This window comes from Mucilaginibacter sp. KACC 22773, from assembly GCF_028736215.1.
GTDB lineage: Bacteria > Bacteroidota > Bacteroidia > Sphingobacteriales > Sphingobacteriaceae > Mucilaginibacter.
Genome location: NZ_CP117883.1, coordinates 3,171,935 through 3,287,277, shown reverse-complemented (window position 1 = coordinate 3,287,277; position 115,343 = coordinate 3,171,935). Strand labels below are relative to the sequence as shown.

Genomic DNA, 115,343 nt, shown 5'->3' with positions numbered 1-115,343 from the left:
CTGGCCTGGGCTGTTAAAGGCGGAAAAGACCCGGTTGAAATGTTTAAACAACATCCCGGCCGTTTCCCGCTTTGGCACGTAAAAGATCTGGATACCGAGCGTAAAACCATATTACCCGTAGGCAGCGGCACAATCGACTTTAAACCAATCTTCGCAGCCGCAAAATCAGCCGGCATGAAACATTTCTTCGTTGAACACGATGGCCCGAAAGATCCGCTGGCAAGCATTACCAGCAGTATAGGGTATTTGAAAAATACGCTGAAGGTTTAATTGGTTCATTGGTTCATTGGTTCATTAGTTCATTGGTCTGGTCTGAAGGTTAGTCATCAGTCCGGTTGCCGAAAGACTTCCGAAGTTTCTAAAACTTCGGAAGTCTGATGCCGTCGACAACTTTTGCCCGCTATGCCCGCGTTCCAATGAACCAATGAACCAATGAACCAATGAACCAATGAACCAATGAACCAATGAACCAATGAACCAATGAACCAATGAACTAACGGGTTAACAATTCTATAACATACGTCAATTTTGATATTCGCCCCGCAATAAGTATCTTATGGCGGCAAATCAAAACGTATGGCAACCCCCCCGGCAGAGCAATTAAAGAGAGTTTTAAAACCAGTCCATTTATGGGCGATAGCTGTAGGGCTTGTCATCTCTGGTGAATACTTCGGCTGGAATTTTGGGTGGGATGTTGCCGGTACAATCGGGATGCTTATAGCCACTGTGGTTATAACGGTGATGTATATCACGTTCATTTTCAGTTACACAGAACTTACCACGGCAATTCCGCATGCAGGCGGGGCCTTTGCTTATGGCTACAGGGCCATGGGCCCATTTGGTGGCTTAATAGCTGGTTATGCCACGCTTATCGATTTTCTTTTTGCATCGCCGGCAATAGCAATTTCGTTAGGGAGTTACCTCCATTTTTTATACCCGGAAATCCCGGTTATGCACTCGGCCCTGGTATTTAATGCCGCATTTTTGTTGCTTAATGGTTTGGGGGTAAAAGAATCTGCCGCATTTTCGGTATTCATTACCATTTTGGCGGTTGCCGAATTGGTTTTGTATTTAGGTATAGTTTCGCCTCATTTTAAAATGAGTAACTACATGAGTAACCCAATGCCCTTTGGCTGGGGAGGTGTGTTTGCCGCTCTTCCGTTCGCCATATGGTTTTACCTTGCCATAGAAGGCGTGGCCATGGTTGCCGAAGAAGTTAAAGACCCACGAAAAGATATCCCCAAAGGTTACATTAGCGCTCTGGCAACATTGGTAGCATTGGCATTAGGCGTAATGGTTGTTACTGGCGGGATAACCGATTGGCGTAAACTAAGTACCTTAGATTACCCCTTGCCCGAAGCAATAGGTATAGTGCTGGGCAAGGCAAGCGGCTTAACCAAAATATTTGCCAGCATCGGCTTATTTGGGCTGATAGCTTCGCTTCATGGCACTATTCTGGCATCGTCAAGGCAGGTATTTGCAATGGCCAGGAGCGGTTATCTGCCAAAAGGATTAGATAACCTAAACCACCGCTTTAAAACCCCGCATTGGGCGTTGGTGGTGGCCGGGGCTGTTAGTTTTATAGCCATTTATATTGGTACCCATACAAAAAATGGCACCTCACAAATTTTGGTTCTGTCGGTTTTAGGGGCCGTTGTTATGTACATTATGTGCATGGTGAGCTTGTTCATCCTGCGGAAAAAGGAGCCAAAGCTTCCACGACCATTTAAAGCACCTGTGTATCCGTGGTTTCCGGGTATAGCGCTGCTTATAACAATAATAAGTTTATTTGCCATTATGTGGTTTAACTTTACCGTGAGCATTATATTTTTTGCAGGCCTGCTTCTGATCAGTATTATATTTATCCTTATGGGTAAACACAAAGTAGCCCTTACAGATGAAATGATGGCAACGCCTGATCTGTAAATAAAAGACTGTACTCCGCAAGGCACCAATTAACTAATGAACCAGTGAACTAATGAACAAAAATGCCATACCGCCACACCATTCGACATAAGGTTTACAAGTTTCAGGATTTGAAAACTTTGCTGGGCAAGGCATCGCCCTACCGGTCGGGCGATGAGCTGGCCGGCGTATGCGCCGGTAGTTATGAAGAACGGGTTGCTGCGCAAATAACCCTGGCCGATGTGCCACTCAAAACATTTTTAAATGAGGTTGTTGTCCCTTACGAAGATGATGAAGTAACCCGTTTAATTGTTGATAGTCAGGATGTTAAATCATTTAGTCAAATAAGCCATTTAACTGTTGGCGAATTACGCGATTGGTTGTTAAGTGATGAAACAGATACCCAAACCCTAACTGATATTGCCGATGGGCTGACGCCCGAAATGGTTGCAGCGGTATCTAAACTAATGCGTAATCAGGATTTGATCGCGGTAGCAAAAAAATGTAGGGTAGTCACCCGGTTTCGTAATACTATTGGGTTAAGCGGACATTTTAGTACCCGTTTACAGCCAAATCATCCAACCGACGATCCCAGAGGGGTAGCTGCCAGTATTATCGATGGCCTGCTGCACGGCAGTGGCGATGCCACCATCGGGATAAATCCTGCTACTGATAGCCCCGCTGCGGTAAGTAGTTTACTAAGGCTTATGGACAATGTTAGGCAACAGTTTAATATCCCCACGCAAACCTGTGTATTAAGCCATATTACTACCACTTTACAACTGATTAATGAAGGCGCACCAGTCGATCTTTGCTTTCAATCAATAGCCGGTACCGAAAAAGCGAATACAAGTTTTGGTATCAGCCTTAACTTAATTGAAGAAGCTTACCAGGCAACGTTATCTCTTAACCGTGGCACGGTGGGCAATAATGTCATGTATTTTGAAACAGGACAGGGGAGCGCCCTATCTGCCAATTCCAATTTTGGCGTCGACCAGCAAACCTGCGAGGTAAGGGCATATGCTGTGGCACGAAAGTTTAAACCCCTGTTGGTGAATACCGTTGTTGGCTTTATCGGGCCTGAATATTTATATGATGGCAAGCAGATCATCCGGGCTGCATTGGAAGACCATTTTTGTGGTAAGCTGCTCGGTTTGCCCATGGGTTGCGATGTTTGCTATACCAACCATGCCGAAGCCGACCAGGATGATATGGATAACCTGCTAACCCTGTTGGGCGTGGCGGGTTGTAACTTTGTTATGGGCATACCGGGTGCCGATGATATTATGCTTAATTACCAATCTACATCATTTCATGACGCCCTATATTTGCGCAAAGTACTTAATTTAAAACCATCACCTGAATTTGAACAATGGTTAATAAGGCAAGGAATTACCGATAGTAAAGGTAATATGATACCTATCGATCCGACGCACGGGTTGTTAGGAGCTATGGTTTAATATAAGGTGAAAGGATAAAGCTGAAAGGTAAAAGGGCAGGGTCAAGGATAATCCAAAAACCTGCCGTTTTCTTTGATATAAAAACATGAAAAGAAACATCCCCCACGAGATAGAACCCTTAAAGGCCTTGCAGGAGTTTACTACTGCCCGCATAGCTATTGGGCGTGTGGGTACAAGTATCCCGCTGAAACAATCTCTTGATTTTAAACTGGCACATGCCCACGCCCGCGATGCGGTTTATTCGGAGTTGGATATCAATCACTTAACAGATGTATTTAAACGGTTTGATTTACCCATTCTGCAGCTGCACAGCCGGGTAACCCACCGCCGCCAATACCTGCAGCGCCCGGATTTTGGCCGTAAACTTAATGAAGCGTCATTAAGCCTGTTAGAAGATTATTTTATCCAAACCGATATCGCCATCATTGTAGCCGACGGACTTTCGGCAACAGCCGTAAATGAAAATACATTTGGACTGCTAAAAGAACTTATTCCGTTATTATTGGCGGCGGGTTTTAAGTTTGCGCCAATAAGCCTGGTTGAGCAGGGCAGGGTAGCCATCGGCGATGATATTGGCTATAATCTTAAAGCGCAACTATCTCTTGTACTTATTGGCGAACGGCCTGGATTAAGCTCGGCAGATAGCGTAGGAGCGTATCTCACTTACGCCCCTAAACCAGGGCTAACAGACGAATCCCGAAATTGCGTTTCAAACATCCGCCCCAAGGGACTTACCTATAAAAAAGCGGCCAAAAAGATCTTATACCTGATCAGCGAGGCCTTTAAACGGAAACTATCCGGTGTAGAACTGAAGGACAACGCAGGATTATTAGATAGTCATTAGGTTATCAGGAAAATTTCTACCTTTCGCATTACCCTTTCATCTTTTACCTCATTTCTTAGCTGGTCTTTTCTGAATCATTCCGTTAAATGATATGGCATCGCGGTTGGTGCTGATTACCTGGAGTGACGCATAACCATCCGAACTAACAGTTAGATACATAGATTGCACATCGCGGGAATCACTTATGTTTTTGTTGGTGGGCTTGATGGTGATGTTCCAGCCATCTTTTTTGCGGGCCTTTAATGCATAAGTGAAGTGAGTATTTGTAAATTTGATACCGCCCTCGGTTGAGCCATAGGGAGGTGCTACATAAGCACGGCCAAAATAGGGAAGGTAGGCAATAATCGTATCTTTAGTGATTGTTAAATCGTAATCAGATGACGTTAGTGCCCTGCCGGCACCCCTCGCGGGATTTACGTAATTGGCCTCAAAAACAAAGTTTTGACTTTCGATAAGTTGTTTTATTTCAGCAACATGGGCTGCTTTTTTCTCCTGGCGGGTTTGCGCATCTGCCATGTTTATGCCGATAAAAATAAAGGCAGCAACTACAGATATTCTATTCAATAATTTCATAATAAATGATTTAAAGTTTAGACAAGGATGCGGGGTAAGGGTTTATTCCATAACAAATTTAACATATATTTAAATAAAAAAGCCACCCGTTTTTGCAGGTGGCTTTTATTATATAAGCAAATAATTGTTAAATCAAATTAACGCTGCGGTTTACAAACTCGGTAAGTTCGGCGCCGGTTAATAATCCTTGCGAAAGCAGGGCCAGGTCAAATGCCTGTTTTGATAACTGGGCTTGTACGTCTTCATTTTCTTCCTGTAAAATGCGGGTTATCAACTTGTGGTTTCCGTTAACAATTACTTTGTAATTATCCGGCATATTACCATAAAAACCCATGCCGCCACCCATAGCTGCCATATCTTTCATACGGCGCATAAACTCATCCATGGTTACAGTTACTGGCAATTCATCCGGGTTAAGGCTCTCTAATTGAACGCTATACGCCGGTTTGCTAATGGCTTTGTTGAAGATGTCTTTAACCTTTGTTGATTGCTCGTCGGTTAAAACTGATTCAGGCGCTTCGTCTTTTTTAATCAGCTTATCAGCTACATCAGCATCAACGCGTTTCAACGAAGTCTTTTCCAGTTTTTGCTCCAGCTGGCTAATGAAGTGATTATCAATAGGCGAGTTCATCACCAATACATCATAACCTTTTTTGTTGGCCGATTGGATAAATGAATCCTGTTTAGCCGGATCGTTGGTATAAATATAAACCAGCTGTCCGTCTTTATCGGTTTGGATGGCTTCAACTTTTTCTTTGTATTCCGATAAAGTAAAGTTTTCTTTTTTGGTGTTGCTTACCAAAACAAAGTCTTTGGCTTTATCATAAAACTTATCTTCGCTCACCATGCCGTATTTTACAAACAGGCCAATGTCTGTCCATTTTTCTTCGTAAGCTTTACGGTCGGTTTTAAACAATTCTGACAATTTATCAGCTACTTTTTTGGTGATATAGCTGTTTATCTTTTTAACGTTACTATCGGCCTGTAAAAAGCTGCGCGAAACGTTCAAAGGAATATCCGGCGAGTCAATTACACCATGTAACAACATCAAAAACTCAGGCACTATATCCTTCACTTCATCGGTAATAAATACCTGGCGGCTAAATAACTTGATCTTATTTTTCGAGATCTCAAAATCGTTTTTCAGCTTAGGGAAGTACAATACACCGGTAAGGTTGAACGGATAATCAACATTCAGGTGGATCCAGAATAATGGGTCTTCGCTGAAAGGGTAAAGTTGTTTGTAAAAGTCAAGATAATCCTGGTCTTTTAATTCAGATGGTGCTTTTGTCCAGATAGGGTTGGTATCATTAATGATATTATCTTCCTGAACATCAATATATTTAGGTTTGCCTTCTTCGTCAACACCATCCTCAACAGATTCGGTTTTGGTGCCAAATTTAATAGGCACAGGTAAAAATTTACAGTATTTGTCAAGGATTTCCTGCAATTTGTATTTGCTCAGGAATTCTTCCGATTCGCTATTGATGTATAAGGTAATCTCGGTACCGCGCTCGGCTAAAATGCCTTCGCCAATTTCAAATTCGGTGCTGCCATCGCAAACCCAATACGCTGGTTCGGCGCCTTCCTGGTAGCTAAGTGTTTGTATTTCAACCTTGTCAGCAACCATAAAGGCCGAGTAAAAGCCTAAACCAAAGCGACCGATGATTTCGTTGGCATCCTTAGCTTCCTTGAACTTTTCCATAAACTCAGTAGCGCCCGAAAATGCTATCTGGTTGATGTATTTTTTTATTTCTTCGGCGGTCATACCCAAGCCATTATCACTAATGGTGATGGTTTTCTTAACCTCGTCAAATGCAACTTCAACGCGCAGATCGCCAAGTTCGCCGCTATATTGGCCTAAAGAAGCCAGGCGTTTTATTTTTTGGGTAGCATCTACAGCGTTAGATACCAGCTCGCGCAAAAATATCTCATTATCAGAATAAAGAAATTTCTTAATTATCGGAAAAATGTTTTCGGTGTGGATTGAAATGCTGCCTTTTTCTTGCATAATATTGATATATAAATGGATTAATATTAATTTCTACCTGCAACCATCAATGCATGTTCCAAAGAGGGCGAAGTTGTCAAATTGGCAGACTAATAATTTTGACCTGGCTTTTCAAATGGTATATTTACGATACTTTTCAAGTGTTTTTTGACATTTTTCAGCTACTTTTTTAAACTTTTCTGCAATTTTTTATCAATTTTTGGAAACATGGTTTTTGCAGGCTAAAAATAGGTGGACAAATTAATATTTTATTATTTTTACCGCACCTAAGGTAGCCTTAACATGAACAAAATATTTTCGGCAAGTCTCGTTTTATCCTTTTTTGTATTGTCGATAATTGGTTGCAAAAATAAAGTGAAGGACAATACTAATTTTACCAAAAGGGTTAAGGACACCACGCTTGCCATTGACACCGCATTTCTGGACGATAAAAATTATGCTTATCAAAATATAGCCGACACCAGGCATGTTAAGATGATTAACCGGAGAACTAAAGATACCAGTGTAGATAATGACATCTATACTGATTCATCTTACTCCCGCAAATACGTAGAACTTACGGCTGCTCAAAAGTTTCGGCTGATAGGTCTGTTCATCGGCAAAACGCTTGATGTTAAACCGAAGTTTGCGAGGGATCTCATGTCGGCTTACTTTGTATCGAAGCAAAAGAAGATAGGGGACTTACAGCCTATCATTGTTTGGATAACGGGCGATGACTATGGCTCATTAACCATGATCATTTTAAATAAACAGAATCAGCCCATAGATGGTTATAATTTGGATGGAGGCATGCAGCCGGGTCCTGAAGAAATTGGCGACTCTTTAATTAAATTTGATCTTAAAAGCTACTCGAAGTTAAAAAATAGGGAAATAACTACTGTAAGAATGGAGGAAACCAAGCACCTGGATTCTACCAGAACAAATGTAGCGATAGACTCAAATGTATTTAAAACAGTGATTCAAACTGATGGTAGCCTTAATACCAAACAAACGGTTAAACAGCACTTTGTTACTCAAGGAAAAAATATCACTGTTGAATAACGGATAAGAAAGCGTCCAAAACATTTTTTAATAATCCTATAGTTGCGGCGTCTGTAACATTTCCCTCGGTATCCATTTTTGACCTGATAAATGATATATTCAGCTTTGCCCCATCGGCAACCTGCGCGTTTAGTGCGCCCAGGATCAATAGCATGGCGGCGTGGGCTGCTTCGCCACCTAAAGATGCGGTGATGAGGGCGACCGGCTTTTCGGAGAATGAACCGCTGGAAACCGTCCAGTCCAGCATGTTTTTTAGTTGGCCGGGTACGCCAAAGGCATATTCGGGTGTGCAAATGATTACGCCATCGGCCTGCTTTAATAACTCCCTTAATTCAAAAAGCGGTTCCGGTGGGTAATCATCGTCATTGCCAGGGTCAAAAGGAGGGATGAGGGCCAAATCGTTGTAGATGCTGTAATCAACATCCGCAGGTACAAGGGGACCTAAGTGTTTCAGGATATTATGATTTGTTGAACCGGCCCTTAGGCTGCCGGGAATGGCTAAAATGCGTTTCATGGTAAATTATTTAGTAGCGCGATCAAACTTACAAAGTTTTAAAACTTTGTAGGTTTCGATTGTGATGCAACGCGTAAAGTTTTCAAGGCCGGTAATAAAGTAAAACATCAGGTTAAACGTTTTAGCAAGATAGCTTCCGCGTTCTAATGTCAATAAATCCTTATATTCGTTAACAATCCCTAACTGCTAAACCGATAACCGGCGACACGTCGGGAAGATGCCTGTGAGGACACAGGCATCGGGAAAAGGCGTTTTTTTCTGTCATGCTGAGGTACGAAGGATGACAGTCTTTTATTTTTGAATGTCATTCTCCCTTCAGAATTTCGCGAAATTTTAACACTCAGAATGACTGCTCTTTTGTTTTTTGATAATCAATCCTGCCAATCAAAAAGTTCCCCCTTCAGGGGGCGGAGGGGGCTCGCCTTACGGCACAAACTGCAATATAAACGATGATCCCTTGCCCTCGGTAGATAATACCTGGATATTGCCTTTGTGCAGCAGCATGATCTGTTTACACAAACTCAGCCCGATACCGCTGCCGGTTTTTTTGGTGCTGAAGAAGGGGATAAAAATTTTATCCAGCAACTCGTGCGGCATACCCATACCGTTATCAGTTATTTTAACCAGGGTTTTGCTGTTGTTTTGCGCCTCGGCAGATAGTGTAATGCGGGGCTCATCGCGGTCTTTAACGGCTTCAATGGCATTCACCAGCAGGTTAATCATTACCTGCTCTATCAGGTTTATATCAGCCTCAATGGCCAGGGCAGGGTCGCGCAGTATAATTTCCAACTCGATATTCTTTTTAGATAGCGTTGGCTTCATCAGGCTGTTCAGGTTCTCGAACAGGTTGCGTACCAGTATCCTGTCACGCTCCAGCTTGGTTATCTTGTTCAGGCTGCGGTAGCTTTCGGTAAACTTCAGCAAGCCGTCGCTGCGGCGTTTAATGGTATCTATACCCAGCTCCAAGTCCTCCAGTTCGGTAGCCTCCATCGTTTCAGTAATTTCGGGGCTTTGCAGCCGGTTTTTCAAGGTATCTGCCAATGACGAAATTGGGGCAACCGAGTTCATAATCTCATGCGTCATCACGTTCAGTAATTTCGACCATGCTTTTGATTCCGTTTCGTCCAGCGCTTCGCTCACGTTTTGAAAAGCCAGTAGTTTATACAACTTATCGTCGCTGCGCATCATGCTGGATGTTATTAAAATTTTTACCATCTGCTGGTTACGGATAATGCTGATGATATTGCTTTCCCCGGGTTTTAGCTTAAGTAACTCATGGTAAAGCGCCGGCTCCCGTTTTTCGAGCGATTGGATAGTTTTAAGGTAGGGAATGCTGAGTAGTTTTTTAAAAGCCTCATTTATCCAGCTGATGGTGCCGGTATCTTCCTCATACGATAGGATGCCCGTATCTACCAGCTCCAGTATCTTTTGCAGGTAATGGTATTGTGTTTCGCGTTCGCGGCTTATTAATTTAAAGGTGGTATTGATATCGTTAAAGCCCTTGCGTAACGGCTTTAATTCGTTTGGGGCCTTGCGCACATCAAAATGGCGCGAGAAATCGCGGTAGTGTATAGATTCGACAAACTGGTTTACCTCGTCCTGCGCCTTTTTCTGAAAGCGTATCATCTCTATCACAGCGTAAATTACCAGGGGGACGAATATCACCAGGTATAGCGGCTGGCCTTTAACCGTTACATAAGCGGCGGCAGTAAGTGCCAGGAATAACAAAAACACACGCAGCAATAGCCGCCATTCGTAACGGTTAAATATCATATTTGCTTAATCTGCGGTACAGGGCAGTACGGGTTAATCCCAATTCTTTGGCGGCACGGGTAATGTTGCCATTATGCTTTTCAATAACTTTTAAAATAGCATTCTTCTCCAGTGTGCTCAACTGAATGTTATCATCATTGATGTTGTTATCCGTTTGCGTTTCCAGTATTGAAAAGATAAGGTCATCGGGCCTCAGCGTACTGTCGTCGGCCATAATAACTGCGCGTTCAATAGTATATTGCAGCTCGCGTACATTACCGGGGTAATTGTATGATTTTAATTTTGTTAAAGCCGGGCCATCAAAATCAACGGCAGCCTTAAGGTACTTGCCGGCATACAATTTGGCAAAATGCCTGGCCAAAATCACAATATCTTCGCTGCGGCGGCGTAAGGGTGGCATATTAATTTCTACGGTGTTTATCCGGTAAATTAAATCCTTCCTGAAACGGTTTTCATTCGCCAGTTCGCTCATCGGTACATTGGTGGCACATATCAGCCTGATATCTACATCAACCGCCTTATTGGTCCCTAACCGGGTTACTTGCCGGTTTTGCAGTATGGTTAGTAATTTAGCCTGTTGCTGTAAGCTAATGTTGCCAATCTCGTCTAAAAACAGTGTACCGCCATCGGCATCTTCAAAACGACCGGCGCGGTCTTCCCGCGCGTCGGTAAAAGCGCCTTTTTTGTGGCCAAATAATTCGCTTTCAAACAAGGTATCGGTAAGGGCGCCTACATCAACTTTAATAAAAGGCTTATCGGCGCGTAATGAGCGCTCGTGAATGGCTTTGGCCATCAAATCTTTACCTGTGCCGTTTTCGCCCAACAGCAAAATATTGGCGTCGGTAGGGGCTATTTTATTTACTTTATGGAAAATATCCTGCATCACTTCCGATTCGCCCAATATCGATGTATCCCCGGCCGTATTTTTCGCAGGTGCTTTGGTGGCTTTGGCGCCACCTTCTTTTTTATCCAATAGCTCTTTTATAGTGCCTATCAGCTTTTCGTTATGCCATGGTTTTACCACAAAGTCGTCGGCGCCTTCTTTTAATGAGCGTACGGCCAGGTCGATATCGCCATAGGCGGTTATCATAATTACGCAAACGTTGGGCTTCCAGTCTTTAACTTTGCGCAGCCAGTACAAACCTTCGTTGCCGGTGTTAATGGCACTGTTAAAGTTCATATCAAGCAAAACCAGGTCAACCTCGTTGCGTTGCAGCAGCCAGTTCAGGTTTTCGGGGTTTTTCTCGGTTATTACCTCGCCGGCCTGGGTTTTTAACAGCAGCTTTACGGCAGTTAGTACATCCGGGTCGTCATCAACAATAAGAATAGTAGCTTTTTTTAGTATCATGTTTTTAGGTTCATAGTTGATAGTTCATGGTTCATGGCCCTATTTTGTTGATTGTTATATGACAGACGCCTGTTAAACAGTAAATGTTACAGTACCGGCAGTTGCTAATCTTAGCCATGAACCATTAACTATGATCCATGAACCAGCTGCAACAAACCTCCTGCCATTAACCATCAATAATGAACCATGAAGCAAACAAAACTTTCTGCAAATTAATAATTGCATACTTAAGTTTTATACGGCCGGCAAAAAATGATGAGCGGTAAGTTGTGAATGGTGAGTTGTGAGGTATATTTGTTATGATTGACAATGGCTTGTAGTGTTGAGATTTGTTCTGTCGGGAAGGTAAGGTATAACGGAGAATGGGCGAAAAACAATGCATTTGCAGCTGGCTTGAAGAAATACCTACTGGTTTTGTGCTCATTTCGGCGGGTACCTCCAGGGAAAGGCAATTTAAAATAAACAGAAACGGCGCATTGAAAGAATGTATAAATTCTATTTAATTGAAAATTAACCAACCACTCACCACTCACAATTCGCTACTCGCGCACACTGTATCATTACCGTACACTTGATGTAACAGAAGCGTACGCCCTAAATACGTAATATGTATTTAATGTATTGAAAAACAGTGTTTTAATTTGTGGCATGTGTTTTTGTAACCATTATTCAAAATATCATAAACTACAGTGGACAGAAAAATTGAGAAAAAGACCTGGAACAGCAAACGAATATTAACTATTGCTGGTATTGCAGGCATAATTTTATTAATAGGGGGCAGTATTTATTTTACATCGGGCAAAAGCAAATTGGATGTTGATACAGAGCGCATAACTATCAGTACTATAACAAAAGGCCCGTTCCAGGAGTTTATACCTGTTAACGGTACCGTGATGCCATTGACCACCATTTTTCTTGACGCAACAGAAGGCGGCGAGGTTGAAGAGCGTTATGTTGAAGATGGTGACATGCTTAAAAAAGGCGATCCGATATTGAAACTAAGTAACGTTGATGAAGAGCTAAGTCTGGCTGCTCAGGAATCGCAGGTATTTGCAGAGCAGACCCAAATGCAAATTTCACATAACAACGCCAACCAGGCCACCATTAACAAATTAAACACAATGGCCGATGTAGATAATGCTTATAAAGAAGCTAAAAGGATATACGATTTAGATAAAAGGCTTTATGATCAAAAAGCGTTGGGTTTGCAGGAATACCAATCGGCAAAAAACAATTATGAATACCAGGTAAACCGCAGGAAACTTGCCATCCAGATATTAAAACAGGATACCACATTGGTTAAACAGCAGGAGGTGCAATCGCAGGAACATTATGCCCAGATGAAGACAGCATTGGCCCTAATGCGTAAAAAGGTCGCAAGCCTTACACTAAGGGCACCTATAGATGGTCAGTTGACAAGTCTTGATGCTGAAGTAGGCCAAAGCAAAGCCAAAGGCGTACGTTTAGGCCAGATTGACGTACAATCGGGTTATAAAGTTAGGGTTGATATAGATGAACATTATTTATCCCGGGTGTTTGTTGGCCTGAAAGGTGACTTCCAGTTTGCTGAAAAAAACTACAATCTGGTAATTAAAAAAGTGTTTACAACTGTAATTGCGGGCACAGGTAGGTTTCAGGTTGATATGCAATTTGTAGGCGAAGTACCCAAGGGAATCCGCAAAAATCAGACTTTACAAGTAAGACTTGCATTAAGCGATGAAACCACAGCTGTACTTGTGCCTAAAGGTGGCTTTTTCCAGCAAACCGGTGGCAATTGGATATTTAAAGTAGCAGAAGACGGTAAGCGAGCTTATAAAGTAAACATTCAGCTTGGCCGCCAAAGCCCTGACTATTTTGTGGTAACCGATGGTTTAAACCCTGGCGATAAGGTAATTACATCGAGCTATGAAACTTATGGCGACATACAGGAACTTGTGCTCAAAAAATAGATATTTTGCTCGTGCTATTGCAACGAAATGCTGATGCTAAACGTCATATAAACAGATAATTAATTTAATAAATAATAATATAAACCAAATCAAACAAACATCGTCTGCCGAAAGGCAGATGATTCAGGAGGGGCAAATGATAAAAATTACTAATCTCGAAAAATTTTACCGCACAGAAGAGGTAGAGACTATAGCCTTAAACAAGCTATCAATTGAAATTGCAACGGGCGAGTTTGTGGCCATAATGGGCCCGTCTGGTTGTGGTAAATCAACATTGTTAAATATCCTGGGAATGTTGGACGACCCGGATGAAGGCAGCTACGTTTTTAACGATATTGAAGTAGCCCATTTTACCGAGCGTAAACGCGCCGACCTGCGCAAGCACAACATCGGCTTTGTTTTCCAGAGTTTTAATCTTATTGACGAGTTAACCGTGTTTGAAAACGTTGAATTACCGTTGATTTACACCGGCGTACCATCGGCCGAGCGTGTAAAAAGAGTAGAAGAGGTGCTGGATAAAATGCAGATTATGCACCGCCGTAACCACTATCCGCAACAGTTATCAGGCGGTCAACAACAACGTGTGGCCATTGCCCGCGCGGTTGTAAACAAACCAAAACTGATCCTTGCGGATGAGCCTACCGGTAACCTGGATAGTACCAATGGTAATGATGTAATGGAACTGTTAACCGACCTGAACGAGCAGGGTACAACCATCATCATGGTTACACACTCTGAGCATGATGCCCGTTACAGCCACCGGATTATAAGGTTACTTGACGGCCAGGCCGTTGTAGAAAACATTATGGTATAAAACCAAAGTGTCGTCTGCCCCAATAAAAAGATAGTTTATATAAGTTAATGTTGTTAAAAGCTAACCTCTCCGCGATGGAGGGGTAAGCTTGTTTTGCCCCTAATCGTTCACTGGTTCATTAGTTCATTCGTGGGATAATTTTAGATTTTGTAGCTATGACTTAACGCCAGCTATGGCGGCTACTCATGAGCCCATAAGTAAACCACCCAATCAAAACTAATGAACAAGCGAACCCATAAACCACCAGATACTACCAATGAATTAATGAACCAAAAGTGAACCTATTAATATGATCAGGAACTACATTAAAATTGCATGCAGAAGCCTTTGGAGACACAAAGGCTTCTCGATAATAAATGTTCTGGGGCTGGCAATAGGTATGACAGCCTGTTTCCTGATTTACATAAATGTAAAATTTGAGCTAAGTTATGATAGCTTTAATGAAAAATTTGACCAGATTTATCGTGTCTCAACAGATATAACACATCCCGATTTAACAATTAAAACCTCATCTTCATTTTTACAAATGGGGCCCTCACTTCAGCAAGATTACCCGGAAGTAAAATCAATTGCCCGGGTTGGCGGCGGAAAATTTTTGGTGCAGTATGGCGAATTGAAATTCCAGGAAGACGAAGCCATTTTCGCTGATCCGTCACTTTTTACAATATTCACCTTGCCCGTTGTAAAGGGAGAGGTAAAAGAAAGTTTCAAGGCACCCTTTACTTTAGTGATGACAGAAACTACAGCCAAAAGATATTTTGGCAACACCAATCCAATTGGTAAATCGTTGCTGCTTAATGATAAGTACCCGGCGTCTGTTATCGCAGTGGTAAAAGATGTACCCCAAAACTCACATTTTAGTTTTGATATGGCATTTTCATTTGCCACACGCCAAAAATTATATCCCGGCAGCGCAGCCGTTTGGGCGGATATGGGTTGCACTACTTATATCGAACTGCCAAAAGGATACGACTATATCAAATTGCAAAGCCAGTTATCTGCGTTTGCCAACAAACACTATACCCCGGCTGATAAAAAAGAAGGTGCGGACTATCGTTTTGTGCTGCAGCCTTTGAAGGAAGTTTATATGGATGCAGACAGAGGAGGCGCTGGTGATTTACATAATGTTCGTATCTTTTCACTTATCGCCTTATTTATCTTGCTTATTGCATGTATCAACTTTATCAATTTAACCACGGCGAGGGCCACTGAAAGGGCTAAAGAGGTAGGCATCCGCAAAGTAGTTGGAGCCGCAAGGACGCAATTGATTATTCAGTTTTTATTTGAGTCGGTTATTATTTGTTTGATCGCCTTTTTACTGTCGATTTTGTTCAGCCAGTCGTTGTTACCCATATACAACCAATTATCGGGCAAAGTGATCAGTCCCGGTATCTTTTCGCATGGCTACGTATTCCGGCTTTTTATGGTAGCGTTTGGAATAGGCATTACAGCAGGTTTATACCCTGCATTGATACTTTCGGGTTTTAAGCCAATAGCTACCCTAAACGGGAGGTTCAGCAAATCAAAACGGGGTATTTTACTGCGTAAGGGATTGGTTATAACACAATTTACCATATCTATAGTGCTTATTATAGGTACTGTTATAGTTTATAATCAACTAAGCTATATGCGCAGCCAAAAACTTGGTTTTCAAAAAAAACAGATGCTTGTTGTTAATTTTCATAACGATAATGAGGTAAGACACCGCGCGGAATTAATTAAGAACGAGTTAAAAAAAATTCCAAATGTAGTATCAGCCACTGCTTCCAGAGGCATTCCGGGTTTTGGCAATGGTAATCGCGATTGCAAGTTAGAGAATAAGGCCGGCACTATGCAGCAAATGCTTATTAATTTATATGAGGTGGATTATGATTTCATTCCGCAATTTGAAATTAAACTGGCCGCCGGGCGAACATTTTCAAAATCGTTTGGTACCGATACCGCGCAAGCCATAGTGATAAATGAAGCTGCTGCAAAAATTCTTGGCTACCGAACTCCGGCCGAAGCTATTGGCCGAAATTTTTCGCAGGATGAACGAACAGGTAAAATAATCGGGGTGCTAAAAAACTTCCATTTTCAATCGCTACAGGAAACTATACAACCTTTATGCATGCGTATTAACCCGAAGCTCACCAGCATGTTTACCCTTAAAATCCAACCAAGTAATATTTCTGCAACTATAGCTGCAATTGAAAGTAAATGGAAAACGTTGGTGCCCGAACGGCCTTTTAATTATGCTTTTGTCGACGAAACATTTAATGAACAGTATACAGCACAGGTTAATTTCGGCAACCTGTTTATGTATTTTGCTGTGCTGGCCATATGTATTTCATGCATGGGCTTATTTGGTTTGGCATCATACAGCACCATACAGCGTACCCGCGAAATTGGTATTCGCAAAGTATTTGGTGCTTCTGTAACCGGCATAGTAAATATGTTGTCTATTGAGTTTTTACAGCTGGTAATCATCTCATCGCTAATAGCATTTCCGCTGGCATGGTTTGCAATGAACAAATGGTTGCAAGACTTTGCATACCGCATAGCTATAGGTTGGTGGTTTTTTGCATTGGCAGGAGTAATAGCGCTTGTAATTGCGTTTGCTACGGTTAGCTTTCAGGCGGTTAAAGCCGCGATTGCCAACCCGGTAGATAGTTTGAGAAGTGAATGATCTTGGTTCATTGATGGGGGGGAGTAAAATTGCACCACCTTGGGCCATTATTTCACATAACCAACCCAATGAACCGCCATACAAAACCAATGAATTAATGAAAAAGTGAACTAACACGGTGTACTCAAGAATTAATTATGATAAGAAACTACATAAAAACCGCCATTCGTGGCCTGCGTAAGAACAAGGGTTTCACGGCTATAAATATATTGGGCCTGGCTTTGGGTTTGGCCACTTGCTTACTTATTGTGTTGTACGTAGCCGACGAGCTGAGTTACGACAGGTACAACGAAAAAGCCGGCCGTATTTACCGGGTTAATGAGGACCTAAAACTGGGCGATAACAGCGTAAAGTATGCGGTTTGCATGGCGCCGCTGGCTAAAACCTTGATTGCCGAATATCCTTATGTTGAGAATGCCACGCGCATAAAAAACGCCGGCTCCTCGCATGTTAAAAAAGGCACGCTGAACATGGTTGAAAACAGGGTGGCATTTGCTGATCCTTCTTTGTTTAGCGTGTTTACACTGCCTATGATCAATGGCAACGCGGCTTCGGCACTTGTTGAGCCTAACAGCGTGGTAATTACCGAAACCACCGCCCAAAAATATTTTAACAGCAGCAATGTAGTTGGTAAAACACTGCTGTTTAATGATAATACCCTTTGTAAAGTAACCGGGGTAATTAAAGATGTACCCCAACAGTCGCATTTCAATTTCGACTTTTTTATCTCGATGTCGTCCTTCCTCGACAGTAAATCGACAGAGTGGCTGCGCAGCGATTATAATACCTATGTATTATTAAAAGACAAATCATACGCCAAACAATTAGAGGCCGCTTTCCCGGCGTTATTAGAGAAATTCAGCGGTGCGCAAATGAAATCTGAGTTAAACATGTCTTATGCCGAGTTTGAAAAACGGGGCAGCTTTTTCAGGTTGAATTTAATTCCACTCACAGATATTCACCTCAAATCAAATATCTCCGGCGAATTAGGTTCAAACGGTACTACGCAGTATGTTTATATATTTTTGCTGATAGCGGTATTTATACTGCTGATAGCTTGTGTAAACTTCATGAACCTGTCAACAGCCCGTTCATCAAACCGCGCCCGCGAGGTAGGGGTACGCAAGGTTTTAGGATCGGCGCGTAAGCACTTGATAGCTCAGTTTTTAACCGAGTCGGTGTTGGTAACTGTAATAGCTACTGTGCTTGCTTTTATTATTGCGTTGTTTTTATTGCCGGTGTTTAATCAATTATCGGGTAAAGCCCTTGCCATCAATGCGGCTTCATTAAACTGGATACTACCACTGCTGCTATTGGTTGCGTTGGTTGTAGGTATACTTTCCGGCTCGTATCCGGCGTTTTATCTGTCGGCATTTCAGCCTGTTGATGTGTTGATGGGCAAGCTGGCAACCGGCTTTAAGGGAGGCAGGCTTCGCAGTTTTTTTGTTGTATTCCAGTTTTCCATATCCATATTTTTAATTATCGGTACGCTGGTTATTTATAATCAGCTTAATTATATTCAAACCAAAAACCTGGGCTATAACCGTAACCAGGTACTTATCATAAAAAATGTTTACGAACTTAATAACCAGGCTAAAATATTTAAGCAAAAGGTTAAGGAACTACCCGGTGTTATTAATGCTACCATGACCGGCTTTATACCAACATCGGGTTGGAAAAGTACTGCCATTTATTACAGAGACGCCAGCTTAAACGAAAAAACCTCCATGTTTCCGCAAAACTGGCAGGTTGATGAAGATTATTTGCCTACCCTGGATATGAAAATAGCTGCCGGGCGTAATTTTTCAAGGAATATGCCTACAGATTCGGACGGGGTTGTTATCAATGAGGCTGCGGCTAAGTTCCTGGGTTTTAAAGAGCCGGTAAATAGTGTTATCTACAGGTCGATGGCCAGCCAGCACGACCTGGAACACATGAAGCAATACCGTATTTTAGGCGTAGTAAAAGACTTTAATTTCAATTCCCTGCACGAGAATGTAAGCCCTGTGATATTGACCCTTGCCGATAATAACGGAGGCCTTAGCGTACGAGTTCAAACTAATAACTTGCCAACGCTGATGGCGCAAATCAATGCCGCCTGGAAAGAGCTGAACCCCAATATCCAGATCAACTACTCTTTTATGGATCAGGATTTTGATGCCTCGTACCGTACGGAGCAGCGCACCGGGCAAATCTTTATGGTATTTACCACCCTGGCCATCGCGATAGCTTGTTTAGGGCTGTTTGGTTTAGCAGCCTACGCTGCCGAGCAACGCACCAAGGAAATAGGCATCCGTAAAGTGTTAGGGGCGAGTGTTGCCGCTATAACGGGGATGCTCTCGGTCGACTTTATAAAACTTGTGGGTATATCCATTTTAATAGCCTCGCCTATAGCCTGGTACCTCATGAATCTTTGGCTGCGCGATTTTGCCTACCGTATAAGTATTCAGTGGTGGGTATTGGTTGTAGCTGCTGCGGGTGCATTGATCATTGCTATAATAACGGTAAGTTTTCAATCCATTAAGGCGGCGATTGCCAACCCGGTAGATAGTTTAAAGAATGAGTGACCTTGGGTCATTTAAATGGAGTATCAATTTAGGTTAGCATTTGAATTTTAGGATTTGGAAATTGCGATTTGGAGTTTAGCGTTTAAAATTTAATACCAGAAATCATGATTAAAAGCTATGTAACTATTGCCTTCAGGAACATCCGGCGCAACCTTAGTTATGCTTTCCTGAACGTTTTTGGGCTTACTTTGGGTGTGGCTGCGTGTTTGGTGATCTTCCTTATTGTGAGGAATGAGCTGGGCTTTGACGGCTACAACAGCAAGGCCGGCCGTACTTACCGGGTAACCTTAAACGCGCTTGATTTTAACTCGAACGTGTCTTTGGCGATAATACCGGCCATGCGCATTGATTTTCCAGAGCTGGAGCAAACCACGCAGCTTTTTTACCTGCCCGACGCGATGATTAAGATAGGCGAAAACCGGTTTAAAGAAAAGAACATAGTTTTTGGCGATGGGCAAACGCCGATGGTTTTTGACTACCAATGGCTGGCCGGCGACCCTAAAACCGCGCTTTCGCAACCCAATAGTGTAGTACTTACCGAGACCGCCGCCAAAAAATATTTCGGCAACAGCGAAGCTATGGGGAAAAATATCAACTTCGAAAATCAGTTTGATATTAAAGTAGCAGGCATTATTAAAGATTTGCCACCCAATTCAAGCACGCCAACATCGTTGCTGATCTCGCTCAAAACCATCGAACAGAAGTTAAAAGGCGCCATGGGTAATTTCTGGTCTATCCCGGGCGGTAGCTATGCCTATATCGTGATCCCTAAAAAGTATTCCATCCATCAATTGGAAAGCAAAATACCCGCTTTTATTAAAAAGAACTGGGGTGCCGATATTGCCAAAGCAGCTCATTTGCCGCTGCAGCCATTAAAAGATGTTCATTTCGATCAGCGTTATATTAATAACATTATCACACCAACCTCAAAAGATACGTATTACGCGCTGATAGGGGTTGCTTTGCTTATTATCATTACCGCCTGTATCAATTTCGTTAACCTTGCCACGGCTCAGGCTATCAGGCGGGCTAAAGAGGTTGGGGTACGTAAAGTGTTAGGCGCTACCAAATCGCAGCTAATAAGGCAATTTATGGGCGAAACTACTGTCCTGGTTTTACTATCGGTAATTTTAGGCGTATTGGTATCAGCTTTTTTCCTTGCCCGGGCGGGCGAATGGATGTCGATAACTATTGATCCCAAACAGCTGTTACAACCCGAAGTTATGACCTGGATAGCGGGAATAACCTTCCTGGTAATCCTCCTGGCTGGTTTATACCCATCATTTGTGCAATCGGCATTTCAGCCGGTTGAATCATTAAAAAGCCAGGCGGGCATACCGGCAAAAGGCTTAACCTTACGTAAAGGCCTGGTTATAGCGCAGTTTGCCATCTCGCAGATATTAATTGTTGGCACCTTGATAGTTGCCCATCAAATGGACTTTTTTAAAAACCAGGACCTTGGATTTAATAAGGAAGCTGTTATTACGGTTAGTATCCCGACAAAAGAGAAACGGGACGTATTTAAACAGCAACTGATGACAAATCCCGGTATCAAGGATCTCAGCTTCTCTAACGGGGGACCTGTATATAATAATTCTTTCACCAGTTTTCAGTCGCCCGAGCTTGGACTTACCAAAGATGATGTTACCGAGATGAAATTTGTTGATGAAAAATATATCGACATGTTTCAGCTGCACATGCTGGCCGGTCAAAAAATCTGGAAAAAAGATGATAAAGATACACTGAATAGCATCGTAATCAACGAAACTATGATGCATAAGCTGGGCATCCAGGATCCGCAACTTGCTTTGAACAAACACGTAAAGCTTAATGGCGATCAACAATCAACTATCGTGGGCGTAGTACAGGATTTCCAAAGCGAATCAAAACATAAAAAACGGAGGGCCTGCGTGTTGGAGTACAATTCGCGGGGCTTTTTCATGGCCAGCATACGGATTCAGCCCGCCGCAATGAATAAAACCATTGCTTTTATCGGCAAACAATGGCTTGGGCTTTTCCCTGATAATGTTTTCCAATACGAGTTTATGGACGAGCATATAGCCAATTTTTACAGGCAGGAGCAAAAAGTTTACACAGCTTTTCAGCTATTCTCGTACATCGCTATACTTATTGGTTGCTTGGGCTTATATGGGCTGATAGCTTTTGCCGCATCGCAACGTACAAAAGAAGTTGGTATCCGCAAAGTTTTGGGTGCGCCCATACACAGTATTGTAGCCCTGTTTGGTAAAGAATTTATTTACCTGATAGCAATAGCCTTTTTAGTAGCCGCGCCGCTGGGTTACTATGTGATGCATAACTGGCTTCAAAATTTTGCATATCACATTAGCATCGGTCCGGACATATTTTTCATCGCTATAGCATCATCATTTATCATAGCCGCGGTAACCATTGCCTATCAGGCCATAAAGGCCGCGCTGGTTAACCCGGTGAACAGCTTAAGGAGTGAATAACTTTATACTTTTTGATGCAACGTTGTTAATAAAAGTTTCGTCTTTATGATATTCAAACTTATCCCGGTTGTATGTTTAAAAATTTTATAAAAATAGCCTGGCGCAATTTGCTGCGTAACAAATCATTTTCATTAATCAATATATCGGGCCTGGCTATAGGTATGGCCAGCGCGGCGCTTATCCTGTTCTGGATCCAGAATGAGCTGAGTTACGACCAGTTTCATCAAAACCGCGACAGGTTGTACCAGGCCTATAACCGTGCTGTATTTGATGGCAAACTGTGGTGCTGGGGAACCACACCTAAAATCATGTCGAAAACTTTAAAGCAGGATTATTCCGCTGTTGAACAAAGCTGCCGCACAACATCGGCCAATTTCTTGTTCACCCTTGGCGATAAACACCTGAACCTTAATGGTGATTTTACCGATCCTGATTTTTTGACCATGTTCAGCTTTCCGCTGGTGGCGGGCAATCCTAAAACAGCGCTTAATACCATTAATTCCATAGTAATTACGCAAAAACTGGCAAAAAAGCTATTTGGCGAACAAGACGCTATGGGGAAAGTGGTACGTATTGACAGCGTTGACCATTTTACGGTGACAGGGGTAATGAAAGATTTGCCCAACAATACACGTTTTGATTTTGAATACCTGATGCCCTGGAGTTACCTGAAAAAAACAGGTGGCGACGATGAGTACTGGGGTAATAATTCAGTTCAAACCTGGGTACTTACTAAACCCAATGTAACCGAAGATCAGCTTAACAAGCAAGTCCTCAACATCACCAAATCGCACTCCGATCAAAAAGACCAGGAAGTGTTTATGCACCCTGCCGCCAAATGGCATTTATATTCCAAATTTGAAAACGGTAAAATAACCGGCGGTAAAATTGAATCGGTAAGGTTGTTTGCTGTTATAGCCGCGTTCATCTTATTAATAGCCTGTATCAATTTCATGAACCTAAGCACAGCCCGGAGCGAAAAGCGCGCCCGCGAAGTTGGCATCATGAAAGCGATAGGTGCAAAAAAAGGCTCGATTATAATACAGTTTTTAGGCGAAAGTATCCTGATAGCTTTTATCGCTGGTATAATAGCCATTGTTATTGTGCAAATCAGCATGTCGGGCTTTAACCAGTTAACCGATAAGCAATTGTTTGTGCCTTATGCCAGTGTTTATTTCTGGCTGGCGGGCTTAGGATTTGTTTTGTTTACCGGCGCAATTGCGGGTAGTTACCCGGCCTTCTTCCTGTCGTCATTTAAGCCGGTTAGCGTGTTAAAAGGGACGTTTAAAAATGTAGACGCCGTAATCAGTCCCCGCAAAATATTGGTGGTGGTACAGTTTGTATTCGCTATTTTTCTTATCATTTGTACCATTCTTATCCGCGATCAGATGCAGTACGCTCAAAACAGGGACCTTGGCTACAAAAAGGACAACCTGGTGTACACCATGATGTCGGGCAGTATCGATAAAAATTTTAAAATGATCCGCAATGAGCTGGTAAGCAGCGGGGCCGCTGTATCAGTTACCAAAACCAATTCGCCGGTTACCCAACGCTGGAGCGACAGCTGGGGTTTTGACTGGAAGGGAAAAGATCAAAGCCAGAAGATAGATTTTATTATGTACAACACCGATGGCGACTTTGTAAAAACAATGGGTTTAAAAATAGCCGCAGGCAGGGATATCGATGTAAATACTTACCCAACAGACTCAACAGCGATATTACTCAACGAAGCTGCTGTAAAAGTTGTTGGTTTTAAAGACCCGATAGGGCAGGTGATCAAGCGCGACAACCACAATTTGGTTATAGTAGGCGTGATTAAGGATTTTATTATCGAATCGCCATATCAGCCTGTTAAAGCCATGATTATCCAGGGGCCAAAATCATGGTTCAACGTGGTACACTTCAAGCTTAACCCCAATAACACCACAGCCCAAAACCTGAAACTTGCCGAAGGCGTTTTTAAGAAATATAATCCTGAATATCCCTTCGAGTATCATTTTGTGGATGACGAGTATGCTAAAAAATTCAGCGACGAGCAAAAAGTTGGCACCCTGGCCAGTTTGTTTGCCGGCTTAACCATCTTTATATCGTGTCTCGGTTTATTTGGCTTGTCGGCCTATATGGCTCAAAACAGGCAAAAAGAGATTAGCGTACGCAAGGTGCTTGGCGCATCGGTATCAAACCTTACGGGCATGCTATCCAAAGAGTTTTTACTGCTGGTATTCATCGCCTTTGCCATTGCATCGCCAATTGCCTGGTGGGGCATGCACAAATGGCTGGAGGGCTATACCTACCGCATAACTATACAGGTATGGGTATTTATAATGGCAGGCGCCGGCACCGCCATAGTAGCGCTGCTAACCGTAAGCTTCCAATCGATCAAAGCCGCACTGGCCAACCCTATTAACAGTTTGCGGAACGAATAATATCGAGGTGAAAGGGAAAAGGCGAAAGGGAAAAGGTTGTTCAAGGTTACAAGACACTTTGACCTTTCGCCTTTAACCTTTTCCCTTTCACCTTTCGCCCTGTATCATAATCGTACACCTACTGTTACGCCTGCGTACAGTTGTAATTTGAATTTTAAATTAAATGTTTGATTTTCAGATACTTTTATAATTGGTATGTATTTTAAACTGCTTAGCGGGTAAATACATCACAATGCTTAAGAACTATATTAAAACCGCGTGGCGTAGTTTAAAACGCAATAAAATATTTTCGTTTATAAATGTATTTGGCCTATCGGTTGGCCTGGCCTGCTGTATGCTGATAACGGCATACGTTTATAGTGAATTAAGTTACGACAGATACCCGCAGGATTCCGGGCAGATTTATCGCGTTGGTATTAAAACTATTGAAAACGCGGGAACAAGCGAGTACCCCAACGTAGATGTTGCTGTAGCAAAAGGCATTAAAGATCAATATCCGCAGGTAAGCGATGTAACCAGGCTTACCGGCCGCAAACCATCATTTATTGAATATAATGGCAAAAAGTTTAAAGAAGAACACCTGTTTATGGTGGACGTCAACTTTTTGCAGCTGTTTTCTATCTCCTTAATTGATGGCGAAAGCAAAACCTGCCTCAAAGATCCCAACAGTACCGTAATCACCGCGGCATTTGCAAAAAAATACTTTGGTAATGCGCCGGCTGTAGGCCAATCATTACTGGTAGACGGGGAGCCTTATAAGGTTACCGGGGTTATTGAGAAAGTACCCGACAATTCCCACTTTCATGGCGATGCGTTTTTTAGCATGAATAATTATGTAAGAACGGCGCAGCAAACCTGGAGCAACATTGGTTATTTTACCTATATAAAACTAAACAAGAACGCCGACCCGAAAAAGCTGGAGTCGGCGTTTCCGAATGACCTGGTCAAAAAGTTTGTAGTGCCCGAAATTGCCCACGACATGAATGTAAGCGTGGCCGAGGCAAGCAAATCTGTAAATACCTTCCTGTTTTATTTGCAGCCCTTAACGGATATTCACCTGCACTCGGCAACCAAATACGAGCTGGAAGCTAATGGCGATATTCATTACGTTTACATATTTGGTGTTTTGGCTATATTTATTTTGATGCTGGCCTGCATTAACTTTACCAATTTATCAACCGCCAGTTCGGCAAAACGGAGCAAGGAAGTTGGCATCCGTAAAGTATTAGGTTCAGAAAAAAGCGGGCTTATTTCACAGTTCCTTACCGAATCGGTATTGCTCACATTAGGGGCTATGGTACTGGCCATCGTATTAGTGTACCTGCTGCTGCCGGTTTTTAATGACCTGTCGCGCAAGCATATCGATATTAGTTTCTTTGTGAGTTTCCAGGCCATAGTTACCGAGGTATTACTTGTTTTTGTAGTTGGGGTTATAGCAGGTATTTATCCGGCATTTGTATTGTCGGGCTTCCAGATCATCGCGGTATTAAAGGGCGGCTCGGGGACTACCAAACAGGCCAGCAAAAACTATTTACGCAGCGGGCTTATCGTTTTCCAGTTTGCAGTATCTACCGCACTTATTATAGCCACATTTGTAGTTTACCAGCAATTGCATTACATGCAAAACAAAAAACTGGGCTATGATAAAGGTCAGGTACTGGTAATAAATGAAACTTATTCGTTACGCAACAACATTGACGCATTTAAGCAGGAGTTGCTGCGCAATCCACAGGTTATAAATGCTACCATATCCAGCAGTGTTCCCGGTTCAGGAGGCGGTATTGACGGCACGCAGATAGATGCCAAGGAATTTAATGACAAAGGCGGCCATGCCGAAATTCATACCGATATTTTTCATGTGGATGAACACTACATACCCACTTTAGGGATTCAGATAGTAAAAGGCCGTAATTTTTATCCATCGTACCCCGGCGATTCAATGGCCGTGGTTGTTAACGAGGCACTGGTGCGCGATCTGGGATGGGGCAAAAGCGATCCGATAGGCAAAACCATTGTCCGCTCGGCAAGGGCACAGTATACTGTTGTAGGGGTAGTTAAAGATTTTCATTATGTATCCACAAAGCAAAAGATTGCGCCGCTGATGTTATTGCCCGGCCACAGCATCAGTTCAATTATGGTTAAGGTAAAAACAAAAGATATTAAAAACCTTATTGCCGATATGCGCACACAATGGGATAGCTTTAAAACTGATTTACCTTTCAGCTATTCCTTCCTCGACGAAAAGTTTGCATCGCTTTACTCATCCGAACAACAAACCGGGAAGATATTTACCGTATTTGCGGTTGTCGCCCTGATAATAGCCAGCCTGGGCCTGTTTGGCCTGGCAGCATTCATGATCAGGCTAAGGGTTAAAGAAATAGGTATCCGTAAGGTTTTGGGGGCATCAACAGGCAGTATTACCACATTATTATCAAAAGAGTTTTTAAAACTTATTGTAATAGCATCGCTCATATCATTCCCTATAACCTGGTACGCCATGAGCAAATGGCTGCAGGATTTTGCCTACCGTATAAGCATCCAGTGGTGGGTGTTTTTATTAGCAGGCTGTATTGCATTGCTGGTGGCCGCAATAACCATCAGCTTTCAATCGGTAAAAGCGGCCCTGGCCAACCCTGTGAAAAGTTTGAGGAACGAGTAGGTGAGTGGTGAGTGGTGAGTGGTGAGTGGTGAGTGGTGAGTGGTGAGTGGTGAGTGGTGAGTGGTGAGTGGTGAGTGGTGAGTGGTGAGTGGTGAGTGGTGAGTGGTGAAAATTGCCTGTTAATTTAGGAATTATAGTTTAAGGTTGCGATTTAGAGTTTAGGACTTAGAGTTTTTAAATTAGTATTTAGAGTTTAGAATTTAACTACACCGTTATGATAAAGAATTATTTACGCAGTGCTTTACGGAACATTACCAGGCACAAATTTATATCGTTCATCAATATTTTTGGATTAACAGTTGGGTTAAGCTGCTGTTTGCTGATTGTGGTTTACGTAATCAACGAGACGAGCTATGATAAGTTTAATGCCAATGCCGACGATATTTATCGTGTTACCCGCAGCTTTAATACACCTGATGGGGTAGAAACGCTTCATTTAGGGGCGGTAGCGCCGCCGTTTGGGCCCTTGCTCAAAAATGAGTTTTCGGATATCAAAAAAGTTACCCGTATATACCCGGCAAGCGGCAGCTTAGTGATCAGGTATAAAGACAAATTGCTTACCGAGAATGAAGGCTACTTCGCCGATGAGAATTTTTTCGATTTTTTTAATATCAAAACAACCCAGGGGGATCCGAAGTCGGCATTGTCAGATCCGTTTACGATGATGATGACCGAGGAGATGGCGCATAAATATTTTGGCAATGAAGACCCGATAAACAAGGTGGTGCGGCTGGGCAACCAGTTTAATTTTAAGGTAACCGGAATTTTTGAACCGCTGCCGACCAATTCGCAGCTTCACGCAAAAATGCTGCTTTCATTTAATACTCTTAACGACACAGCGGTTTATGGTCGAAAAAGTTTGCAAACCAACTGGGGCAATAATTCTTTTTTTACCTACCTGTTGTTCCCCAAAGGATATAACGTAGATAAAGTGGCTGCGCAGTTCCCTGCTTTTTTGGATAAGTACGTTGGTACACGCGAATCAAAGAACAGTAAACTGTCGTTTCAAAAATTCCTGAGTATCCACCTGCATTCTCATCTTGATGATGAACTTGACCAAAATGGCGATATCAAAAGGGTATGGATATTTTCGGCCATTGCGTTGTTTATCCTGCTTATTGCCTGCATCAATTACATGAATTTGTCAACCGCCCGTTCGGCCTTAAGGGCAAGGGAAATAGGCATCCGTAAGGTTATTGGTGCACAGCAAAAGGAAATCATTATCCAGTTTTTAAGCGAATCGGTATTGATAACCGCATTTTCGTTGATACTGGCGCTTGGCATTACCTACGCGGTAATCCCGCTGGTGAACACTTTTTCGGGATTGTCATTATCTTTTAATCTGTTGTTTCAACCTCAAATAGTTACAGCCGTTGTTGCAATGCCTTTTGTAATTGGTATTATCAGCGGCATTTATCCGGCTATCTTTATGTCGTCATTTAAACCAGTAAAAGTATTAAAGGGACTGGTTAAAGTAGGGTCGGGCAGTATTTCGTTCAGGAAGGTATTGGTGGTTATTCAGTTCTCCATATCTATCATCTTAATTGTTGCCACTACTATTGTTTTTCAGCAATTGAAGTACATGCAGCAAAAGGCGCTGGGTTTTAATAAAGATCATATCCTAACCGCAGCCAATCCTTTTAACCCCGGTCAATTTGAGGTTTTTAAAAATGAGGTTACCAAAGAAGGTATTGTGAAAGATGTATCCCGTTCGTCGCGGATCCCATCGGGCAGATTATTGGACGACCAGGGGATTTCGGTGATGCAGAACGGATCGTCAAAAATGATAAACGCAGATGTAAAATACATCAATACCGATTACGGTTTTATACCAACGTACGGCATGAAAATGGCTGCAGGCCGTAATTTTTCGAAGGATTTTGGAACCGACACCAACAACTATGTAATCAATGTTTCGGCCGCAAAAGTGTTGGGCTGGCAAACCCCCGAGAGCGCCGTTGGTAAAGAAATTAGTTATGGTGGCGTAAAAGGGAAGATAATAGGTGTAGTTAATGATTTTCATTTTGAATCACTGCATCAAAATATCATCCCGTTACTGATGCGGATGCCGTCATTCGCCAACAACAGTTATCGCCGGTTATCTGTTGAAATTGATGGTGATCACGTGCAGGAGGCCATTAATACCCTGGAGCAGGCCTGGAAAAAATATCAGCCCGAGACCCCGTTTGAATATGTTTTCCTGGATGATAAATTTCAAAAGTTATACAACAGTGAGCAACAGCAAGGGAGCTTGTTTACTATATTCTCGTTCATTGCCATATTTATAGCTTGTTTGGGTTTGTTTGGTTTGTCGGCATTCACCATTACACAGCGGGTTAAAGAGATAGGCGTGCGCAAAGTTTTGGGCGCCAGCATCCCTCAAATAGTAACCGAACTATCTAAAGACTTTTTAAAACTGGTACTTATTGCATCGGTAATTGCATTACCCATAGCATGGTACTCCATGAGCAAGTGGCTGCTTGATTTTGCCTTCCGCATCAGCATCCAATGGTGGGTGTTTGTAATGGCAGGCGTAATAGCCGTTGTCATCGCTTTTTTAACTATCAGCTTTCAATCCATCAAAGCAGCATCGGCAAACCCGGTAAAAAGCCTTCGCAGTGAGTAGTGAGTTGACAGTTGTGAGTTTGCAGTAAGCAGCTTATTACAAAGTTTTGAAGCGATAAGATCAATGAACTAATGAACCAGTGAACTAATGAACAAAAAGAATGATTAAAAACTATTTTAAAATAGCCCTGCGCAACTTTTGGCGGCACAAGTTTTTTACGTTTATTAATGTAATCGGCTTGTCTATCGGGATCAGTTCGGCGTTGGTTATTTATTTGATAGTACATTTTGATTTTACTTTCAATGAGTACAAGGATGCCGACCGGATTTACCGGGTGGTTACTAATTTTACTTTTGGCGGTCAGCCTGCCTACAACCGCGGCGTTTGCGGGCCAATGCCCGAAGCTGTGCGCAGCGGTGTAAGCGGAATTGAAACTTCGGCTTTGTTTTTCAATATCTATCAACCTAATGTATCGATAACAGAAAAATTGGGCTCGGTGGTCAGGTTTAAGTTACAGGACAATGTAGTACTTACCGACGGCCGTTACTTTAAACTGTTTGGCTATAGCTGGCTTTCCGGCAATGCCAGAGTTGCCTTTAACGGACCAAACCAAGTGGTATTGAGGGCAGATCAGGCCAAAAAATATTTCCCTAAACTAACATACAGTGAAATGATTGGCAGGGTGGTTACTTATGATACATTAAGTACTACCGTTACGGGAATTGTTGAACCGCTTAAAGGCAACTCGGATTTTGAAGCGCATGACTTTATTTCGCTGGCCACCGCGGTTAACAACGGCGCCCTGCGCAACCAGATGCGTCCTTTGCATTGGGGCGGCACAAGCCCCGCTACACAATTGTTCGTGAAGCTATCGCCCACAACCCAGCCCGGGCAAGTTATCAAACAGCTAAACGAAATTTTAAAAAAACATAACCCGCCAACGCCATCCAATAAAGGCAATACGCGCAGCTTTGCTTTACAACCACTAAGCGATGTTCATTTTAATGCGCTTTACGGTACTTTTTATGGCGGCCGCACAGCAAGCAAAACAACATTGTCCGGCTTGCTTGCCATTGCCATGTTTTTATTATTGCTGGGCTGCATCAATTTTGTTAATTTAACAACAGCGCAGGCTGCCCAACGCGCCAAAGAAATTGGCATTCGCAAAACAATGGGCAGCAGCAGGCTTCAACTTATCATTCAGTTTTTGACCGAGACCTTTTTTATTACCCTGATCGCAGTCGTTATCTCAGTTTTGATTGCGCCGGTGATCCTCAACTTGTTTAAAGATTTTATTCCTCAAGGGATTACGTTAGATCTTTTAAGTGAGCCCAATCTTATTGTGTTTCTGGTGGCGCTTACATTCGTAGTGAGTTTGTTATCCGGTTTTTATCCCGCGGTTTTACTATCGGGCTATAAACCGGTTTTGGTACTTAAAAACCAGGCATCGTCAAACAGCAGTAAAACACGGAATGCCTGGTTGCGTAAATCGCTCACGGTAACGCAATTTGTAATAGCCCAATTTTTTATTATGGCTACCGTATTGGTTAGCAAGCAAATATATTACGCGCTGCATAAAGACCTGGGGTTGAAGAAGGATGCTATTTTGATTATCAATTCCCCATGGAAAAATCGCACAGAAAGCCGTAACCAGGTATTTTTAAATAAGATTATCGCCCTGCCACAGGTGCAATTGGTAAGCCTGGGCAAAGATGCGCCGTCGTCTGATAATGGTAACTCAACCGAGGCTACTTTCCGCGATGGCAAAAAGGAAATTAAAATGGAGCTGGCTGAAAAATTCGGCGACGAAAACTACATTAAAGTATACCACATTAAATTAATAGCCGGGCGCAATTTACTACCGGGTGATACCTCAAAAGCATTTTTAATAAATGAAACCTACGCCCACGCCATTGGCTTTAAAAACCCAGCCGATGCGGTTGGCAAATACATCGACAATTTTAACGGAGATGTAAAAATGCAGATCATCGGTGTAGTACATGATTTCCATGCCGAATCATTACATGCGCCAATTAGTCCGATATGTATTTTAACCGAGCTTAACCACTACAATAACGGCACCTTCCACATCGCACTAAAGCCACAATCGGCCGGCGGTGATGACTGGAAAAAAGCGATTGCCGCGATGGAAGTATCCTGGAAGGAAATTTATCCCGAAGATGATTTTGAATACCACTTTTTTGATGAAAATATTGCCAGGTTCTACGATGCCGAGCAGCATACATCAACTTTGTTAACATGGGCAACGGGGCTATCTATATTCATCAGCTGCCTGGGTTTATTAGGGCTGGCTATTTATAACACCAACCAGCGTACTAAAGAGATAGGGGTACGTAAAGTTCTTGGCGCCACAGTATCGCAGATAGTTGCGCTGCTATCAACCGAGTTAATATTAGTTATCCTGCTGGCATTTGCGCTGGTTACGCCATTAGCCTGGTACGCCATGAACAAATGGATGCAAAGCTTTGCCGACCGTACCAGCATCAGCTGGTGGATTTTTGTACTAAGCGGTGGCGGGATGCTGTTAACCGCCCTGATAATATCAAGCTTCCAGACCATAAAAGCCGCGATGGCTAACCCGACCAGGAGCCTTAGAAGTGAGTAGGCAGTTGGCAGTGGGCAGTTAGCAAGGCTGATGGATATACAAGCGGCACCAATGAACCAATGGACAAGTGAACTAATGAACCAATAAAATGATAAAAAATTACTTCAAGATTGCGTTCCGTAATTTCGGACGGCACAAGTTGTTTACAATGATAAACATTGTAGGGTTGTCTATCGGCATTAGTGCCGCTTTGGTAATTTACGTTATTGTAAATTATGATTTTACGTTTGATAAAAACCATAGGGACAGCGATAAGATTTACCGCGTGGTTACCGAGTATTCGTTTTCGGGCAATGTGGGGTATAACGGTGGCGTTACCGGCCCATTGGCGGGGGCTGTAAAAGCCGAAGTAACGGGCGTAAAAGACGTGGTGCCGTTTTTTACCAATGGCGGCATGAATGTATTTATTGCCAATAACACCAATGTACCCACAAGGTTTAAAGACCATGAAAATATTGTACTGGCCGATGGCAGATATTTTACACTATTTGATTATACCTGGCTTGCAGGATCGGCTAAAACGGCGCTGAACGAGCCTTACCAGGTGGTGCTAACGTCAGATCAGGCTAAGATATATTTCCCCAAGCTTTCTTACGGCCAGATGCTGGGCAAAACGGTAACTTATGATACCATTAAAACTACTGTTACCGGTATTATACAAACTCCTAAAGAAAACACCGACTTTAATTTTCATGATTTTATATCCTATAGTACTGGCCTTAACAATCCGGCCCTCAAAGATAATCTTCAGTTAACAGAATGGGGGAGTACCACATCTGCATCCGTATTGTTCCTTAAACTTGCAGATAATGCATCGGCAGCTAATGTTGAAAAGCAGCTGAATGTATTGCTAAAAAAGCATCATCCGCCTAAAAAGGAAGATGCCGGCAATACCCAGGTTTTTCATTTGCAGCCGTTAAGCGATCTGCACTTTAACAAAGATTACAATAATTTTGATGGTGGCCACACAGCAAGCAAGACAACCTTATATGGCTTACTGGTTATAGCTGCATTTTTGTTACTATTAGGTTGCATCAACTTTGTAAACCTTACAACAGCCCAGGCTTCGCAACGCGCCAAAGAAATAGGCATCCGTAAAACAATGGGAAGCACCCGCCGCCAACTGATAACCCAATTTTTGAGCGAAACCTTCCTGATAACCATTTTTGCAGTAATTATAGCGCTGCTGGTCGCACCATCCATCCTTAAACTATTTGCCGATTTTACCCCCAAAGGTATCACGGTTGATTACCTGCATCATGGCAATATCCTGCTGTTTATGCTTGCATTAGTGGTGGTTGTAAGTATATTATCTGGTTTTTACCCAGCGCTGGTATTATCGGGCTATAAGCCGGTTGATGTGTTTAAAAACCAGGCGCACTCGGGCACAAGTAAAACCCGTAACGCGTTTCTGCGTAAATCGTTAACTACGGTTCAGTTTGTAATAGCGCAATTTTTTATCATGGCTACCATATTGGTAAGCAAACAAATTTATTATGCCCTACATAAGGATCTGGGTTTTAAAAAAGATGCTATTATCAATATAACCATCCCGTATAAAAATTCAAATGAAGGAACAAAGCAGGTTTTTAAAAACAGGGTTGCCGCCATCCCGCAAATTGAAATAATGGCTGTTGGTAGTAATCCGCCATCTTCGGGCAATACCAACAGCACCGAGGCCACTTACAAAGACGGTAAAAAGGAGGTTAAAACAGATGTTCAGCAAAAATTCGGGGATGAAAACTACCTGAAGGTTTATAATATTAAACTACTGGCCGGCCGCAATATCACGCAAGCCGATTCAACAAAGGCTTTGATAATTAACAATACTTATGCCCGGACGCTCGGTTTTAAAAAGCCATCAGATGCGATAGGTAAAATGCTTGATTATAACGATGATAAAAAAATGGAGATAGTAGGTGTGGTTGCCGATTTTTATCAAAAATCATTACATGATGCCATTAAGCCGCTTGCCATACTTATACCATACCGTAAATATCAAAACCGTACTTTCCATATCGCTTTAAAACCACAATCAGCCGGGGGCGACGATTGGAAGAAGGCCCTTGGCAGCATGGAAAAAACCTGGAAGGAACTATACCCCGATGATGACTTTGATTATAGTTTTTATGATAAAAACATCGAAAAATTTTACGAATCAGAGCAACATACGTCTACCTTGCTTACCTGGGCAACAGGCCTATCTATATTTATCAGTTGTTTAGGTTTGTTAGGCCTGGCTATGTACACCACCAATTTACGCACCAAAGAAATTGGCGTACGGAAGGTACTCGGCGCGTCGGTTGCGCAGATTGTCACCCTGCTATCAACCGAGCTGATATTACTTATTTTACTTGCATTTGTGCTGGTTACCCCATTGGCCTGGTACGCCATGAACAAATGGATGGAAAGTTTTGCCGACCGTACCACTGTCAGTTGGTGGATATTTGTGGCAAGCGGTGCAGGTATGTTATTGGCTGCACTATTTACACTAAGCTTCCAAACGGTAAAGGCTGCGGTTGCTAACCCTGTGAATAGTTTGCGTAGCGAATAGGTTAGTTCATTGGTTCACTGGTGGCGGGCGGCAAACCTTAGTTTGATCTGCTGACCGCGCGTCCAAAAAACTAACAAACCATCCATGGCCAATAAACAGTGAACCAACATACAAGACCAATGAACTAATGAATTATTGAATTAATGAACCAATAATATGATAAAAAACAATTTAGTATTGGCCTTCAGGAACATTTTGCGCAACAAGTTATACACCGCTATCAATATAGTTGGATTGAGTATCGCAAGTGCCTTTTGTATTCTTGTCTATTTATATCTAAAAAACGAGCAATCGTTTGATAAATTCCATAACGACGTAAATAGGTTGTACAGAGTGGAAGAGTCGGACATATTTTCAAAACCAACTGATGATAAGAGCGAAAATGGTTTCTTTTCGTTTTTGACTAATATAGAAGATAAAAAAAATATAACCACTACGCCGCCTGCGTTAGCACCGGATATGAAGCGAAATTTCCCGGAGATTGAAAGTGCTGTGCGGTTTGAAGGTTTTTATAAACCGGTTATAAAAGTGAGCAACCAAAATTTTCAGGAAGATGACAATATCGTTTGCGCCGATGCCGATTTTTTTAAAGTATTTAACTATCCGCTAATTAAAGGAGATCCCAAAACGGTTTTAAACGGTCGTAACCAGGTGGTGATCAGCCAGCGGCTGGCTAATAAATATTTTGGTGCTGCCGACCCCATAGGCAAAACCATTCAATTGCCGGGAGATGCCAAACCTATATTGGTAACTGTTAATGGTGTGATGAAAGATTTTCCGGCAAATTCAAGTATGCAGTTTGATTTGATCTTTCCGCTGGAGTCGAGAGAAGATTATAAGGAAAAGATTAGTAATGGAGTTAACTCATTTAGCGAAGTGCTGATTGTTAAAATAAAAGAAGGAACAGACGTGTTCCGTTTTCGGCAGAAACTCGATGTTTTTGCGAAAACTTATTTTAAATCGCTTACCGAATTCATGCAAAAGCAGGATCCAACAACCAAAGCTTCTGATACCCATATTTATTTAAGAAGTTTTGCCGATGCCCATTATAACCAGGGCGGGGCATGGGGACATTACACCAACCTCAAAAACATTTATCAACTGATAACCCTTGCAGTAATTATTTTGGTGATAGCCTGCTTTAATTATGTGCTGCTTACGCTTACTAATGCTATTTCGCGATCCCAGGATGTTGGCGTTCGCAAAACCATAGGGGCAGGGCGAATACAAATCATTATGCAATATTATACAGAAACCCAATTGCTCGCTTTTATATCGGTATCAGCAGGCATTGTACTGGCGGTGTCTGTAATGCCATTTTTTAGCACGCTTACAGGTGCCGGCATTAGCTTAAATAATTTTTCATCTGTTAATCTTTTAGTGTTGCTGCCCGTGCTGGCTATTTTGCTTGGCTTTGCAGCAGGCATTTACCCTGCTTATGCCATGTCTGGGCTAAAACCTTTAAATATCATGAGAGGGTTTTCGGCTTATCGCATTAATCCTGTATTGTCAAAAAGCCTTATCATCGTTCAGTTTTCGGTTTGTGTTATTTTAGTGATATCATCGTTGGTGATTAATAAACAAATGCGTTTTATTAATCAAACCGAGATGGGGTTTGATAAAGACCAGGTTGTGGTACTGCACAATCCTTATGATTATGCGGATAAACAAAACGGCAACCGATTAAAAGAGGCCATATATCATTATGCCGATACTGAACCATCCCTGGATGGCGCAACAGGCGCTTCATTTTATTTTGATGTGGCAAGCACCAACGGGCATACCATTAACGGCAAAAGTGTTCCGGTTGATTTTTTAAATGTTGATTATGATTATTTTAAATTCAACAAAATACCAATTGTTAAAGGGCGCGATTTTTCGCGTGATATAGCAAGTGATAGCGCCAGAATGGTGCTGTCTGAAGAGCAAAAGGCGCCCGCCGGAACCAAGATCAGGCACAATGTAGTTGTAAATCAAACATTGTATAATATGCTTGGTAAGCCGGCACTTGATGTATATAATACCACCATTGGTGGTATTATTATTGGCGTTTGTAAAGATTACCACAACCGCGATCTCACCCAGGTGATCCCACCGGCCTATCATACCATCAACCGCGATCCTATATTTTATTACTGGCTGCGGATAAAGGCACACCAAAGCATTCCGGGAACTATGGCTAAATTAAAAAGCGAATGGAACAAATTAACCAATAACCTTCCGCTTACTTATACTTTCATGGACCAGGATGTTGCCAAAAGCTACGATGCTTATTTGCGCTGGATGACTACCATTACCGTATCATGTATCATCGCTATCATACTTGCTTGCTTAGGATTGTTTGGCCTATCCGGCCTTACAACCATTAACCGCACAAAAGAGATTGGTATCCGCAAGGTACTTGGGGCATCGTTGGTAAATTTGTTTGTGTTGCTTAACAGGGGCACAATATACCTTGCGCTGGGCGCATTTGTAATTGCCGTTCCGCTGTCCTGGTACCTGGTAAACCAATGGCTGCAAAACTTTGCATATCGCATAACACCCGATTGGTTCCTTTTTACTATCGCTGGTTTTATAGCCATAGCTACCGCTTTGTTGGCTGTGAGTTACCATACCTTAAAGGCGGCCAGAGCAAACCCGGTGAAGAGCTTGCGTAGCGAATAGCTTCGTTCATTGGTTCATTGGTTCACTGGTTCATTAGTTCATTGGTCTTGTGTGGTTATACAGGTTGCAACTAATAGCGATTTATCTGCTATACCCGCGTTCCAATGAACTAATGAATCGAATCAGCAAAGCTAATGAACAATACAACCAATGAATTAATGAACAAGTGAACCAATGAACTGACATATGATAAAGAATTATATCAAGATAGCCTTCCGTAATTTACAACGTAACAGGGTTTATTCCCTGATAAACATAGCCGGGCTTACTATTGGTATGGCGGCGTGCCTGTTGGTTGCCACGGTGGTGATAGATGACCTGTCGTACGATAGGCAATGGAAAAACGCGGATAATATTTACCGGGTAATAACGGTAGATAACAGCGATAAAAACTTAGTGGATAGATCGCCCCGAAGCTTTACCGGTTTAGGGCCAACCCTGAAAACCAATTTTCCGGAGGTAAAGGATTATTGCAGGATGGTAGACAGAGAATTCCGGTATAAACTGGGCGATAACAGGGATGGGGTAAGCATTGTTGCACTGTCAGCCGAACCAAGCGTTTGGAATATGCTGGATTTTTCGGTTGTGCTTGGCAACCCTAAGAAGTTTGTTCCCGGGTATCCCAACCTTGTCATCACCGAAAAAATAAGGAAGCAATATTTTGCTGACGGAAACCCTATAGGGAAAACCATAACGGATATTCCTGATTTTGGTAAAGCGAAAACGTACATTATTACCGGTATTATAAAGGATATTCCTTCAAACACGCATTTAAGGGCAGATATGCTGGTTTTAAATGAACATGATGCCGATTACAATCAACTTAATAAAGGTGGCTTCGGTACATTTACTTCGCAATACATTCTGTTAAAACCGGGTAGTTCGGTAAAACTGTTTAGTGCCAAGGTTAATAAATGGTACGCGCAATTTACAAAGGGAAACAGCAGGAATGTTAGCTATGAGTTTCAACCGATAACAGATGTCTATTTAAAGTCTGATTTTGGGGGGTATCAGCGTGTACAGGGTAAAATAAGCAATGTATACATCTTTAGTGGCATCGCCGTGTTGCTATTTATTATTGCCTGCATCAACTTTATCAATTTAACCACCGCACGCGCGTTAAAACGGATAGCCGAAGTAGGGATCCGTAAAGTACTTGGCGCTGCCAGGTCCGATTTAATTGCCCAATTTTTGTTCGAGTCGATTTTGTTTTTTGTTATCTCTTTTGCCATAGGCATATTTGTTTACAGCATATTACTTAACCCGGTCGAAAACTATTTAGGATATAAGCTAATGTTGACACTATCCCGTAACATCGGCATGTTTTCGGCAATATGCGGGGTGGTTTTACTGGTGAGTTTATTAACCGGGTTATACCCGGCTTTACTTTTATCGGGGCGCTTACCGGCAACGGCTTTAAAGGGTAATACTGGCGTCCAACAGGGTAGCGGTGTATTGCGTAAAGCCTTGGTTGTCGTGCAATTCACTATATCTGTAGCAGTATTGATTTGTACCATTGTTGTTCAAAAACAACTTAAGTTTATCAATAATAAAGATTTAGGGTACGATAAAAATAACCTGCTGCGTATTAACGAAACAGATTTGGGTACAAGTGGCGATGCCTTTAAACAAGAGGTGTTAAAAATTGCCGGCGTCGAAAATGCCAGTATCAGTACTTGGTACCCATCCGGCGGCGGCGGCTTTATGACAACAATGGTTGATGATCCTAATCAAAAGGGCAATAAAATTCAGGCCACTTATATCAAAGCTGATGTGGATTTGGTCAGTACTTTAAAACTCCAATTGCAGAAGGGACGGTTGTTTAGCAATAAATTTGGAAATGATGCTTTAAACTCAGATTCATTAATGCAAAAAAGTATGGAGAAGTTTGAGGAAGCGCAAAAAACGCAACCTGTTTTAATTACAGCTTATACAGCGCAGGCGTTCAATATCAAAGAATTAAACAAGCCTATATTAAACATGCGCGGGATACCGGTGGGTATTATTAAAGATTTCAATAACGAATCGCTTAAAATTGCGATGTCGCCAACACTAATTGTAGCCGATAATAAAATTACCTATGGCAGTATGCTGATGAGAGTGCAGCCTGGTAGCCAGAAGCAGGTATTAACCAACGTTGATAAACTATGGAAGCAATTTTTCCCAGGTAAAATATTTGAATACCGATGGGTAAACGATTTGTTGCAGGAGCAATATAAGGCCGATAATAAATTGCAGCAGCTTTTTACATTATTCAGTTTCCTGATTGCATTTATGGCATGTATGGGGCTATTTGGCCTGGCAACGTTTACTGCCGAGCAGCGCATTAAAGAAATTGGCATTCGTAAGGTTTTGGGCGCCTCGGTAACATCAATCACCACTTTGCTATCAATTGATTTTGTGAAGCTTGTGCTGGTAGCAATTGTAATAGCCGCGCCGATAGCCTGGTTGAGCATTGGTAAATGGCTGCAAACTTATGCTTACCGAATAAAACCCGATATTGGCCTGGTATTTATCTCGGGAACAATTGCTATAGTTATGGCACTGATGGCGGTTGGTTATCACACCATAAAAGCTGCCACAGCCAACCCGGTTAAAAGTTTAAAGAGCGAATAGGTTGTTCATTGGTTCACTGGTTCATTGGTTTTGCCTGACTGGCGTTGATGTGTTAAGGACGATGCCAAAGCTAATGAACAATACCACTAATGAACCATCGAACTAATGAACTAATGAACTAAAGCGATGATTAAAAGCTACTTAAAAATAGCCTGGCGTAATTTGTGGAAGCACAAATTTTATACACTTATTAATGTATTCGGCTTATCCATGGGGATAGCGTGCAGCATTATTCTGTTCCAGTTTATAAGCTATCACCTAAGTTTCGATGCTTATCATCACAACAAAAAATCGTTATATAAAATAGTTGAACAGCTGCATCTTGAGGATGGCACTACACTATATGAGAAAGGCGCGCCAATGGTGTTGGCCCGCGCTGTTAAAACAGCATTGCCGCAGATAAAAGACGCGGCCGTTTTGGTTCAAAAGCGTTCGTTCACCATCTCGGTTCCGCAAGGCAACGGGGCGGAGAAGAAGTTGTTTTATGAAAAAGAGAATGTTGGCCTTGCCGATAAGCACTGGTTTAACATGCTTGACTATACGTGGCTCTCTGGCAGTGCCGAAACTGCCTTTAATGATCCGGATAATGCAGTTATCACCCAAAAATTGGCGCTAAAATATTTTGGTACCGACGATGCTGTTGGCCGGGTTATCCGCCTGGATAGCAAGCACAATTTTAAGGTAACCGGGATATTGGCCAATAATGTGGATAATACCGATTTGAAGTGCGATATGTTTTTATCGTTAATGGCACTTAAAACTCTTTATCCTGATGTTCAAAAAGATTTCCAGGAAAGCTGGTATTGGGAAGACTCGCGGAATGTTATATTTCTGCAATTACCGCCAAATTTGTCGCCCCAAAAGGTTGAGGCTACCATACCCAAACTGATGGATAAGGAAGCGGCAAAGACCTTCAAATACTTTTTGCAACCCATAAATGAGGTGCATTTTGATGGCCGGTATAGTGGCGTAATACAAAAATCGTTGTTAAGCACGCTGGGCATTGTTGGTTTATTGCTTATTGTGATAGCCTGTGTAAATTTTGTTAATATGGCAACCGCCCAAAGCTTTAAACGTGCCAAAGAAATAGGCACCCGTAAAGTTTTAGGCAGTACCCCGGTTGCTATATTCATCCAGTTTATTACAGAGACGGCATTAATAGTTTTTGCCGCCGTACTACTGGCGGTCTTATCAGTTTGGATGTTTTTACCGGTTTTAAATTCCTGGCTGCAAACAACGCTTACATTTAATTTTACGCACGATAAAACCCTGTTTGTTTTTATTGCCCTATCCATGCTGATAATTACCATTGCTGCAGGGTTTTACCCCGCTTTGGTATTAAGCAGGTTTAAGCCTGTAAATGCGCTGAAAAACCAGGTTGGCGGGCATTCGCAAGCTGCCGGGCTTAGCCGTAAAAGCCTCATCGTTATTCAAAATGTAATTGCACAGGTGCTTATTATCGGTACCATTATTATTACTATGCAGGTGCGCTACCTGAAGACTGCCGATCTTGGCTTTAATAAAACGGGCGTAGTAATGCTTCCTTTGCCCGATTTTGACAAGATTAAGACTGATTTTTTCCGTAACCAGCTACTGGCTAACCCCGCTATAAGCGCTGTTTCTTTTTGCTACCGGGCACCTTCCTCAACAGCCGATAAAGGCGGATCAATAAAGTACGAGGGCAGGGATTGGGAAAAGTTTGTAGGCCGCACTTTGATGGGCGATGCAGGTTATGCTAAAACATTCGGGTTGCGGATTATAGCAGGCAGAAATATTGCCGAAGCGGATTCGGCCAAAGAGTACCTGGTGAATGAGCAATTGGTTAAACAATTAGGTATCAAAGATCCCCGAAAGATAATTGGCCACCAATTTACCGCCGGAGACCTGACTGATAAACCAGGTACCATTGTTGGGGTTGTGAAAGATTTTCACGCCAAATCGCTTTACAAAGTAATAGAACCGTCGTATATCAGCACTTTTCGCACCCAGTATCAGTACGCAGGCGTAAGGATCGATCTGAAAAACCGTTCTGCTGCTTTATCGCAAATCCAAAAAGTATTTCAATCGGTATTCCCGGAAAATGTATTTGAATACCGCTTCCTGGACGAACAGATTAACGATTTTTATAAGAAGGAAGACTTGCTGAACAAACTCATTACCTCCAGTGCGGTTATCGCCATTTTTATCAGTTGCCTTGGTCTTTTAGGGTTGATATCGCTGCTCACCATGCAGCGCACCAAAGAAATAGGCATCCGTAAAGTGCTTGGGGCATCTGTAACCAACATTACCGCATTACTCTCGGCCGATTTTATTAAACTGGTTGTTATTGCAATTGTAGTAGCATCGCCCATAGCCTGGCTAACCATGAGTAAATACCTCCAGGATTTTGCTTACCGGATAGATATTCAATGGTGGGTATTTGTATTAGCAGCGGCCTTATCTGTCCTGATAGCATTTGCAACAGTATGTTATCAATCGCTTAAAGCGGCAATGGCCAACCCGGTTGAAAGTTTGCGAAACGAATAGTGTTGAGGTGGAAAGGTAAAAGGTTGTTTAAGGTTAATGTGGCCTTTTACCTTTCGCCTTTTACCTTTCACACACTGTATCATTACCGTACACTTACTGTTACGCTTACGAACATGTTCGTAATTCTGATATAATTTAACTTATTTATTATCAGTTATTTAATGTTTTGGTATGTGTTTTAAACCAAGTGTACAAATCTGCATATCACATGATCAAAAATTATATCAAAATAGCGTGGCGTAATATAGTAAGGCACAAGGCGTATTCAAGTATAAATATAGCCGGGCTTACGGTTGGCATTGCCGCTTGTTTGCTCATTTTCGTTATCATTAATTTTGAGCTGAGTTTTGATAAATTTCAGCCCAACTACAAAAACATATACCACGTTGTAACCCAGGAAAAACACGAATCGGACCTTACTTATAATCCGGGTATTGCAGTGCCTGCTACTGAGGCCCTTCGGTTAGATTTTCCGCAGGCTGCCGTAGCAGCTTTAAACAGCAGCTACGGCAGCCAGATAACCGTTCCCGAAGTTGCAGGCACAGGTACAGGCGATAAAAAATTTACCGAAAATCTGGGCGTTTTATTCATTGAACCTCAATTCTTTGACATTTTTAGTTCAAAATGGTTGGCCGGCACCGCCACGGTTTTAAAAGATCCGGATATGGCAGTGATTGACAAAAGCATGGCCAATAAATACTTTGGCGACTGGAAAAACGCTGTCGGCAAAACCCTTAAAATGGACAACGTTATAACGCTTAAAGTTGCCGGGGTTATTGAAGACGCGCCTGTTAATACCGACTTCCCGTTTAAAATAATGGTATCGTTTGTGAGCTGGAAAGCGCACGGCAAAGATTACAACTACAGCGGCGAATGGGGATCAACAAGTAGCAATCACCAGGTGTTTATGCTAATGCCCCCCAATATTACCGCCGATAATGTTGGTAAGCAGCTGGAAGCTTTTTCGCGCAAGCACTTTAAAAAAGGAATTTCTGAAACCCACATCCTGGCACAACCATTATCACTGTTTCATTTTGACACCCGTTTTGGTAACCCGCTGGCAGATCATACCATGAGTTACGCCACATTGCGTACCATATCGCTCATCGCCTTATTGATCATCGTAATGGCATCCATCAATTTTATAAACCTATCTACGGCGCAATCCGTTGGCCGCTCAAAAGAAGTGGGCATCCGCAAAGTATTAGGCAGCACGCGTAAGCAATTGATAGCCCAGGTTATTGGCGAAACTACGCTGGTGGTTTTCTTTTCGGTAGTGCTGGCTTTAGGTATTGCAAAGTTGGCTATGCCACAACTTAAAAGCATTGCCAATGTACCCGAAAGCATTGGTTTATTCACCGCCGAAAACCTGCTGTTTTTACTTGTCGTAATGATAGTTGTCATTGTGTTGTCGGGCATTTACCCAGCGATGGTGGTATCTGGTTTTAAACCGGTCTTAGCTTTAAAAAATAAGATCACCGCTGCTTCAATTGGCGGCATTCCGTTACGCAGGGCGCTGGTTATTACTCAGTTTGCGATATCTCAATTGTTAATGATTGGCACTATAGTGGCAATGAACCAAATGGATTTTGTAAACAAGGCCGATCTTGGCTTTAATAAAGAAGCGGTACTCGTTATTCCCGGCTACACCGATAGCATCAGTCTGGGTAAAATGGTAGCCTATCGTCAACAGCTTATGCAAAATTCTGCTGTAAAATCGGTTAGTTTTAGTTCGGATGCGCCATCTTCAGAAAACAACTGGGGTACCAATTTTAATTTTAATAACAACACCAAAGACCCGGGCTTTAATACCTATTTAAAATTTGGCGATGCCGACTATTTTAAAACCTTTGGGCTCCAATTTACCGCCGGCAAAGGATATGATGTAAGCGACACTGCCAGGCAGGTGGTGGTAAATGAAACCTTCATTCATAAATTAGGGATACAGAATGCTGAGAGTGCTATTGGTAAAACCGTACGGTTTGGCGGCAATGGCAGGTGGATGCCTATAACAGGTGTAGTGAAGGATTTTAAAACCAACTCGCTGCGCGAAACCGTAAAGCCAATTGTTATCGCCCCGGCAAAAAAATTTGAAGGCAATGTTGCCATTAAAATCCAAACCAAGAACTTAAGTAAAACCGTTGCCGAATTACAAAAAATGTGGGAGAACACTTACCCCGAATATGCTTACAACGGCTATTTTCTGGATGATAATATTGCCAAATTTTACCAGGCAGAAAACCAGATGGCCATGGTTTACAAAATATTTGCCGGCATAGCTATTTTTATTTCGTGCCTTGGTTTATACGGCCTGGTATCGTTTATGGCGGTGCAACGCACGAAAGAGGTTGGTATCCGCAAAGTATTAGGCGCATCGGTAAGCAGTATTGTTTACCTGTTTTCTAAAGAATTTGTGGTGCTTATTGTTATCTCATTTGTAATTGCCATGCCATTAGCCTGGTACGTGATGACCGGCTGGCTACAAAACTTTGCCTATCGCATATCGTTAAGCGCCTGGATATTCCTGTTGGCCATAGCTTCATCAGTAGTTATTGCCTGGGTAACGGTAGGGTACAAGGCCGTGCGCGCGGCGTTGGCCAACCCGGTGAAAAGCTTGCGTAGCGAGTAGTGGTGAGTGGTGAGTAGAATTGGGCAAGCAAGTTAGAATTTGGGATTTGTGTAGGACCGGTAATTTTTAGGGTTTGGGATTTAGAATTTAATTATCATGATAATGAACTTCCTGAAAACAACATTTCGTAGCTTGTTAAAAAACAAGGCTTACAGTTTTTTGAATATCGCGGGGCTTGCAATAGGCATTTCCTGTGCATCTATTATATTTCTGTGGGTTCAGGACGAGCTTACTTTTAACCATAACTTTCAAAAAAGGGATAACATTTACGTTATCTATGAAAACCAAACCTATGAAGGTAAGGTTTCTACTTTTCACGCTACGCCAGGCCCTATGGCCAAATCATTAGTCGCGGATATCCCAGGTATAAAAACAGCTGCCCGATCGGGCGGTACCGGTGATGTTTTGTTTTCTCTTGGAGATAAAGCAATTAACGAACAAGGAGATTATGCTGATGCCGGGATATTTTCGATCCTGAAACTACCTTTTGTTTATGGCGATGCCAATAATGCTTTCCGTGATGTGCATTCGGTGGTGATTAATACAACCATGGCCAAAAAGTTTTTTGGCGATGCCAACCCGGTAGGCAAAACGCTTAAGATGAATAATGAGCAGGATTTTACTGTTACCGGTGTAATAAATGATCTGCCTAAAAATTCGACAATGCAGTTTCATTGGCTGGCGCCATTAAACGATATTGACCCTAAAAAGCCCTGGATGAAAGATTGGGGTGCTAACTGGGCGCATACTTACTTAGAGTTGGAGCCCAACGCCGATGTTAATGCAATTAATAAAAAACTGGCTAACTACATCGGAACCAAAAAAACGGGCAACAATACGCAATCATTTCTTTTTGCTATGAACGACTGGAATTTGCACAATAATTTCACCGATGGTAAAATGGATGGCGGCCGCATTGTGTATGTTCGTTTGTTTGCCATTATTGGTTTCATCATATTATTCATAGCCTGTATCAATTTCATGAACCTGGCAACAGCGCGGTCAGAAAGGCGGGCCAAAGAAGTTGGAGTGCGTAAGGTGATGGGGGCTGGTAAAGGTAAACTCATCAGTCAGTTTATTGGCGAAGCATTGATTATGTCATTTATAGCAGTCGCCGTGGCTGTATTATTGGTTGCTTTAACACTGCCGGCTTTTAATAACCTGGTTCAAAAAGAGCTGGCCCTTAACCTGTTTGCTGCCGGTCATGTTATTTACTTGATAGCGATAGGTACAATTACAGGCTTACTTGCAGGTAGCTATCCGGCTTTTTACTTGTCATCTTTTAACCCTATAACGGTGTTAAAAAGTATCAAAATAAAGTCAAGTACAAGCTCGGGCCTTATCAGGCAAAGCCTGGTGGTTATTCAATTTTCAATTTCGATTATTTTGATTATCGGTACCGTGGTAATCTATCAACAGATACAGCACGTAAAAAACCGCAAACTGGGATTTAATAAAAATGACCTGATCAGCATCGGCACGCAAGGTAAACTGGTTGACCACTTCCCTGCAGTTTACAACGAATTAAAAGAAACAGGTTTAGTTGAGGACGCCGCGTTGAGTGACTATCCCGCTTTAGAGATTTGGAGCAATACCGATAATTACTCGTGGGAAGGCAAGGATGCATCAAAAAATCCATTGATAAGCCTGGAGAATGTTAACGACCATTTTTTATCAACCATGGGTATGAAGCTGGCTTCCGGCAGGAATTTCCATTCAAATGAAACTACTGATAATAATAACGTGATCATCAACGAAGCCTTTGCCAAACAAATGGGTAAACAAGGACATGTTGGAGCTATTATAACAGAAGGTGGCTCAAAACGATTAACTGTAACCGGCATAGTTAAAAATTTCCTCTACAATGATATGTACGCCGCCAGTGCCCCCATGTTATTATATAATCATACCGACGGAGCCCGCTTTTTAACCATAAGGTTTAAACACGGAGCAAATTTGCCGGATGTGTTGAACAAAGTTGGCAGTATAATTAAATCAAATAATCCCGGCTATCCCTTCGATTATAAATTTGTTGACGACGAATTTGACCTGATATTTAAAACCGAAACACTTACCGGAACACTGGCAGGCGTTTTTGCATCGCTGGCTATATTTATATCCTGCCTGGGCTTATTTGGCCTGGCCGCGTACACTGCCGAACGGAGGATAAAGGAAATAGGCATCCGCAAAGTTTTGGGCGCCAGCGTAGCAGGTTTAACGGGGCTATTATCAAAAGGTTTTTTACAACTGGTTGGTATTTCATGCCTGATAGCATTCCCGGTAGCCTGGTGGGCCATCAACAACTGGCTGCAAAATTACCAATACCGGGTAAGCATTCACTGGTGGGTATTTGCTGCCGCGGGCATAATAACCACGCTTATTGCGCTGGCAACCGTAAGTTTCCAGGCTATAAAAGCAGCGTTAAGTAACCCGGTTAAAAGTTTGAGGAATGAGTGATTTAAGTCATGAGGTCATTAGCCCAACGTCGTCAGTTCATTGAACGCAGCGGCAAATGATTTAACCACCGTACGATATAAATGATCAATAACAGCAAAGGGAAATAACTAATTGACTAAACGAAATGATAAAAAACTATATTAAAATTGCCTGGCGGAATTTAAAACGCAACAAGGCTTATGCCACTATAAGTGTTATTGGCTTGGCGTTGGGTATTGCCTGTGGTATCCTGATATTTACACTGGTTACCTATCACCTAAGCTTCGATACTTTTCATAAAGATTCAGACAGGATATACCGTTTGTATACCGAATGGCATGACGATGGCATTGGAAAATCAAACGGCGTGCCGCAACCATTAGGAAAAACCTTCAGGAATGACTTTACTATCGGCGAAAAAACCGCGAGGGTAATTAACTTCACAGGTACCCTTATCACCATAACAAACGGCACGGAGGTTAAAAAATTCCAGGAAGATGACGGCGTGGCTTTTACCGAGCCGGAATATTTTGATATTTTAAACTTCCCCTTAATTAAAGGCGATAAAAAGAAAATGCTGGTTGCGCCGGGTGAGGCGTTGGTGACACAAAAAATTGCACAAAAATATTTTGGCAACGATAACGCCATTGGCAAAGTGTTTCGCCTGGATAATAAGGTGAATTTTACGATTACCGGTATCTTGAAGGATTTACCCAACAATACAGATCGCCGGCAACAGATTTATGTATCGTACGGTAACATGGACGAGTACACCGGCAATAAGCGGCGCGAAGAGAATTGGGGTGGTGTATATAGCGGGAGCGAGGTATTCACCAAATTAAAAAAAGGGGTAACACAGGCACAGGTAGATGCAACCACCGCACAAATTGTTAAAAAGCATTATACAGGCCGCGATTTAAAAGTTTGGTTTTTTAAGCTGCAACCCCTTAACGATATGCACTTTAACCCCGAACTGAATGGCTATGCCGATAAAAAGTACCTTTGGGCACTATTCTTTATTGGCCTGTTCCTGATTATTACCGCAAGTGTAAATTTTGTTAACCTGGCAACAGCGCAGGCACTTAACCGGGCAAAAGAGGTTGGCGTACGCAAAGTTTTGGGCAGTATGCCCGGCCAGTTGTTTTGGCAATTTATAGCCGAAACAGCTTTAATAACGATATTTGCGATACTGGTTGCTATAGGCTTATCGTATATCGCTTTACCTGCTATCAATCACCTGTTTCAGTCAGAAATGGAATTCAATAAAAGCGAATTAGCTGTTTTTATTGTATTAATTGGCGTTGCGGTAGTGTTTTTATCGGGGTCATACCCGGGTTTGGTATTGGCCAGGTTCCAGCCCATTCAGGCGCTTAAAAGTAAACTTTCGCAAAAGGATATCGGTGGATTTTCATTGCGCAGGGTGTTGGTGGTTACCCAATTTACCATTTCGCAGGTGCTGATTATCGGCACTATCATTATAGTGTCGCAGCTGCATTATTCGCAAACTGCCGATTTGGGCTTTAACAAGGATGCTATTGTTTTATTACCCATCCCCAAAAACGACAATAAGGCCATTTTAAGCACCATGAAAAATCAGTTAAACCAAATTCAAGGTGTCGAAAAGGTGACTTATTGCTATAGGCCTCCCGCGTCGCAATCCAATAACAGTACAGGCGTTAATTTTGACCATCGGGCCGAAGAGGAGCATTGGAGTATCAACGTTAAATCGGCAGATGAAAACTATCTTTCAACCTTTGGGTTGAAACTGGTTGCCGGCCGCAATTTCTTTCCTTCAGATACCACACGCGAGTTTGTAGTGAATGAGATGGTAGCCAAAAAACTAAACATGAAGCCGCAGGATTTGATAGGTAAAATGTTATCGATTAATGGTAAAGGTACAACTGCACCCATAGTTGGTGTGGTGAAGGATTTTTACAACTATTCGTTCCACAGTGAAATTTCGCCTGTGTGCATTATGCCAAATTATAAAGGTTATTCTACCATTGCCATCAAAATGAATATGCGTAATGCCAAGGCATCGTTAGCATCCTTTGAAAAGGTATGGAATCAGGGTTTTCCCGAAGAGTTTTATTCGTATCAGTTTCTGGATGATAGTATCAGGAAATTTTATGAATTGGATAATATCCTGCTAACACTCATAGAAGCTTTCGCGGGCATCGCTATAGCGATAGGCTGTCTTGGCTTGTATGGCTTAGTTTCATTTATGGCTGTACGTAAAACAAAAGAAATTGGCGTACGCAAAGTTTTAGGTGCAAGCATTTCATCTGTGCTATGGGTTTTTGGCAAAGAGTTTTCCATCTTATTGGTGATTGCATTTGTTATTGCCTCGCCGTTGGCGTATTGGGCCATGCATAATTATTTAAAAGATTTCCAATACAGGATATCCATCGGGCCCGAAATTTTCGTCGAATCCATATTGTTCACGTTTGTGATAGCGGCAATAACGGTAAGCTACCGGTCGGTGCTGGCCGCGCTGGCCAACCCGGTAAAGAGTTTGAGAAGCGAATGATTTAGTTCATTGGTTCACTGGTTGAATGTTTTAGAGCTTGCATAGTGCCGGCAAGTCACCACTATATCACCAGACAAAACCAATGAACCAGTGAACCAATGAACTAATAAAATGATAAAAAACTATTTTAAGATCGCTTTGCGCAACTTGTGGAAGCATAAAGCATTTTCTATTATCAATATAACAGGCCTATCCATAGGGATAACGGCCTGTTTTTTCATTTTTATGTATGTAGGCTTTGAGTTAAGCTACGATAGAATGCATACCAAGGCTGATAGGATTTACCGGCTGGTTACGGATATTAAAACGCCGACCGAAACCATTAATACCGGAGTTACGGCATGGCCATTCGCGCCGAATATTAAAGCCGATTTTCCTGAAGTGGAATCATTTGTGCGGGTGAGCGGCGGCAGTTTTTTGGTAAAAAAAGGCAATGTTAAATTCCAGGAAGAGAAATCGATTTTCGCCGATTCAACATTTTTCAAAGTTTTTGATTTTAAACTGCTGAAAGGTGATCCTAAAACGGCATTGTCAGAGGTGGCTACAATCGTGTTTTCAGAGTCGGCTGCAAAAAAATATTTTGGTAATACCGACCCTGTAGGGCAAACCGTGCTGGTAACCGGCGATGCCATACCCGCCAAGGTAACAGGGGTAATGAAGGATATTCCTGAAAACTCACAAATCAAAGCGGATATGCTGATATCGATGGTGTCGCTTACCCAAAAGTTTAACAAAGGGCTGGATAACCAATGGGCAAATTTTGGGGCGTCGAGTTACTTGTTATTAAAACCTAGCACCGACCCTAAAAGGTTAGAATCCAAATTTCCGGCATTTTTAGAACGCCGAAATGGCGACGAAGAACGAAAAATGCACATGAGCTACAAATTGTTCCTGGAGCCAATGAAAACGGTTTACTTGTACTCTAAACGCAACGGCCAGGAATCGGGCAGCATCAATAATGTTTACATATTTACTATTGTGGCCGTTTTTATACTGTTGATAGCCTGTATCAATTTTGTGAATTTAACCACAGCGCGGTCTGTTGAGCGGGCTAAAGAGGTAGGTATCCGCAAAGTTGTTGGTGCCGAAAAAGGACAATTAGCCAGCCAATTCATAGGCGAGTCGGTGGTGCTTTGTCTTATCGCATTTGTATTAACTATCGTTTTGTCGGTATTATTTCTGCCCTTGTTTAACCAGCTTGCAGGGAAAACTATTAGCCAGGGAATCTTTTCCAATTGGTATTACGTGCTGATTTTATTGGGTACATCGGTAGCCATCGGTCTTATTGCAGGCATTTATCCGGCGTTGGTTTTGTCGTCATTTATGCCGGTTTCGGTATTAAAAGGCCGGTTTGCCAGCAGCAGCAAGGGGAATGTGCTGCGTAAAACGCTGGTAATAGCGCAGTTTACCATTTCGATATTCCTTATCATAGGTACCATCATTGTTTATACCCAAATGAACTTTATGCAAAACCGTGATCTTGGTTTTAGTAAAGACCAGATGCTTATTTTGGATACCAACGGCGACCCTGCCGGAAACGCGCTTAAAGAAGCGCTTACATCAATTCCTGGTGTAAAATCAGCAGCGATGTCATCAAGCGTTCCGGGCGGGGGGAATCCCGGTGCCTATTCCGAGATTGAGAATAAAAAGGGCGATTTGCAGATAGCTAATCTCGACTTGTATTTTGTCGACTGGGATTACGTAAATCAATTTAAAATCAAGATGGTTGCAGGCAGGCCATTCTCCCGTGAGTTTGGCACAGATACAGCCCAGGCCATGTTATTGAACGAGGCCGCGGTTAAATTATTTGGTTATAGTTCGCCTCAACAGGCCATTGGCAGGCGCTTTAAACAATGGGGTCGCGAGGGTAAAATAGTAGGGGTGATGAAGGACTTCCATTTCCGGTCACTACAGGAAGTTATTAAACCGTTAAGCATGCGTATCGAAATGAAGAACATCTCTTTAATTTCGGTAAAGATGTCAACCCAAAATACCGCAGCAACGCTGGCCGCCATTGAAAATAAATGGAAGATGTTAATTCCGAATAGGCCATTTAGCTATTACTTTTTAGATGAGTTTTTTGACCGCCAGTACCGGGCCGAGCAGCGCTTTGGCAAACTGTTCCTCAACTTTGCCGTGCTGGCCATATTTATATCATGCCTTGGTTTGTTGGGCCTGGCATCGTACAGTACGCTACAACGTACGCGCGAAATTGGTATCCGGAAAGTATTGGGTGCCACTGTGCCTGGCATTGTTAATATGCTATCCCGGGATTTTATTATACTGGTCATCATCTCTTTCTTTATAGCATCGCCATTGGCTTATTGGTTTATGCACAGCTGGCTCAAAGATTTTGCCTACCGCATTGATATCAGCTGGTGGATCTTTGCTATAGCGGGCATCCTGGCCTCTGTTATAGCCCTTGGTACCATCAGTTTCCAGGCCATCCGCGCGGCGCTTAGCAACCCAGTTAAAAGTTTAAGAAGCGAGTAGTATATAGGTGAAAGGCAAAAGGCAAAAGATAAAAGGTAGCTGCGTTTGCGGTATGTCCCAACCAGTGAATCAACCGGCGAAGCAAGGTTGATTCACCTTTCACCTTTCACCTTTCACCTTTCACCTTTCACCTTTCACCTTTCACCTTTCACCTTTCACCTTTGTATCATTACCGTACGCCCCATGTTACATAAGCGTACAGTTATTATTTATTTGTTTTTGATTAAGTTGCTGATAATTAACTGTTTGAAAGTTTGGTATATTATTGATACCTGAATGATAAAATGATTATTATTATTGCTGTTAAGTAAAATTTAAATCACTAATTCACCAACTTATTAATTCACAACAAAAAATGTTATCACTACAGCATATTTCAAAATACTACCAGGTAAGTGGACTAAAAAATTATGTGCTCAACGATTTGAGCCTTGAGGTTGACGAGGGCGAATTTATTTCTATTATGGGCCCATCAGGATCAGGAAAATCAACTTTGCTTAACGTTATAGGTATGCTGGATGAGCCAACCGACGGCTATCACTATTTTGCAGGCCATGCTGTACACCAGCTCAAAGAAAAGCAACGCTCGGCTTTGTATAAACAATATATTGGTTTTGTTTTCCAGGCTTATCACCTGATAGATGAGCTTACTGTTTATGAAAATATCGAAACACCGCTAATTTACCAGGATTTCAAAAGCGCCGAACGTAAAGCCATGGTTGCTGATATACTGGATAAATTTAATATAGTTGGAAAAAAAGACCTTTTTCCTGCTCAGTTATCAGGTGGACAACAGCAATTGGTTGGCATAGCCCGCGCGTTGATTGCCAAACCAAAATTGTTGTTAGCCGATGAGCCAACAGGTAACCTTAACTCCAAACAAGGCGAAGAGATCATGGAGCTTTTCCGCAAGCTGAACAAAGAAGATAAAGTAACCATTATACAAGTAACCCACTCCGAAAAAAATGCCGAATACGGTACGCGCATCATCAACCTGCTCGACGGTAAAATAGCATCATCAAAACAACTCTGATCATCATATAGTAATGCGATATTTTAAATTTATATTTCTGGGTTTGATAGCACTGTCGGCAACACAGGTACAGGCACAAACTGATTCTGTTCTTTCAATCAGGCAGTGTGTAGATATTGCCATAAAAAACAATCTCGACGTAAAGAAAAGCGAACTGCAAATGGAACGCCTGCAGGTTGGTTATAACCAGGCAAAGGAATATTTACTGCCTGCTATCAATGGTTCGGTTAACCATGGTATAAATAATGGCCGTAACATTAACCCTTTTACAAACAGCTATGTTACGCAATCACTTACTTATGGTAATTATAGTTTGAACGGTTCTCTTACGCTTTTTAGCGGGATGCAAAACTTAAACAACATCAAGCAAACCTCGCTTTCTTATCAGGCAGGCAAAATGGATTTTCAGCAGGCTAAAGATCAGGTAACCATCAATGTAATTACCGCGTACCTTCTGGTATTAGATAATGCAGAGTTGCTTGGCCAGGTAACTAATCAGCTCGAGGTATCAAAAAAGCAGGTTGAGCGATTGGATATATTGGAAAAAGAGGGCGCCAATAAACTACCATCAGATTTGTACGACTTAAAGGGTACCCTTGGCGATAATCAATTAAATGTGGTATCGGCCAAAAACGCATTAGAAGTTTCAAAGCTTAACCTGATGCAAATGCTAAATATCCCTTACAATAGGAACCTTAAACTGGAACCCTTAACTGTACAGGATGTTTCTGCGAAAACAGATGCCAGTTCAGACCAGGTATATGATGCTGCACTACAGCAACTGGCTTACATTAAAGCTGCCGAACTAAGAAGTAAAAGTGCCGAAAAAGGTGTTAAGGTAGCGCAAGGCGCATTACTGCCTACGCTATCTTTAGGGGCCGGAATTTTTACTAATTATTCCAGCGCAGCACAAAGCTCAACGTTTATCGATTCTACAACTGTAAATACGGGGGCTTTTGTAAATGGTGCCGGCGGTACCAAACAGGCTGTTTACTCTACCCAGGCCAACTACAACAATCATAGCATTGGTTATTACGATCAGTTTAAAAACAATTATAGCACCCAGGTTAGTTTAAACCTGCAAATCCCCATCCTCAATTATTTTCAAAACCGTAACAAAGTAAAACTGGCTAAAATAAACCTGGAAGAAGCGAAGTTTGTAGAAAGTAACTCCAAGATAGTTTTAAAGCAAAACGTAGAACAGGCTTACCTGAACATGACGTCGGCATATGAAAGGTATACCGTGCTATCCGATCAGGTTAAAGCTTATACAGAATCATTCAGGATAGCCGAGATTCGTTTTAATAATGGAGTCCTAACTTCGTACGATTTTGTATTAGCTAAAAACAACCTGGACAGGTCAAAAATCAATATGATAAATGCCCGCTACGATTGTTTTATCTATAATAAAATATTAGATTATTACCAGGGCAAGTTAACGTTATAAAAAAAGCTGAAAAGTTTTGGGATTTGTAAAAAAGTTTTACTTTTATCGCAGAATTTAAATCCCAATGTCCGGTTTATATGCCACTGCAATAGCTGTGTAATATAAACCGGATTTCTATTTTGTGGCCTCCTTAAATTACCTTTTGTTGCTTCTGGGTAATTTTAATAATTTTATCGGCTAAAACTAACCCTACGAAAATGAAAAAAACAATCTTACTAACACTTAGTATCTGCCTGTTATCCATGGGCATCGCATCTGCCCAAATAGTGCCAAGCTTTTCGTTTGGCGCTAAAGCTGGTTTAAACTTCTCGGCATTTCCGGCAAATGGAAAGTATGATAACAGTTCGCAAGCAGGTTATTTAGGAGGTGTTTGGGCAAGGTTTGGTGCACTTGGCTTTAATTTTCAGCCAGAGATGTATGCCACAGCAAAAAACCTGACTGTTAAGGACGATGCCGGAAATGAAAACAAGGCCAAGTTCACAAGTTTGGATGTGCCCTTGCTTGTAGGTACAAAAATTGGCGCGCTGGGCTTAGGCGGTCGTTTTTATGGCGGCCCCGTTTTTTCCTTTACCGTAAACAGGGATCAAAGTTATAGTAGTGCTGCTGCCGAAGTTGCTAAATTAAACTATAAAGACGCTAACTACGGTATTCAACTTGGCGCTGGTGTGGATATTAAGGATTTTTCGGTTGATTTAAGGTACGAAGGCGGTTTGAATAAAATTAGCTATGGCCCGGGTTATACGCACACCCGCGTTAGCATTTTTAGCCTTTCATTGGCTTATAAAATATTTTCGCTGTAAAGGCGTAAACCCTGTTCAATATTATCACAAGGCTTGCCATACAACGGCGGGCCTTTTTTATTTACCGGCCCCGTCCCATTATACATCATAAACATGTCTTTTTAGTATTATATTTTCAGGCTAATTGGCAATAATAGTATTATACTTATTGTAAATTGTACACCTATATTTAAATTCCGGTTTGTTATCCAACAAAACCGCGCAAAAGGTTGCAATACAATGAGTATAATTTTCAATAGCGTCAAAATTTCGGCAGGCAGGTTAACAGGGATATTTTTATTACTGTTTATGGTTAAGCCGGGCACAGCCCAAACTAAAGATACCTCGTCAAATCCAATAAGGTTAAACCAAATAGGGTTTTATCCAAACGCCATAAAAAAGGCAATCGTTTTAAGTGGCGCTGGCGGTTTGTTTACAATCCAGTCGCCCAATAAACGCACTGTGTTCAGTGGGAGCTTAAAACCTTCTGTAAATCTGTCTTTCGCAGGCAGAACTACTTACATAGCCGATTTTAGTGATTTTACTAAACCGGGCGAATACCAGCTGATTGTTGCCGGCGCAGGCAGCTCTTATCCATTTAAAATAGCTGGTAACGTTCATCAGAAAATAGCAAAAGGAGTTATCAAAGCCTATTACTTTATGCGGGCATCAACGCCGTTGCCGGTAAAGTATGCCGGTAAATGGAGCAGGGCAGGGGGGCACCCGGATGATAAAGTAATAGTACATCCTTCGGCAGCAAGCGAAAAACGGCCTGCAGATGCTATTATATCGTCGCCCCGTGGCTGGTACGATGCCGGGGACTATAATAAATATGTGGTAAACAGCGGCATCAGCACAAGTACCCTGCTTTCATTATACGAGGATTTTCCGGCTTACATGAAAACCGTTAAGCTTAATATCCCAGAAAGCGGCAATGGCGTACCCGATCTGCTAAACGAGGTGCTTTGGAACCTAAGGTGGATGCTTACCATGCAGGATCCAAATGACGGCGGCGTGTACCATAAGTTAACCAACGCCGTTTTTGATAAGTTTGAGATGCCGGATAAAGATATCACGCCCCGGTATGTGGTACAAAAAGGTACCGCTGCCGCCCTTGATTTTGCTGCGGTTATGGCACAGGCCTCAAGAATTTTTAAGCAATTTCCGCAACAAACACCTGGCCTGGCCGATTCATGTATCGTGGCCGCGAAAAGCGCCTGGCAATGGGCTGTCAAAAACCCAAATGTTGCTTACCGGCAGGATGAGAATAATAAAAAATTTAACCCCGCCATAACCACCGGAGGGTACGGCGACAACAACTTTACCGATGAATTTATTTGGGCAGCATCCGAAATGTTTGTTACCACAAGTGATTCTGACTATCTGAAAAATATCAACCTGTTACCCGACGATAAAATGCCGGTACCGGCCTGGGGGCAGGTAAAGCTCTTAGGCTATTATACGCTGCTTAAAAACAACGCGGGTATTGCTGAGTTGCCAGAGATCAAAAAAAGATTAATAAATGCCGCAGATGGATTAATTAAGGGCGTTGATGATAATGCTTATCAAACATCCATGACATTATCGGCCCGGCATTTTGGCTGGGGAAGCAATTCGGATGCGGCAAATCAGGGCGTTTTATTATTACAGGCTTATCGGCTAATACCCGATAAAAAGTACCTGGATAACGCGCTGGCCGATTTGGATTACCTGCTGGGCAGAAATGCTACCGGGTACTCATACGTAACCGGGTATGGTACTAAAACGCCTATGCACCCGCATCACCGCCCTTCGGCAAGCGATGGGATAACAGAGCCGATACCCGGCTTATTGGTAGGTGGGCCAAACCCGGGGATGCAGGATGGTATCAAAGTGCCATCTAAGGTACCTGACGAAGCTTACATCGACGATACCCAGGCTTATGCCGCCAACGAGGTTACCATAAACTGGAATGCACCGATTGCTTACCTGGCCAACGCGATAGAAGCCTTGCAAAATCAGTTAAGCCTAAAAACAAAATCAACTAAATAGATATCTCTCAATTCAAATCAACAAACAAATGCGAAAAATTTACATAACAGCAGCAAGTTTAATTTTGCTCAATGTAATATCCCCGGCGGTACAGGCCCAAAAAAAGCCGGCAGAGAGCGCTACCGATAAAAAAGTAGATGCCCTGATAGCCAAAATGACGTTGGAAGAAAAGGTAGGCCAGATGACCGAGGTAACCTCTGATGTAGTATCAAAAACAAACGCGCCCGATCATGAGCTGGATGCCGATAAACTAAAAGAGGCCATCATGAAATACCATGTTGGTTCAATTTTGAATGTAACCGGCCATGCTTACAGCCGCGAGCATTGGTATGATGTAATATCGACCATCCAAAAAGCTGCCGACCAGGACCGTTTAAAAATCCCGGTTATTTATGGTATCGACGCCATACACGGTGTAACTTATACCGTAGGCAGTACGCTTTTTCCGCAGGAAATTGCTGTGGCAGCTACTTTTAACCGTGATATTGCTCATAAGGCCGGCGAGATCACAGCCTATGAAACCCGCGCCAGCTATATTCCATGGAATTATTCGCCCGTGCTCGATTTGGGAAAATCGGCCCTTTGGCCGCGTATTTATGAAACTTTTGGCGAAGATCCTTATTTAGTTAAAACAATGGGTGCAGCCATTATAAAAGGCTACCAGGGTAATGATGTTGGTGATAAATACCACGTAGCTGCCTGTATGAAGCATTACCTGGGTTATAGCTTCCCTTTAAGTGGTAAAGACCGTACCCCGGCCTGGATTCCCGACCGCTATATGCGCGAATACTTTTTACCTTCGTTTGCCGAAGCGGTGAAGGCAGGTGCTAAAACCCTGATGATCAATTCGGGCGAGATTAATGGTGTACCGGTACATGCCAGCAAATACCTGCTTACCGATGTACTGCGCGGCGAACTGCACTTCGATGGCATAGCAGTTACCGACTGGCGCGATATTCAATACCTGCATGATCGGCATCATGTAGCCGCCACCCAAAAGGATGCAGTGATGATTGCGGTTAACGCCGGTGTGGATATGAGTATGGTGCCTTACGACTATACTTTTTTCACTTACCTGGTTGAGTTGGTGAAAGAAGGCAAAGTACCTATGGCCCGCATCAATGAAGCTGTACACCGTATACTGAAAGTTAAGTACGAACTGGGCTTATTTGAACGCCCGGTTGGCAACCCCACTGATTATCCAAAATTCGGATCGGAAGAATACCGCATGGCAAGCGTACAGGCCGCAAATGAGGCCATCACGCTGCTTAAAAACAATAACAACGTGTTGCCGCTTAAAAAAGACATGAAAGTGCTGGTAACAGGCCCTACGGCCAATACCATGCGCTCATTAGATGGGGGATGGAGCTATACGTGGCAAGGAGATGAATCGGACAAATTTGCCGCTAATAAGAACACCATATTGGAGGCTATCCAGCAAAAAATCGGAAAAAACAATGTAAGCTATGAGCCTGGCGCTGGTTTTGACAGCCTGCAAAACATCGACGAGGCTGTTAATGCCGCTAAAAAAGCAGATGTAATTGTGCTTTGCCTTGGCGAACTATCTTATACCGAAAACGTTGGTAATATTGAAGACCTGAATCTTCCGCCTGCCCAAATTCAATTGGCACAGGCATTGGCAAAAACAGGCAAGCCCGTGATACTGGTGCTGGCCGAAGGTCGCCCAAGGATAGTTACCGATGCCGAGAAACTTTCGGCAGCTACGCTGATGGCTTATTTACCCGGCAACGAGGGCGGCGATGCTATAGCAAGCGTATTGTTTGGCGATGTAAACCCCTCGGGTAAATTGCCGATAACGTATCCGCGTTTCCCTAACGCTTTAAATAACTACTACCGTAAAAACCTGGAGAACGGTAACCCTGATGATAAACACGGTTACAATCCTTTATACGAGTTTGGTACCGGCTTAAGCTATACCACGTTTAGTTACAATAACCTGCACGTCAGCAAACCCGAGTTAAAGGATAACGAAACCTTGACAATTACTGTTGATGTTAAAAATACAGGCCAGGTAGAGGGTAGGGAATCGGTATTGTTGTATACCAGTCAGCAGTATGCCAGCATTGCGCCAGATACCAAACGTTTAAGGGCGTATGATAAGATCTTGTTAAAACCCGGCGAAACAAAAACGGTATCGTTTAAAATAACCCCGAAAGACCTCGCCTTTGTGAACGATATAAGTAAAACCGTTACCGAAGCGGGTGAGTTCAAGATTATGGTTGGCGATCAAACGCAGAGCTTTAATTATGTATCGGCAAGCACCGTTCCGTCAAGAACCGGTAAACTATAATTTGAGCCAAAAGCAGAAGACTTAAAGCACAAAGCCTGGGAATAAAAGTTACCGAAGCAGGTATTGAGAATTTGGCGTATGCCGGCTTTTCAATACCTGCTTCCTGTTTTTGAAGCCTGTTAAAAGCTTTATGCCTTAGGCTTTCAGCTTTTAGCATTATATTTGTTTACCCATTATAAATTATTCCAGATGAAGAAGGTGCTGTGCTCATGCTTGTTGCTGATATCCTTTTTAAATTTTTCCTGCTCCAAAACAAAATCAACGCCTGAGCCGGTGGTGGTTGATCCGCCAGTTGTGATTGCCAAAGGGGCCGACATCAGCTGGGCTACCGAAATGGAAGCTAAAGGCATTAAGTTTTATGATAAATCGGGCACTCAGCAAGATTTGTTCGCCCTGTTAAAAAGCCTCGGATTTAATGCCATAAGGTTGCGTGCCTGGGTTAATCCAACAAACGGTTATTGTAACACTGCCGATGTTGTAGCTAAGGCGTTGCGTGCCAAAGCCCAGGGCTTTAATATCATGATTGATTTTCATTATAGCGATTGGTGGGCCGATCCGGGTAAACAAACTAAACCAGCTGCCTGGGCCGCGCTCGATTTTACCACGCTGACTTCGACCCTGCATGATTATACCAAAAGCGTTATGAATACGCTTAAAGATAACGGTATCACCCCGGTATGGGTACAGGTTGGTAACGAAACCAACGACGGCATGCTTTGGGAAGATGGCCGCGCCTCAAAAAACATGGCCAATTTTGCCACTTTGGTTAAAAGCGGTTATGCCGCTGTTAAAGAAGTGAGCCCAACCACCCAGGTAATTGTACATATTTCAAACGGTTATGATAATGGCCTCTTCCGTTGGATGTTTGACGGGTTGAAGGCTAACGGTGCCAAATGGGATATCATCGGTATGTCTTTATATCCATCCAAAACAAATTGGGCTACTTTGGATTCGCAGTGTTTAACCAATATGAACGATATGGTTTCCCGTTATTCAACCCCGGTTATGGTGGTTGAAGTTGGGATGGAAGCCGGCGCACCGGCCGAAGCAAAAGCTTTTCTGTCGGATATTATCAGCAAGGTAAAATCTGTAAATGGAAGCAGCGGTAAAGGTGTTTTTTACTGGGAGCCCGAAGCCTATAACAACTGGCAGGGCTATGGTTTAGGCGCCTTTGATACCGCGGGCAAACCTACAGCGGCATTGGATGCGTTTGCAAATTAAACACATAGTTTGTTCTGTACGATGAATTTAAAAAGCCCTGAATGGTGAAAAAGAGATGATAATAAAATGCCTTTTTTCTACAAGTTTCCGGATTAGCATATAACAACCTTCATGAAAAAAATACTATTCCTCATTGTATCGGTGCTTTTAGCCCCGGTTAATTTAAAAGCCCAGCCAAAACATTTTAAGGTACTGGCGCTGTATGAGAATGGCGGCCACCACATAGCGTTTTCAAAACGCGCTATGGTTTGGCTGGATAAACTGGCTGCCGAAAAGGGGTTCAGTATAGATTATATTCAAAAGCCTGATAAAATTAATGATGAATTTTTAAGCCATTACCAGTTGTTTTTGCAACTGGATTATGTACCCTATGGCTGGCCGGATAGTGCCGCTGCCGCTTTTAAAAAATATATTACCGAAGGCAGGGGCGGATGGGTTGGTTTTCATCATGCCACCTTGCTGGGCGAGTTTGACGGATTTCACGAATGGCAATGGTTTTCGGATTTTATGGGTGGTATCAGCTGGAAAAACTATATAGGAACATTTGCCAAAGGCACTGTAAATATGGAGGATAAGCAGCACCCGGTTATGAAGGACATCCCTGCATCCTTCCGGATTGAACAGGAGGAGTGGTATACCTATGATAAAAGCCCCCGGCCCAATGTACACGTACTGGCAAGTGTTGATGAATCAACCTACGATCCACAAGGTGATGTTAAAATGGGCGATCACCCCGTGGTGTGGACTAATGAGCATGTTAAGGCGCGCAACGTTTATATTTTCATGGGCCATTCACCAAACTTACTGGATAACCCGGCCTGGGTGAAGTTGGTTGCAAACGCTATTTTCTGGGCTGCGGGTGTTAAGTAGTAAGTCTTAAGTCCTAATTCTGAAGTCAATAGCCTTAAGTAAAAGGCGAATTTTAAATTATCATTTTCAATTCAAGAATTCCGACTTAGGACTTAGAACTTTAGGCTCAGGACTTCAAATTTTAAGGCGTAAACGCTTCTTTTCCATTAAACCAACCAGGGCAATCAGTATAAACCCGGTAGCCATTGAACGCGCCAGCCCTAAGGCCCCGTTGTTAAATATATCGGGATATTTTAGGTGAAAAAGCTTTAATATATACACCTGGAAGTAGGGCATCAGGTAACAGGTAAGCGTGCTGGTACCTGCAGGCCATATCAGTTTAAACCAATTCTTTTTACCTTTAACATCTACCAGGAAAATCATCAATTCAAAAACCAATATGGTAATGCCGCTGCATATAAAGATCCAGGCTGGGGTTGAACGTATTTTTGAGATTCCATCGGCATATGGTCGGATTACTAAGCCTAATACAATTAGTAGCAATCCGGTTGTGCCAAATATTACCCACAATAATTGCGTTTTGTTTTTTGATATAAGCAGCGCATAAATTTCAGAGATCATAACGCCGCCCATTACCAAACACACTGCCGATGCATCGCCCAGTACCGGAATTTTAAATTTGAAAACACCGGCGTGCCTGGCAATATTTATAGCTACAAAAGTGAGTAATACAATCACCAGGATATTCATTTTTCCTTTGGCCAAAAGATATACCAGCGCGCATACCAGGTAAGCCCAGCCTATAATGCCCAAAATACCCCACCAATAAGGGCGCATGCTCTGTATTACACCGTCTTCGCCTCCTTTATAGATAACAGCCATAACGATGAGCAGCAAAATCCCGGCGCCTATAAATGTGTACCGTTTTTTTGGAGCCATTGTTTCGGGATAATCCAGCCAAATGAGGAAGAAACCGATGGTTATTAATATAGCCCATAGCGCCTGGGGTATAATGCCTGCTGTAAGGGCATAGTTTTCCAGATTTACATGAAAAAAGCCCATAATAATCAGTGCAGCGCTGCGGGTAAGTATATAGGTTAATATTGATGAAAAAGAATCGCCCTTATTCAACCTGTTTTTAATAGCAAAAGGCAACGAAAGCCCTACAATGAACAAAAACGCCGGGAAAATGGTATCTGCAAAACCCATCGCGTCGGCTTTACCGCTTGCGTGGTCTATCCATTCGGGAATGTGCTTTACACCGCTGGCGTCATTAACAAATATCATCAATAACATAGTGACGGCACGTAGGACATCAATAGATAAAAGGCGTTTAGGGAGCTGGTTCATTGTGATTTTGCGATTTAATTACCGGCCATTAAAATACTTGTTTTCATGGAATTATCATAGAATATTAAAAACATTTTAGTTCTTTTTAAAATTTTTATAAAACTTTTGATTTTGAATTTTACGTCTGTCTATATTTATGGTTTTGGTTAAATGTTGACCCATAACGTAAAGTTTAGGATGGACACTAAGGAGTGTACATGCATAATTAACCGCAGGCAAAGTTATGCTGATGGAATTGATAGCCAGACAGGTAGGGGAGCAGTTTTGCTTGTTGAGTTGCCGGCGATTATCGGTTGCTACATTTTGGTTAGGGTATCAATTTACCAAATACGTATACACCTGCCTGCCTATATTGCCATCGTTATCAATACCTTCAATAATTACACGGTATTTGCCGGTTCCGTCCGCATTAAAAAAACTAAAATTTGCTTTGCCATCTTTGCCGGTAATAACTTCGGGGTTCCAATAAATGGTACTGCGTAAATCGGGTTGGTTAGTTGCGGGTCCATCATACTTCGGGTTATAAAACGCGCGCGCTTTGTAAAAACCGGCAACAGTTATGGGAAGAATCCCTTTTGATGGAATGTCCTTGGCCTGTAATCCCCCTCCTTGCCTGGTTGTTATTACCAATACACCATGGCCGCCTTGTACCCCATAAATGGCGGCCGAAGGCCCGTAAAATAATTCGATAGTTTCAATATCTCGTATATTCAGGTCGGTAGGGTTCATTCCCGGTACACCATCAACAAGAACGTACCCGGCTGTATGGCCATGAAACTTTTGTAGCATCACATTCCCGATATCCAGGTTTAATCGTTCCAGTTCTTCGCGACGTATTACGATATCTGCACCGCCCGGCCCGCCTAAAGCCGATGACCGATAATTATCATTTCTTTTTATAGTTTTTATTTTTACCTCTTTGAGGTTGATTGTTTTGTTATTGAATTTCGAGGCGCCTTCCCGTTGTCTTTTGCTGTTATCAATATAAGCGGTCATCAGGTCGCCAGTCCCATTTTTGTTGCCGGGATTATTCGCCATCACAATTGGCCCGGGCAGGTCATTTTTAAAGGTAAGTACTGTGTTGTCGCCTTTTTTTGCGGTTACCGCCTGTAAAATGAAGCGGGTACTATCATTAAACATTAAATTATTAAAACTAAAACTGCCATCACTTCCAGTTTGCTGGTCAACTGTTTGCCCGCCGCCGCGTGGTAAAAGCGATACAAGGCCCTTATTAACGGGATTTCCCCATATGTTTTTTACTATTCCGCTTATACTCAACCCGCTTTCGGGCTGATAAGCCATCTGCGGATAGGTATTTGTCAATATCGGTTTCCATTCAAAACGACGGTATCCGTGGGTTAGCATTACCAAATCCAGGTTGGCTGTGGTTTCGGCGTTAATTTGGTTAAAATAGTAGTTGGGCTGTTCTATATAACCCTTAAGATCGCTGGTTAACAACAAGCCTGCAAATATCGAGTTTTGATCATTTTCATCAATCTTTACTTTTTCTGCATCAGTTACAGCAACAGAAAAATGTCCTTCTGCAGCATCACCAGTCCTGTTTTGTACGTTTACGCTGATGTTCACCTGCTCTCGTTTAAGATAGTTGGTCTTGTCTGTGTTTACAGTTAGGCTTAATCGGTTATAGTTTTGTACAAAAATCAGCCGTTCGGCCAATGGTTCATTTTCAATGGAAAAAAGGGTGACTTTGGCTATCCCGGTGTGCAATTTTCGTTTTAAAATATCTAACTCCACAACGGGTTTATCCAACCTGCAGGCTATCGGCGTAATTACACCGCCCGACCAAATAAGCAATGTGTAATACTGGTTTTTATGTTCCTCGAAATAAGCTTTGCTTGCTTCTATCCGGGCAGTAGCTTTAGGTATCGAATCATTATCAATTGATAATACAATCCCTTTTTTTTCGGCAATGGGCAGGTTTATTGTGCTTGCTGCCCCGTTGTCATGGGCTACCTTTGCCTTATAGGTTTTGCCTTGTTGTGGTGTAAGGTAAAAATATCCCATCCCTAAATGTACTGATGTAAACTCTGTAACCTTTTTGTCATCATTATCGAGCACTTCGCCGGTAATATTCCCGCCCAGGCCAGATGGCAATATTGCCTTAAAGGCTATTTTACTTTTTACGCCGTTAATTAGCCGGCCTCCTTCGGGGAAAAACTGAATATCGGCCTGCACATTAATATCATTTAATTTTTTAGCAGTACTATTTTCAAATACCCTGGTTTCATTGGTTGATCCAATTGGTATCGTCTGCTCAAAATAATTGTCGTCGACATCGTTACGCATCCAGTTAGTGTAGGCTCTTATCCTATAGTTTCCTTTTGGCAATGAATCAGGAAGTGCGATATCGCCCCAGGCTACACCATCGGCAATTTTTAATTTGATTGACCGGTCAATCTTATCAGTTGTATTGATAAAGTCGACGTGTAATACACCGCTTGTCCTGGTTGGTTCATTATTGTCGCCTTGGGTTATATAGGCCTTAAAGTAAACCGTGTCGCCGGCCGCATAATATGGTTTGTCAAAATGCAGGTATGCTTTTTCATTGATATGAATTTCGGCGTAGTTTTTTAATTTGGCCATAGCTTCTTCGGCTAAAACAGCTGTTGGCGCAGCTGGTGCGCGCTGTAGCGGTTCATAATCAACAGGTAACAGTTCGGCAACACGGTAATGGGTCCACGCGCCGCTATACGATAAACTATTAGGATCAACCAGGCCGCCGTTATTATCAACCAATGCATAGGGTGTGTTAAAAGTAATCAGGGAGGTTTCTGTATTATAAAACTCGTTCAGGTGATTTAATGCCCCGCTTTTACTAAAATGGCGGTCTTTATTATAGGTTATGTGTAAGCCATCCATTTCGCAATTAAGCGCGTACATTTTGGTTACATCAGTCGGCTTTAAAATATCCGATTGATTAAGGAAAAAGTTTCTGAGGTTAAGATAGGTTTTATCCAGTTTGGATTTTTTAATCCAATAGGAGAGCGAATCGGTATAGCGTTTGTTGCCTCCTGTCTTCAGCTTTGTAAACTGGTTTATTTTAGCCGCTATCAAATCATCAGCAGGGCGTTCCGGATTTGGTTCATTAGCATATTGGAATACCCTGAAACCTTCCTCTTCAACCTGGTTGGTAATAACCGAACGTAAAAAATGCATCGGCGAGTTTTCATAAACCTCCTCCCTGTTTTTTTTCCATCGTTTTTCCTCGGCCGGTGTACCTTTTATTTCCTCGAAAAGCACGGAACCTTCAAAATGTGTTTTAAAGCTGCCGTAATAATTGCGGTTATTATAAAAGTCTGCGAGCAGGTATTTTAGTCTATAGCCCAGGGCACGGTTTTCAATAACCAGGAAATCAACAGACGATGCCGTTAATGTATTGGTGGTTTCATCAAAGTCAACATCCAGCATATCCGGGTTAATGAGTTTACACTCCCTGGCCAATGCAGATGTGCCTATAAACTCATTTATAAATAACTGGAGGTTGCGTTGCCGGCTGGCATCGTTTTGCGGCTTTATTTTTACCTCCATCAAACTGATGGTTTTAGGAATAATGTGGATATCAGGCAGTGTGATCCCTATATTGTTGACTATAATAACCTGGTGGTAGCTTTCAAAACCGATGATAGACACTACCAGGTTATACTTACCGGTTTTAACTTTATTTAAAGTAAAGCTCCCGTCGTTTGAAGTTTTTGTACCGATGGTGGCGTCGCTTAAGAAAATACTGGCGCTACCTACAGGCTCGCCGTTGGCCTGGTTAATAATCCTGCCCGATATGTTTACCTGCGCCAGGCAAGTGAAGGGTAATATTATCAGTAAAAAAACAATGCTTTTTTTCATTTGATTGCGATTGATTTAGGCAACATAACTTATATAAGCCGGCAGAAATATTCACCGCCAAACTACTGGCATCTACATTATTACAGAACTTACACTTTTAGGTTTGTATGGATTGATATAAAGTTATGAAAATTAATCATTTTAATAACATCCCAACATCGTGGCAATCTGGAGAATTTAAGTGGTTAGTAAAATTAGTGTAATAAATACACCAAATAAATTTAATCATGAATTTTTAATTATTTTTTTTTGATTTAAATCAATTAAATTAGAGCAATAATGTTTTTTTTGACATTTTACGATTATAAATTCCTTTTAAAACAAATAAAATTGGTGAATATTGAATAATTTTTTAATTATTTATCAAAAAAATTACACAAAAACACGTGATTGCAATTTTATTTGGTAAATTTTCAATTAATTATAAATTTTATTGATTGTTTGATCGTTAATTTGGCTATTTTATTGATTGTTTGATAATTTAATGCTAATTTGTTGGATAATTAACTTGAAAATCAAATCCAATCAAACAAATCATGAATTTAAAATTACATTTTTTCCTTTTCGGAGCATTTTTACTGGCCTGTCTGCCGGTTTTTGCCCAAAAGCTAACGGGAACTGTTACAAGTGGGGGCCAGCCGGTAATGGCCGGCACCGTTAAAGTAGTACCTACAGGCACTGGTACCATCACAGATGCAGATGGTAAGTATAGTTTAACTTTAAAAGCAGGTAGTTACCAGGTTAGTTTTTCGGCTATAGGGCTTGAAAAGAAAACAGTGTCTGTTCAGCTTGCGGCAGGCGAAGCAAAGATATTGAATATGGATCTTGCCGCTTCGGCCGAAGGGTTGAAAGAGGTAGTAGTGGTAGGAAGCCGCGGCGGTGGCCGTACTAAGCTGGATTCGCCCGTACCTGTTGATGTGCTTAGGATGAACCAGATAGGCGAAACTACCGCTAAGCCCGATTTGATGAGCCAGCTAAACCAGGCCGTACCTTCATTTAACTACAACAAACAAAGCGGCGGCGACGGATCCGATGCTATTGACTTTGCCAGTTTGCGGGGCCTTGGCTTCGATCAAACGTTGGTACTCATCAATGGCAAGCGCCGTCACTTGTCGGCTTTCGTAAACCAGGTAGGTACCCGAGGCCGCGGTAATAGCGGTACCGATTTAAATGCCATACCCGAAGCGGCTATTGACAGGGTAGAGATTTTGCGTGATGGTGCTTCGGCACAATACGGCTCAGATGCCATAGCGGGTGTTGTTAACATTGTTTTGAGAAAAGATATCGGTACGCTGAATGTCAACATAGGTGGTAGTGGTTATTATGACCATAAATACAATACGCTGAACAATGTTGACCCAACCCAATATTATACAGGGTCGCAAGTTGACGGTAAAACGTTCACTTTAGGAATGGACTATGGATTGGCTATTGGCAAAAACGGTGGTTTTATCAATTTTGGAGGTAACTTTATGGATCAGGGCAAAACTTTTAGGGCTGCGCCTGATACCAACTGGTCAACCAACCCCAAGGCCCTGGGTGTTGATGCCTGGCGAAGGGCCTTTGGCGATGGCTCGGTAAAGTCTGGCGGTGGAATGTACAATATGGAAATCCCGCTTGCCGGCACCAAAACTACTTTCTACTCTTTTGGCGGCTATAACTATAAACACTCCAATGTTTATGCCTGGACACGCCGGTGGAGCAGTTCAAGTAATCACATTAAATTCCCTACCGACGAAAACGGGAAGCTGATATTTGTACCCGGCATTATGCGTGTTTTTGACCCTACGCCGGGGGCTTTGGATACTGCCAACGTATATTATAACCCCCAGGAGGATGTTTATATAAAGGATATGTCGGCTGCGTTGGGCTTCAAAGGCACAATAGGAGATGGCTGGGATTGGGATTTGAGTAATAATACAGGTTACAATGACTTTCATTATTGGGGTAACAAAACCTTTAATGCGTCATTGCCCTTACCAGAACAATACACCAAAACCAGGTTTAATGATGGCGGATTCAACTTTTTACAAAACACAGCCAATTTAGATGTAACCAAACATTTTGAGCGTGTGGCTCAAGGCTTTACGTTGTCATTTGGCGGAGAGTACAGGTATGAGCGCTATAAACTATACGCCGGTGAGCCCGACTCCTACAGAAATGGCGGAGCTTTGTTAAACGGTGTTCCTAAAGCTTCCGGTTCCGAAGGGTATCCCGGTTATCAGCCAACTGATGCAACCACAGCCAACAGAACAAATGAAGCTGCTTATATTGAAGGCACTTTAGATGTAACCAAAGATTGGCTGGTTGATGGTGCAGCCCGGTTTGAACATTACTCGGATTTTGGCGGGGTAAGCACATTTAAATTGGCATCCCGCTATAAAGTAAGCGACAACTTCAATATAAGGGGATCATTTAGCACAGGTTTTAGGGCGCCTTCACTGCAGCAAATGAACTTTAGCAATACCAATACCAATATTATTGCAGGTGAATTGGTTTACGCTAAATTGATTCCAAATTATGCAGATGCCGCCCGCCAGGTAGGGATTCCAAAGCTTACCCAGGAAACGTCAACCAATACCAGCTTAGGCTTTACGTGGAAACCAACCCATGATTTTAATGTTACAGTTGACGGTTATCTTATTAAAATTAAAAACAGGATAGTAATTACAGGTGCTTTTGATACCTCGGTAGCTGCACTAAAAGACTACCTTATAGCTAATAATGTATCAAATGCCAACTTTTTTACCAATGCTGTCAATACAACCAACAGGGGTATCGACATTGTATTAGATTATCGCAAATCGTGGGGTAAAAATAAATTTACCGCTTTATTTGCAGGTAACATTCAAGGGATAACTATTAATAAGGTTAATATCCCGGCCGCGCTGAATGATACTTATGCACACCAGCAAGCATACTTTAGCACAAGGGAAGCGGCCTTTTTAAAGGCTTCAGCCCCCGCCGAAAAATTCTCCTTAGGGCTTGAATACGGATATGGTAAATTTGCCGCCGGTAGCCATATTACCTATTATGGTAAACTGACCACCCAAGGCTTTGGCTATAGCAGCCTACCAGGCGCCAACCCTGATGGCCCAGGTGGCGCTAATACTTCTGCATCGGGTAATGGTTGGGACCCCTATGTTGATTTGGATAACGGCAAAGGCGTTGTTCCCGAAAACTTTGTTTTTCACGGAAAAGCTACTACCGATATATACGTATCTTATAAAATATCAAAACAAATTTCATGGACAGTTGGTGTAGATAACATATTTAATGTACACCCTGATCTGGCTGTTACAGAAGGCGCTCATCAATCATCATGGGGTGATAGTGAATCGGGCGGTCCTTTTGATGCTGTACAAATGGGTTTTAACGGCATGAGGATGTTTACCAAACTTGCATTACACTTTTAACAATAGGGTATAGCTTAACAATCCCCCGGCTTTATAATCAGTCGGGGGATTTTTTTGTCTTATTTTGGTAGTATTTGACAAATATTAGCCTGTCGATTTGAAAAATAAGCTTTTTTATGATAATATTTGCTTGTTAATAGGCAATTGCAAATGAAAGTTTTACAGTTTACCATTCCTGTACCTCACGATAAAAGCGTAATTGCCGACCAGTTTAGCCTGCCTTATTTTTACCCTTACCTGCACCGGCATAAAGAAGCACAAATCACCTGGATACAAAAAGGAGAGGGTACGCTTATAGCCGGTAATAACATGCATCATTTTACGCCCGGCGACGTTTTTTTGATAGGCGCTAACCTGCCGCACCTGTTTAAAAGCAATCCCGAATATTTTGAAAATGAAACTGAAGATGCAATAAGCGCGCTAAGTATTTTTTTTAACCCCGAAGGAATATTAACGCCGCTGTTTGAGCTGCCGGAAATGAGGGCGTTTAAGCTATTTATACAGCACCATCAGCAAGGATTTAAGGTACCCTTGCCTGATACGGAAAAGGCTATAATTAATATGACTGCCTTAAGAGATGCCACAGGCGCGGAGCAACTTATCCAATTTATAAACCTGATGAAAGGTTTAAGCGAGATAAACGAACAGCTGCAGCCGCTATCATCCTATGGTAATTTACCGGGGATTACCGAAAACGAAGGGATTCGGATAGGTAATATTTACAATTACATTATGCAAAACTACACGGAGCCTATAACCCTAGAGGATGTATCTAAAGCCGCCTTTATGACGTCAGAATCGTTTTGCAGGTATTTTAAAAAGCATACGGGTAACACATTTGTCACTTTTTTAAACGAAGTGCGTATCAACGAAGCCTGTAAGATATTAAATGCTAATAAAGTTGAAAGCATTTCGGCGGCGGCTTATCAATGTGGCTTTAAAAGCATTACCAATTTTAACCGGGTATTCCGTTCGGTGACCGGTAAATCGCCAAGGGAGTATATGGATAATTATAACGGCAAGGTCAAGGATCTGATTTGAGCACACCTATGCTACCGTTAGCCTCACCAGGTATTGCTGATATTCATCTTCCAGTAAAACTTCCATATCATAACCGGCTTCATTGGCAATTGTCGTTAACGTTTTCTCGTCTATATAAAGCCATGGAAACCATTCGGATGTTTGGCGATTGTATTGATACTGATAGCTAAGTTCACCGTAGTATTTGCCGGTATCGGGCAAGGTTCCTTCGTATAGGTAAGCAATATCCGATGAATCAAAAAGTAATTGCCCTCCTTTATTAAGCAGCAATTTTGTATGCTGCAGGAAAGTTTTTAAGTTGGATAAAGTACCTGTTAGGCCAATACCATTCATAAGCAGTAACAAGGTGTCGTATTTATGATCGTTGTATTCAAAAATATCGGCGGTTACAACTTTTTTAACACCGCGAGCCTGCATCACATCTACAGCTAAGGCAGAAATTTCCAATGCGGTTACATCAAAGCCGCGTTCTTGTAGCACAAGGGCGTGGCTGCCGGCGCCTGCTCCAATATCCAATACTTCGCCGCGGCATTCATTCAGGGCAAGCCATTCAATATCGGGCATATCATCCTCATCCCTAAAATAGGTTTCAATAGGCATTTCCTCTTTTGGGCCATATTGGTTATTAATCCACAATTTATGGGATGCTTTTTTATGGTAATGATGATGTATGGCCTGGCCTAAAATATCTTTCATGCTGTGGCAAAAATAGCAATTGACCGCCTAATTACCGGTACAGAAACGATTTACACTATGGAATATCGGAAAGTTATGAGTTCTGAGCAACAAATGAGTAACAAATTTTCGACCTTTTTTAAGACATTTTACCATTTTGGGAAATGATGGAAAACTCATGCTAAATTAAAAGAAATTTCAAAACCATAAAAAACACCCTCCATACGTCCTCTCGTATCTTCGGCACATGCAACATACTCAATTACGAATACTTGTATTTGCAGTTAAGGTAGATTAATATGAAACGCTACAGATTTGTCACCCTGATCATAAGGTACGTATTATATAAAAATTGGAATTATAAACAAATCTGTTTATTTTTGAAGATGGAGAAATGGATCGAAAAATATCGTGGAATTAATCCTGGCGTAATTCTGGACCGGGAGCTGAAAAAGAAAAAGCTAAAGCAAACAGCTTTTGCCAGGGATATTAAGCTACCTGCTCAAACATTAAATGCGATTATAAAAGGTAAAAGGAAAATGACGCCCGAAGTAGCCTTTAAAATAGACAACGCACTTGGTTTGGAAGAGAGCACGATGGCTATTTTACAAGCTATGTACGATACTACATTGGTTAAATATAAGATCGGGATTATTAATCGTCCTGATATATCCAGGCTCCGCAGGATATTGTTTTGGGACACTGATTTTGACAAAATTGACTGGCAACGGCAGAAAAACGCCGTTATCCGGCGTGTGTGGGAACGTGGTAATGAAGACGAGAAAAAGGAGATACAACGGTTTTACGGCATTGATAGTACATATGCTGTTATAAATGAGATTAAGCCCAATCGTCCAGATCCTTCATTTTTAAGAAAAAAATCCAGCTAATGCTCCATTGGAATACGGTATCCGTACAGCTTAAACAAACCCTGGCTACCTTAATGCAAGCTGATGTATTAAAAGACCATCGGTTGGTTGGCGGCACGGCCCTTAGCTTATATTTAGGCCACCGAATGTCGGTAGACATTGATTTATTTACTGATGCCGGTAACTACGGCAAAATAAATTACAACAAAATAGAGGAATATTTGAGAAACAGCTTTCCTTATGTAAGCGGCGATTTTGGAAGTGATCCTGTATTCGGCAAGTCGTATCTCATCGGCGAGAATAAAGATAATATCGTCAAAGTGGATATTTACTATGCCAGTGAGCCGTTTTTCGGGGAGTTAATCGAAAGCGACGGCATTCGTTTAGCCTCTGTTGAAGAAATCATCGCAATGAAGGTCGACGTAGTGCGACGGGGCGGCAGGAAGAAGGACTTTTGGGACCTTCATGAGTTGCTCGAACAATATTCGATTAACCAAATGATAGCGTTACACGCTACGGGATATGAATGGACACATGATGAAGAACTCATCACCAAAAACTTTACTGACTTCGGGCAAGCGGATGAAGATTTTGATCCTATTTGCCTCAAAGGGAAGGAATGGGCGTTCATTAAAGAAGATTTTGAAGAAGCAGTTAACAGCCGGCAGTGAAATAAGAATTTTTATCGCCATAAAAAAACTGCTTTACTTATACAATAAAAACCTTTGGCAATTATGTTTAATAGTAATGCTTTATTGGCCGCCATTATTATCGCCGGCGTAAGCTATAGCGTTATAGCCAAAAAGCTAACCGTTGCCGCTGCTTTAACCGGTGGGGTAGTGGCTTACCTGGTTTTTACAGGTGCAGGGTTTACAGGTATAGCAATGATGACCAGCTTTTTTATTTTAGGATCGGCCGCTACATCCTGGCAACAAAATAAAAAGCAGGCGTTTGCCATAGCTGAAGAACACAAAAGCGGGCGAACAACCGGGCAGGTATTGGCCAATGCAGGCGTACCGGCTATTATTGGCATCCTGGTGTTATTTTATCCCCGGCATAGTCATTTATTTACACTGATGATGGCTGCAGGTTTTGCCTCGGCCACGGCCGATACCTTATCATCTGAACTGGGGACAGTTTATGGTACAAGGTTTTTCAATGTTATCACGCTAAAACCCGATCAACGGGGATTGGACGGCGTAATAAGCGTGGAAGGATCATTGATTGGTATTGCAGGAAGCTGCGTAATAGCCTTAATTTATGGCATTGGTTTTGGCCGGGATTTGAACCTGATTTCGATAATTATAGCAGGTACCGCAGGGAATTTAAGTGATTCGGTATTGGGGGCATTGCTGGAGCGCAAGAACATCATCGGCAATAATGCTGTTAACTTTTTAAATACATTTATAGCCGCATTGGTCGCGCTGTTGTTTTACTTTATTTAATCCTCACATTTACCACATGGCTTTTATAATAATTGGCTTTATCGTTTTAGCACTGATCGGCTATTTCATTTTAAAAAACAACAAATCAAAATCGGCCGGCATTGTTGCCAATACCGATTACAAACCTGTTTTGTTGCAAAACATATCGTTTTACCGGGAATTAGACGATACGGGCAAGCTATTGTTTGAGCAAAAAGTAAATAGCTTTTTATCGGGCATCACCATAGAAGGTGTGGGAACTGTGGTTGATGACATCGACAGAGTGATGATAGCTTCAAGTGCCGTGATTCCCATATTTGGTTTTAAAGATTGGGAATACCGCAACTTAACCAATGTAATATTATACCCGGATACCTTTGATGGTGAGTTTCAGTTTGAAGGCGGGAGCAGGAATATATTAGGTATGGTAGGCAGCGGTTATATGAACGGGCAGATGATATTATCGCGGGCGGCGCTTATCAAGGGCTTTTCCAAATCGGCAGGGAAGGAGAATACCGCTATCCATGAATTTGTGCACCTGCTGGATAAAAGCGATGGCGCTACCGACGGTGTACCCGAAAACCTGCTGGCTCACGAATATGTATTGCCCTGGCTAAAGATGATACACCAGGAAATTCATAAAATTGAAGCAGGTAAATCAGATATCAATCCCTATGCAATTACCAACGAAGCTGAATTTTTTGCGGTAGTAGCCGAATATTTTTTTCAAAAGCCAACCGAACTTAAGCACAAACATCCCGAACTCTACGAAATACTAAGTACCATATTTATGCAGGATAGGGCCGGTGATTAATTAAAGCCTAAATCAAGCTGCCCTAAAACTTCCAGTGTTTTACCCGGGTTGCCATCAATAAGATAGACAGGGGTCTCCTCATGCCTTGAAGCTACAACAATGTGAACACCATCGGCGCAGGCGTTAAAAAGCTCCTCCACCAGTTTTGGATCGTTGTTGTTTTTGGACAGGTGCGACAGCAGCAAATGCGTCATATGTGCCGGGCGATGTGTCGTAAATAGTGCCAGCGCCTGCTTGTTACTCAGGTGACCCTTACCACCGCGGATACGCCTTTTAAGGTGATAGGGGTATCCGCCTGTATCCAGCATAACCTCATCGTAATTAGCCTCTAAAAAAGCGGCGTGGCATTGGCTGAAATAGCGGATAAGCCTGTCGCAAACAATGCCAAGGTCGGTAAATACGCCAACTTTAATGTCGCGGCAACTAACTATAAAACTATGAGGCTCCGATGCATCATGCTCTTTGGGGAAGGATGTTACTTCCAGCTGGCCAATGGTAACCGTTTCAAACTCGTGCAGGTGGTGGATTAGTTTGGCATCTACAGTGTTTCCTAAATGAAGCAGGGTGCCGGGCGTGATATATACAGGCAAATTAAATTTTTTGGCCAGTACCGGTATGCCCCGGATATGGTCGGAATGTTCATGGGATACAAAAATGGCTTTTACCTTGCTCATGGGCAGGCCCAGGCGGGCCATGCGTTTTTCGGTTTCGCGGCATGATATACCTGCATCAACCAAAATAGCCTCCTGATCGTTCCCCACATAATAGCAATTGCCATTACTTCCCGAATTTAGTGATGTAATAAATAAAGACATGTTTTTGAGCCAAAAACTGAAGGCCGAAAGCTAAAAGCCATCACTTCAAATGTATGATACAAAGTAACGGATTTACTGAATGTTTTTGTTGCTGACTTGCCTAATCTTTTAAATAAACTGAAGTTTTTTTGCACTTATAAAAACCTGCTTATATTTAGCCATGGATTCACCGCAAACTTTACCCGTACTTGATGCCGCCGAACTGCGTGTGCTTGGCTCGCTGATGGAAAAAAGCAAAACCACACCAGATTATTACCCCATGACCCTTAACGGGTTAACCGCTGCCTGTAACCAGAAAACCTCCCGCAAGCCGGTAGTGAATTACGATGAAGCCATTGTGACCGAAGCACTGAATACCCTTAAAAGGCGCGGACTAATTTCGACAGCAACCGGCGGATCTATCCGTAATATCAAGTACAAGCATAACTTTGCCATCGTTTTCCCGGTAATACCGGCCGAGGTGGCTTTAATTTGCCTGCTGATACTACGGGGGCCGCAAACGCCAGGTGAGTTAAACACCAACTCGGGCAGGTTGTACGAATTTGAATCGATAGAAGAAGTCCAGGAAATGCTGGAAAAACTGGCCGATCCGGCTATGCCTTATATCGTACAACTCCCCAAACGCCCCGGTCAAAAGGAACAGCGTTACGCGCATTTACTGGCCGGTACTCCTGATATTAATGACGACGAGGAAATAGAAGAGACCGGTGGTCGCTCATCAAGTGGTCTTGAAGCGCGTGTAGCCAAACTGGAGCTTGAACTTGCCGAAATGAAGGAGGCTTTTGATAAGTTGATGAAGGAGTTGATGGGGTAGGGAGGTACTAAACAATAAACATGAATTGGATTATAAGGCGTTGTGTCAGGCTTTCGGGCCATACCTATTTGAATGAGGTTTTGTTGCCCATTTTAGAAGACTTGGAACAGTTTAACTGGTTGATATCGGATTTAGAATATAATACATCAGGTTCGGTTGAAGCACTTGCGTTGCCGGTAAATCATGATGAGGATTATTTTTTATTGTCCGAAAACGAATTTCAGCGATTGCTCGCTGCCGATTTGCAAATATATTGGGGCGTCATTTTGGGGATACCTGGTTCTTTTGAGCCGGCGATAGATGAAAATAATTTGCCATTTGCTGAAGGTAATCCCCTGATCTGGAAAAATGGAAATATACAACACCCTAATGCAGAGATAGAGATTGTTTGTTACGACAGTGGATATACAATTGTGAAATTCAGGGATCCGTACCTTTCCGGGAAATTTGGAAGTTATTTTACGGAAGCTATAGATTTGGAGCGTTTTAAGAGTGAAACACTTCCGTATTATTGATCTATTTAACTTTTTTACTCACCCAATCCATCATTTTATGTGCAGCTTTCAACACTGCAATTAGCCCTTCTGATTTCATGGGTTTCGCAATGTAATCATCCATACCTTCGGCTATACACATGTCACGGTCATCAGGGCCGGCGTTGGCGGTCATGGCGATGATAAAGGGCTGTAGCTTACGGTCACTTTCGCGGATTGACCGGGTGGCCTCAAAACCGTCCATTTCGGGCATCTGCACATCCATCAATATGACGTTAAATTCCTGCTCGTCCAGTTTTTTTAATACTTCAAGTCCATTCTCTACCATTGCAAATTCATAGCCCAGTTTGCTCAACATCCGGCTTATTAGTTTTTGGTTAACCTGGTTATCTTCGGCCACAAGTATATTTAGCGGATATTCCACCGCGAAGTTACTGTCAAGCAACTTAACTGCTTTGGGTTCGGGCGCCGACGCTTTTCCAACACTCCTTAATTCGGCTTGTACGCTTTTGCCTAACTGATTTAGCTTAACCGGTTTTGTTAAAATAGCTGCAAACAAGCCCGGATATTTTACCTTCGAGCTATCGCCAATGGAACTGAGCATGATAATGGGCAGCTGCGGATATTTTATTTTGGCAGCCTCGGCAAAGCCAACACCATCCATTTCCGGCATTTCCATATCGGTTATAATCAGGTTATAGTCGTTATCATTGGCCAGCAAATCAAGTCCCTCTGTCGCAGATGATGCTGTATGTGTAATAAGGCCCCATTGCTCCAGTTGGGTTTTAAGGATAAAACGATTGGTTTTATTATCATCAACAACCAATACCTTTTTGCCTTCCAGATCAGCAGTATCAAATACAAGGGGAACATATTTTGATTGTTTTTGGCTCACCGCAACTTTGATAGTAAACACAAATACCGATCCTTCGCCATACACACTCTCTACCCAAATATCGCCGCCCATCAATTTAACCAGGCGTTGGCTAATTACAAGGCCAAGGCCAGTGCCGCCGTATTTGCGCGTGGTTGATGAATCGGCCTGCCAAAAGGCGTTGAACAAGCTGGATACTTTTTCTTCAGAAATACCTATACCGGTATCCATGATACTGAAACCTATTTCAATCTGTCCATCGGGATGTGTTTTCGACGAAAATACCTTTATAAATACTTCTCCCTTTTGCGTGAATTTAAGTGCATTGCCGGTTAAATTGGTAATAACCTGTTTAAGGCGCAAACTATCACCAATAACCTGCTGGGGCAGGGCAGGGTCTATCTGGTACACCAGTTCCAGTCCCTGTTGCGAAGCTATGGGCGAGAAAATGTCCATCACTTCCTCAATGCAATGGCGTAGGTCAAAATCCTCCTGCTCCATATTCATCTTGCCCGACTCTATCTTAGAGAAATCAAGAATGTCATTTATCACGTTCACCAGGCTATCGCCGCATGATATGATGGTATCCGTATATTCCCGCTGTTCGGTGTTCAGCTCGGTTTCGCCCAAAAGGGAAGCCATGCCTATAACGCCGTTCATCGGCGTACGAATTTCGTGACTCATGGTGGCAAGGAAAATACTTTTAGCCTGGTTGGCTTTGTCGGCCTCTTCACGGGCCTCTTTTTCATGCGCCATATGCAATTCCAGCTCTTCCGATTGGGATAATAGCTCCTCATTTAAGGCTTGCAACTCTTCCGACTGTGCCTGCAATTCTTCGTTTAGTAACTGCAAATCTTCCGATTGCTTTTTTAATTCCTGCGATTGTTGTAAAACTTCGGTGGTACGCTCAGATACCTGCTCTTCCAGCAAACGTTTTTGATTTTCTATGCTGTTTACCTTCCACCGGTAAAGGCTATAAATTAAAGTAAGCACAAGCAAAAGTATAGCCGAAATAAACCACCAGGTAAGCCAGAAAGGGGGCAAAATGGTAAGATTTAAACTTAGCTCGTGCTTTGACCACTGGCCATCGCTGTTACGGCTTTTTACCTTGAAAGTGTAGTCGCCAGCCGGTAAATTGGTATATGTAGCAGTATTTTTGGTGCCTACATAGTTCCAGTTTTTATCGAAGTTTTCTAACTGGTATGCATATTCTTTTTTATTAGCCTGGGCAAAATCCAGTGATACAAATTCAAAAGAAATAACCGATTGCTCATGGGTTAAAGTAATAGATTTTGTTTCCGTAATATCCCTTTTTAATGGTGAGGGATCATCATTGGTTTGGGCTACAGGAACAGTTTTATTAAAGATTTGGAAATCGGTTAACCGTAGTGGTGGATCATAAACGGCTTGGGTTATCCTGTCAGGATTAAATATGTTGAATCCGTTAACCCCGCCGAAATATAAAGTGCCATCATGGCTTTTTACAGCTGCGTGTGGTTTAAACTCATCGGCCTGTAAACCATCGTCAGTAGTAAAATTCCTGAACGTTTTTGTTCGCGGGTTGAATCTCGACAGGCCATTATTGCCGCTTATCCAAAGATTGTAGTTATTATCCTCTCTTATAGCATAAGCGTAATCATTAGGTAAGCCATCCCTGGCTTTATAAACGGTAAATTTGTTTGTTTTAGGATCAAAACGATTTAAACCATTATAAGTGCAGATCCATATGTTCCCCAAATGATCCTCGAACAAATCAAGAGCGGAATTATTGCTCAAGCTGTTTTTTGACGCATCATATTTAAAAGTTTTAAACGTATTGCTTGTTGTATTAAAAAGGTTTAAGCCGGCATCATTGGTACCAACCCAAAGGTTACCTTTCGAGTCGCCTAAAAGCGAATTAATATTATCGCTGCTAATGCTTTGCGGGTCGCTTGCCTTATGCCTGTAATGAATAAAACTGTTTGTTTTAGGATCAAATAAATCAAGCCCCTGCCCAAGCGTGCCAATCCATATTTTATGATCAAGGGTGGTTGTTATAGCATATACGTTGTCGCCGCCTAAGCTGGTAGAATCGTTTTCATTGTGTTTGTATGTTTTGAATTTGCGGGTTTGCAAATTCATCACACTTACGCCATCGCCCCAGGTGCCTATCCATAGGTTATTTTTGTCATCTTCTTTTAAGGCCAGGTTATTATTGCCCCCAATACTCGTTTTATCCCGGGCATTAAAACGATAAACTTTAAAAGTCCCTGTTTTAATATCAAACAGGTTTAGTCCGCCGCCATCAGTGCCAACCCAAATATTATGGTTTTTATCTTCGGTAATACTTAGTACAAAATTATTAGATAAGCTGTTGGCCCGTGAGTTGTGTTTAAATTGGGTGAAATTTTCATTCGTCTTTTTATAAAAGCTAATGCCTGATGCAAAGGTGCTTAGCCACATATTGCCAAACTTATCTTTCAATATCACATCAACGGAATTGCTGGGGATACTGCTATTATCTATATCGTCCTGGAAGTGATTACTGAATTTGCCTTCGGTAAAATTAAAAATGCTGAGTCCGCCGTTTTCAGTACCTATCCATAAGTTATGGTTGCTGTCTTCGTTAATGCATTGTATCCCGTTATACGGTAACGAATTGGAGTTATTGGCAATGTTTTTAAAATGTCTAAACGTTAGCGTATTGGCATCAAATAAGTTTAATCCGTTCCCGGTGCCAACCCATAGCCGGTGGTTGCTATCCTCAAAAATACTGGTTATTCTGTCCGAAGATATGGTTCTGTCGTCGTTTTCATCATGTTTAAAACTGGTAAAACTTTTGGTTTTAGGATTAAAAAGATTTAGGCCAGATGCGGTACCTATCCATATATTTTTTTTACCATCAACATAAATAACCCTTGCGTGATCATCGCTCAGGCTGTGTGGATCATCCTTATTGTACTTGTAGTGAACAAATTTGTTTTGACTGATGATGTACTCATCAACGCCATCCTTTAAAGTAGCTATCCATAAATTACCATCCTTATCCAGGGCAACGTTTACAGTGTAATTGTTTGTAAGGCTGTTTGGTAGTTTATCGTTGTGCAGATAACGGTAAAAGCGGTTCTTTTGGCGATCGTATCTATTAATACCACCGCTGGTGGCTATCCACAGATCGCTATTTTTATCCTCAACAATATGGTTTACGGAATTATTGCTGATGCTGGTATTATCGTTGATATTATTTCTGAAAACCTTAAACTTACTGCCGTCATAGCGGTTTAAGCCATCACGCGTACCTACCCATATAAAGCCGCGGCTACCCTGGATCATGGAGTTTACATTAAGTTCGGAAAGGTTCTCCTTGCTGCCGATGTGCTGGAAGTGAATAGGCTGATCCTGGGCAATTGCTGATAATGATATAGCTTGAAAAAATAAAACCAGGTAAAACTTATAGCCACTCATTTGATATCAGGATGTTATTAAATTGGGGTATATGGTGCATACAATTTAGATGCTGGAAATTAAGTAATTATTTGGTATTGTATGTCAAATATATTTAAACGGGGATAGATAAATATAGTTATGCTTTAGCTTAGGTTATTTTAATAAAATACCCTATAATTTTACACTATGTTTCCGCTAAACGAACTTAAAACCCCATGCTCTTTTAACACTTTGGCAATTTAAGCTGAAAAGATGTAAAACATAATTTATTTACCTTTGCATATGCCGCAACAAGTAAATAACCCGCTTCATGGAAAAACTTTAGAAACGATCCTGAACGAACTGGTGGCCCGTTTTGGTTGGGCCGAACTGGGTTACCAGATAAGAATTAATTGTTTTTTGGATAATCCGAGCATATCATCCAGCCTGAAGTTTTTGCGCAAAACGCCATGGGCACGTAAAAAGGTAGAGGATATGTATATCCACTATTTTACCAAAAAAAATTAGTGCTTGCGCTTATTGTTCATTTTAGCTTTTTGGCCCGAGCTAAAGTTATAAGTTTTTGAATTGGCAGCCTTTTTTTCATGAAAAGCCGCGCCAACTATAGGGGCATCGGGGTTTGGTTTAGGTTCTTTTTTTGCTTTTACTTCTTTTTCAATGATAAGCTCTTCGGGTAACTCGGCAAGGGCTATTTTTTTGCCGGTGGCCTGCTCTATCTTCTTAACCTGGCTAAGCTCCAGGTCGGTAGCAAAAGTGAGGGCCATTGTCTCGTTCTGGCTTTCCGGGTAATGGTTGGTTACACGATCAATAAACAGTTCTTTTTCTGCCGGTACGTCAAAATGAATAATAAAAGGAATATCGGCCAGGCTAAAAGCTTCTTCCTGCTCATTAGCTACCAACAGTACCCTGGCGCCTTCATCAGCCTTAAATGTTTCTATCGATTTAAAACCCGGGCTATCAAAAAACTGGGGATTTAAATAAGCCACGGCAGTGCGTAAACGTGCTTGCAGGCTTTTATAAACTTTATCGGCAGTTGCACGTGTATTTACAAAAACTACGGTTTTGGTAAATAGCTCTTCATCGTACATAAACAAATTGAGCAGGTTTAATTTAGTGCCGAAGTTGGGTACGTTATATAAAAATTGCGGATGTGTCTCTAACGGTTGTTCTGCCAATGCTTCTACCTCCACAATAGCAGGATCTTTCATAAAAGGATCCAGCATCTTTTGCAGTTTGCTGTGCATTACCTCGGTAAATACCAGTTTCTGGCTTTTGCCAATGCTATTTGCCAGCTCTACAACAGGAAGCTGCATGCCTCTTTTTATCATTTCATCGGCATCATCAACCACAAACATATCAACCTTGTTAAGGTTAAGGGCGAGCTTCAGGTAAATGGCGCGTGCCCTGTCGGGAGTAGCTACTACTATATCGGCACCGTCGGCCAAGGCGTCCATCTGGGCTTCAATACCCGGAGCAACGTACAAGCCAACAATTTTTATTGATTTGTTTTTGTTCAGGCGGTCAAATTGTTCTATCACCCCAAATACGTCCTCTTTATCGGGTACAAGGATCAATACACGCGGAACGCCTTCGGGCGCATAATTAAAGCGGTTTAATACACCAAGCACATAGGTGGTAGTTTTGCCGCTACCTTCGTAACCAATGGCGATGATATCCTGGCCACCTACAATTCTTGAAAGGGTTTTTAATTGCAGTTCTTTAGGGTTTGTAAAACCAGCTTCATTTACCGACCGAACCAGCTGTTTTTTCAGCTTCAATTTTTCAAACCACACCATCTGAGAACTTTATTAAGTATTTAAGAGGGCGAATTTACCTAAATTTCCTTGAAAAGAGTCAAGATTCAAGAATCAAGAGCCAAGACAGGGAATACTTTAGGTATTATATTGATTGCCAAACAGGGTTTTCATCCTTTTGGAGCAGGCCTGTAAACGTTGGTTTGGCGGGGATATCAAGGTAAGGATACGTTACTTTTGACAGGTATAGTCCCTGGGGATAGGCTGGGATGATGATTTTTGGCGTTTGTTTGCTGATGAGGTGACTTTCAAATTCATCAACACTTATTTCGCCACGGCCAATTTCCAGCAGGCGGCCGATAATGATCCTGATCATTTTGCTCAAAAAACGGTTAGCAGATATGTTGAACCGGAGCCTGTCGCCGTTACTGCTAACAAAAAGGCTTGCCGAGCTCACGTTGCAAATGGTATGGTCAACCCTGTCGGGCATTTTACAAAAGGCGCGGTAATCGTTATAACGCGGGAGCAGCGCTATAGCCTTTTTCATTTCATCAATGTTGAGGTTGGTTTCGGGATATAAGGCGCTAAAAGCACTTAAAAAAGGGTCTTTATAAGTATGAATAAAATAATCATATGAGCGCTGCACAGCATCAAACCGGGCGTGGGGCAGGCCCTGCATCGGGATGATATCAAATACCGCGATATCATCCGGCAGTATTTTATTGAGGCGGAAAAAGAGATCGAAATCCCATTCCTTTGCTAAATCGATATGAAAAAAAAATTGGCTGGCATGCACCTGCGCGTCGGTACGGCCACAGCCGTTAACAGTTATGGGCGTTTTTAATATTTGGCTTAAAGCTATTTCAAAAACGGATTGTACACTTGCAACGCCGGCATGTTTTTGCCAGCCGCTGTACTGTGTGCCATGATAACCAATATGAAAAAAATAGCGCATAATCTTGGATCCAAAAATCCGCAAAAATTATGGTAAAGCCATACCAAAAACAAATGGGGATGGCTAAACGGATGGCTTTAAACCAGCTCGGGCTTTTCAAACAACTTGCGTATCTGCCGTACATAACCTACCTTTACAGAGCTTTAGGTTCCTTTATAGCATATCATAAAGGATTAAAAGGGAATACGGTGTAAATCCGGAACTGTCCCGCAGCTGTAAGCTCCATAACCATAGTTCATTCTATTAAAGTCACTTGCGCTTAGCTCAGGGAAGACAGAACGAAAGGGGAGTAAGTCAGAAGACCTGCCAGAGCATTATAAATTATTCATAGCTTTCGTGGATTGAAGCCTGAATGTGAATGCTCTTCTTTGGGTGGTGTGTTTTCATTTTATCAGTCTGTGTTGTGCTATTTAAACTGCATTATTATTTAACGCTATAGCAAATACATGAAAAAAAAGTACTTTAAAATTGTTTTCGGATTATTACAGGTGGGTTTATGCAGCACTGCTGTGTTTGCGCAGGATACCACCCGGTTATTAAATAATGTGGTTGTCACCGCCACCCGCTCACCAAAAAAACTAACCGATATAGGTAGGGTAGTTACCGTAATATCGGCAGAGCAGATTAACCGTTCGCAAGGCAAAACGTTACCCCAGTTATTGAATACCGTCCCCGGGATAACTTTCTCTGGTGCCCAGAACGCGCCCGGCATTAGTACATCAGTTTTTTTACGCGGCGCCTCATCGGGTAATACTTTGATATTGATAGATGGTTTCCCCGTTAACAATGCTGGCTCAATTGATGGTAGTTATGATCTTAACGCCTTCCCGTTAAACCAGGTAGAAAGAATTGAAATATTAAAAGGAAGCGGATCGACACTTTACGGATCAGACGCTGTGGCGGGTGTGATCAACATCATCACCAAACACCCGCAGGGACAGGGCTTAAAAGGTAATGTGCAATTAACGGGCGGAAGTTATAATACCTTCCAGGAATCGGCCGGGCTAAGTGGTTTAATAAATCACACCGGTATTGCCGTTAACCTATCTAATACAGATTCAAGGGGTTTTGCGGCCGCTACCGATACTACAAATAAAGCCGGATTTAAAAAAGATGGTTTCCACCAACGTTCGGCAAGCGTAAACATCAATCAATATATCTCGGAAAAATTCAGCCTGAATGGTAACTTCCAGGGCAGCTATAACACCGGCGATTTGCCGTATGGCGCTTTTACTAACGATAACAACTACACCTACAACAATACGTTTATATTTGGTGGTTTAGGAGCTAAAGTGAAGTTACCCAAAGGAACATTGGTGTTTAATGCCAGCCAAAACACGGTTCGTAACCACTTTAAAAATCTGCCGCCCGATAATTATGAAACCAACCAGGTAACAAAAAACACCGGCCGCATAAGCAATTTGGAAGCTGTTTTGAATTATAATTTGGGCAGTTATTTTGATATTACAAGTGGTGCCGGTTATAAATACAGCAATACCAGTCAATACAGCTTGTTTGAGCAAACCGGTTACCACCCTGGTCCAAGTGTTATAAGCGATGATACCGCCCACAATAGCATTATCAGTGTTTACACGTCGTTATTTTTTAAATCAAATATCTTCCACATGGAGTTGGGCGGCAGGTACAATCACCACAGCAAATATGGTGATAACTTCACCTATACCATTAATCCTTCGCTTTATTTAGCAGATCAGTTTAAAGTGTTCGGAACTATTGCTTCGGCCTTTAAATCACCATCTTTATACCAGCTGTCTTCTCAATACGGAAATAGTAAATTAAAGCCTGAAACAACTACATCGTACGAGGCCGGATTTGATTGGGAGGTCGTAAAAAATGCATTGTCATTTAACACCGTATTTTATAAACGCAATACAAAAGATGTAATTTATTTCTTCTCTGAATCTGTGCCTCCTTATAGTTCATTCTATAAAAATGGATCTTTTCAAAAAGATAAGGGCTTTGAAACTGAACTGAAATACAATTCAAACAAGCTAACAGCATCAGCTTACTTTGCCTATGTAACCGGCAAGCAAACGGATGAAGCTGGCAAACAAACGGCTAACTTATACCGCAGGCCCAAAAATACTTTTGGTGCTAATGTTTCATACCAGGCCTGTGCAAATTTCCTGATAGGTGTGAATTATAAGTATACCGGTAACAGGGCCGATCAAAATTTCGCCACTTATCCATCTACAATAACTACTTTAAAAAGCTATAACCTGGTTGATCTTCACCTGCAACTAAAAGCCACCAAAAACCTGGATGTATTTGGGGACCTGAACAACGTACTCGATCAAAAATATACCGATTGGCTGGGTTATAACACACGGGGTATAAACTTTACGCTTGGTGCAAAATACCGGTTTAATTAGTAGTTTTTATTTAACATGATTATGAGTAATTTTACGTCATAAATAAAACCATGAATAAAAAAGATACCATCAACAGGAACATTATCCTGATTTTAATGATAGTTGTTGCTGCAGCTTTCAGGCTAATAACCTTTAAGTATAAGGAACTGAGTAACTTTACACCTGTGGGCGCGATAGCTGTATTTGGCGGTGTTTACTTTACCGAAAAATGGAAGGGATATGTAACTGTATTACTTACCCTTTTTACTACCGATATCATCATCAATTACCTGTATACCTCAAAAGTTACTTTGTGGTATAGTGGTGCGGCGTGGGTTTATCTTTGCTTTGCGTTGATGGTTTTAGTAGGTAGCTTTATCAAAAAGGTAAATGTGCTTAACGTGTTGCTGGCAGCTGTTGCATCGGTATTGATTCACTGGCTCATTATCGATCTGCCATTTTTATACGGCACACTGTATCCGCATACTTTAGCAGGTTATGGTCAATCGTTAGTTAAGGCTATTCCTTTTGAAAAAAATATGGTGTTAGGAGACATGGTGTTTGGTTTACTGCTATTTGGCGGTTTTGAACTTGCTAAAACCAGGTACACTTTTTTACGCACACAAAAACAATTGGCACTTTAATTTGAATTGATAAAATTGAAAAGCGATCTGCCATTATGCAGGTCGCTTTTTTTATGAACTAATATTTACTTTATGAAAAAGCTGGTAGTATTAACAGGAGCAGGTATAAGCGCAGAGAGTGGTTTAAAGACCTTCAGAGACAGCGACGGCCTTTGGGAGGGTTACAATATAGAAGATGTGGCAACACCCGAAGCGTGGCAGCGTAACCCGGCCCTTGTACAGCAGTTTTATAACGAGCGGCGCAAAAATGTGATGGATGCACAACCCAATGCCGCACACTACGCCCTGGTCAAACTGGAAGCGAAATACGATGTAACCATCATTACCCAAAATATAGACGACCTGCATGAAAGGGCAGGCTCCACCAATGTTGTACACCTGCACGGCGTTATCACGCGTTCGCAATCAAGTGTTAACCCTGAACTTACTTACCCCATTGAGGGGTGGGAGATTGGCATGAACGAGGTATGCGAATTAGGATCGCCGTTACGCGCCCACGTTGTTTGGTTTGGCGAAGCTGTGCCCATGATTGAAACGGCCGCAAGAATTTGTGGCCGTGCGGAGATTTTTATGCTGATCGGTTCCTCGTTAGCCGTATACCCGGCCGCCGGATTGATTGGCTATATAAACCGCGATGTACCCCGGTATGTTATCGACCCTAAAATACCCGATATCAATGTGCGCGGCCCGGTCATCAAGATCCAGGAAAAAGCGACAGTAGGGGTGGTGGCCCTGGTAAATGAATTGTTAAATGAGCAATAACATATATACATCCTGTCAATGCTACTTCACCAATCTGCCAAATCACTAATTCACTAAATCAATAATTCAATAATTAAAATGAAGTGTATTTTTAACTGGAGCGGCGGTAAAGACAGCGCACTGGCTTTGTACCATTGCCTGCAAAATGCTGACCTTGACATCAGGTACCTGGTAACAACTGTTAACGATGCTGCCGACAGGATCTCGATGCATGGCGTACGCACGGAACTATTGATAAAACAGGCCGAAAGTATTGGTATACCATTATACCAGATCCGGTTGCCCGAGATGCCAGGCATGAAGGAGTATGACGAGGTTATGCATTATCACCTGGCTCATTTCAAAAGCGAGGGGATAACGCATTCTATTTTCGGCGATATCTTTTTGCAGGATTTGAAAGACTATCGTGATGCAAGGTTGAGCGAAGTTGGCCTCACCGGCATCTACCCATTATGGAAACGAGATACCCGCGAACTAATCAATGAATTTTTAAGCCTTGGATTTGGAACGGTGATAGCCTGTACCCAGGCACGCCTTGAGCGAATAGTAGGGAGGGAGCTCAGCGCCGAACTGATTGATGCCCTGCCCGATGATGTAGATGTTTGCGGAGAGAACGGCGAGTTTCACACGTTCACTTTTAAGGGGCCTATTTTTTCAAAGCCCGTTAACTATAAAACCGGGATTAAAATTTTTAAGGAATATCGGGCCCCTAAAAACACAGACGATTCCTGCGTTACAAACCCCGATCACAAACCAGCCGGATTTTGGTATTGTGACCTTATTTTAGCTTAACCTCCCATTTATTTGGTCTGTTTGGTTGCCAAATAAAATTATTATATAAACAATAACTAATTGTATATTAATAAATTATATAAATTTAATTTAACTTTTTATTTACTATAAAGGAATATTTATTCTGTCGGAACGGTGTTTCTTGGTAGTTTTGCAGAATAAAATTCTGCATTTCAATCCGTTTTAATGTATGTGATTATTAATCGATTGCTTATGTCAAAATAGTTATATAAAAAAACTAATCCAGCAATTTACCATACAGCCATTGGTCTTATGACGGAGCATTAAATTTAGCAAGTACAAACAAAAAACGTGATACTTAATACATCACGTTGTAAAATGTTATCAAAAAAATATAGTAAATCCTGCCTAATTCATTAATCGTGTTTAAAAATCATGATACAAATTCCTGAACGAGCTTCTTAACCCAAAAGTAAGCATCGTTGTTTTATTATCTGCTTTCGCGCTTTTTTCCTGCCGGTACAAGCCGCTTAATTCAAAACGGAGATTATATTTAGGGTTAATTAAAAATGAAATTGTGCCTTCGGCATAGTAAAGCTGGGTGCTCAATCCCTGGCCAACATTGGTAGTAGTAGTTGCCGTTGGTACAAATGGCTTATTCACTATTTTGCCATTGTTTATGCTTTTTAGTGTATCTGTACCATATTTGGCATAGTTTATTTGTCCTTGCAGATCAATCCGGCCGAAAGAGTAGTTAAGGATGCCCAGCACTTCTCTGAAATTTGCGCCATAAGGATGCGCCAACGGATCGCCGTAAAAATTGTAGCTGCTTATGGTGTTTGCATTTTGGTAAGTATACGGTTTAACGGTATTAAACTCAAAAAGATAGTTAAAGCGCTTTACAGCAAAAAGATCGGCGCCGCGGATACCAACCTGCACACCGTTGGTGTTATCTGCATTATTACCCGAGAAAAAACTGCCTGCTTTAAACCTATCTAACAATAGCTGGGCATACAACGCAGTTTTATCCAGGATTTTGTATTTGCCTGTAAAGCCAACTAAAGTATTGTCTTTAGGTTGTTGGGATGGCCCCAATGAGCTGGAGAAGAAAATAGGATTTATCATATTGGCATCAAAACCGCGCCTGTTGCCGTTTGCATCGGCCTCCGGGGAAATAAGCGCGTTAAAGAAGCCGAATGATACCCGGTTGCTCACATTCCAGTCTATGTAATGAAAAAATGCCCACTTACGGCGGTTGCTGCCAAAAGCATCAAATTTTGTTTCTTTAATATCTTCTATGTAAGCCCAGGTGGCCATGTACTGCACATGCCTGCCTAAGTTGGCGGTAACCCTTAAAAGGGGCATATTGGCAGCATAATCTGATAACAATAATGAGCGGTACCCATCGCCGATAAACATTTTATCCTCGCCCAGGGTAACGTTAAGGTTTTTTGTTACGTTATAGGACAAGATTGCTGTAACGTACGACCAATCAGCCGAATTTTTTGCGATTCCCTGGTAATTACGCAAATAGGATTGACCGGGTATAAAGCCGTTGGCATTAACTACCGTATTGTAATAAGTAGGGAATTTTGCCCCATTTTCATAACCACTGGTATAAAATGAAAAGTTTTTGCCAACTGTGCCACCAAACTGGTAACCGCGGGTATTTAAATAATTACTTGAATTTACAGTTAAAGTAGCCAGCTGCCCTTGCGCCGAATATCTTTGAGCCGGGCCGCCTGTTTTTGCGCTAAAATCTTTACTTACGTCTAAATCCAGGATAATATCACCGTAAAAAGTGTAATTGGGCCTGTTAACTTCAAAAAGATGTTCATTCAATAATTTGCGCGTGACCCAGCTTTTACTGTTGGGCCTCACTCCAACATTCATAACCGAATCATAGCTGTGCTGGATAATGCTATCTATCAAAAATGGGCGCATGGAACTATGAAACGCTGTTTTTGTTGAATAAATATCGGCATTGAACTTTTGGTACAGCTGGTAGGAGTTTGGCAGATAGGTTGATTGTGCCTTAACCCCTTGAACCGAAACCAGGAGGATGCCGGCTAACAAAAATGATTTTATGGACAGAAATGGGTAGATTTTTTGCATCGCAACAAAATAAGTATTATTTATGGTAAGATAAAAATTTTCATTGGTAATAGATTTTGCAGGACATTTTTGAGTCCGAATATCTTGTTCTAAAAAAGTTAATAAATGTTAAATTTGGCACAGGCAAACTGTTTTTTTTAATTACCATTTAAAAATAGTGATATTTGCCCGCGCGATAAAACCCTTACTATTTAATATAAATGCAGTACAAAAAAATCAATAATCTTTTAGGCTGGCTTTGCTTTGTTATAGCTTCAATTACCTACATCTTAACATTAGAACCGTCAGTTAGTTTTTGGGACTGCGGTGAATTTATTTCATGCGCCTATAGGCTACAGGTTGCTCACCAACCGGGGTACCCTGTTTTTGCCATGTTGGGCAAGTTGTTTTCATTACTTTCATTTGGCAACAATGCTAAGGTGCCTTATTATACCAATATGGGGTCGGCTATTGCCAGCGGGGCTACCATTATGTTTTTATTTTGGACAATTACTGCGTTAGCCAAAAAATTATTACTAAATAAACGTGATGACGAGGTTAGCCAAACAAACCTGATCATGATTATGGGCGCAGGCCTGGTTGGCGCGTTGGCATTCACTTATACAGATACTTTCTGGTTTTCGGCCGTTGAAACCATTGTATTTGCTTTATCATCATTATGTACCGCTATTGTATTTTGGGCCATTTTAAAATGGGACGCCCACGCCGATGAAAAAGGCGCCGATAAATGGCTGGTTTTTATAGCCTATGTAATTGGTTTATCAATAGGTATTCACCTGCTTAATTTATTAACCATACCGGCTTTGGCCATTGTTTATTTCTTCCGCAGGAGTAAAAATGTAAATGTAGGTAACGGAATATTGGCGTTTTTGGCCGGTATAGTTATCCTTGGCCTGGTACAGTACGGTGTTAGGGGATACACCATTAAATTTGCCGCCTACTTTGACCTTTTCTTTGTAAATACCTTGGGGCTGGGCTTTGGCAGCGGTGCATTCTTTTTTATGCTTATCATCGTGGCCGCCCTTGTGTTGGGTATTACATATAGTATCCGTGCAAAAAAACCAACGCTTAACCTTGCTTTGTTGTGTATTGCTTTTATTTATTTTGGATACGGCTCATTTGCTTACATCCCTATCAGGGCTACTGCAAATCCCGATTTAAATAACTCGCACCCCGATAATGCATTTACCCTTTATGGTTACTTAAACCGTATCCAGTACGGCGAAAACCCTTTGCTTTTTGGGCAGTATTATGATGCGCAGGTTACCGAACAAAAGGAGGGAAGCATCATTTATCGTAAAGGAAATACCAAATATGAAAATGCTGGCAAAAAAATTGAAACGGTATATGATCATACCACAATTTTGCCGCGTATGTACAGTACCGATCCGCAGGATGTTCAGTTTTATAAAGAGTGGCTGCGCATTCCTGAGGGGCAGGCGCCAAATTTTGCCAACAACTTAAGCTGGATGTTTACCTGGCAAATGTACCAGATGTACTGGCGTTATTTTTTATGGAACTTTGTGGGCCGATACAATGACGCCGATGGCCAGCAAAGCATGGTAGCCATTGATGGTAATTGGACAACCGGAATATTTGATGGCGGCAGGCATTTGCCAAAATCAGTTACAGGAGCAGTAACCTATACGCCATTATATGCATTACCGCTCATTATCGGTTTAATAGGGGCTGCTTACCATTTTAACCGTAAAAAGAAAGATGCGCTGGTAGTATTGTTACTTTTCTTCTTTACCGGCCTTGCTATTGTATTATATGTTAATCAAGCCAATGTGCAGCCGCGCGAGCGTGATTACTCCTATGTTGGCTCCTTTTATGCCTTTGCTATTTGGATAGGTTTAGGCGTTATAGCCATTGCCGAAAGCGCCCGTAAATTTATTGATGGCAGAACTGCCGCTTTAGCATCAACAGCTATATGTTTATTGGCTGCGCCTGTGTTGCTGGCAAGCAAGGAGTGGGGCGATCACGACCGTTCTACAAAAATGACACCGCACGATATGGCTTATAACTACCTGATATCGTGCCCTAAAGATGCTATCTTATTTACCTATGGCGATAATGATACCTACTCGTTATGGTACGATCAGGAAGTTGAAGGCATCAGGCCCGACGTACGCATCGTGAACCTGAGTTTATTTACCGGTGATTGGTACATCCGCCAGATGCAGAAAAAAATGAATGAATCGGATCCTTTGCCTATTACCATGCCTTATGATAAATATAAGGAAGGTGTACGTGACGCCATTTATTTTAACGACAAAAAATTAGACGGTCCGCAGGAAGTAAAAGAGGTTTTTGACTTTATAACATCTGATGATAAAGCCGCCCAGGTTGAATACCAAAGCGGCGATTTTGGCAATTACCTGCCTACCAAAAATTTAAAACTAACCATAAACCCGGACCAGGTAGTAAAAATGGGAGTGGTAACGCCCGATCAAAAAAGCAGGCTTGCAAGCGTAATGGATTGGAAATTTCCGCCAAATTATGTAACCAAAGAGAACCTGGCGATATTGGATATACTTGCGCATAATAACTGGAAAAGGCCTATTTGTTTTACTACAACCATTGGCAACGAAAACCTGATTGGTTTACAGCCATACCTGTATAAAGAAGGTTTTACTTACCATTTAATACCTTTCCAGAAAGACACCACCGTGCATGACCAGTTAAGTAAAACAAACACAATGGTGATGTACAATAATGTGATGAACAAGTTTAAATTCGGGAACTTTAAAACCGCTAAATATCTTGATCACGAGTCAACGTCGATGTTTTACCCGGTAATGACTACCACTTTTACCGATTTGATCCAGAATCTGATGAAGGAGGGGCATAACGACCTTGCTTTAAAAGTACTGCATAAATATGATCAGGAAATGCCCGACATTAACCCTTACATTGACATTGCCGGCCGTAAAATATTTTTGATACAAATGGCATTTCAATTAAATGATGTAGTGTTAGGTACCAAAATGGCAAACCATCTTGATGAGTACGTAACCGATCAGCTTGATTATAATTACCATTTGCTAACATCAAACGATAATACTTTGAGCACCCGCGATGTTCAAATAGGGTTACAAATATTAAATGGCATGACCGATTTTGTTAAAGAAAATAATCAGCCGGCATTATTTAAGAAATTCGATGGCCAATTAAAGGATTACGTTAAAAAGTTTGCCCCATTGTTGGGCAATCAACAACAATAGGTTCGCCCAATCCTCTCTAAAGGGGAGGGGTTTTTGATTTGCCTGATAAAAGAAAGTTTTTCAAAAAAAACTTCCTTTTATGGTTTTATAGAACTGTTTTCTTAACTACCTATCCGTGATCTAAACTCAAGGCGCTCCACTGGCAGATATTAAAGGAGTTGGGCGGGGCCAATAATTAAATAAATAATTATAAATCCGGTTCTTTTTTTTATTTTAATAGCCGGTATGCAAAATTGTTTTAAACTATACTTGAACCTTATTACTGGTGCTTTACTGTTGTTAATTAATAAACAGTGTGTTATGGCGGCGGGTACACCCGTGGTGCACGTGACACCCAAACCCGACTGGTTAAGCGTTTGTAAGCCTTATAGCCAAAGACCGTCGGCACGTACCATCGAAAAAGGTTATTTTTTTGCGCTTTTAGAACAGCAGGTGCATGTTGAATTGCAGGCCAATTACCACCATGTAATTAAAGAGATAGTATCTGAAACCGGCATTCAAAATGCATCACAGGTTAATGTGAGTTTCGATCCCAGTTTCCAGCGTCTTGATTTTCATAACATCATTGTTTGGCGCAACAACAAGCCTATTAATCGCTTAAATGTATCTGCCTTTAAGGTAATTGCCGACGAACAGGATTTATCCAACTTTATTTACCAGGGTAGTTACTCGGCTTTGCTGATTCTTGACGACATTCGTAAAGGCGATAGGATTGAATATTCATATACACTAACCGGCCGCAACCCTATTTTTAACGGCAGGTTTTGCGATGATATCGCTTTTCAATGGTACCAGCCTATAGCGCATCAGTATACGGTGCTCGTTGCTTCAGCACAGCGGAAATTAAACTTTAAGGCTATTAATACCATACCTAAAGTAACTATCAGCCAAACGGCTGGCTTAAAGCGGTACGAATATGAGGGTTTCCAGGTACCACCAGCGCGTGACGACGAAAACCAGCCTGCCTGGTACGAAAGCAGGCCCCGCGTGCAGATCAGTGAATTTAATGGCTGGGCTGGCGTAGTAAATTGGGCACTGAGTATTAACCCGGCAGCAATCAATATTAAAGGCGAACTGGCACAGCGCATTGCCGAAATTAAGGCAAAAACAGGTAACGACCAGGTGAAATATTTTCGCGAGGCGGTTAAAACCGTACAAAACGAGGTACGGTATATGGGCATCGAAATGGGCCAATACTCGCATAAGGCAAATAATCCCGAAAAGGTATTTAAACAACGCTACGGTGATTGTAAAGATAAATCGTTATTACTGGTATCAATGCTGAAAGCCGATGGTATAGATGCAGCGATGGTGCTGGTAAATTCGAGCGTTAGGGCGCATATTGAAGATTACCTGCCAACTTACTATGCATTTGACCATGCTGTGGTTACTGCCAACGTACAGGGCAAACAGGTTTGGGTTGATGCAACTATTGACTACCAGGGCGGCTCGGGTACCGATATTTATTTCCCTAATTATGGTAAAGGTTTGGTATTAAGAGCGGGTGATACTTCGCTTACTACCATACCACAATCCAAAACAGGTAAAGTGATTTTTAATGATATCTATAAAGTGAAAAACGACCACGCGCCGGTGATGTTCACTGTAAAAACCACTTACACTTTAAACGAGGCTGATGATATCCGCAGCCGGCTTGCCTCGACAGGCATGGCCGAAACGGAGAAAAATTACCTGGATTATTATGCAAAAACATATACAAAAATCGAACAAAAAGACTCGATTACAGTGGATGACGATCTGGATAAAAATGTACTTACAACTACCGAAACCTATACCATAAAAGACTTTTTCCGGGTAGATACCGAGACCAATAAAAAATCGGCTGACTTATATGCCAACTACATTTCGCAGCAACTGCCATCGTTAAACGGAAGAATAAAAACGCCTGTGTCATTGAGTTACCCACTTGATTATGATTATACCATAAGCGTTATATTAAAAGGAGGCTGGGACATAACTGACAAAACCAATGCAATTACAAGGGACTATTATAAATTTTCGTCTGATTACACATCTTCGGGCGATACGCTACAGCTTAATTACAAGCTTGCTTACTTAAAGGACAATGTTCCTGTAGATAAACTGGACGAATTTAAAGAAGATATTAAAAAGCTTAACAGCGACGGACTTAGCTATAGTTTTAGTTACGGAGCCATCAGCGAACCCGGATCGAACATTAACAACCCGATGGTTATTTTTGCAGGCTTTTTGGTGGTTGGCCTGATTTTTTTAGGCGTATGGTTTTACCAGCGCGAAACACCGGCTATTGTTTTTAGCTATGGATCAACGTTTATGCCTATTGGTGGCTGGCTCATATTGATAGCCATTGGCCTCGGGGCAACAGTCCTTAGCGTTGCCCGGAATCTTTACACCGGCAATTTTTTTGATATGGCTACCTGGAATTCCTTTGCTACCAGTAAATATGGCTTTAACCACAAACTTTTGTTGGTTGTTGGGGCCGGTGGCAATATTATACTCATGATGCTGGCTGTTTTTTGCCTTATCCTTTTATTAAATAAACGCGATATATTCCCTAAAGTTATTACCGGTTATTTTTTATATGTCTTGGGGTTTGGCGCTGTTTTTTACATCATATCATTAACCGTGCATGATGAAAAAGTTGTTTCGCAGTCTTTGTACTTTTTAATAAGGGCATGTGTTGTTTCTGCTATCTGGATCCCCTATTTCAAAAGGTCTACCCGGGTGGAGGATACTTTTATTGTGCCTTATCCGCCTTACAATTACAGCTACGAAGGTCCCGATTCAAAATATCCAGCAGCTAAAGACTAAATTATATTACAACTTAGTAACGTAATTTCGTGATTTAGCGATATATCAAGACTTCAGGAAAGAAAACTTTAATTAAGTATTTGAAAATTAGATATTTAATCAATGGTATAGGTTTAGCAAAGTAATTTAGGTTGTAAATCAATTTAGTCGTCATCAATTAATTATCAGCAATAAATTAGCTTATAACATTAAATCGACAGCAAATAGGGATTTTTAGAATAAATTTGATTAATAATTACATTCAGGCCAATGAAATTTCAACAGTTATTAGAAGACGTCAAAAAATACGTGATATCTTATTTTGATGCCTACCAGGACCCCAACTTAATTTATCACGATCTTCAGCATACCAAAGATGTTGTAGCTGCCGCTACAAAAATTGCCAACCACTACCAGCTTAGCGATGAGGACTTTTTTGTTGTTGTAGCGGCCTCATGGTTTCACGATACCGGATATTTTACTGATAAAGCCGAACACGAGGCAAAGAGTATCAGCATAGCCGAGCATGAGCTTAAGCAGCTAAAAGTTACCGATGCGGTAATTGAAAAAGTAAAAGGCTGTATTATGGCTACCGAAATGCCACAGAAGCCAGTTGGCTTACTTCAGGAAATTATATGTGATGCCGATCTTTTTCATTTAGGAACCGATGATTTTAACGAACGCAGCAAACTGGTGCGTAAAGAAATAGAAAAGGTAAAAAACATTGTACTTGATAAAGACGTGTGGCGTCAAAAGAGTATCGAACTACTGCAATCGCACCGGTATTTTACCGATTATTGCCGTCTGCTGCTTGGCGATCAGCAGCAAAAAAATCTGGATAAACTGATAGGCAAACAGGCGCTGGTAAAAGACAAAGCGCCTGCAATTGCTTTGGCCGAAGAAGGCGTTGTGACTGACACAGACGATGATAAGGCTGATACCGAAAAGCATGGTAAAAAACATAAAACGGATAAGCCTGAACGCGGTATCGAGACGATGTTTCGCATTAGCTCAAGCAATCACCAGCGGTTGAGCGACATGGCCGACAATAAGGCCCATATCATGATCACGGTAAACTCTATCATTTTATCGGCCATTATTAGTTTGGTGCTGCGCAAAATTGATGAACACTCCAACCTCCTGGTGCCAACCTTTATGCTGCTTGGGGTAAGTTTACTCACTATCACCTTTTCGATACTGGCAACCCGGCCGTCGATACCTGACGGCGTATTCACACATGAGGATATTGAGAATAAAACCGTTAACCTATTGTTTTTTGGTAATTTTTACCGCATGTCGCTCGAAAAATACAGCGAGGGCATGGTTAAAATGATGGACGACAGCGATTTCTTATACGGAAGCCTTATCCGCGATAATTATTCGCAAGGTGTGGTGTTGGGAAAAAAATACCGCTTGTTGCGTGCCTCGTACAATGTATTCATGTTTGGCCTTATCATTTCGGTAGTTGCGTTCATTATTTCGACACTGATCTAAAACGGTAAGTACTATACCGTTACAAATATATCTACTTATGGATCATTACTCATTTTTTGACAGGGATTTAAGCTGGCTGCTTTTCAATGAACGGATTTTGATGGAGGCCGGAAAAGATACTTTGCCATTGATGGAAAGGGTAAATTTTCTCTCCATATTTTCGTCCAATTTAGACGAGTTTTACCGGGTACGGATGCCTGTATTATTGGCCTTACATAACCTGGCCAAACACGGCAACAGCGAAAAAGAGGATGTATTGCTGGAAGCCCAGGAATTGATAGGCCATCAACAACAAAAATTCGGACAAGTTTTTACCGGCGAGATTATCGCTTTATTAAAAGCGCAAAAAATCACCCTGCTTTTCAACGAACCGATACCCAATGAAATTGCGGATAAGGTAAGCGACTACTTTTATAGCCAGGTTATGGCGTTTTTGCAACCTATAGACCTGGCTGATACCAAAAAGAATTTCTTCCCGGAAAATAACCGATTGTACTTTTTAGTGACCCTGCAAGCTGAAAACAAAACCGAACGCAACGTAATCCTTAACATTCCATCAAACCAGTTGCCCAGGTTTTACCGCGTGAATATAGATGACGGGCAATACATTGTTTTTTTGGATGACATTATCCGGAATAACCTGGATAAGTTATTTAAAAACGAGGTGCTTACAGGCTGCTACAGCATAAAAATAACCCGTGACGCCGAACTTGACCTGGACGACGAGTACCAGGGCGACCTATCTGAACAGGTTGAAAAACAATTACTAAAACGCGATCTGGGTATTGCCACCCGCTTTTTGCACCAACCGGGGATGCCTTTACGCACCCTGCATTTTATAACAGATAAATTTAATCTGCAAAGCTCGAGTGTAGTGGAAGGAGGGATGTACCACAACCTAAAAGATTTGTCGGGTTTACCTGTGAATAATTCTTCGTTGCGTAACACGCAATGGACTCCAATAACAGGCTATCATGTAAATGATATGGGATCGTTGTTTGATCATATCGAAAAACAGGATTACATTTTTCATGCCCCATACCAATCTTACGATACCATCCTTCGTTTTTTTAACGAAGCCGCTACCGATGGTTCGGTTAAAGAAGTGTCTGTTACCCTGTACCGGGTGGCCAGCGAGTCGCGCATTGTAAATGCCCTTATAAGTGCCGCTAAAAATGGAAAAAAGGTGCGGGTTATGGTCGAACTGAAAGCCAGGTTTGATGAAGCCAACAACATTAAATGGGCAAAAAAAATGAAAGCCGCCGGTGTAGATATTATTTACAGCAACACTGCCTTAAAGGTTCATGCTAAAATTGCGTTGGTAAAAAGACATGTCGATGGCCGCGATAAATACTCCGGATTATTGGCAACGGGGAATTTTAACGAAAGCACCGCGGCCTTTTATACCGATCATATCATGATGACGGCAAATTCATCATTACTGCGCGAAATGGAGTTGCTGTTCATGTTTTTAGCGAAGGGTAAAAAATCGGCAGATGGGTATCCAATTGATTTTAAGCACTTGCTGGTAGCCCAGTTTAATTTGCAGGGCCGTTTTTTTGAGTTGATTGAGCAGGAAATTGCCAACGCAAAACAAGGCCTGCCGGCATTTATCACTATAAAGTTAAACAACCTGGAGGAGCGTACGCTGATATCCAAACTGTATGAAGCCTCGCAGGCGGGCGTTAAAATTTCGCTGATAGTACGCAGTATTTGCTGCCTTATCCCTGGGGTAAAAGGAATGAGTGAAAATATCACCATAAGGCGTATTGTAGACCGTTACCTGGAGCATGGCCGCATTTTTATTTTTCACAACAACGGAGATGAAAAAGTTTTTCTTGGTTCGGCCGATTGGATGAACCGTAATATTTACCGGCGGATAGAAGTTTGTTTCCCGGTTTATGATGATAACATAAAGGCCGAGGTTTTGCAGTTGATTGATTTTCAGCTTAAGGATAATACACAGGCTGTTGCACTCGATGATAAACTACGGAATATAAAAATAAAGCCGGCGCCGCCTATGGTGCAATCGCAAAAGGCAATTTATGAATTTTTAAAATTGAAGCTAAACGATTAAGGATATGCGCAACAAGATGATGAGTATTATTGCGGCTGCTATGTTACTAAGCATTTCCTGTGCCAACAAAAGCGGCACGCAGGGCTACGAAAGCCCTAAGGGATACAACCTAAACAATCCCGTAAAATATTACATGCCCGATGGCTTGCTCGAAATTTCGGGCATAGCCTTTAACAATGGCAAAAGTGATTCGGTTTATGCCGAACAGGACGAAGACGGGAACATTTATTACCTGAAACTGGGTGATAAGCAGGTTAACTATAGCAAATTTGGAAAAAGAGGCGATTATGAAGATATAGCTATTTGCCATAACCAGGTAATTATGCTGCGTAGCGATGGGGTGCTGTTCACATTTCCTTTTGGCCAGGTACGGAATAAAGAAATTCCTGGTGTTCAAAAATTAGAGGGGCTATTGCCCGAGGGTGAATATGAAGGTATGTATGCTGATGAAAAGAATGGCCTGGTATACCTGTTATGTAAACATTGCACCGACGACAAAACTACCAAAAGCAGCAGCGGCTATATTTTGGCTTTACAGGCAGACGGCACACTTAAACAGAGCGGAAGTTTTAGCGTAGATGTAAAAACAATAGAAAAGATAACCGGGAAAAAGAAGATTAGTTTCCATCCGTCAGCCTTAACTAAAAACAGCAAAACCAACGAATGGTATATTTTATCATCGTTTAATAAATTATTGGTGGTTGCCGATAACAACTGGAATGTAAAAGCAGTTTACAGTTTAGATCCTGTTATTTTCAACCAGCCTGAAGGAATTACATTTGATAATAAATACAACCTTTATATCTCAAACGAGGGCAGCAAAACGGCTGCGGGTAATATCTTAAAATTTAATTATAGTAAATAAACACATGCCAAAAAAGATCAAGCTGGTAGCTATACTATTAACCATTTTTAGCATTACCTGTTATCAAACCTGTTTTGCTCAAAACCTTGATGTTGATATCTTAAAAAGCATCAACCCGCAAAGTCCAACGTCTTCTTACTGGCATAATACAAGTACATCAGCTTATTACGTAGCAGGGGCCGCTTCGTTCGGTACTTTAATATACGGATTGGCAAGCGGCGATAAAGCAGCTAAACAAAATGGATTAGAAGCCGTTATTAATTTAGGTGCAACCGAGCTTTTTACTTACGCTATTAAAACTTCGGTAAACCGTACCCGCCCGGCAGATAGGTATCCAAACGATGTATTTGTTAATTCGCCAACACACGGTCAGTCATTTCCGTCGGGACACAGCAGCCTTGCTTTTGCTACCGCCGCTACCATATCCATACAATACCATAAGTGGTATGTAACCGTACCGGCTTATTTATGGGCTTCGTCTGTTGGATACTCCCGTATGTACCTGGGCAAGCATTATCCATCAGATGTACTTGCCGGCGCGGCCGTGGGCATTGGCACAGCATACGCGGGGCACTGGCTTAATCAAAAACTATTTAAAAAGCATACTGTAATTCATGAGGGCCATGATTAAAAAATTACTTCTGCTATATATATGTTTAACTGGCGGCCTTAATCTGCTGGCACAGGACCCGGTAAAATACCGGGTGATACTTATAGGCGACGCCGGCGAAATGGACATGCAGCAAAAGGCGGTTTTAAAACACGCGGCGGCCAACATCATCAAAAATAAAACAATTGTGATGTACCTTGGCGATAATATTTACCCCAGGGGAATGGGCCTGCCCGGCAGCCCCGAAGAGAAGCAAACCCAGAAGATCCTTCAATCGCAATACCAGCCTATGCGGGCCAATGGCGCACCGGTTTACTTTTTACCCGGCAACCACGATTGGGATAAAATGGGGCCGCAGGGCCTGGCCAAAATAAAAAGGGAATGGGCGTTTTTAGAAGAGCAGCAGGATAGCCTGTTAAAAATGGTGCCCCGCAATGGCTGCCCGGACCCTGTGGAAATAAACCTGGGGGATAACCTGACAGTTATAGCCTTTGACAGCGAATGGTGGCTGTATCAATTCAGCAAAGCAAATGATGCCGCCGAATGTGATTGTAAAACCAAAGAAGATATTATAGATAAATTTGAACAGATCCTGAGCCGGAACCGCAATAAAGTTATCCTGCTGGCATCACATCATCCGTTTCAAAGCTATGGCACCCATGGCGGCTATTTTTCGTTAAAAGATCACGTTTTCCCGCTGACGGCGGTAAACAGTAACCTGCTTATTCCGTTGCCTGTGTTAGGGTCGTTGTATCCATTTTTGCGATCATCATTTCCAAACCCCGAGGATTTAAACCATCCTTTATACAAGGACATGGTGAAACGAATAGATGGAGTGTTTAAAGGTTTTCCCAACGTCGTCCACGTGGCGGGGCATGAGCATGGCCTGCAGTTTATAAAAGACGATCAGCTGCAGGTTGTAAGTGGCGCGGGCGCCAAGCATACTTATGCTATAAAAGGCAAAAACTCCCTGTTTGCCGATGCTACCCAGGGATATGTGATAGCCGATATTCTCGCTGATAACAGCATGCGTTTTACTTACTATATTGATGATGAAAGCGGGATAAAACAAGCGTTTGTTTATACCCAGCCTTATATACCGGTTAAACCATTACCGGCAACCCCGTTTAAAGTAATTACAGCCGATAGTTTGGTAATTAAAGTACATCCATCATATGATAGTGTAAGTAAATTTCACCGTTTGTTATTTGGCGAAAACTATCGTAAAGAATGGGCTGCCGATACCAAATTGCCGGTTATCAATATAGCTACCTTTCAGGGAGGGCTGACACCCGAGAAACTGGGTGGTGGTTTTCAAACACATTCGCTGCGTTTAATTGACAAAACCGGTAAAGAGTGGGTTATCCGCAGCGTTGAAAAAAGCCCGGAAAAATTGTTACCCCCGGAGTTCCAGGAAACTTTCGCCAGAGATTGGGTAAACGATGCCATGAGCGCCCAGCATCCATTTTCGGCATTGATTGTGCCTCCATTGGCCGACGCGGTACATGTGCCGCATACCAACCCGCAAATCGGCGTAATGTCGCCCGATGAAAAGCTGGGAAAGTTTAACAAAGTATTTGATAACAAGGCAGTGCTTATTGAAGAGCGGGAGCCTACCGGCAAATCAGATAATTCGGAAAAAATGAACGCCACCATGTTAAAGGATAACGATAACAGGATAGATGCCGAAACATTTTTACGCGGCCGCCTGCTTGATTTGCTGATTGGCGATTGGGACCGCCGGGGCGATCAGTGGCGCTGGCAGGGTACCAAAACCGACAAGGGTATTTATTATACCGGTGTCCCACGCGACCGCGACCAGGCACTTTACACCAACCAAGGCATCATTCCATACATCGCCTCAAGGGAATGGGCAGAGCCCGACCTGCAGGGCTTTGGCGGAAAAATTAAGAATATATATTACTCATTGTGGAGCAGCATGTTTGCCGATTTGTTTCCGGGGATGAAATATAATCACGAAGATTGGACGAGGATTGTTAATGAATTTGTGGCTGCCGAAACCGACGAGGTTTTAGAAGCCGGCTTACGCCGGTTGCCCGCATCGGCTTATAAATTAAGGCATGACGTGTTATTGAAACAACTAAAAGAGCGCCGTGCGAACATACCGGCCGCCATGGAAGAGTTTTATAAGATCAGTAATAAAATTGTCGAGATCCACACTTCAAAGAAAAATGAATTCTTTAACATTAAAGATATCCCCGGTAATGGATTAAATATCATCATCAACAAAATCAGCAGCGGCGGTAAAGTGCGGGATACCTTGATGAACATCAATTTTATGCCCGATATTACCAAAGAGATCAGGATTTACCTGGGTGCCGGTGCCGATAAAGTTGTTTTAAATAATGCCACGTCGCCCATAAAACTCAGGTTTGTTGATAGTGTTGATGTAAAAGACTATAACATTGTCCGTTCAAAAAACAAAGTGCAGATTTATGACCCTGGTACACTGAAATTAACAGGCGATAGTAGCAGGGTGCGCAAGTATTTATCGGCCGATAGCGCCAATATCTCGTATATGGCTGTAAACCTGTCAAACGTTACCATGCCCATGGCCAATATCGAGATAAACCCCGATGAAGGTTTTTTATTGGGGCTTGGGTTTAAGTATACGCACCAGGATAGTTTTCGTAAATTTCCGTATAACGATGTGCAGCAGGTATTTTTGAGCCACTCGTTTTCAACAAAAGCTTTCAGGGCCAGTTACAGCGGCGAGTGGATTAAAGCCATTGGCAACGCTAACCTGTTATTACAATTCCAGGCCAATTCGCCGGAGAATATCAACTTTTTTGGCCGCGGTAACGAAACTGTATTCGATAAAACCGGTAATTACAAAAAGTTTTATCGTACCCGGTTCACAACCGTTCAGTTCGATCCGGCTTTAACCTTGCATAGTGCGGGCGGTACTACGATAACCGTTGGGCCGTCATTACAGTACTATAATTTAAATGTAGCTGACAATACAGGCCGTTTAATTACAAATCCCTTACTCACCAATAGTACAGATAGTTATACCTTTGATCAGCGAAAACTTTTTGCGGGTGCAATTTTTAACTTCACCAGCGATTTGCGTAACAATAAGGTACTACCCGCATGGGGAAGCTATGTAAACGTTAAATTGCAGGGGTATACGGGCTTAAATAGTTATTCAAACTCGTTTATACAACTGACACCGCAGGCGGCTTTATATAAAAGCTTAAACGCCAACAGCACCATAGTGCTGGCCGAGCGGGTAGGCGGTGGTATCACCATTGGTAAAACCGCTTTTTATCAATCGTTGTTTTTAGGCGGACAGGATAACCTGTTAGGTTACAGGCTTTATCGCTTTGCGGGGCAATATAGTTTTTATAACAATTTGGAACTGCGCTTAAAATTGTTTGATTTTGCAAGTTATATTGTACCCGGGCAGGCTGGTTTGGTAGGTTTTTATGACATTGGCCGCGTTTGGGAAAATGGCGAGCATTCTGATAAATGGCACAATGGTACCGGCGCCGGCTTATATATTGCCCCTGCCAAATTAGCGGTAATAAAAATTGTGGCGGGGCATTCCGAAGAAGGCTGGTATCCTTACTTATCAACGGCCTTCAGATTTTAACTAAGGTAATTTATAAAAAATGCACACCGAAGTACTCAACATAAGTAAAAATGATTGCAATGTTTGCCAGGTAGAAACCTGCCTTACGTTTGATCCTTTTGTAGCGCATTTACAGGAGCGTGTAAAAACAGAAAAGACCCTTAAATCCGAGTTTTATAAATATGTACTCCATAAGTTTGAAACAGACTTATGTATTGATCTGGAGGTGAACCCCGATTATGCAGAAATGTACAGGGGTACATTGGAGTTGATTTACAGTATACTTACTCCACCTATTTTAAATGAAAAAGAGTTTTTTTGGGCGCTGAGCACCCCGGTACCCGAAAAGATATTTTTCAGCACCGAGGCTTTTTTTGAATTTCATTCCAGTCACCATTCCGGCCTGTATGCGGTCAACATGGCCGATCAGGATTTATTTGCCCAGCGCCAGAAACGTTTTATTTACAACCTGATACTGGAGCGCATGTATGGCTTCAGTACAATTCTAAGGAACGAGTTGTTGTACAGCTATGTAGATCCCGATACCAAACTTACACGTTACTATAACATTTTTACCAACCCACAGTTTGTTAATGTAATATCAAAAGGAGAATTGCCTGTATTAAGCTTTGAGGCCATTGAGCCTTACCTTAATGATTTTGAAGGCATAGATGTGCTTGAACGTATTTTACCACTATCAAATTTCAAGTTTGAAGGTTTCTCGGTAATAACATTAACTGATGTTACCTTACCCCATGCGATGGAAAGCATCCGGAACGAATTGGTTAACCACTCCAGTAACGAAACCGAGCAATATGAGCATATCATCAATTCGTTAAAAACCCTATCCGAAGACCCGGCCATTGAATTTGGCCTTATGCCTTTTTTAACAGTAAATAACCGACCGATATTCGATACTGATGAGTGCTCGCAAAGTGTACTTATGTCATCTGCAAAAAAATATAGTATGGCCGAAGAAACCTTTGTGGCTATTGCCGATGATTATAACAAAAATCCCAAGCCTATATTCTTTAACGTTATTAACGACGAAAAGACCATAAAGTATCCCTTTTTAAAGGTATTAAAACAATCGGGTGTTAAATCATACGGTATTTTTCCTGTTTACTACAATAAAAAAAATGTGGGTATCCTTGAGGTATATGCTTACAAGGAAATAGCATTTTACGAAAAGCTACTATCAAAGCTGCAAACCGCCATGCCCCTGATAGCACAGTTACTCCAAAACAGCATCGATCAGTTTAACGACCGCATTGAACGGGTAATTAAAGACAAATTTACCTCGCTGCAGCCATCTGTTCAGTGGAAATTTAACGAGGTGGCCTGGGAGTACCTTAAAAGTGGTAATAGAAGGCGTAAAAGTCAGGAAATAGAAACGGTGGTATTCGATAATGTGTATCCGCTGTTTGGCGCAATAGATATCCGCAATTCCACCATTGAGCGTAACACTGCCCTGCAGGATGATTTAAAGGCATTCCTTACGCTGGTTATGGATACCCTTACCTCGCTAAAAAAACACATTCACCTGCGTCTTATTGATAACCTGGTATTTAAATGCGATGAGTGGCTGCAAAGGGTAAGTGGTTTTATTACCACAAACGACGAGCTTACGCTGGATGGCTTTGTTAGGGATGAACTAAACCCATTCCTGGAACATTTCAGGCAAAACTATCCCGATGAAAAACCGGTGATTGATAAATACTTTGCAGCACTGTCTGAAGATACAGGTCTTTCTTTTGCCAATAGGCGTAACCTGGAAAATTCCATGCAGCTTATTAATAACAGCATCAATCATTACCTGGAGGTAGCACAGGACGAAGTGCAGGAGTCATATCCATGTTATTTTGAAAAATTCAGGACAGATGGTGTCGAATATGATATTTACATAGGGCAGTCCATTGCACCAAGCCGGGTTTTTGATTTGCTCTATTTAAAAAATATCCGTTTGTGGCAATTAAGGTCGATGGCTGAGATAGCAAGGATCACCAACTCTTTAATCGACCAGATTTCGCATCCGCTGCAAACAACACAGCTGATTTTTATCCACTCAAACCCAATACAAATCAGTTTCAGGAATGACGAACGTCGTTTTGACGTGGAAGGCGCCTATAACATCAGGTACGAAGTAGTTAAAAAACGTATTGATAAAGTATTGATAGCTGGCACTGTTGAGCGCCTTACCCAGCCGGGCAAAATTGCTATGGTATATTTTAACGCCAACGAGGCAACCGAATACCAGGAATATATTAAATACCTGCAGGATTCGCAAATATTGAATAATGATCTTGAATACCTTGACCTGGAGGAATTGCAGGGTGTTACCGGGCTAAAAGCCTTGAGGGTTGGGGTAAATTATGATTTTAAATCATAAAACAAAACGGTGTATTAAAATATTGTGTACTATGCGTTATTAGCTTATCACCTTGAAAAATACGTACCTAAAAAAAAAGATGGTTAAAAATTTATTGCTGCTGATATTAGCCGCAATAGGTACAATGCGCGCTTATGCGCAAGCTACTGCCGATAGCATTAAGCTGGCTATTGAGCCCGGATACAATAATATGAGCGGCACCCATCGTTTTTTTCTTGGTGAAAATTACCGTAAGTTATGGGCTGCACCGGTAAAGCTGCGCATTTTCCATATCCAAACAGAAAAAGGTGGTTTAAAAATTCTGCAAAAAGGCGGCGGCCAGCAAACAAAATCATTACGCCTGCAAGACCCAACCGGGCAGCAATGGGTATTAAGAACTATCCAAAAATATCCCGAAAAAGGTTTACCGCCAAGTTTACGGCCAACAGTAGCTAAGGATATCCTGCAAGACCAGGTTTCTGCCGCACATCCATTTTCGGCTTTAACCGTGCCGCCATTGGCTGCGGCGTTGGGCATACCTCACTCCAATCCCGAAATTGTTTACGTGCCCGATGATGCTGCATTAGGCGATTATCGCAATGATTTTGCCAACCAGGTTTTCTTGTTTGAAGAGCGTGAACCGCTGGATGCCGAAAAAACCGACAACACCGATAAGGTGCAGCGTAAACTACAGGACGATAATGATAACCGGGTTGATGAAAAAACCGTGCTGCGCGCCCGCCTGCTGGATATGCTGCTGGGCGATTGGGACAGGCACGAAGACCAATGGCGCTGGGAAAAACTGGAAGGCGAAAAGGGAGCCACCTATGAACCTGTGCCACGTGATCGCGACCAGGTTTATTACAAAACTTCTGGGCTATTTCCGTGGATAGTAGCGCACCAGTGGCTCAAATCAAAGTTTCAGGGCTATAGTGACGAAATAAGGGACATCAACGGCTGGAATTTTAACGCACGCTATTTTGATCGCTATTTCCTGAATCAATTAAGCGAAGAGGATTGGAAAGAACAGATAGCCTTTGTGCAAAATAAACTAACCGATAACCTAATAAAAAGTGCAGTTAAACGAATGCCCGATACCATTTTTAAACTTTCGGGTGCCGAAATCATCGGCAAAATGATTGCCCGCAGGAACATACTGGATAAGCAGGCCATGGAATATTACCGTTTTATAGCCAAACAGGTAGAGATACCTGCAAGCGATAAAACAGATAAGTTTGCCATTAACACTGAAGCGGGAGGCAACCTTACTGTTACCGTTAATAAAATCAAGAAAGATGGAACCGTTGATAAAATAACCTACAAACGCACCTTTAAAGCAGACGTAACCGAAGAGGTAAGGTTATATGGCTTTGCCGGAGACGATCAGTTTGTAGTTACAGGCAGCAATCCATCGCCTATAAAAGTGCGGATGGTTGGTGGTGATGGGGTAGATAGTTTTTACGTAGATAAAAACCTGCACAATAAAAGCAGCCTGTACGTGTACGACAGGTCGGATCAGCAGAATAAATTACCATCATCTTCGGATGCGAAGATTCGCACGTCAACAGATACGGCGGTAAATCAGTATGATAAAAAGAGCTTTAAATTTGACAGGTTTGAGCCAATTGTACTGGCCAATTATAGCCCGGACTTAGGGATCTCATTGATAGCCGGGTTATCCTGGGAAAAGCATGGATTCAGGAAAGAGCCTTATGCCTTCCGTGATGAATTCCTTGTTAATTATAACCTGGGCAGACAATCATTCATGCTGACGTATAACGCCGATTGGAAAAAGGCCATAGGTAATAATGACCTGGGTATTAACATCAGGTCATTAGGGCCACATAACCTCAGTAATTTTTTTGGCATAGGCAACAATACCGTTTTTGAAAACGAAGGCGATAAGGAGATCAGCTATTATCGCAACCGTTACGATTTTGTTACCGCTAACGTATCTCTTAGTCAAACCAGCAATAACTGGCAGTTTAGCGAGGGCATCGCCGGGCAATATTATAACAGTAGTGCTTCAAACAATGCCAATCGCTTTTTAAACGGCTATAATCAGGCTAATCCCGATCAAAATGTTTTTGGCACAAAATTCTACACGGGCGTTTTGGCAAGCGCCCTATTGGATACCCGCAATAAAGCAACCATCCCCACCAAAGGTATTTTATGGAATACTATCATTGGCGGCTACACCGGCTTAAGCAAAAACAGCCACAACACCTACGGGCAAATCCTGTCGGAGTTTAGCTTTTACCTCAATCCCGACCAGGATTCGGTATTGGTGATAGCCAACAGAACGGGCCTTGGTACTACGGTTGGCGACGCTACATATTTTCAGTTGATGAAACTTGGCGGTGCGCAAAATTTCCGTGGTTTCCACACAAACCGGTTTACGGGCAAGTCTATCGCCTATAACAATCTCGAATTACGCCTCAAAGTATTGGATTTTACATCATACCTGCTGCCAGGTTCCATAGGTATTATCGGCTTTAACGATGTAGGCCGCGTTTGGGTACCCGGCGAAAAATCAAACCAATGGCATGATGGCTATGGCGGCGGGTTTTACGTTATCCCCGCCCAGTTGGTATTAATTGAGGCCGTGATGGGATTTTCCAAAGAGGGATCGTTGCCTTATATTACTATTGGGTTAAGGTTTTAGAGGCCTCACCTAAATCCTCTCCAAAGGAGAGGACTTTAAAAGGATAGTATCAGATAAAAAACAGAACTCTGGTTCGCAAATCAAGAACCTTCTTCTTTGGAGGGGGCGGCGTGAGGCCTTACAGCAACAATATATCAATCTGGTGGGCATGAACCATATTTACCACCGGCGACCATGCAAAAACTGTAAACCTGCCATCCTGCGAAGCCACCAACGCTATGGCATCCTTTTGATCGAACACAAACTGGGCTGCCGATAAATGCCTGGTGCCGCCGTTTTGAGCCGGGTGGATCACCCTGGTGGAGCAACCAACAACAGGCTCGGTTACCACAATTTCTTCTACACGGGTGCTTTTTGACGAACGGCCTATTTTGGCCCCAAAGGCCAGCAATTCATGTTTATCGTTAATAACAGTTGCGCCGTCTATTGATGTTAAGCCTCCGATAGTGTCAACGGCGCGGCGCAATTTTTCCTGCCATGGCGTATGGTATTTTTCAATCCCCTCGTGTATCATCAAATCGGTAAGGCCGGAGAATGCAGGGGAAACGGGGTAGGAGATAGGCTGGATGATAGATTCCAGCCAGTCGTCGCTGCCGGATGGAACAACCAGCAAAATACCGCCCCGTTTGTGGGCCTGCATTGATGCAGCTAACTGCACCAGCACATTCACCGGATCGTTCCATGATGATGGCAGCGTAAAATCAAGCATCGAGGTTAGTATGTTGGGGCAGTCGGACAGGGTCGATCCATTTTCGTCAACCACCTTTATTTCGTCACCCTTTAAAATAGCAATATTCACAAACTTGCCAAAGCCGTCAACCCGGCGATGTTTTATTACCAATAGGCCTGGCTCAATTACTTCCAAAACAAAACAATAAGCAGGTATGGCAAGAGTGGTTCCCCAAACATACAGTTCACCATCCTCTAAACAAACGCCAAGGTGGATACCCGGCTGCTGTACGGCCGAAGCAAATTTGGTAAGTATATTGGGGGCCAGCTTAATTTTGTGGCCAAACAATAAAGGCTGCCCGGCGCTTTCGGGCGGTAAAAAAGCAAGCGTAAACTTGGGCGAATAACCTTCTTCGCGGCGTAAACTTGCCCAAAAAGCTAAATCTATAAGGGTTTCAATGGTTTGTATATCAGGCGTAAGGCCAAGCTCGGCAGGGTTATCTGCCGCCAATGAATGAAAATGTTTAAAATGCCGTTCAATTGCCGGGGCAATTTTTCGGGCTGCTTTATATGTTGGTTCAGAGGTAATTGTCCTTGATTCCATGCTGTTTTTAAGATGATGCCTGCCGGTATGGCCGGTTAAAAAGATTGTCTACCAAAAATAAGCCATAAAAGCTGCCAACACAAACAAATGCCTCAAAATTGCAATTAAGCGATAATTGAGATAAATACGCCTTACAGATACCGCCCAAGGGCAAGCGTTTCTAATAGGGTTAACATAACTTAACATATTTCAGATAAAATATTTGTAAATACCTCATAATCAATATTTTATTTTTTATCATGGTTAACACTAAACTGATAGCGCAATTTAGGTGCATCCAAATATTTGTGCCTGTTGTTGACCAATAGAAGTCCCTTCGGTACCTCGATCATTTAACCAGGATCAGGCAATAAAAACAGTGTGTCATTTGATGCTTATATCTTCCCAACGCCATAGGCTTATTCCGTCAGTTATTAAATAACAGCTTATCGCCGTTAATTATTTGGACGCGTTTGCCCTGGATACCGCCCTTACTTTTTTTGCAGCGCTTCCCGCAAGATAGGATAGTCTCAAACCTGGCCCTCCCGCCAGAAACTTTAAGCCGCATCCGTAAACAGCTGGCAGGCAAATAATTTATTTTTACTTTTGCCGCATGGACGACACCAGTGTTGCTAACAGGGCTAAACTACGTACCGGCATCAGTATTTTTTTCTTTATTTCGGGGTTTGGATACTCATCATGGGCATCGCGCATTCCATCATTGCAACAGCAGTTACATTTAAACGAAGCAGAATTAGGTGCGGTTTTATTTGCCCTGCCAATCGGCCTGATGCTTACCATGCCTATCACCTCCAAAATGCTCAGGCATTTCAGTAGCCGCAGCATTATGTTTGGCGGGGTAACAGCGTTTACCTTGTTGCTTTGCCTGCCTGGCTTTACTGCCTATATGTGGGAGCTTATTCTGGTGTTGTTTTTTATAGGCTCAACGCGTAACGTAATTGCCATAACGGTAAACGCGCAGGCAGTGGGGGTGCAAGCTATGTATGATAAACCTATCATGGTTACTTTTCATGGCATCTGGAGCCTGGCGGGTTTTGCCGGGGCGGCAGTAGGCTATATTATGGTTTATTTTAATGTTGCGCCAACCTATCACCTTATTGGTGTAAGTGTTGTACTGTTTATACTAACACTCTGGTTTTATCCCAGCTCCCTTGAGCAAGCTCCTTACGGCCAAAGCAACACTACCGTTTTTTCATTCCCCGATAAAGATCTGCTCAAATTCGCGCTCATCGCATTTGCCTGTATGGCCTGCGAAAACACGATGTATGACTGGAGCAGCATTTATTTTCAAAAAGCGCTACAAGCGTCTAAAGCTACCTCAACGGCAGCTTTTGTAGTTTATATGTTTTTTATGACCCTTGGGCGCTTTACCGGTGATAGGATAGTAGCTGCCACCAGTATTAAAAAAGTATTAAACTTTAGCGGCGTATTTATTTTACTCGGTTTTTTAATGGCTGTGCTTTTACCTTACATATATACCGCCTTTATTGGCTATGCCATGGTTGGCATGGGTATTTCCTGTGTAGTGCCATTGGTATTCAGTATGGCCGGCCGGTCAAAAACCTTAAAAAGCGGGCAGGCCCTGGCGGCTATATCTACCGTAAGCTATCTTGGCTTTTTAATTATCCCGCCGTTTGTTGGCTTTGTAGCCCAGGCTGCTGGTTTACGCTGGGCATTTGGCATAGTATCGGGCTTTGGCGCACTCATTATCATGATGGTCGCCCGCATTAAAGAAGAATCGGAAGCCGACGAAGTTTTGGCATAATTCATTTTAATCCTGCAAAATCCTTAAATCGTGTCAAAACATTATTGGCGCAATTTTATTGGTTATATTGAACAATCAAAACTGTTAGCATGAACCAAACTCCATCGTTAAAAGATCAATCGGCCCTGGTAACAGGCGCCGATAGCGGTATAGGTAAAGGCGTTGCCCTGGCACTGGCGGCCGCGGGTGCCAAAGTAGTAATCAATTATGCGCATAACCAGGCAGCTGCCGAGGAGGTTGTTGCACAAATAACAGCCTCTGGCGGCGAGGCCTTCGCAGTGCAGGCCGACGTAAGCCACGAAGACGAGGTAAAAGCCATGTTTGCTCAAATGTTTGCCCGCTATGGCACCATTGACATATTGGTTAACAATGCCGGCCTGCAAAAAGACTCCAAATTTGTAGATATGACTTTGGCGGATTGGAATACGGTGATCAGCGTTAACCTTACCGGCCAGTTTTTATGTTCGCGCGAAGCCGCCAAAGAATTTATCCGCAGGGGAGTAGTTGAAGAAAGAAGCGTGGCTGCCGGCAAAATCATTTGTATGAGCAGCGTACATGAAGTAATTCCCTGGGCCGGGCATGTTAACTATGCCGCCAGTAAAGGTGGCATCAGTATGTTTATGAAGAGTATAGCCCAGGAGCTTGCGCCTCATAAAATCAGGGTTGTTGGCATCGGGCCGGGCGCTATTCAAACTCCCATTAACAAATCGGCCTGGGATACAACCGAAGCGCTGAACAAATTACTAACCCTGATACCTTATAACCGGATAGGCAAACCTGGCGATATTGGGCAGCTGGCAGCCTGGCTGGCATCAGACCAGGCCGACTATATAACCGGTACCACCATATTTATGGATGGGGGCATGACTTTATACCCCGGATTTGCTGATAATGGTTAACCCAATGTAAATTAAATATAAATATATTGGTTTACACCTTGCTAAATCGATATTAACCTGTTTTTGTGCTGAAGATATTGTAATATGTACACTAAGTAAATTGCGAAAAATTAAATTTTATACGTCAATTTGACTGTTATTATCAAATATTCATAAAAATTAAATTTTATTTGCCAAATTTATAACATTAGC

General features: G+C 42.1%; 67 protein-coding genes and 1 riboswitch (1 of these 68 cut by a window edge). Of the genes, 53 read left to right on the top strand and 14 right to left on the bottom strand.

Annotated features, from left to right (window positions below; translation table 11 throughout):
- From PQ469_RS13715 to eutC, 4 genes are all read left to right on the top strand, one after another.
- Positions 1–270 carry the 3' portion of a sugar phosphate isomerase/epimerase family protein gene (locus PQ469_RS13715; RefSeq protein WP_274213461.1) on the top strand. Its footprint begins 663 nt before the window's first position, so only the last 270 of its 933 coding nucleotides appear in the window; the start codon falls outside the window, past its left edge; it ends in the stop codon at positions 268–270.
- A gap of 306 nt (positions 271–576) precedes the next feature.
- Positions 577–1,926, top strand: coding sequence for an ethanolamine permease (gene eat / locus PQ469_RS13710; RefSeq protein ID WP_274213460.1), 1,350 nt, complete (start codon positions 577–579; stop codon positions 1,924–1,926).
- Between the two features lie 110 nt (positions 1,927–2,036).
- Complete coding sequence (locus PQ469_RS13705) at positions 2,037–3,365, top strand: ethanolamine ammonia-lyase subunit EutB (protein WP_274213459.1); 1,329 nt, start codon at positions 2,037–2,039, stop codon at positions 3,363–3,365.
- Between the two features lie 85 nt (positions 3,366–3,450).
- Complete coding sequence (gene eutC, locus PQ469_RS13700; RefSeq protein WP_274213458.1) at positions 3,451–4,209, top strand: ethanolamine ammonia-lyase subunit EutC; 759 nt, start codon at positions 3,451–3,453, stop codon at positions 4,207–4,209.
- A gap of 48 nt (positions 4,210–4,257) precedes the next feature.
- Here the strand turns inward: eutC and PQ469_RS13695 are convergent, their stop codons facing one another.
- Positions 4,258–4,782 (bottom strand): DUF4251 domain-containing protein, encoded by a 525-nt coding sequence (locus PQ469_RS13695; RefSeq protein ID WP_090652637.1) that lies wholly within the window; start codon positions 4,780–4,782, stop codon positions 4,258–4,260.
- Positions 4,783–4,909: 127 nt separating this feature from the next.
- The gene (htpG, locus tag PQ469_RS13690) at positions 4,910–6,793 is read right to left on the bottom strand and encodes a molecular chaperone HtpG (RefSeq protein ID WP_274213457.1); all 1,884 of its coding nucleotides are present in this window, start codon (positions 6,791–6,793) and stop codon (positions 4,910–4,912) included.
- Positions 6,794–7,075: 282 nt separating this feature from the next.
- On the opposite strand from htpG, the gene PQ469_RS13685 reads away from it, so the two are divergent.
- Entirely contained in the window at positions 7,076–7,834 is a 759-nt protein-coding gene (locus tag PQ469_RS13685; RefSeq protein ID WP_274213456.1) for a hypothetical protein, read from the top strand.
- On the opposite strand, the gene PQ469_RS13680 is transcribed toward PQ469_RS13685, so the two are convergent.
- The 3 genes from PQ469_RS13680 to PQ469_RS13670 form a co-directional block, all read right to left on the bottom strand.
- Positions 7,821–8,348, bottom strand: a complete 528-nt coding sequence (locus PQ469_RS13680) for an NADPH-dependent FMN reductase (RefSeq protein WP_274213455.1) — start codon at positions 8,346–8,348, stop codon at positions 7,821–7,823. The two genes, PQ469_RS13685 and PQ469_RS13680, sit on opposite strands and share 14 nt — an antisense overlap.
- 423 nt (positions 8,349–8,771) lie before the next feature.
- Positions 8,772–10,121, bottom strand: a complete 1,350-nt coding sequence (locus tag PQ469_RS13675) for a sensor histidine kinase (protein WP_274213454.1) — start codon at positions 10,119–10,121, stop codon at positions 8,772–8,774.
- Positions 10,111–11,469 carry a sigma-54-dependent transcriptional regulator gene (locus tag PQ469_RS13670; protein WP_274213453.1) on the bottom strand — a complete coding sequence of 453 codons (1,359 nt, stop codon included), beginning with the start codon at positions 11,467–11,469 and terminating at the stop codon, positions 10,111–10,113. Before PQ469_RS13670 ends, PQ469_RS13675 begins: the two co-directional genes overlap by 11 nt.
- A gap of 689 nt (positions 11,470–12,158) precedes the next feature.
- Here PQ469_RS13670 and PQ469_RS13665 point away from each other — a divergent pair.
- The 24 genes from PQ469_RS13665 to PQ469_RS13550 all read left to right on the top strand — a co-directional run bounded on the left by PQ469_RS13665 (position 12,159) and on the right by PQ469_RS13550 (position 62,355).
- Entirely contained in the window at positions 12,159–13,418 is a 1,260-nt protein-coding gene (locus PQ469_RS13665) for an efflux RND transporter periplasmic adaptor subunit (RefSeq protein ID WP_274213452.1), read from the top strand.
- Positions 13,419–13,554: 136 nt separating this feature from the next.
- Positions 13,555–14,232 carry an ABC transporter ATP-binding protein gene (locus PQ469_RS13660; RefSeq protein ID WP_090652755.1) on the top strand — a complete coding sequence of 226 codons (678 nt, stop codon included), beginning with the start codon at positions 13,555–13,557 and terminating at the stop codon, positions 14,230–14,232.
- A 289-nt stretch (positions 14,233–14,521) separates the two neighbouring features.
- Positions 14,522–16,900 carry an ABC transporter permease gene (locus PQ469_RS13655; RefSeq protein WP_274213451.1) on the top strand — a complete coding sequence of 793 codons (2,379 nt, stop codon included), beginning with the start codon at positions 14,522–14,524 and terminating at the stop codon, positions 16,898–16,900.
- 137 nt (positions 16,901–17,037) lie between these two features.
- On the top strand, positions 17,038–19,467 hold the full coding sequence (locus PQ469_RS13650) for an ABC transporter permease (RefSeq protein WP_274213450.1): 2,430 nt from the start codon (positions 17,038–17,040) through the stop codon (positions 19,465–19,467).
- Positions 19,468–19,571: 104 nt separating this feature from the next.
- Positions 19,572–21,938 carry an ABC transporter permease gene (locus PQ469_RS13645; protein WP_274213449.1) on the top strand — a complete coding sequence of 789 codons (2,367 nt, stop codon included), beginning with the start codon at positions 19,572–19,574 and terminating at the stop codon, positions 21,936–21,938.
- Between the two features lie 71 nt (positions 21,939–22,009).
- Positions 22,010–24,364 carry an ABC transporter permease gene (locus PQ469_RS13640; protein WP_274213448.1) on the top strand — a complete coding sequence of 785 codons (2,355 nt, stop codon included), beginning with the start codon at positions 22,010–22,012 and terminating at the stop codon, positions 24,362–24,364.
- Between the two features lie 232 nt (positions 24,365–24,596).
- A complete protein-coding gene (locus tag PQ469_RS13635; protein WP_274213447.1) occupies positions 24,597–27,023 on the top strand; it encodes an ABC transporter permease in 2,427 nt (808 codons plus the stop codon).
- A gap of 214 nt (positions 27,024–27,237) precedes the next feature.
- Complete coding sequence (locus tag PQ469_RS13630; RefSeq protein ID WP_274213446.1) at positions 27,238–29,649, top strand: ABC transporter permease; 2,412 nt, start codon at positions 27,238–27,240, stop codon at positions 29,647–29,649.
- Positions 29,650–29,749: 100 nt separating this feature from the next.
- On the top strand, positions 29,750–32,215 hold the full coding sequence (locus tag PQ469_RS13625; protein WP_274213445.1) for an FtsX-like permease family protein: 2,466 nt from the start codon (positions 29,750–29,752) through the stop codon (positions 32,213–32,215).
- 88 nt (positions 32,216–32,303) lie between these two features.
- Positions 32,304–34,769, top strand: a complete 2,466-nt coding sequence (locus tag PQ469_RS13620) for an ABC transporter permease (protein WP_274213444.1) — start codon at positions 32,304–32,306, stop codon at positions 34,767–34,769.
- Between the two features lie 156 nt (positions 34,770–34,925).
- A complete protein-coding gene (locus PQ469_RS13615; RefSeq protein WP_274213443.1) occupies positions 34,926–37,433 on the top strand; it encodes an ABC transporter permease in 2,508 nt (835 codons plus the stop codon).
- Positions 37,434–37,619: 186 nt separating this feature from the next.
- Complete coding sequence (locus PQ469_RS13610) at positions 37,620–40,049, top strand: ABC transporter permease (protein WP_274213442.1); 2,430 nt, start codon at positions 37,620–37,622, stop codon at positions 40,047–40,049.
- Between the two features lie 126 nt (positions 40,050–40,175).
- A complete protein-coding gene (locus PQ469_RS13605) occupies positions 40,176–42,575 on the top strand; it encodes an ABC transporter permease (RefSeq protein ID WP_274213441.1) in 2,400 nt (799 codons plus the stop codon).
- Between the two features lie 208 nt (positions 42,576–42,783).
- Positions 42,784–45,204: an ABC transporter permease gene (locus PQ469_RS13600; RefSeq protein ID WP_274213440.1), complete on the top strand. Its 2,421-nt coding sequence runs from the start codon at positions 42,784–42,786 to the stop codon at positions 45,202–45,204.
- 102 nt (positions 45,205–45,306) lie between these two features.
- Positions 45,307–47,661: an ABC transporter permease gene (locus PQ469_RS13595; RefSeq protein ID WP_274213439.1), complete on the top strand. Its 2,355-nt coding sequence runs from the start codon at positions 45,307–45,309 to the stop codon at positions 47,659–47,661.
- Positions 47,662–47,785: 124 nt separating this feature from the next.
- Positions 47,786–50,170 (top strand): ABC transporter permease, encoded by a 2,385-nt coding sequence (locus PQ469_RS13590; protein WP_090650509.1) that lies wholly within the window; start codon positions 47,786–47,788, stop codon positions 50,168–50,170.
- Positions 50,171–50,281: 111 nt separating this feature from the next.
- The gene (locus PQ469_RS13585; protein WP_274213438.1) at positions 50,282–52,663 is read left to right on the top strand and encodes an ABC transporter permease; all 2,382 of its coding nucleotides are present in this window, start codon (positions 50,282–50,284) and stop codon (positions 52,661–52,663) included.
- A 355-nt stretch (positions 52,664–53,018) separates the two neighbouring features.
- Positions 53,019–53,696 carry an ABC transporter ATP-binding protein gene (locus PQ469_RS13580; protein ID WP_090651025.1) on the top strand — a complete coding sequence of 226 codons (678 nt, stop codon included), beginning with the start codon at positions 53,019–53,021 and terminating at the stop codon, positions 53,694–53,696.
- 13 nt (positions 53,697–53,709) lie between these two features.
- Complete coding sequence (locus PQ469_RS13575; protein WP_274213437.1) at positions 53,710–55,143, top strand: TolC family protein; 1,434 nt, start codon at positions 53,710–53,712, stop codon at positions 55,141–55,143.
- Between the two features lie 197 nt (positions 55,144–55,340).
- On the top strand, positions 55,341–55,943 hold the full coding sequence (locus tag PQ469_RS13570) for a porin family protein (RefSeq protein WP_090651027.1): 603 nt from the start codon (positions 55,341–55,343) through the stop codon (positions 55,941–55,943).
- Positions 55,944–56,162: 219 nt separating this feature from the next.
- On the top strand, positions 56,163–57,953 hold the full coding sequence (locus tag PQ469_RS13565; protein WP_274213436.1) for a glycoside hydrolase family 9 protein: 1,791 nt from the start codon (positions 56,163–56,165) through the stop codon (positions 57,951–57,953).
- Between the two features lie 28 nt (positions 57,954–57,981).
- Positions 57,982–60,264, top strand: a complete 2,283-nt coding sequence (locus tag PQ469_RS13560; RefSeq protein WP_274213435.1) for a glycoside hydrolase family 3 N-terminal domain-containing protein — start codon at positions 57,982–57,984, stop codon at positions 60,262–60,264.
- A 189-nt stretch (positions 60,265–60,453) separates the two neighbouring features.
- The gene (locus PQ469_RS13555) at positions 60,454–61,485 is read left to right on the top strand and encodes a glycoside hydrolase family 53 protein (protein WP_274213434.1); all 1,032 of its coding nucleotides are present in this window, start codon (positions 60,454–60,456) and stop codon (positions 61,483–61,485) included.
- Between the two features lie 111 nt (positions 61,486–61,596).
- Entirely contained in the window at positions 61,597–62,355 is a 759-nt protein-coding gene (locus PQ469_RS13550; RefSeq protein WP_274213433.1) for a ThuA domain-containing protein, read from the top strand.
- 114 nt (positions 62,356–62,469) lie between these two features.
- Here the strand turns inward: PQ469_RS13550 and PQ469_RS13545 are convergent, their stop codons facing one another.
- Complete coding sequence (locus PQ469_RS13545; RefSeq protein WP_274213432.1) at positions 62,470–63,645, bottom strand: DUF5009 domain-containing protein; 1,176 nt, start codon at positions 63,643–63,645, stop codon at positions 62,470–62,472.
- Between the two features lie 315 nt (positions 63,646–63,960).
- A complete protein-coding gene (locus PQ469_RS13540) occupies positions 63,961–67,506 on the bottom strand; it encodes a carboxypeptidase regulatory-like domain-containing protein (protein ID WP_274213431.1) in 3,546 nt (1,181 codons plus the stop codon).
- Positions 67,507–68,042: 536 nt separating this feature from the next.
- Between PQ469_RS13540 and PQ469_RS13535 the strand changes: the two genes are divergently transcribed.
- Together PQ469_RS13535 and PQ469_RS13530 are read left to right on the top strand one after the other, a co-directional pair.
- A complete protein-coding gene (locus PQ469_RS13535; protein ID WP_274213430.1) occupies positions 68,043–70,922 on the top strand; it encodes a TonB-dependent receptor in 2,880 nt (959 codons plus the stop codon).
- 150 nt (positions 70,923–71,072) lie between these two features.
- The gene (locus tag PQ469_RS13530) at positions 71,073–71,963 is read left to right on the top strand and encodes an AraC family transcriptional regulator (RefSeq protein WP_274213429.1); all 891 of its coding nucleotides are present in this window, start codon (positions 71,073–71,075) and stop codon (positions 71,961–71,963) included.
- 6 nt (positions 71,964–71,969) lie between these two features.
- Here PQ469_RS13530 and PQ469_RS13525 read toward each other — a convergent pair whose 3' ends face one another.
- Positions 71,970–72,659, bottom strand: coding sequence for a class I SAM-dependent methyltransferase (locus PQ469_RS13525; RefSeq protein ID WP_274213428.1), 690 nt, complete (start codon positions 72,657–72,659; stop codon positions 71,970–71,972).
- 365 nt (positions 72,660–73,024) lie between these two features.
- On the opposite strand from PQ469_RS13525, the gene PQ469_RS13520 reads away from it, so the two are divergent.
- The 4 genes from PQ469_RS13520 to PQ469_RS13505 all read left to right on the top strand — a co-directional run bounded on the left by PQ469_RS13520 (position 73,025) and on the right by PQ469_RS13505 (position 75,745).
- Positions 73,025–73,528, top strand: coding sequence for a helix-turn-helix transcriptional regulator (locus PQ469_RS13520; protein WP_274213427.1), 504 nt, complete (start codon positions 73,025–73,027; stop codon positions 73,526–73,528).
- The gene (locus PQ469_RS13515) at positions 73,528–74,178 is read left to right on the top strand and encodes a nucleotidyl transferase AbiEii/AbiGii toxin family protein (protein WP_274213426.1); all 651 of its coding nucleotides are present in this window, start codon (positions 73,528–73,530) and stop codon (positions 74,176–74,178) included. Before PQ469_RS13520 ends, PQ469_RS13515 begins: the two co-directional genes overlap by 1 nt.
- A gap of 63 nt (positions 74,179–74,241) precedes the next feature.
- Complete coding sequence (locus tag PQ469_RS13510; RefSeq protein WP_274213425.1) at positions 74,242–74,952, top strand: DUF92 domain-containing protein; 711 nt, start codon at positions 74,242–74,244, stop codon at positions 74,950–74,952.
- Between the two features lie 16 nt (positions 74,953–74,968).
- Positions 74,969–75,745 carry a M90 family metallopeptidase gene (locus PQ469_RS13505; protein ID WP_274213424.1) on the top strand — a complete coding sequence of 259 codons (777 nt, stop codon included), beginning with the start codon at positions 74,969–74,971 and terminating at the stop codon, positions 75,743–75,745.
- On the opposite strand, the gene PQ469_RS13500 is transcribed toward PQ469_RS13505, so the two are convergent.
- Positions 75,742–76,560, bottom strand: coding sequence for an MBL fold metallo-hydrolase (locus PQ469_RS13500; protein ID WP_090651038.1), 819 nt, complete (start codon positions 76,558–76,560; stop codon positions 75,742–75,744). The genes PQ469_RS13505 and PQ469_RS13500 overlap by 4 nt on opposite strands.
- 160 nt (positions 76,561–76,720) lie before the next feature.
- On the opposite strand from PQ469_RS13500, the gene PQ469_RS13495 reads away from it, so the two are divergent.
- Together PQ469_RS13495 and PQ469_RS13490 are read left to right on the top strand one after the other, a co-directional pair.
- Complete coding sequence (locus PQ469_RS13495) at positions 76,721–77,374, top strand: YceH family protein (RefSeq protein ID WP_090651039.1); 654 nt, start codon at positions 76,721–76,723, stop codon at positions 77,372–77,374.
- A 20-nt stretch (positions 77,375–77,394) separates the two neighbouring features.
- Positions 77,395–77,889, top strand: coding sequence for a hypothetical protein (locus PQ469_RS13490; RefSeq protein ID WP_274213423.1), 495 nt, complete (start codon positions 77,395–77,397; stop codon positions 77,887–77,889).
- A gap of 1 nt (position 77,890) precedes the next feature.
- Here the strand turns inward: PQ469_RS13490 and PQ469_RS13485 are convergent, their stop codons facing one another.
- Positions 77,891–82,186 carry a hybrid sensor histidine kinase/response regulator gene (locus PQ469_RS13485; protein ID WP_274213422.1) on the bottom strand — a complete coding sequence of 1,432 codons (4,296 nt, stop codon included), beginning with the start codon at positions 82,184–82,186 and terminating at the stop codon, positions 77,891–77,893.
- 264 nt (positions 82,187–82,450) lie between these two features.
- On the opposite strand from PQ469_RS13485, the gene PQ469_RS13480 reads away from it, so the two are divergent.
- The gene (locus PQ469_RS13480; protein ID WP_274213421.1) at positions 82,451–82,675 is read left to right on the top strand and encodes a VF530 family protein; all 225 of its coding nucleotides are present in this window, start codon (positions 82,451–82,453) and stop codon (positions 82,673–82,675) included.
- Here the strand turns inward: PQ469_RS13480 and PQ469_RS13475 are convergent.
- Both PQ469_RS13475 and PQ469_RS13470 read right to left on the bottom strand, forming a co-directional pair.
- Positions 82,672–83,964: a DEAD/DEAH box helicase gene (locus PQ469_RS13475; protein ID WP_337993763.1), complete on the bottom strand. Its 1,293-nt coding sequence runs from the start codon at positions 83,962–83,964 to the stop codon at positions 82,672–82,674. The genes PQ469_RS13480 and PQ469_RS13475 overlap by 4 nt on opposite strands.
- Before the next feature lie 103 nt (positions 83,965–84,067).
- Positions 84,068–84,877, bottom strand: coding sequence for a tRNA pseudouridine synthase A (locus PQ469_RS13470; protein WP_274213420.1), 810 nt, complete (start codon positions 84,875–84,877; stop codon positions 84,068–84,070).
- Positions 84,878–85,004: 127 nt separating this feature from the next.
- Positions 85,005–85,202: riboswitch (cobalamin riboswitch) on the top strand.
- Between the two features lie 121 nt (positions 85,203–85,323).
- On the opposite strand from PQ469_RS13470, the gene PQ469_RS13465 reads away from it, so the two are divergent.
- The 4 genes from PQ469_RS13465 to PQ469_RS13450 all read left to right on the top strand — a co-directional run bounded on the left by PQ469_RS13465 (position 85,324) and on the right by PQ469_RS13450 (position 89,447).
- Positions 85,324–87,270 (top strand): TonB-dependent receptor plug domain-containing protein, encoded by a 1,947-nt coding sequence (locus PQ469_RS13465; RefSeq protein ID WP_274213419.1) that lies wholly within the window; start codon positions 85,324–85,326, stop codon positions 87,268–87,270.
- A 50-nt stretch (positions 87,271–87,320) separates the two neighbouring features.
- A complete protein-coding gene (locus PQ469_RS13460; protein ID WP_090651045.1) occupies positions 87,321–87,893 on the top strand; it encodes a DUF6580 family putative transport protein in 573 nt (190 codons plus the stop codon).
- 72 nt (positions 87,894–87,965) lie between these two features.
- A complete protein-coding gene (locus tag PQ469_RS13455) occupies positions 87,966–88,655 on the top strand; it encodes an SIR2 family NAD-dependent protein deacylase (RefSeq protein WP_274213418.1) in 690 nt (229 codons plus the stop codon).
- 78 nt (positions 88,656–88,733) lie between these two features.
- On the top strand, positions 88,734–89,447 hold the full coding sequence (locus PQ469_RS13450) for a Dph6-related ATP pyrophosphatase (protein WP_274213417.1): 714 nt from the start codon (positions 88,734–88,736) through the stop codon (positions 89,445–89,447).
- A 387-nt stretch (positions 89,448–89,834) separates the two neighbouring features.
- Here PQ469_RS13450 and PQ469_RS13445 read toward each other — a convergent pair whose 3' ends face one another.
- Positions 89,835–91,523: a gliding motility protein RemB gene (locus tag PQ469_RS13445; RefSeq protein ID WP_274213416.1), complete on the bottom strand. Its 1,689-nt coding sequence runs from the start codon at positions 91,521–91,523 to the stop codon at positions 89,835–89,837.
- A 200-nt stretch (positions 91,524–91,723) separates the two neighbouring features.
- Between PQ469_RS13445 and PQ469_RS13440 the strand changes: the two genes are divergently transcribed.
- From PQ469_RS13440 to PQ469_RS13400, 9 genes are all read left to right on the top strand, one after another.
- Complete coding sequence (locus tag PQ469_RS13440) at positions 91,724–94,750, top strand: glycosyltransferase family 117 protein (RefSeq protein ID WP_274213415.1); 3,027 nt, start codon at positions 91,724–91,726, stop codon at positions 94,748–94,750.
- Between the two features lie 300 nt (positions 94,751–95,050).
- Positions 95,051–97,561, top strand: coding sequence for a DUF3857 domain-containing protein (locus PQ469_RS13435; protein ID WP_274213414.1), 2,511 nt, complete (start codon positions 95,051–95,053; stop codon positions 97,559–97,561).
- A 249-nt stretch (positions 97,562–97,810) separates the two neighbouring features.
- A complete protein-coding gene (locus tag PQ469_RS13430) occupies positions 97,811–99,034 on the top strand; it encodes a Pycsar system effector family protein (RefSeq protein WP_274213413.1) in 1,224 nt (407 codons plus the stop codon).
- A 37-nt stretch (positions 99,035–99,071) separates the two neighbouring features.
- Positions 99,072–101,111 (top strand): polyphosphate kinase 1, encoded by a 2,040-nt coding sequence (gene ppk1, locus PQ469_RS13425; protein ID WP_274213412.1) that lies wholly within the window; start codon positions 99,072–99,074, stop codon positions 101,109–101,111.
- Positions 101,112–101,127: 16 nt separating this feature from the next.
- Positions 101,128–101,976, top strand: a complete 849-nt coding sequence (locus PQ469_RS13420) for an SdiA-regulated domain-containing protein (protein ID WP_274213411.1) — start codon at positions 101,128–101,130, stop codon at positions 101,974–101,976.
- Positions 101,977–101,980: 4 nt separating this feature from the next.
- The gene (locus PQ469_RS13415) at positions 101,981–102,607 is read left to right on the top strand and encodes a phosphatase PAP2 family protein (protein WP_090650330.1); all 627 of its coding nucleotides are present in this window, start codon (positions 101,981–101,983) and stop codon (positions 102,605–102,607) included.
- A complete protein-coding gene (locus PQ469_RS13410; protein WP_274213410.1) occupies positions 102,600–106,202 on the top strand; it encodes a BamA/TamA family outer membrane protein in 3,603 nt (1,200 codons plus the stop codon). The genes PQ469_RS13415 and PQ469_RS13410 overlap by 8 nt, the downstream gene beginning before the upstream one ends.
- A gap of 19 nt (positions 106,203–106,221) precedes the next feature.
- Positions 106,222–108,570: a GAF domain-containing protein gene (locus PQ469_RS13405; RefSeq protein WP_274213409.1), complete on the top strand. Its 2,349-nt coding sequence runs from the start codon at positions 106,222–106,224 to the stop codon at positions 108,568–108,570.
- Between the two features lie 79 nt (positions 108,571–108,649).
- Positions 108,650–111,214 (top strand): BamA/TamA family outer membrane protein, encoded by a 2,565-nt coding sequence (locus PQ469_RS13400; protein WP_274213408.1) that lies wholly within the window; start codon positions 108,650–108,652, stop codon positions 111,212–111,214.
- A 118-nt stretch (positions 111,215–111,332) separates the two neighbouring features.
- On the opposite strand, the gene PQ469_RS13395 is transcribed toward PQ469_RS13400, so the two are convergent.
- Positions 111,333–112,487 carry a putative sensor domain DACNV-containing protein gene (locus PQ469_RS13395; RefSeq protein ID WP_090650339.1) on the bottom strand — a complete coding sequence of 385 codons (1,155 nt, stop codon included), beginning with the start codon at positions 112,485–112,487 and terminating at the stop codon, positions 111,333–111,335.
- A 592-nt stretch (positions 112,488–113,079) separates the two neighbouring features.
- Between PQ469_RS13395 and PQ469_RS13390 the strand changes: the two genes are divergently transcribed.
- Both PQ469_RS13390 and PQ469_RS13385 read left to right on the top strand, forming a co-directional pair.
- Positions 113,080–114,252 (top strand): MFS transporter, encoded by a 1,173-nt coding sequence (locus PQ469_RS13390; protein WP_274213407.1) that lies wholly within the window; start codon positions 113,080–113,082, stop codon positions 114,250–114,252.
- Between the two features lie 89 nt (positions 114,253–114,341).
- Positions 114,342–115,151, top strand: a complete 810-nt coding sequence (locus tag PQ469_RS13385; protein WP_274213406.1) for a glucose 1-dehydrogenase — start codon at positions 114,342–114,344, stop codon at positions 115,149–115,151.
- Positions 115,152–115,343 lie beyond the last annotated feature (192 nt).

Coding starts and splice junctions, on each gene's coding strand:
- eat (WP_274213460.1), top strand. CDS start 577: ATGGCAACCCCCCCGGCAGAGCAATTAAAGAGAGTTTTAAAACCAGTC.
- eutC (WP_274213458.1), top strand. CDS start 3,451: ATGAAAAGAAACATCCCCCACGAGATAGAACCCTTAAAGGCCTTGCAG.
- PQ469_RS13695 (WP_090652637.1), bottom strand. CDS start 4,782: ATGAAATTATTGAATAGAATATCTGTAGTTGCTGCCTTTATTTTTATC.
- htpG (WP_274213457.1), bottom strand. CDS start 6,793: ATGCAAGAAAAAGGCAGCATTTCAATCCACACCGAAAACATTTTTCCG.
- PQ469_RS13685 (WP_274213456.1), top strand. CDS start 7,076: ATGAACAAAATATTTTCGGCAAGTCTCGTTTTATCCTTTTTTGTATTG.
- PQ469_RS13680 (WP_274213455.1), bottom strand. CDS start 8,348: ATGAAACGCATTTTAGCCATTCCCGGCAGCCTAAGGGCCGGTTCAACA.
- PQ469_RS13675 (WP_274213454.1), bottom strand. CDS start 10,121: ATGATATTTAACCGTTACGAATGGCGGCTATTGCTGCGTGTGTTTTTG.
- PQ469_RS13670 (WP_274213453.1), bottom strand. CDS start 11,469: ATGATACTAAAAAAAGCTACTATTCTTATTGTTGATGACGACCCGGAT.
- PQ469_RS13660 (WP_090652755.1), top strand. CDS start 13,555: ATGATAAAAATTACTAATCTCGAAAAATTTTACCGCACAGAAGAGGTA.
- PQ469_RS13655 (WP_274213451.1), top strand. CDS start 14,522: ATGATCAGGAACTACATTAAAATTGCATGCAGAAGCCTTTGGAGACAC.
- PQ469_RS13650 (WP_274213450.1), top strand. CDS start 17,038: ATGATAAGAAACTACATAAAAACCGCCATTCGTGGCCTGCGTAAGAAC.
- PQ469_RS13645 (WP_274213449.1), top strand. CDS start 19,572: ATGATTAAAAGCTATGTAACTATTGCCTTCAGGAACATCCGGCGCAAC.
- PQ469_RS13640 (WP_274213448.1), top strand. CDS start 22,010: ATGTTTAAAAATTTTATAAAAATAGCCTGGCGCAATTTGCTGCGTAAC.
- PQ469_RS13635 (WP_274213447.1), top strand. CDS start 24,597: ATGCTTAAGAACTATATTAAAACCGCGTGGCGTAGTTTAAAACGCAAT.
- PQ469_RS13630 (WP_274213446.1), top strand. CDS start 27,238: ATGATAAAGAATTATTTACGCAGTGCTTTACGGAACATTACCAGGCAC.
- PQ469_RS13625 (WP_274213445.1), top strand. CDS start 29,750: ATGATTAAAAACTATTTTAAAATAGCCCTGCGCAACTTTTGGCGGCAC.
- PQ469_RS13620 (WP_274213444.1), top strand. CDS start 32,304: ATGATAAAAAATTACTTCAAGATTGCGTTCCGTAATTTCGGACGGCAC.
- PQ469_RS13615 (WP_274213443.1), top strand. CDS start 34,926: ATGATAAAAAACAATTTAGTATTGGCCTTCAGGAACATTTTGCGCAAC.
- PQ469_RS13610 (WP_274213442.1), top strand. CDS start 37,620: ATGATAAAGAATTATATCAAGATAGCCTTCCGTAATTTACAACGTAAC.
- PQ469_RS13605 (WP_274213441.1), top strand. CDS start 40,176: ATGATTAAAAGCTACTTAAAAATAGCCTGGCGTAATTTGTGGAAGCAC.
- PQ469_RS13600 (WP_274213440.1), top strand. CDS start 42,784: ATGATCAAAAATTATATCAAAATAGCGTGGCGTAATATAGTAAGGCAC.
- PQ469_RS13595 (WP_274213439.1), top strand. CDS start 45,307: ATGAACTTCCTGAAAACAACATTTCGTAGCTTGTTAAAAAACAAGGCT.
- PQ469_RS13590 (WP_090650509.1), top strand. CDS start 47,786: ATGATAAAAAACTATATTAAAATTGCCTGGCGGAATTTAAAACGCAAC.
- PQ469_RS13585 (WP_274213438.1), top strand. CDS start 50,282: ATGATAAAAAACTATTTTAAGATCGCTTTGCGCAACTTGTGGAAGCAT.
- PQ469_RS13580 (WP_090651025.1), top strand. CDS start 53,019: ATGTTATCACTACAGCATATTTCAAAATACTACCAGGTAAGTGGACTA.
- PQ469_RS13575 (WP_274213437.1), top strand. CDS start 53,710: ATGCGATATTTTAAATTTATATTTCTGGGTTTGATAGCACTGTCGGCA.
- PQ469_RS13570 (WP_090651027.1), top strand. CDS start 55,341: ATGAAAAAAACAATCTTACTAACACTTAGTATCTGCCTGTTATCCATG.
- PQ469_RS13565 (WP_274213436.1), top strand. CDS start 56,163: ATGAGTATAATTTTCAATAGCGTCAAAATTTCGGCAGGCAGGTTAACA.
- PQ469_RS13560 (WP_274213435.1), top strand. CDS start 57,982: ATGCGAAAAATTTACATAACAGCAGCAAGTTTAATTTTGCTCAATGTA.
- PQ469_RS13555 (WP_274213434.1), top strand. CDS start 60,454: ATGAAGAAGGTGCTGTGCTCATGCTTGTTGCTGATATCCTTTTTAAAT.
- PQ469_RS13550 (WP_274213433.1), top strand. CDS start 61,597: ATGAAAAAAATACTATTCCTCATTGTATCGGTGCTTTTAGCCCCGGTT.
- PQ469_RS13545 (WP_274213432.1), bottom strand. CDS start 63,645: ATGAACCAGCTCCCTAAACGCCTTTTATCTATTGATGTCCTACGTGCC.
- PQ469_RS13540 (WP_274213431.1), bottom strand. CDS start 67,506: ATGAAAAAAAGCATTGTTTTTTTACTGATAATATTACCCTTCACTTGC.
- PQ469_RS13535 (WP_274213430.1), top strand. CDS start 68,043: ATGAATTTAAAATTACATTTTTTCCTTTTCGGAGCATTTTTACTGGCC.
- PQ469_RS13530 (WP_274213429.1), top strand. CDS start 71,073: ATGAAAGTTTTACAGTTTACCATTCCTGTACCTCACGATAAAAGCGTA.
- PQ469_RS13525 (WP_274213428.1), bottom strand. CDS start 72,659: ATGAAAGATATTTTAGGCCAGGCCATACATCATCATTACCATAAAAAA.
- PQ469_RS13520 (WP_274213427.1), top strand. CDS start 73,025: ATGGAGAAATGGATCGAAAAATATCGTGGAATTAATCCTGGCGTAATT.
- PQ469_RS13515 (WP_274213426.1), top strand. CDS start 73,528: ATGCTCCATTGGAATACGGTATCCGTACAGCTTAAACAAACCCTGGCT.
- PQ469_RS13510 (WP_274213425.1), top strand. CDS start 74,242: ATGTTTAATAGTAATGCTTTATTGGCCGCCATTATTATCGCCGGCGTA.
- PQ469_RS13505 (WP_274213424.1), top strand. CDS start 74,969: ATGGCTTTTATAATAATTGGCTTTATCGTTTTAGCACTGATCGGCTAT.
- PQ469_RS13500 (WP_090651038.1), bottom strand. CDS start 76,560: ATGTCTTTATTTATTACATCACTAAATTCGGGAAGTAATGGCAATTGC.
- PQ469_RS13495 (WP_090651039.1), top strand. CDS start 76,721: ATGGATTCACCGCAAACTTTACCCGTACTTGATGCCGCCGAACTGCGT.
- PQ469_RS13490 (WP_274213423.1), top strand. CDS start 77,395: ATGAATTGGATTATAAGGCGTTGTGTCAGGCTTTCGGGCCATACCTAT.
- PQ469_RS13485 (WP_274213422.1), bottom strand. CDS start 82,186: ATGAGTGGCTATAAGTTTTACCTGGTTTTATTTTTTCAAGCTATATCA.
- PQ469_RS13480 (WP_274213421.1), top strand. CDS start 82,451: ATGCCGCAACAAGTAAATAACCCGCTTCATGGAAAAACTTTAGAAACG.
- PQ469_RS13475 (WP_337993763.1), bottom strand. CDS start 83,964: ATGGTGTGGTTTGAAAAATTGAAGCTGAAAAAACAGCTGGTTCGGTCG.
- PQ469_RS13470 (WP_274213420.1), bottom strand. CDS start 84,877: ATGCGCTATTTTTTTCATATTGGTTATCATGGCACACAGTACAGCGGC.
- PQ469_RS13465 (WP_274213419.1), top strand. CDS start 85,324: ATGAAAAAAAAGTACTTTAAAATTGTTTTCGGATTATTACAGGTGGGT.
- PQ469_RS13460 (WP_090651045.1), top strand. CDS start 87,321: ATGAATAAAAAAGATACCATCAACAGGAACATTATCCTGATTTTAATG.
- PQ469_RS13455 (WP_274213418.1), top strand. CDS start 87,966: ATGAAAAAGCTGGTAGTATTAACAGGAGCAGGTATAAGCGCAGAGAGT.
- PQ469_RS13450 (WP_274213417.1), top strand. CDS start 88,734: ATGAAGTGTATTTTTAACTGGAGCGGCGGTAAAGACAGCGCACTGGCT.
- PQ469_RS13445 (WP_274213416.1), bottom strand. CDS start 91,523: ATGCAAAAAATCTACCCATTTCTGTCCATAAAATCATTTTTGTTAGCC.
- PQ469_RS13440 (WP_274213415.1), top strand. CDS start 91,724: ATGCAGTACAAAAAAATCAATAATCTTTTAGGCTGGCTTTGCTTTGTT.
- PQ469_RS13435 (WP_274213414.1), top strand. CDS start 95,051: ATGGCGGCGGGTACACCCGTGGTGCACGTGACACCCAAACCCGACTGG.
- PQ469_RS13430 (WP_274213413.1), top strand. CDS start 97,811: ATGAAATTTCAACAGTTATTAGAAGACGTCAAAAAATACGTGATATCT.
- ppk1 (WP_274213412.1), top strand. CDS start 99,072: ATGGATCATTACTCATTTTTTGACAGGGATTTAAGCTGGCTGCTTTTC.
- PQ469_RS13420 (WP_274213411.1), top strand. CDS start 101,128: ATGATGAGTATTATTGCGGCTGCTATGTTACTAAGCATTTCCTGTGCC.
- PQ469_RS13415 (WP_090650330.1), top strand. CDS start 101,981: ATGCCAAAAAAGATCAAGCTGGTAGCTATACTATTAACCATTTTTAGC.
- PQ469_RS13410 (WP_274213410.1), top strand. CDS start 102,600: ATGATTAAAAAATTACTTCTGCTATATATATGTTTAACTGGCGGCCTT.
- PQ469_RS13405 (WP_274213409.1), top strand. CDS start 106,222: ATGCACACCGAAGTACTCAACATAAGTAAAAATGATTGCAATGTTTGC.
- PQ469_RS13400 (WP_274213408.1), top strand. CDS start 108,650: ATGGTTAAAAATTTATTGCTGCTGATATTAGCCGCAATAGGTACAATG.
- PQ469_RS13395 (WP_090650339.1), bottom strand. CDS start 112,487: ATGGAATCAAGGACAATTACCTCTGAACCAACATATAAAGCAGCCCGA.
- PQ469_RS13390 (WP_274213407.1), top strand. CDS start 113,080: ATGGACGACACCAGTGTTGCTAACAGGGCTAAACTACGTACCGGCATC.
- PQ469_RS13385 (WP_274213406.1), top strand. CDS start 114,342: ATGAACCAAACTCCATCGTTAAAAGATCAATCGGCCCTGGTAACAGGC.